Source organism: Actinomycetota bacterium (assembly GCA_030650795.1).
GTDB lineage: Bacteria > Actinomycetota > Actinomycetes > S36-B12 > S36-B12 > UBA11398.
The window spans coordinates 173,015-286,529 of record JAUSDJ010000031.1 but is presented as its reverse complement, the minus strand read 5'-3'; the positions used below and the strand labels follow the sequence as shown (position 1 = coordinate 286,529).

At 59.7% G+C, this 113,515-nt stretch carries 120 protein-coding genes and 3 pseudogenes (2 of these 123 cut by a window edge); 93 read left to right on the top strand and 30 right to left on the bottom strand.

The annotated features are described in order from the left end of the window. Together rpoB and Q7L55_10780 are read left to right on the top strand one after the other, a co-directional pair. Positions 1-2,556 carry the 3' portion of a DNA-directed RNA polymerase subunit beta gene (rpoB, locus tag Q7L55_10785; GenBank protein ID MDO8733036.1) on the top strand. Its footprint begins 912 nt before the window's first position, so 2,556 of the gene's 3,468 nt are visible here — the last part of the coding sequence; its start codon lies beyond the left edge, outside the window; its stop codon occupies positions 2,554-2,556. 53 nt (positions 2,557-2,609) lie between these two features. Continuing rightward, positions 2,610-6,482 (top strand): DNA-directed RNA polymerase subunit beta', encoded by a 3,873-nt coding sequence (locus tag Q7L55_10780; protein MDO8733035.1) that lies wholly within the window; start codon positions 2,610-2,612, stop codon positions 6,480-6,482. A gap of 115 nt (positions 6,483-6,597) precedes the next feature. Here Q7L55_10780 and Q7L55_10775 read toward each other — a convergent pair whose 3' ends face one another. Continuing rightward, positions 6,598-7,284 carry a HipA domain-containing protein gene (locus Q7L55_10775; GenBank protein MDO8733034.1) on the bottom strand — a complete coding sequence of 229 codons (687 nt, stop codon included), beginning with the start codon at positions 7,282-7,284 and terminating at the stop codon, positions 6,598-6,600. Between the two features lie 485 nt (positions 7,285-7,769). Further along, the gene (locus tag Q7L55_10770) at positions 7,770-8,072 is read right to left on the bottom strand and encodes a helix-turn-helix transcriptional regulator (GenBank protein MDO8733033.1); all 303 of its coding nucleotides are present in this window, start codon (positions 8,070-8,072) and stop codon (positions 7,770-7,772) included. 265 nt (positions 8,073-8,337) lie between these two features. Here Q7L55_10770 and Q7L55_10765 point away from each other — a divergent pair, with 265 nt between their 5' ends. The 47 genes and pseudogenes from Q7L55_10765 to glmM all read left to right on the top strand — a co-directional run bounded on the left by Q7L55_10765 (position 8,338) and on the right by glmM (position 36,759). Beyond that, complete coding sequence (locus tag Q7L55_10765) at positions 8,338-9,168, top strand: RNA methyltransferase (GenBank protein MDO8733032.1); 831 nt, start codon at positions 8,338-8,340, stop codon at positions 9,166-9,168. Positions 9,169-9,199: 31 nt separating this feature from the next. Further along, positions 9,200-9,586: a hypothetical protein gene (locus tag Q7L55_10760; protein MDO8733031.1), complete on the top strand. Its 387-nt coding sequence runs from the start codon at positions 9,200-9,202 to the stop codon at positions 9,584-9,586. 265 nt (positions 9,587-9,851) lie between these two features. Continuing rightward, positions 9,852-10,226, top strand: a complete 375-nt coding sequence (rpsL, locus tag Q7L55_10755; GenBank protein ID MDO8733030.1) for a 30S ribosomal protein S12 — start codon at positions 9,852-9,854, stop codon at positions 10,224-10,226. Then, entirely contained in the window at positions 10,226-10,696 is a 471-nt protein-coding gene (gene rpsG / locus Q7L55_10750; GenBank protein ID MDO8733029.1) for a 30S ribosomal protein S7, read from the top strand. The genes rpsL and rpsG overlap by 1 nt, the downstream gene beginning before the upstream one ends. Positions 10,697-10,794: 98 nt before the next feature. After that, positions 10,795-12,843, top strand: a complete 2,049-nt coding sequence (fusA, locus tag Q7L55_10745; GenBank protein MDO8733028.1) for an elongation factor G — start codon at positions 10,795-10,797, stop codon at positions 12,841-12,843. Between the two features lie 88 nt (positions 12,844-12,931). Further along, positions 12,932-14,128, top strand: coding sequence for an elongation factor Tu (tuf, locus tag Q7L55_10740; GenBank protein ID MDO8733027.1), 1,197 nt, complete (start codon positions 12,932-12,934; stop codon positions 14,126-14,128). A 124-nt stretch (positions 14,129-14,252) separates the two neighbouring features. After that, on the top strand, positions 14,253-14,561 hold the full coding sequence (gene rpsJ / locus Q7L55_10735) for a 30S ribosomal protein S10 (protein MDO8733026.1): 309 nt from the start codon (positions 14,253-14,255) through the stop codon (positions 14,559-14,561). A gap of 13 nt (positions 14,562-14,574) precedes the next feature. Continuing rightward, complete coding sequence (gene rplC / locus Q7L55_10730) at positions 14,575-15,219, top strand: 50S ribosomal protein L3 (GenBank protein ID MDO8733025.1); 645 nt, start codon at positions 14,575-14,577, stop codon at positions 15,217-15,219. A 2-nt stretch (positions 15,220-15,221) separates the two neighbouring features. Beyond that, complete coding sequence (rplD, locus tag Q7L55_10725; GenBank protein ID MDO8733024.1) at positions 15,222-15,896, top strand: 50S ribosomal protein L4; 675 nt, start codon at positions 15,222-15,224, stop codon at positions 15,894-15,896. Beyond that, positions 15,893-16,192 carry a 50S ribosomal protein L23 gene (gene rplW / locus Q7L55_10720; GenBank protein MDO8733023.1) on the top strand — a complete coding sequence of 100 codons (300 nt, stop codon included), beginning with the start codon at positions 15,893-15,895 and terminating at the stop codon, positions 16,190-16,192. Before rplD ends, rplW begins: the two co-directional genes overlap by 4 nt. Positions 16,193-16,220: 28 nt before the next feature. Further along, entirely contained in the window at positions 16,221-17,057 is an 837-nt protein-coding gene (gene rplB, locus Q7L55_10715; GenBank protein MDO8733022.1) for a 50S ribosomal protein L2, read from the top strand. An 8-nt stretch (positions 17,058-17,065) separates the two neighbouring features. After that, the gene (gene rpsS, locus Q7L55_10710; protein MDO8733021.1) at positions 17,066-17,347 is read left to right on the top strand and encodes a 30S ribosomal protein S19; all 282 of its coding nucleotides are present in this window, start codon (positions 17,066-17,068) and stop codon (positions 17,345-17,347) included. A gap of 56 nt (positions 17,348-17,403) precedes the next feature. Further along, positions 17,404-17,745 carry a 50S ribosomal protein L22 gene (gene rplV / locus Q7L55_10705; GenBank protein ID MDO8733020.1) on the top strand — a complete coding sequence of 114 codons (342 nt, stop codon included), beginning with the start codon at positions 17,404-17,406 and terminating at the stop codon, positions 17,743-17,745. Between the two features lie 7 nt (positions 17,746-17,752). Beyond that, on the top strand, positions 17,753-18,583 hold the full coding sequence (gene rpsC / locus Q7L55_10700; GenBank protein MDO8733019.1) for a 30S ribosomal protein S3: 831 nt from the start codon (positions 17,753-17,755) through the stop codon (positions 18,581-18,583). Between the two features lie 3 nt (positions 18,584-18,586). Continuing rightward, on the top strand, positions 18,587-19,009 hold the full coding sequence (gene rplP / locus Q7L55_10695; GenBank protein ID MDO8733018.1) for a 50S ribosomal protein L16: 423 nt from the start codon (positions 18,587-18,589) through the stop codon (positions 19,007-19,009). Then, a complete protein-coding gene (gene rpmC, locus Q7L55_10690; GenBank protein MDO8733017.1) occupies positions 19,009-19,239 on the top strand; it encodes a 50S ribosomal protein L29 in 231 nt (76 codons plus the stop codon). The genes rplP and rpmC overlap by 1 nt, the downstream gene beginning before the upstream one ends. Continuing rightward, positions 19,236-19,520 carry a 30S ribosomal protein S17 gene (rpsQ, locus tag Q7L55_10685; protein ID MDO8733016.1) on the top strand — a complete coding sequence of 95 codons (285 nt, stop codon included), beginning with the start codon at positions 19,236-19,238 and terminating at the stop codon, positions 19,518-19,520. The genes rpmC and rpsQ overlap by 4 nt, the downstream gene beginning before the upstream one ends. A gap of 50 nt (positions 19,521-19,570) precedes the next feature. Beyond that, the gene (gene rplN, locus Q7L55_10680; protein ID MDO8733015.1) at positions 19,571-19,939 is read left to right on the top strand and encodes a 50S ribosomal protein L14; all 369 of its coding nucleotides are present in this window, start codon (positions 19,571-19,573) and stop codon (positions 19,937-19,939) included. Beyond that, on the top strand, positions 19,939-20,304 hold the full coding sequence (gene rplX / locus Q7L55_10675) for a 50S ribosomal protein L24 (GenBank protein ID MDO8733014.1): 366 nt from the start codon (positions 19,939-19,941) through the stop codon (positions 20,302-20,304). Before rplN ends, rplX begins: the two co-directional genes overlap by 1 nt. Before the next feature lie 2 nt (positions 20,305-20,306). Continuing rightward, entirely contained in the window at positions 20,307-20,918 is a 612-nt protein-coding gene (gene rplE / locus Q7L55_10670) for a 50S ribosomal protein L5 (GenBank protein MDO8733013.1), read from the top strand. A 3-nt stretch (positions 20,919-20,921) separates the two neighbouring features. Then, complete coding sequence (locus tag Q7L55_10665; GenBank protein ID MDO8733012.1) at positions 20,922-21,107, top strand: type Z 30S ribosomal protein S14; 186 nt, start codon at positions 20,922-20,924, stop codon at positions 21,105-21,107. Positions 21,108-21,168: 61 nt separating this feature from the next. Then, positions 21,169-21,567 carry a 30S ribosomal protein S8 gene (rpsH, locus tag Q7L55_10660; GenBank protein ID MDO8733011.1) on the top strand — a complete coding sequence of 133 codons (399 nt, stop codon included), beginning with the start codon at positions 21,169-21,171 and terminating at the stop codon, positions 21,565-21,567. A 9-nt stretch (positions 21,568-21,576) separates the two neighbouring features. Further along, positions 21,577-22,116, top strand: coding sequence for a 50S ribosomal protein L6 (gene rplF / locus Q7L55_10655; protein ID MDO8733010.1), 540 nt, complete (start codon positions 21,577-21,579; stop codon positions 22,114-22,116). Continuing rightward, a complete protein-coding gene (gene rplR, locus Q7L55_10650) occupies positions 22,113-22,496 on the top strand; it encodes a 50S ribosomal protein L18 (protein MDO8733009.1) in 384 nt (127 codons plus the stop codon). The genes rplF and rplR overlap by 4 nt, the downstream gene beginning before the upstream one ends. A 33-nt stretch (positions 22,497-22,529) precedes the next feature. Beyond that, complete coding sequence (gene rpsE / locus Q7L55_10645) at positions 22,530-23,123, top strand: 30S ribosomal protein S5 (GenBank protein MDO8733008.1); 594 nt, start codon at positions 22,530-22,532, stop codon at positions 23,121-23,123. Next, complete coding sequence (rpmD, locus tag Q7L55_10640; GenBank protein MDO8733007.1) at positions 23,123-23,305, top strand: 50S ribosomal protein L30; 183 nt, start codon at positions 23,123-23,125, stop codon at positions 23,303-23,305. The genes rpsE and rpmD overlap by 1 nt, the downstream gene beginning before the upstream one ends. Positions 23,306-23,307: 2 nt before the next feature. After that, on the top strand, positions 23,308-23,748 hold the full coding sequence (rplO, locus tag Q7L55_10635; protein MDO8733006.1) for a 50S ribosomal protein L15: 441 nt from the start codon (positions 23,308-23,310) through the stop codon (positions 23,746-23,748). Positions 23,749-23,766: 18 nt separating this feature from the next. Continuing rightward, the gene (secY, locus tag Q7L55_10630; GenBank protein ID MDO8733005.1) at positions 23,767-25,059 is read left to right on the top strand and encodes a preprotein translocase subunit SecY; all 1,293 of its coding nucleotides are present in this window, start codon (positions 23,767-23,769) and stop codon (positions 25,057-25,059) included. Between the two features lie 8 nt (positions 25,060-25,067). After that, on the top strand, positions 25,068-25,625 hold the full coding sequence (locus tag Q7L55_10625) for an adenylate kinase (protein MDO8733004.1): 558 nt from the start codon (positions 25,068-25,070) through the stop codon (positions 25,623-25,625). 3 nt (positions 25,626-25,628) lie between these two features. After that, complete coding sequence (gene map, locus Q7L55_10620; protein ID MDO8733003.1) at positions 25,629-26,411, top strand: type I methionyl aminopeptidase; 783 nt, start codon at positions 25,629-25,631, stop codon at positions 26,409-26,411. 3 nt (positions 26,412-26,414) lie between these two features. Beyond that, positions 26,415-26,978: a dihydrofolate reductase family protein gene (locus Q7L55_10615; protein ID MDO8733002.1), complete on the top strand. Its 564-nt coding sequence runs from the start codon at positions 26,415-26,417 to the stop codon at positions 26,976-26,978. Positions 26,979-27,382: 404 nt separating this feature from the next. After that, a pseudogene (locus tag Q7L55_10610) lies at positions 27,383-27,556 on the top strand (hypothetical protein). Next, entirely contained in the window at positions 27,553-28,527 is a 975-nt protein-coding gene (locus tag Q7L55_10605; protein ID MDO8733001.1) for a carbamate kinase, read from the top strand. Before Q7L55_10610 ends, Q7L55_10605 begins: the two are co-directional and overlap by 4 nt. Before the next feature lie 152 nt (positions 28,528-28,679). After that, on the top strand, positions 28,680-28,931 hold the full coding sequence (locus Q7L55_10600; protein ID MDO8733000.1) for a hypothetical protein: 252 nt from the start codon (positions 28,680-28,682) through the stop codon (positions 28,929-28,931). 55 nt (positions 28,932-28,986) lie between these two features. Continuing rightward, positions 28,987-29,229: a hypothetical protein gene (locus Q7L55_10595; protein MDO8732999.1), complete on the top strand. Its 243-nt coding sequence runs from the start codon at positions 28,987-28,989 to the stop codon at positions 29,227-29,229. Between the two features lie 50 nt (positions 29,230-29,279). After that, positions 29,280-29,537 (top strand): hypothetical protein, encoded by a 258-nt coding sequence (locus tag Q7L55_10590; GenBank protein ID MDO8732998.1) that lies wholly within the window; start codon positions 29,280-29,282, stop codon positions 29,535-29,537. Between the two features lie 136 nt (positions 29,538-29,673). Then, entirely contained in the window at positions 29,674-29,895 is a 222-nt protein-coding gene (gene infA / locus Q7L55_10585) for a translation initiation factor IF-1 (GenBank protein MDO8732997.1), read from the top strand. 23 nt (positions 29,896-29,918) lie between these two features. Next, positions 29,919-30,032 carry a 50S ribosomal protein L36 gene (gene rpmJ / locus Q7L55_10580; GenBank protein MDO8732996.1) on the top strand — a complete coding sequence of 38 codons (114 nt, stop codon included), beginning with the start codon at positions 29,919-29,921 and terminating at the stop codon, positions 30,030-30,032. A 169-nt stretch (positions 30,033-30,201) separates the two neighbouring features. Further along, positions 30,202-30,579: a 30S ribosomal protein S13 gene (gene rpsM, locus Q7L55_10575; GenBank protein MDO8732995.1), complete on the top strand. Its 378-nt coding sequence runs from the start codon at positions 30,202-30,204 to the stop codon at positions 30,577-30,579. A 38-nt stretch (positions 30,580-30,617) separates the two neighbouring features. Next, a complete protein-coding gene (gene rpsK / locus Q7L55_10570; GenBank protein ID MDO8732994.1) occupies positions 30,618-31,025 on the top strand; it encodes a 30S ribosomal protein S11 in 408 nt (135 codons plus the stop codon). 33 nt (positions 31,026-31,058) lie between these two features. Then, on the top strand, positions 31,059-31,685 hold the full coding sequence (rpsD, locus tag Q7L55_10565) for a 30S ribosomal protein S4 (protein ID MDO8732993.1): 627 nt from the start codon (positions 31,059-31,061) through the stop codon (positions 31,683-31,685). 74 nt (positions 31,686-31,759) lie between these two features. Further along, positions 31,760-32,779: a DNA-directed RNA polymerase subunit alpha gene (locus Q7L55_10560; protein MDO8732992.1), complete on the top strand. Its 1,020-nt coding sequence runs from the start codon at positions 31,760-31,762 to the stop codon at positions 32,777-32,779. A 38-nt stretch (positions 32,780-32,817) separates the two neighbouring features. Further along, positions 32,818-33,429 carry a 50S ribosomal protein L17 gene (rplQ, locus tag Q7L55_10555; GenBank protein ID MDO8732991.1) on the top strand — a complete coding sequence of 204 codons (612 nt, stop codon included), beginning with the start codon at positions 32,818-32,820 and terminating at the stop codon, positions 33,427-33,429. A gap of 47 nt (positions 33,430-33,476) precedes the next feature. Beyond that, positions 33,477-34,286, top strand: coding sequence for a tRNA pseudouridine(38-40) synthase TruA (truA, locus tag Q7L55_10550; protein MDO8732990.1), 810 nt, complete (start codon positions 33,477-33,479; stop codon positions 34,284-34,286). Positions 34,287-34,432: 146 nt separating this feature from the next. Beyond that, entirely contained in the window at positions 34,433-34,876 is a 444-nt protein-coding gene (gene rplM / locus Q7L55_10545; GenBank protein ID MDO8732989.1) for a 50S ribosomal protein L13, read from the top strand. Positions 34,877-34,908: 32 nt separating this feature from the next. After that, positions 34,909-35,406, top strand: a complete 498-nt coding sequence (rpsI, locus tag Q7L55_10540) for a 30S ribosomal protein S9 (protein MDO8732988.1) — start codon at positions 34,909-34,911, stop codon at positions 35,404-35,406. 3 nt (positions 35,407-35,409) lie between these two features. Continuing rightward, a complete protein-coding gene (gene glmM, locus Q7L55_10535; protein MDO8732987.1) occupies positions 35,410-36,759 on the top strand; it encodes a phosphoglucosamine mutase in 1,350 nt (449 codons plus the stop codon). On the opposite strand, the gene Q7L55_10530 is transcribed toward glmM, so the two are convergent. Next, on the bottom strand, positions 36,710-37,672 hold the full coding sequence (locus Q7L55_10530) for a DUF389 domain-containing protein (protein ID MDO8732986.1): 963 nt from the start codon (positions 37,670-37,672) through the stop codon (positions 36,710-36,712). The genes glmM and Q7L55_10530 overlap by 50 nt on opposite strands. A 38-nt stretch (positions 37,673-37,710) precedes the next feature. Here Q7L55_10530 and glmS point away from each other — a divergent pair, with 38 nt between their 5' ends. From glmS to tsaD, 8 genes are read left to right on the top strand one after another with little or no spacing between them, the layout of a single operon-like run. Further along, the gene (gene glmS, locus Q7L55_10525; GenBank protein MDO8732985.1) at positions 37,711-39,552 is read left to right on the top strand and encodes a glutamine--fructose-6-phosphate transaminase (isomerizing); all 1,842 of its coding nucleotides are present in this window, start codon (positions 37,711-37,713) and stop codon (positions 39,550-39,552) included. 2 nt (positions 39,553-39,554) lie between these two features. Further along, entirely contained in the window at positions 39,555-41,072 is a 1,518-nt protein-coding gene (locus Q7L55_10520; protein MDO8732984.1) for an NAD(P)H-hydrate dehydratase, read from the top strand. Then, positions 41,069-42,196: an alanine racemase gene (alr, locus tag Q7L55_10515; GenBank protein ID MDO8732983.1), complete on the top strand. Its 1,128-nt coding sequence runs from the start codon at positions 41,069-41,071 to the stop codon at positions 42,194-42,196. Before Q7L55_10520 ends, alr begins: the two co-directional genes overlap by 4 nt. Further along, positions 42,196-43,278 carry an alpha/beta hydrolase gene (locus Q7L55_10510; GenBank protein MDO8732982.1) on the top strand — a complete coding sequence of 361 codons (1,083 nt, stop codon included), beginning with the start codon at positions 42,196-42,198 and terminating at the stop codon, positions 43,276-43,278. The genes alr and Q7L55_10510 overlap by 1 nt, the downstream gene beginning before the upstream one ends. Beyond that, positions 43,275-43,733 (top strand): tRNA (adenosine(37)-N6)-threonylcarbamoyltransferase complex ATPase subunit type 1 TsaE, encoded by a 459-nt coding sequence (gene tsaE, locus Q7L55_10505; protein ID MDO8732981.1) that lies wholly within the window; start codon positions 43,275-43,277, stop codon positions 43,731-43,733. The genes Q7L55_10510 and tsaE overlap by 4 nt, the downstream gene beginning before the upstream one ends. After that, positions 43,727-44,443, top strand: coding sequence for a tRNA (adenosine(37)-N6)-threonylcarbamoyltransferase complex dimerization subunit type 1 TsaB (gene tsaB / locus Q7L55_10500; protein ID MDO8732980.1), 717 nt, complete (start codon positions 43,727-43,729; stop codon positions 44,441-44,443). The genes tsaE and tsaB overlap by 7 nt, the downstream gene beginning before the upstream one ends. Continuing rightward, on the top strand, positions 44,440-44,913 hold the full coding sequence (gene rimI / locus Q7L55_10495; protein ID MDO8732979.1) for a ribosomal protein S18-alanine N-acetyltransferase: 474 nt from the start codon (positions 44,440-44,442) through the stop codon (positions 44,911-44,913). Before tsaB ends, rimI begins: the two co-directional genes overlap by 4 nt. Continuing rightward, positions 44,906-45,961, top strand: coding sequence for a tRNA (adenosine(37)-N6)-threonylcarbamoyltransferase complex transferase subunit TsaD (tsaD, locus tag Q7L55_10490; protein ID MDO8732978.1), 1,056 nt, complete (start codon positions 44,906-44,908; stop codon positions 45,959-45,961). Before rimI ends, tsaD begins: the two co-directional genes overlap by 8 nt. Here tsaD and Q7L55_10485 read toward each other — a convergent pair. Then, positions 45,932-47,131 carry a hypothetical protein gene (locus Q7L55_10485; GenBank protein ID MDO8732977.1) on the bottom strand — a complete coding sequence of 400 codons (1,200 nt, stop codon included), beginning with the start codon at positions 47,129-47,131 and terminating at the stop codon, positions 45,932-45,934. The genes tsaD and Q7L55_10485 overlap by 30 nt on opposite strands. 159 nt (positions 47,132-47,290) lie before the next feature. Here Q7L55_10485 and groES point away from each other — a divergent pair, with 159 nt between their 5' ends. From groES to Q7L55_10430, 11 genes are all read left to right on the top strand, one after another. Beyond that, positions 47,291-47,590: a co-chaperone GroES gene (groES, locus tag Q7L55_10480; GenBank protein MDO8732976.1), complete on the top strand. Its 300-nt coding sequence runs from the start codon at positions 47,291-47,293 to the stop codon at positions 47,588-47,590. Between the two features lie 88 nt (positions 47,591-47,678). Further along, on the top strand, positions 47,679-49,295 hold the full coding sequence (gene groL / locus Q7L55_10475) for a chaperonin GroEL (protein ID MDO8732975.1): 1,617 nt from the start codon (positions 47,679-47,681) through the stop codon (positions 49,293-49,295). A gap of 125 nt (positions 49,296-49,420) precedes the next feature. Then, entirely contained in the window at positions 49,421-50,038 is a 618-nt protein-coding gene (locus Q7L55_10470; protein MDO8732974.1) for a DUF5701 family protein, read from the top strand. Positions 50,039-50,164: 126 nt separating this feature from the next. Then, the gene (locus Q7L55_10465; GenBank protein ID MDO8732973.1) at positions 50,165-50,491 is read left to right on the top strand and encodes a type II toxin-antitoxin system prevent-host-death family antitoxin; all 327 of its coding nucleotides are present in this window, start codon (positions 50,165-50,167) and stop codon (positions 50,489-50,491) included. Next, a complete protein-coding gene (locus Q7L55_10460) occupies positions 50,488-51,108 on the top strand; it encodes a hypothetical protein (protein ID MDO8732972.1) in 621 nt (206 codons plus the stop codon). Before Q7L55_10465 ends, Q7L55_10460 begins: the two co-directional genes overlap by 4 nt. Positions 51,109-51,308: 200 nt before the next feature. Further along, positions 51,309-52,802, top strand: a complete 1,494-nt coding sequence (gene guaB / locus Q7L55_10455; protein MDO8732971.1) for an IMP dehydrogenase — start codon at positions 51,309-51,311, stop codon at positions 52,800-52,802. 6 nt (positions 52,803-52,808) lie between these two features. Next, positions 52,809-53,924: a GuaB3 family IMP dehydrogenase-related protein gene (locus Q7L55_10450; GenBank protein ID MDO8732970.1), complete on the top strand. Its 1,116-nt coding sequence runs from the start codon at positions 52,809-52,811 to the stop codon at positions 53,922-53,924. A 5-nt stretch (positions 53,925-53,929) separates the two neighbouring features. Next, positions 53,930-54,214, top strand: coding sequence for a CD225/dispanin family protein (locus tag Q7L55_10445; GenBank protein ID MDO8732969.1), 285 nt, complete (start codon positions 53,930-53,932; stop codon positions 54,212-54,214). Between the two features lie 33 nt (positions 54,215-54,247). Beyond that, positions 54,248-55,813: a glutamine-hydrolyzing GMP synthase gene (guaA, locus tag Q7L55_10440; GenBank protein ID MDO8732968.1), complete on the top strand. Its 1,566-nt coding sequence runs from the start codon at positions 54,248-54,250 to the stop codon at positions 55,811-55,813. Positions 55,814-55,821: 8 nt separating this feature from the next. Beyond that, positions 55,822-56,178 (top strand): hypothetical protein, encoded by a 357-nt coding sequence (locus tag Q7L55_10435; protein MDO8732967.1) that lies wholly within the window; start codon positions 55,822-55,824, stop codon positions 56,176-56,178. 41 nt (positions 56,179-56,219) lie between these two features. Beyond that, a complete protein-coding gene (locus tag Q7L55_10430) occupies positions 56,220-57,821 on the top strand; it encodes a hypothetical protein (GenBank protein ID MDO8732966.1) in 1,602 nt (533 codons plus the stop codon). Positions 57,822-57,834: 13 nt separating this feature from the next. On the opposite strand, the gene Q7L55_10425 is transcribed toward Q7L55_10430, so the two are convergent. From Q7L55_10425 to Q7L55_10415, 3 genes are all read right to left on the bottom strand, one after another. After that, complete coding sequence (locus Q7L55_10425; GenBank protein MDO8732965.1) at positions 57,835-58,590, bottom strand: ABC transporter permease; 756 nt, start codon at positions 58,588-58,590, stop codon at positions 57,835-57,837. Beyond that, a complete protein-coding gene (locus Q7L55_10420) occupies positions 58,587-59,390 on the bottom strand; it encodes an ATP-binding cassette domain-containing protein (GenBank protein MDO8732964.1) in 804 nt (267 codons plus the stop codon). The genes Q7L55_10425 and Q7L55_10420 overlap by 4 nt, the downstream gene beginning before the upstream one ends. Before the next feature lie 127 nt (positions 59,391-59,517). After that, on the bottom strand, positions 59,518-60,231 hold the full coding sequence (locus Q7L55_10415) for a PIG-L deacetylase family protein (GenBank protein MDO8732963.1): 714 nt from the start codon (positions 60,229-60,231) through the stop codon (positions 59,518-59,520). A gap of 102 nt (positions 60,232-60,333) precedes the next feature. Here Q7L55_10415 and Q7L55_10410 point away from each other — a divergent pair, with 102 nt between their 5' ends. The 6 genes from Q7L55_10410 to Q7L55_10385 are packed head-to-tail and all read left to right on the top strand — an operon-like array spanning position 60,334 to position 66,598. Further along, the gene (locus Q7L55_10410; protein MDO8732962.1) at positions 60,334-62,319 is read left to right on the top strand and encodes a hypothetical protein; all 1,986 of its coding nucleotides are present in this window, start codon (positions 60,334-60,336) and stop codon (positions 62,317-62,319) included. 31 nt (positions 62,320-62,350) lie between these two features. Then, complete coding sequence (gene pcrA, locus Q7L55_10405) at positions 62,351-64,564, top strand: DNA helicase PcrA (protein MDO8732961.1); 2,214 nt, start codon at positions 62,351-62,353, stop codon at positions 64,562-64,564. Between the two features lie 54 nt (positions 64,565-64,618). Continuing rightward, complete coding sequence (locus Q7L55_10400) at positions 64,619-64,942, top strand: type II toxin-antitoxin system PrlF family antitoxin (GenBank protein ID MDO8732960.1); 324 nt, start codon at positions 64,619-64,621, stop codon at positions 64,940-64,942. Continuing rightward, positions 64,939-65,457 carry a type II toxin-antitoxin system YhaV family toxin gene (locus Q7L55_10395; GenBank protein ID MDO8732959.1) on the top strand — a complete coding sequence of 173 codons (519 nt, stop codon included), beginning with the start codon at positions 64,939-64,941 and terminating at the stop codon, positions 65,455-65,457. The genes Q7L55_10400 and Q7L55_10395 overlap by 4 nt, the downstream gene beginning before the upstream one ends. 29 nt (positions 65,458-65,486) lie before the next feature. Continuing rightward, complete coding sequence (locus Q7L55_10390) at positions 65,487-65,921, top strand: DUF2384 domain-containing protein (protein ID MDO8732958.1); 435 nt, start codon at positions 65,487-65,489, stop codon at positions 65,919-65,921. After that, positions 65,918-66,598 carry an RES family NAD+ phosphorylase gene (locus Q7L55_10385; protein MDO8732957.1) on the top strand — a complete coding sequence of 227 codons (681 nt, stop codon included), beginning with the start codon at positions 65,918-65,920 and terminating at the stop codon, positions 66,596-66,598. The genes Q7L55_10390 and Q7L55_10385 overlap by 4 nt, the downstream gene beginning before the upstream one ends. A gap of 29 nt (positions 66,599-66,627) precedes the next feature. Here the strand turns inward: Q7L55_10385 and Q7L55_10380 are convergent, their stop codons facing one another. Further along, on the bottom strand, positions 66,628-67,734 hold the full coding sequence (locus tag Q7L55_10380) for a GGDEF domain-containing protein (GenBank protein MDO8732956.1): 1,107 nt from the start codon (positions 67,732-67,734) through the stop codon (positions 66,628-66,630). Between the two features lie 149 nt (positions 67,735-67,883). Between Q7L55_10380 and Q7L55_10375 the strand changes: the two are divergent. From Q7L55_10375 to sucD, 3 genes and pseudogenes are all read left to right on the top strand, one after another. Then, positions 67,884-68,719: pseudogene (locus tag Q7L55_10375) on the top strand (YHYH protein). Positions 68,720-68,843: 124 nt separating this feature from the next. Next, positions 68,844-70,031: an ADP-forming succinate--CoA ligase subunit beta gene (sucC, locus tag Q7L55_10370; GenBank protein MDO8732955.1), complete on the top strand. Its 1,188-nt coding sequence runs from the start codon at positions 68,844-68,846 to the stop codon at positions 70,029-70,031. A 12-nt stretch (positions 70,032-70,043) separates the two neighbouring features. Next, entirely contained in the window at positions 70,044-70,916 is an 873-nt protein-coding gene (gene sucD, locus Q7L55_10365; GenBank protein ID MDO8732954.1) for a succinate--CoA ligase subunit alpha, read from the top strand. A 30-nt stretch (positions 70,917-70,946) separates the two neighbouring features. Here the strand turns inward: sucD and Q7L55_10360 are convergent, their stop codons facing one another. After that, a complete protein-coding gene (locus Q7L55_10360; GenBank protein MDO8732953.1) occupies positions 70,947-71,450 on the bottom strand; it encodes a hypothetical protein in 504 nt (167 codons plus the stop codon). After that, positions 71,434-72,033, bottom strand: coding sequence for a winged helix-turn-helix domain-containing protein (locus Q7L55_10355; GenBank protein MDO8732952.1), 600 nt, complete (start codon positions 72,031-72,033; stop codon positions 71,434-71,436). The genes Q7L55_10360 and Q7L55_10355 overlap by 17 nt, the downstream gene beginning before the upstream one ends. Before the next feature lie 153 nt (positions 72,034-72,186). On the opposite strand from Q7L55_10355, the gene Q7L55_10350 reads away from it, so the two are divergent. Beyond that, complete coding sequence (locus Q7L55_10350; GenBank protein MDO8732951.1) at positions 72,187-73,476, top strand: bifunctional diguanylate cyclase/phosphodiesterase; 1,290 nt, start codon at positions 72,187-72,189, stop codon at positions 73,474-73,476. Positions 73,477-73,517: 41 nt separating this feature from the next. Here Q7L55_10350 and Q7L55_10345 read toward each other — a convergent pair whose 3' ends face one another. From Q7L55_10345 to Q7L55_10335, 3 genes are read right to left on the bottom strand one after another with little or no spacing between them, the layout of a single operon-like run. Continuing rightward, on the bottom strand, positions 73,518-73,880 hold the full coding sequence (locus Q7L55_10345) for a nucleotidyl transferase AbiEii/AbiGii toxin family protein (protein MDO8732950.1): 363 nt from the start codon (positions 73,878-73,880) through the stop codon (positions 73,518-73,520). Further along, entirely contained in the window at positions 73,858-74,133 is a 276-nt protein-coding gene (locus Q7L55_10340; protein ID MDO8732949.1) for a hypothetical protein, read from the bottom strand. Before Q7L55_10340 ends, Q7L55_10345 begins: the two co-directional genes overlap by 23 nt. Further along, entirely contained in the window at positions 74,130-74,957 is an 828-nt protein-coding gene (locus Q7L55_10335; protein MDO8732948.1) for a type IV toxin-antitoxin system AbiEi family antitoxin, read from the bottom strand. Before Q7L55_10335 ends, Q7L55_10340 begins: the two co-directional genes overlap by 4 nt. Before the next feature lie 175 nt (positions 74,958-75,132). Between Q7L55_10335 and Q7L55_10330 the strand changes: the two genes are divergently transcribed. From Q7L55_10330 to Q7L55_10320, 3 genes are read left to right on the top strand one after another with little or no spacing between them, the layout of a single operon-like run. Beyond that, positions 75,133-76,485 carry a DUF6350 family protein gene (locus Q7L55_10330; protein ID MDO8732947.1) on the top strand — a complete coding sequence of 451 codons (1,353 nt, stop codon included), beginning with the start codon at positions 75,133-75,135 and terminating at the stop codon, positions 76,483-76,485. Next, positions 76,478-77,104: a hypothetical protein gene (locus Q7L55_10325; GenBank protein MDO8732946.1), complete on the top strand. Its 627-nt coding sequence runs from the start codon at positions 76,478-76,480 to the stop codon at positions 77,102-77,104. Before Q7L55_10330 ends, Q7L55_10325 begins: the two co-directional genes overlap by 8 nt. 17 nt (positions 77,105-77,121) lie before the next feature. Next, on the top strand, positions 77,122-78,066 hold the full coding sequence (locus Q7L55_10320; protein MDO8732945.1) for a hypothetical protein: 945 nt from the start codon (positions 77,122-77,124) through the stop codon (positions 78,064-78,066). A gap of 6 nt (positions 78,067-78,072) precedes the next feature. Here the strand turns inward: Q7L55_10320 and Q7L55_10315 are convergent, their stop codons facing one another. From Q7L55_10315 to Q7L55_10290, 6 genes are read right to left on the bottom strand one after another with little or no spacing between them, the layout of a single operon-like run. Further along, a complete protein-coding gene (locus tag Q7L55_10315; protein MDO8732944.1) occupies positions 78,073-79,731 on the bottom strand; it encodes a capsule biosynthesis protein in 1,659 nt (552 codons plus the stop codon). Between the two features lie 19 nt (positions 79,732-79,750). Next, on the bottom strand, positions 79,751-81,643 hold the full coding sequence (locus Q7L55_10310) for a transketolase C-terminal domain-containing protein (protein MDO8732943.1): 1,893 nt from the start codon (positions 81,641-81,643) through the stop codon (positions 79,751-79,753). Further along, positions 81,643-82,404, bottom strand: coding sequence for an acylneuraminate cytidylyltransferase family protein (locus Q7L55_10305; protein MDO8732942.1), 762 nt, complete (start codon positions 82,402-82,404; stop codon positions 81,643-81,645). The genes Q7L55_10310 and Q7L55_10305 overlap by 1 nt, the downstream gene beginning before the upstream one ends. Beyond that, complete coding sequence (locus Q7L55_10300) at positions 82,401-83,858, bottom strand: aldehyde dehydrogenase family protein (protein MDO8732941.1); 1,458 nt, start codon at positions 83,856-83,858, stop codon at positions 82,401-82,403. Before Q7L55_10300 ends, Q7L55_10305 begins: the two co-directional genes overlap by 4 nt. Beyond that, a complete protein-coding gene (locus Q7L55_10295) occupies positions 83,852-84,643 on the bottom strand; it encodes an SDR family oxidoreductase (protein MDO8732940.1) in 792 nt (263 codons plus the stop codon). Before Q7L55_10295 ends, Q7L55_10300 begins: the two co-directional genes overlap by 7 nt. Next, positions 84,644-85,693, bottom strand: a complete 1,050-nt coding sequence (locus tag Q7L55_10290; GenBank protein ID MDO8732939.1) for an N-acetylneuraminate synthase family protein — start codon at positions 85,691-85,693, stop codon at positions 84,644-84,646. It abuts the gene before it with no gap. A 289-nt stretch (positions 85,694-85,982) separates the two neighbouring features. Here Q7L55_10290 and Q7L55_10285 point away from each other — a divergent pair, with 289 nt between their 5' ends. Together Q7L55_10285 and Q7L55_10280 are read left to right on the top strand one after the other, a co-directional pair. Next, positions 85,983-86,951: a hypothetical protein gene (locus tag Q7L55_10285; protein MDO8732938.1), complete on the top strand. Its 969-nt coding sequence runs from the start codon at positions 85,983-85,985 to the stop codon at positions 86,949-86,951. 95 nt (positions 86,952-87,046) lie between these two features. Continuing rightward, a complete protein-coding gene (locus tag Q7L55_10280; GenBank protein MDO8732937.1) occupies positions 87,047-87,763 on the top strand; it encodes an FkbM family methyltransferase in 717 nt (238 codons plus the stop codon). Here Q7L55_10280 and Q7L55_10275 read toward each other — a convergent pair. Beyond that, a complete protein-coding gene (locus Q7L55_10275) occupies positions 87,753-88,895 on the bottom strand; it encodes a hypothetical protein (GenBank protein MDO8732936.1) in 1,143 nt (380 codons plus the stop codon). The two genes, Q7L55_10280 and Q7L55_10275, sit on opposite strands and share 11 nt — an antisense overlap. Before the next feature lie 152 nt (positions 88,896-89,047). Between Q7L55_10275 and Q7L55_10270 the strand changes: the two genes are divergently transcribed. Next, the gene (locus Q7L55_10270; GenBank protein MDO8732935.1) at positions 89,048-90,625 is read left to right on the top strand and encodes a hypothetical protein; all 1,578 of its coding nucleotides are present in this window, start codon (positions 89,048-89,050) and stop codon (positions 90,623-90,625) included. A 411-nt stretch (positions 90,626-91,036) separates the two neighbouring features. On the opposite strand, the gene Q7L55_10265 is transcribed toward Q7L55_10270, so the two are convergent. The 7 genes from Q7L55_10265 to Q7L55_10235 form a co-directional block, all read right to left on the bottom strand. Continuing rightward, entirely contained in the window at positions 91,037-91,945 is a 909-nt protein-coding gene (locus Q7L55_10265) for an FkbM family methyltransferase (protein MDO8732934.1), read from the bottom strand. Then, positions 91,942-92,595, bottom strand: coding sequence for a hypothetical protein (locus tag Q7L55_10260; protein MDO8732933.1), 654 nt, complete (start codon positions 92,593-92,595; stop codon positions 91,942-91,944). Before Q7L55_10260 ends, Q7L55_10265 begins: the two co-directional genes overlap by 4 nt. After that, positions 92,592-93,515 carry a hypothetical protein gene (locus Q7L55_10255; GenBank protein MDO8732932.1) on the bottom strand — a complete coding sequence of 308 codons (924 nt, stop codon included), beginning with the start codon at positions 93,513-93,515 and terminating at the stop codon, positions 92,592-92,594. Before Q7L55_10255 ends, Q7L55_10260 begins: the two co-directional genes overlap by 4 nt. A 265-nt stretch (positions 93,516-93,780) precedes the next feature. Then, a complete protein-coding gene (locus Q7L55_10250; protein ID MDO8732931.1) occupies positions 93,781-96,438 on the bottom strand; it encodes a hypothetical protein in 2,658 nt (885 codons plus the stop codon). A gap of 5 nt (positions 96,439-96,443) precedes the next feature. Beyond that, positions 96,444-97,400, bottom strand: a complete 957-nt coding sequence (locus tag Q7L55_10245) for a glycosyltransferase (protein ID MDO8732930.1) — start codon at positions 97,398-97,400, stop codon at positions 96,444-96,446. Continuing rightward, positions 97,393-98,505: a methyltransferase domain-containing protein gene (locus Q7L55_10240; GenBank protein MDO8732929.1), complete on the bottom strand. Its 1,113-nt coding sequence runs from the start codon at positions 98,503-98,505 to the stop codon at positions 97,393-97,395. Before Q7L55_10240 ends, Q7L55_10245 begins: the two co-directional genes overlap by 8 nt. Next, positions 98,502-101,414: a hypothetical protein gene (locus tag Q7L55_10235; protein ID MDO8732928.1), complete on the bottom strand. Its 2,913-nt coding sequence runs from the start codon at positions 101,412-101,414 to the stop codon at positions 98,502-98,504. Before Q7L55_10235 ends, Q7L55_10240 begins: the two co-directional genes overlap by 4 nt. A gap of 154 nt (positions 101,415-101,568) precedes the next feature. On the opposite strand from Q7L55_10235, the gene Q7L55_10230 reads away from it, so the two are divergent. From Q7L55_10230 to Q7L55_10205, 6 genes and pseudogenes are all read left to right on the top strand, one after another. Continuing rightward, a complete protein-coding gene (locus Q7L55_10230) occupies positions 101,569-102,378 on the top strand; it encodes a glycosyltransferase (protein ID MDO8732927.1) in 810 nt (269 codons plus the stop codon). 51 nt (positions 102,379-102,429) lie between these two features. Then, entirely contained in the window at positions 102,430-104,202 is a 1,773-nt protein-coding gene (locus Q7L55_10225) for a DUF4012 domain-containing protein (protein MDO8732926.1), read from the top strand. Positions 104,203-104,325: 123 nt separating this feature from the next. Further along, the gene (locus Q7L55_10220) at positions 104,326-104,916 is read left to right on the top strand and encodes a hypothetical protein (GenBank protein MDO8732925.1); all 591 of its coding nucleotides are present in this window, start codon (positions 104,326-104,328) and stop codon (positions 104,914-104,916) included. Between the two features lie 101 nt (positions 104,917-105,017). Next, complete coding sequence (gene purN / locus Q7L55_10215) at positions 105,018-105,608, top strand: phosphoribosylglycinamide formyltransferase (GenBank protein ID MDO8732924.1); 591 nt, start codon at positions 105,018-105,020, stop codon at positions 105,606-105,608. A 2-nt stretch (positions 105,609-105,610) separates the two neighbouring features. Further along, positions 105,611-107,203, top strand: a complete 1,593-nt coding sequence (purH, locus tag Q7L55_10210) for a bifunctional phosphoribosylaminoimidazolecarboxamide formyltransferase/IMP cyclohydrolase (GenBank protein ID MDO8732923.1) — start codon at positions 105,611-105,613, stop codon at positions 107,201-107,203. Beyond that, positions 107,146-108,105 (top strand): annotated as a pseudogene (locus Q7L55_10205) (DMT family transporter). The gene purH and the pseudogene Q7L55_10205 overlap by 58 nt, the downstream one beginning before the upstream one ends. Before the next feature lie 75 nt (positions 108,106-108,180). Here Q7L55_10205 and Q7L55_10200 read toward each other — a convergent pair. Further along, complete coding sequence (locus Q7L55_10200) at positions 108,181-108,462, bottom strand: CopG family transcriptional regulator (protein ID MDO8732922.1); 282 nt, start codon at positions 108,460-108,462, stop codon at positions 108,181-108,183. Continuing rightward, positions 108,452-108,733, bottom strand: coding sequence for a BrnT family toxin (locus tag Q7L55_10195; protein MDO8732921.1), 282 nt, complete (start codon positions 108,731-108,733; stop codon positions 108,452-108,454). The genes Q7L55_10200 and Q7L55_10195 overlap by 11 nt, the downstream gene beginning before the upstream one ends. 184 nt (positions 108,734-108,917) lie before the next feature. On the opposite strand from Q7L55_10195, the gene Q7L55_10190 reads away from it, so the two are divergent. Then, positions 108,918-109,772, top strand: a complete 855-nt coding sequence (locus tag Q7L55_10190) for a bifunctional methylenetetrahydrofolate dehydrogenase/methenyltetrahydrofolate cyclohydrolase (GenBank protein MDO8732920.1) — start codon at positions 108,918-108,920, stop codon at positions 109,770-109,772. A gap of 197 nt (positions 109,773-109,969) precedes the next feature. On the opposite strand, the gene Q7L55_10185 is transcribed toward Q7L55_10190, so the two are convergent. After that, entirely contained in the window at positions 109,970-111,622 is a 1,653-nt protein-coding gene (locus Q7L55_10185; protein MDO8732919.1) for a diguanylate cyclase, read from the bottom strand. Between the two features lie 594 nt (positions 111,623-112,216). On the opposite strand from Q7L55_10185, the gene Q7L55_10180 reads away from it, so the two are divergent. Together Q7L55_10180 and Q7L55_10175 are read left to right on the top strand one after the other, a co-directional pair. After that, a complete protein-coding gene (locus tag Q7L55_10180) occupies positions 112,217-113,014 on the top strand; it encodes a matrixin family metalloprotease (GenBank protein MDO8732918.1) in 798 nt (265 codons plus the stop codon). 346 nt (positions 113,015-113,360) lie between these two features. Beyond that, on the top strand, positions 113,361-113,515 hold the start of the coding sequence (locus Q7L55_10175; GenBank protein ID MDO8732917.1) for a glycosyltransferase family 4 protein. It continues 1,099 nt past the right edge of the window; 155 of the gene's 1,254 nt are visible here — the first part of the coding sequence; its start codon is at positions 113,361-113,363; the stop codon falls past the right edge of the window.

The window sequence follows — 113,515 nt, the reverse complement described above, 5'->3', positions numbered from 1 at the left end:
TTGGGTCTTGACCAGCCGCTCACACAGAGTGTTTTGACTCTTGAAGATGTCGTGCAGACCATCGAGTACCTCGTGCGCCTGCATGCAAGTGAGACGACCATCGAAGGCCCTCGTGGCGAAGTTCGCTGTGAGACCGACGACATCGATCACTTCGGCAACCGTCGCCTGCGCACCGTTGGCGAACTGATCCAGAATCAGATTCGCACGGGTCTTTCCCGCATGGAGCGCGTGGTGCGCGAGCGCATGACGACTCAGGACGTCGAGGCCATCACGCCGCAGACCCTGATCAACATTCGCCCAGTCGTTGCCTCGATCAAGGAGTTCTTCGGAACTTCGCAGTTGTCGCAGTTCATGGATCAGACCAACCCACTTGCCGGTCTGACCCACAAGCGTCGTCTGTCAGCACTTGGCCCCGGTGGTCTTTCGCGTGAGCGCGCAGGCTTCGAGGTCCGCGACGTTCACCCCTCGCACTACGGCCGCATGTGCCCGATTGAGACACCTGAAGGCCCGAACATCGGCCTGATCGGATCTCTGTCGACCTATGGCCGTGTCAACGCCTTCGGATTCATCGAGACCCCCTACCGCAAGGTCATCAACGGTCGCGTCAGTGACGATGTCGATTACCTGACTGCAGATGAAGAAGATCTGCACGTGGTGGCCCAGGCCAACACGACGATCGATGGCAACGGCAAGATGCTTGACGATCGTGTGCTTGTGCGTCGCAAGGGCGGCGAAGTCGACTACATCCTTCCTCAGGATGTCGATTACATGGATGTCTCACCGCGCCAGCTGTGGTCAGTCGCAACGGCGATGATTCCCTTCCTTGAGCATGACGATGCAAACCGCGCCCTGATGGGTTCGAACATGCAGCGTCAGGCAGTTCCGCTCCTTCGCTCGGAGGCCCCACTCGTGGGCACCGGCATGGAGTTCCGCGCCGCGTACGACGCCGGAGACATCGTCACTGCGCAGGCTGCCGGCGTGGTCACTGAAGTGTCTGCTGATTTGGTCACCGTTATGCAGGACGACGGCGAGTACATGACCTACCGCATCGAGAAGTTCCACCGTTCCAATCAGGGCACCTGCTTCAACCAGCGCCCGATTGTCAGTGCCAACGACCGCGTCGAAGTTGGTCAGGTGCTTGCTGATGGTCCTTCAACGGATCTTGGCGAAATGGCCCTTGGCAAGAACCTGCTCGTGGCATTCATGTCATGGGAAGGCCACAACTACGAGGACGCAATCATCCTCAACCAGCGTCTTGTGCAAGACGATGTGCTCTCCTCGATTCACATCGAAGAGCACGAAGTCGATGCTCGCGACACCAAGCTGGGCCCAGAGGAGATCACTCGCGACATCCCGAACGTTGCCGAAGAAGTGCTTGCCGATCTCGATGATCGCGGCATCATTCGCATCGGTGCCGATGTCGTTCCCGGTGACATCCTCGTTGGCAAGGTCACGCCAAAGGGCGAGACCGAGCTCACCCCAGAAGAGCGCCTGCTGCGCGCAATCTTCGGTGAGAAGGCTCGCGAAGTTCGCGACACCTCACTCAAGGTTCCGCACGGCGAGTCCGGCAAGGTCATTGGCGTTCGCGTCTTCGACCGCGAAGAGGGCGACGAGCTGCCACCAGGCGTCAACCGTCTGGTTCGCGTCTACATCGCTCAGAAGCGCAAGATCACTGAGGGCGACAAGCTTGCTGGCCGGCACGGCAACAAGGGCGTTATCGCCAAGATCCTGCCTGCTGAAGACATGCCCTTCCTTGAAGATGGCACGCCTGTTGATGTCGTCCTGAACCCGCTCGGTGTTCCTGGTCGTATGAACGTCGGTCAGATTCTCGAGACTCACTTGGGTTGGGCCGCGGCAACAGGTTGGCAGGTTGATCCTTCTGACCCACGTGCGGCGAACCTTCCTGACATGGTCAAGGAGGCTCCACGCTGGACCAAGGTGGCCACGCCAGTCTTCGACGGCGCTCACGAAGATGAGCTCGCGCTCGTGCTCGAGTCCACCCTGCCAACAGACGACGGGTTCACGCTCGTTGGTCCTGATGGCAAGGCGGCCTTGTATGACGGACGCAGCGGCGAGCCGTACCCAGGCCGGGTCACGGTTGGCTACATCTACATCCTCAAGCTCCTGCACCTGGTTGACGACAAGATCCACGCTCGCTCAACTGGTCCGTACTCGATGATCACTCAGCAGCCATTGGGCGGTAAGGCTCAGTTCGGTGGCCAGCGCTTTGGTGAGATGGAAGTGTGGGCACTTGAGGCCTATGGCGCTGCTTATGCGCTGCAGGAGTTGCTCACCATCAAGTCCGATGACGTGCTTGGTCGCGTCAAGGTCTACGAGGCAATCGTCAAGGGCGAGAACGTCCCTGAGCCGGGTATCCCTGAATCCTTCAAGGTGCTCGTCAAGGAGATGCAGTCGCTGTGTCTGAATGTCGAGGTGTTGTCCAGCAACGGGCAGGCCATTGAACTTCGTGACACCGATGAGGATGTCTTCCGCACCGCCGAGGAACTCGGCATTGACCTGTCACGCCCAGAGCGCAGCAGCGTTGAAGAGCTCTAGTACCTCAGAGCGATTCCTAGCCAAACTTCCGCACACGAACGAAGGACACTTCAGTGCTAGACGTTAACTTCTTCGACGAACTCCGCATCGGCCTTGCCACTGCGGATGACATCCGCACTTGGTCATATGGCGAGGTGAAGAAGCCAGAGACCATCAACTACCGCACTCTCAAGCCTGAGAAGGACGGCCTGTTCTGCGAGAAGATCTTCGGACCCACTCGAGACTGGGAGTGCTACTGCGGCAAGTACAAGCGCGTGCGTTTCAAGGGCATCATCTGTGAGCGATGCGGCGTCGAGGTGACTCGAGCAAAGGTTCGTCGCGAGCGCATGGGCCATATTGAGCTTGCTGCGCCGGTCACGCACATCTGGTACTTCAAGGGTGTGCCGAGCCGTCTTGGCTACTTGCTTGATCTTGCTCCGAAGGATCTTGAGAAGGTCATCTACTTCGCTGCCTACATGATCACCTGGGTCGACATCGACGGACGCCACGAGGCGCTTCCGTCGCTGGAGAACCAGTTGGGCGTGGAGAAGAAGCAGATTGCCAATCGTCGCGATTCAGACATTGACACCCGCGCCAAGAAGCTTGAGTCAGATCTGGCCGAGCTTGAGGCCGAGGGTGCCAAGGCTGATGTGCGCCGCAAGGTGCGCGAATCAGGTGAGCGCGAGATGGCAGCTGTTCGCCGTCGCGCTGACACTGAGATCGAGCGACTTGATCGCATCTTTGATCGCTTCCGCACTCTGAAGGTCCAAGACCTCGAGGGTGACGAGATGCTGTTCCGCGAGATGCGTGATCGTTACGGTCGCTGGTTTGACGGAAGCATGGGCGCAGCTGCAATTCAAAAGCGCCTTGAGACCTTCGACCTCGACGCAGAGAACACGATCCTTCGCGACATCGTGGTCAACGGCAAGGGACAGAAGAAGACGCGTGCGCTCAAGCGCCTCAAGGTTGTCAATGCCTTCCTGACCACCACGAACTCGCCTACCGGCATGGTTCTTGATGCTGTTCCCGTCATCCCACCGGATCTTCGTCCGATGGTTCAGCTCGATGGTGGCCGCTTTGCAACGAGCGATCTCAACGATCTCTATCGCCGCGTGATCAACCGCAACAACCGCTTGAAGCGTCTGCTCGACCTCGGTGCACCCGAGATCATCGTCAACAACGAGAAGCGCATGCTCCAAGAGGCTGTTGATGCCCTGTTCGACAACGGCCGTCGTGGCCGTCCCGTCACTGGACCGGGCAACCGCGCACTGAAGTCGCTGTCCGACATGCTCAAGGGCAAGCAGGGCCGCTTCCGTCAGAACCTGCTCGGCAAGCGCGTTGACTACTCGGGCCGTTCGGTCATCGTGGTCGGCCCGCAGTTGAAGCTGCACCAGTGCGGTCTGCCAAAGCAGATGGCACTTGAGCTCTTCAAGCCCTTCGTGATGAAGCGTCTGGTTGATCTCAACCACGCCCAGAACATCAAGAGCGCCAAGCGCATGGTTGAGCGTTCGCGTTCAGTTGTGTGGGATGTGCTTGAAGAGGTCATCACCGAGCACCCAGTGCTGCTCAACCGTGCGCCAACCCTGCACCGCCTTGGCATTCAGGCCTTCGAACCACAACTGATCGAAGGCAAGGCCATCCAGATCCACCCACTGGTCTGCACAGCGTTCAACGCAGACTTCGATGGTGACCAGATGGCTGTCCACCTGCCCCTTTCGGCAGAGGCACAGGCCGAGGCTCGCATATTGATGCTCTCGAGCAACAACATCTTGTCGCCGGCAAACGGTCGCGCCATCACCACTCCTACCCAGGACATGGTGTTGGGCATCTACTCGCTGACGATGAACGAGCCTGGTGCTCCAGGCGAAGGCCGCGCCTTCTCCTCGATAGCAGAGGCGATGATGGCCTTTGATGCGAAGTCACTTTCGCGTCAGTCGGACATCGTCATTCGCCTGACCGACGGTCTGCCTCCAGAGGGCTTCGAAGGCACTGAAGGCTGGGAGCCAGGTCAGCCCTTCCTGCTCAAGACGACTCTTGGTCGCGCAATCTTCAACGAGGCGTTGCCCAGTGATTACCCATTCGTCAACGCGCAGGTCGACAAGCGGATGCTCGGTGCCGTGGTCAACCAACTCGCAGAGCGCTACGCCAAGGTTGATGTCGCTGCTACCCTCGACAAGCTCAAGGAGCTCGGCTTCTACTGGGCAACTCGCTCGGGCGTCACGATCTCGATCTCCGATGTCGTCACTCCTCCGCGCAAGGCTGAACTGCTCGCTGTTGCTGAAGGCTTTGCTGACAAGGTGCAGAAGCAGTACGAGCGTGGTCTGATCACCGACTCTGAGCGTCGTCAGGAGCTCATTGAGATCTGGACTCGCGCTACCGATGAGGTTGCCAAGGCCATGCAGGAGAACTTCCCGCGTACCAACCCCGTCCACATCATGGTCGACTCTGGTGCTCGAGGTAACTTCATGCAGGTCCGTCAGATCGCAGGTATGCGTGGGCTGGTGGCCAACCCCAAGGGCGAGATTATTCCGCGTCCGATCAAGTCCAACTTCCGCGAGGGCCTGTCGGTTCTGGAGTACTTCATCTCCACCCACGGTGCTCGCAAGGGTCTGGCTGATACCGCACTTCGTACTGCTGACTCCGGTTACCTGACTCGTCGCCTCGTTGACGTTTCGCAGGATGTCATCGTGCGTGAGGTTGACTGCTTCACCGATCGCAGCACTGCAATCACCATTGGTGAAGTTGTCGATGGCAAACTGCGTCCGCTGGAGAACCTCGACACTGCTGTCACCTCACGGGTGCTCGGTCGCGATGTCGAGGTCGATGGCAAGACGATCGCGCTTGCTGGCGAAGAGCTCACCACACCTCGACTCATTGAGCTCGTCGAGCTTGGTGCAGCCGAGGTTCGCGTCCGCACGGTTCTGACCTGCGAGAGCAAGGTCGGCACCTGCGCAATGTGCTACGGCAAGTCGATGGCAACCGGCAAGCTGGTTGATGTCGGCGAGGCCATTGGCATCGTGGCAGCGCAGTCCATTGGTGAGCCTGGTACTCAGCTCACCATGCGTACCTTCCACACCGGCGGCGTTGCTGGTGAGGACATCACGCATGGTCTGCCTCGCATCGTTGAGCTCTTCGAGGCTCGCACCCCCAAGGGTGTGGCCCCGATCAGCGAGGTCACCGGCCGCGTGCGCATCGATGACACTGACAAGACCCGCAAGCTCGTCGTTGTCCCAGACGATGGCAGCGAAGAAATTGCGCAGCCAGTGTCCAAGCGCACCCGCTTGCTCGTCGAAGACGGTCAGCATGTGCAGGTGGGTCATCAGCTCACCATCGGTGCGGTTGATCCCAAGCAGGTGCTGCGCATTCTTGGTCAGCGCGCAGTCCAGCTGTACCTGGTTGATCAGGTGCAAGAGGTCTATCGCTCGCAGGGTGTCTCGATCCACGACAAGCACATTGAGGTCATCGTTCGCCAGATGCTCAAGCGCGTCACGATCATTGACGATGGCGACTCAGGTTTCCTCACCGGCGATGTCATCGAGCGCACCAATTTCGAGAACGTCAACCGTCGTGTGGTCTCTGAAGGCCGGGCACCAGCTGCTGGTCGCCCAGAACTCATGGGTATCACCAAGGCATCGCTTGCAACTGAGTCCTGGTTGTCAGCAGCTTCCTTCCAGGAGACCACTCGCGTCCTCACCGACGCAGCCATTCATGCCAAGAGCGATCCGCTGTTGGGCCTGAAGGAGAACGTCATCCTGGGCAAGCTCATCCCTGCAGGTACCGGTATGCCGATCTACCGCAATGTTCGAGTTGAGCCCACCGAGGAAGCCAAGAACGCGATGTACGCAACCTTCGCGAACTACGACGAGCTCGACTACACCAGCTTCGGTGCCTCCTCAGGAGCTGCTGTGCCGCTGGAGGAGTTCGACTTCCGCGGGTACAACGCATAGGCAGTCAGCAGTACTGAAGAAGGGGAAGAGCTACGGCTCTTCCCCTTCTTCCTTGTTCCTTCTGTTCGCTTAGAGATATCTGTCGAGCACTTCCGCAAAACGTTTCTGATCAGATTCAGGAATGCCGTTCGACCGTGCGACATTCGGATAGTGCTTCTCGAATTTCCGACCAGATTGAGGCCGCATCTTCATTAGTGATGCCGAAATACTCACTGGCACTATTCAACGCGTCCTGGCATTGCGTGGGCTCGGTGATGTAGTTGATGCCCGTAACTCGCTGCTTGTTGGAATCGGGATCGGGATTGATGTCAAAGATTGGAGATAGCAGCCACCCGCTGGGTTCTCTTAAGAATCCATGGTTTCTCATATGGTCGTCTGTGTTATTGATAGCAATTGAAAATGCTATGCGTCGCCACAGTTCCTGCAAGTCGTTGTGCGCGCGACTGCTGTGCTGAGCCAGCGCCTCCGCCAACTCGACGTAGTCGCTGTGCGAACCGTCCTTGACCTGCATTAGCGACATTGCGCTGAGGTATGGAATTCGATTATCCCCGCCCCGGTCGAAGCGATCGAGAAGCAGAACATTTTGGCTACTTACCTTTACAAGTTCGCGCGTTGGACATTGGATATGAGCCCTTTCAGCTAGATCCAACGCAGTTTTCTCCCATGCCATCACGTCCCATGCGTCACTGCTGTGCGGGAATTTTGCGATCTTTAGTAGTTTGCCGTCGCGGACAGATGCTTTGGGACGAGCGCCACCCAGCGAACCTGAGCCTGCATCGAGTAGCAACTTGATTGCTGCCATGAGGTCAGTGGAAGCTTCGTCTTTTGACACAAGGTTCGCGGCGTCGAGGAGTTTTGGAAGTTCAATGAGTTTGGGAACGCTCAGTTCGGATGCCAGGAAGTTGGTTCCGTCGAGGGAATATCGGAGCGCCCCCTGCCTGGTGATGTCGCTGACACCTAGCAGGTAGTCGGACTCACTGGGAGTCCGTGTTGTTCGCGTCCCAGGGTCTGCAGTTGCGCGAAGCCGCTTGTCGATTAGGTTCCTTCCCCATCGGTCAGGGGCACTGTCTAAGAGTCCGCCCGGCAATCCGGCAGTGACGCCGCCCTGAGACTCCAGTGGCAGGTCTGGGCTAATGGCCCATGCTCCGGGTGTGCGAAGGTAGTTTCTGTCGTATTCAAAATTTGTCGAAACTGTGCCTCGACGATTCGAGATATGGGCCGTTCCAACGCGAATTGTCCGCGAATCCCAGTCAGTGTAAACACGGACTTCGACGCTGCTTGGCTGGCTCATCGACGCACTCTTTTGGGCAGGGTTTCATCCGCGCGCGCGCGTCCCAGAGCAGATTCGTATGGATCCATCGCCCTGACTAGGTTTTCAATTTGTCCCAATACCAGAGCAACACTCAGAAATATGTCCAAGCCGACTGTTGCCTCGCCCCGTTCTAGGCGGCCTATCGTTGTTCGATCCACACCAGCGCGTTGGGCTACTTGGTCTGCAGTCAGTCCTTGCAGTTTTCTCCAGGTTCTTAAGTGCTCACCGAGATCGAGTGCCGCCCTTCTGGCTCGAGCGGGCAATGGGCGACTAGTCATGGTTTCCTCCAAGGCGATAGAGCAACATTAGCATTAATGATGTAAATAACCATCATTAACCGACTTAAAGATGGCTGGGTGCAGCATTAATGATGAAAACAGATAGAGAATTAGCGCGAATCCTCACGAAGAGAGTTCCTGTGTCAGCTTGGAGAGATCTTCAAAAACGAATCCAATGAAAAGTTAGGTCAATCCCAGACCGACTAACTCAGATCGGCAAAGAGCATCAAATCCGGTGAGAAGCCTCTAGCACCACAATGCCCCTATGCCTGTAATCCAAATAAGCGATGTTGCAGAGCTGCGCCTTGCTGATTATTCATCGCTGACCGATGTGGCCTTGCGTACCAGCTTTGAATCTGAGCATGGCCTCTATATAGCTGAGAGTGTCAAGGTCATCACGCGTGCTCTGCGTGCAGGGCACACCCCCCGGTCGGTTCTGATGTCGAATCGTTGGCTGCCGCGCATGGGCGCGCTCCTGGAAGAAATCGAGTCGACTCATCCCAGCACTCCCATATTCATTGGCGATGAATCTGACCTGGAGGCAATCGCTGGCTTTCACGTGCACCGAGGTGCGCTCGCCGCGATGCATCGACCAGCCCTGCCCTTGCTCGATGAGTTGATCCACGAAGGTCGGCAACGCCTGGTGATTCTGGACGGCATCGTGGATCACACCAACATCGGCGCGATCTTCCGTTCCGTGGCCGGCATGGGTGCTGATTCTGTGCTGCTGACTCCGCAGTGCGCAGACCCGCTGTACCGGCGCAGTGTGCGGGTGTCGATGGGCTCGGTGTTCCAAGTGCCATGGACACGGATTGAGAGTTGGGCTACTGGCATTGCTCGGCTTCACGAGCTGGGCTTCACCATTGCGGCACTGGCCTTGACTGCAGACTCGCAGGACCTTGCCTCCTTCGCCGCCGATGCGCCAGATCGCTTGGCGATAGTTCTTGGCTCAGAAGGAGATGGACTCTCCTCCAGCGTGATTGCAGATGCCGATGTCGTGCTGCGCATTCCGATGTCCGGGGGAGTGGATTCCTTGAATGTTGCGGCGGCATCTGCCGTTGCGTTGTGGGCCTTGCGCCTTGCCTCCGAATCCTGATCAGGCTGGTCGCATCGAATAGAGTGCAGCCATGAGCCCCGAGGATCAGCCAGCACCTGAGCAGTCCTGGCCAAGCGAGCCGATTCCGGCTCCCGCTATTCCTCCATACGCATGGGTGGCCCCGCCGGCTCCGGCGCCGGCAACCTCGGCAGACGCGATCGTTGCCTTTATCTTGTCGCTCGTCTCGTGGGCGGTCTGCCCGATCATCTTTGCTGTGGTCGCTCTGGTCTTTGCGATGAAGGCTGATCGGGCGATTTCGGCAGCTCCGGGAACTGTGGGCGGCAGTGGGCTGAATTTGGCCGCCAAGTTGATTGCCTGGATCAATATCGGCTTCTGGGTGGCAGCGATCTTCATCGGTGGGTTCATCGCGATCGTGCTGATTCTGGCTGGCGCAGGCTCCACCCCTGCTCATCCGTGAGGCGGATCTGCTTGCGCGGTTGCAAATCAGACCCCGTTTTGACTCTGCGGACTAAAGCCGAGTAATCTTCCCCTTCGTGTCTGACCCCTCAGGCACATCCCGCCGTGCGAACTTCCCCCGAAGGCATGCACCGACGCTGATGCGTCTGGGATCCATCCACGATCTGGTGATCGTTGCTGCGAGATGCGGCGCGACACACCCGACCGCGTGGGTCGGAGACTGAGGGAACAGGAACGGCAAGGTCACCAACCGAGAAAGGCAACGCGTGCCAACGATCCAGCAGCTGGTCCGTAAGGGTCGGCAGGACAAGGTCTCCAAGACGAAGGCTCCCGCACTCAAGGGCAGCCCTCAGCGTCGCGGAGTCTGTACCCGTGTGTACACAACCACGCCCAAGAAACCGAACTCGGCTCTGCGCAAGGTGGCCCGTGTGCGATTGACCTCTGGCATCGAGATCACCGCTTACATCCCCGGTGTTGGTCACAACCTGCAGGAGCACTCGATCGTGCTGATCCGCGGTGGACGTGTCCGCGACCTTCCCGGTGTGCGCTACAAGGTCATCCGCGGCGCCCTTGACACCCAGGGCGTCAAGAACCGCAAGCAGGCTCGCAGTAAGTACGGCGCGAAGAAGGAGAAGGCCTAATGCCTCGCAAGGGCCCTGCCGCCAAGCGGCCGATCGTCATCGACCCGGTCTACCAGGCCCCGTTGGTCACCCAGCTCGTCAACAAGGTGCTCCTTGACGGCAAGCGCTCCACCGCAGAGCGCATCGTCTATGGCGCATTGGAAGGCTGCCGCGAGAAGACCGGCACCGATCCAGTGCAGACCTTGAAGCGCGCACTCGACAACATTCGTCCCACCCTTGAGGTGAAATCCCGCCGTGTCGGTGGCGCCACCTACCAGGTTCCCATTGAGGTCAAGGCAGGCCGGGCAACCACCCTGTCCCTTCGCTGGCTGATCAGCTACTCGCGTCAGCGTCGTGAGAAGACCATGACCGAGCGCCTTATGAACGAAATTCTGGATGCCTCCAACGGTCTTGGCGCAAGCGTCAAGAAGCGCGAAGACACCCACAAGATGGCCGAGTCGAACAAGGCCTTCGCGCACTATCGCTGGTAACCCCCACCGCCTGTAACCCACCCACCCATACGCAACGGAGAGCATTCGTGTCTACGCAGACCAGCCTCGACCTCGCCAAGGTCCGCAACATCGGGATCATGGCGCATATCGACGCGGGCAAAACCACCACGACCGAGCGCATCCTGTTCTACACCGGTATCAACTACAAGATCGGTGAAGTTCACGAGGGCGCAGCGACGATGGACTGGATGGAGCAGGAGCAGGAGCGCGGCATCACGATCACTTCGGCTGCCACCACCTGCATCTGGAAAGACCACACCATCAACATCATCGATACCCCCGGTCACGTGGACTTCACTGTTGAGGTTGAGCGTTCACTGCGAGTGCTCGACGGCGCCGTCACGGTGTTCGACGGCGTAGCCGGTGTCGAGCCACAGTCCGAGACCGTGTGGCGCCAAGCCGACAAGTACAGCGTTCCTCGCATCTGCTTCGTCAACAAGCTCGACCGCACCGGTGCTGATTTCTTCCGTTGCGTCGACATGATTGTTGAGCGCCTTGGCGCTACCCCGCTTGTGCTGCAGATCCCCATCGGCGCAGAGGGCGATTTCCTTGGTGTCGTTGACCTCATCACCATGAAGGCGCTGACCTGGCGCGGGGAGACCGAAAAGGGCGAAGACTACGAAATCGAAGAAATCCCTGCTGAGCTTGCTGCTCAGGCCGCGGAGTACCGCGAGAAGCTCCTTGAAGTTCTTTCCGAGGCAGATGATGAAATCCTCGTGAAGTTCCTTGACGGCGAGCAGTTCACTGTCCAAGAGATTCAGGCTGCAATTCGTCGCGCGACTCTTGCGTACAAGCTCACTCCAATCCTTACTGGCTCGGCATTCAAGAACAAGGGCGTTCAGCCCATGCTCGATGCCGTTGTCGCCTACCTTCCCTGCCCCTTGGACGTTGAAGCAGTCGAGGGTCACAAGATGGGCCATGAAGACGTCATCATCGAGCGCAAGCCAAGTGACAGCGAGCCCTTTGCCGCGCTGGCATTCAAGATCATGACCGATCCGCACCTTGGCAAGCTCACCTACATGCGGGTGTACTCGGGTCGACTGAACACCGGCACTGCAGTGCTCAACAGCGTGAAGGATCGCAAGGAGCGCATCGGAAAGATCTACCGAATGCACGCCAACAAGCGCGAAGAAATCGATTCAGTGGGCGCCGGCGACATCGTTGCCGTGATGGGTCTGAAGGACACCACCACAGGCGAGACCCTGTGCGATCCAGCCAACCCAGTTGTGCTGGAGTCGATGACCTTCCCCGCACCGGTCATTCACATTGCAATCGAGCCCAAGACCAAGAGCGACCAGGACAAGCTCGGTATCGCAATTCAGCGACTCGCTGAAGAAGATCCGACCTTCCACGTGCGCTCAGATGAAGAGACCGGCCAGACCATCATCGGTGGCATGGGCGAGCTGCACCTTGAGGTGCTCGTTGACCGCATGAAGCGTGAGTTCAATGTCGAGGCGAACGTGGGCAAGCCCCAGGTCGCCTACCGCGAGACGATCACCAAGAAGGTCGTCAAGATCGACTACACCCACAAGAAGCAGTCAGGCGGCTCGGGCCAGTTCGCGCGAGTCATCATCGACCTCGAGCCGAACACCGACGAAGGTGGCGGCTACGCATTCGAGAACAAGGTCACCGGCGGACGCATTCCTCGTGAATACATCCCATCGGTTGACGCAGGAGCTCAGGAAGCGCTGGAAAACGGTGTCCTCGCTGGCTACCCAATGGTCGACGTCAAGGTCACGCTGCAGGACGGCGCGTACCACGATGTTGACTCCTCGGAACTCGCATTCAAGATCGCCGGCTCCATGGCGTTCAAAGATGCCGCGCGCAAGGCCGGCGCGGTCATCCTCGAACCGATGATGGCCGTTGAGGTGACTACACCCGATGACTTCATGGGTGATGTCATTGGCGATCTGAACTCACGACGCGGTCAGATCCAGGCGATGGAAGAACGCATGGGCGCTCGCGTTGTGAGAGCAGTTGTACCGCTGTCTGAGATGTTCGGCTACGTGGGCGATCTACGCAGCCGCACTCAAGGACGTGCGAGCTACAGCATGCAATTTGACTCCTATGCACAGGTTCCATCCAATGTGCAGGTGGAGATCATCGCCAAGGCTCGCGGCGAATAGTCGCGGATCAAAAGAAACACACCACTAACAAAAATATCCATCCGATCCGCGATACCGCCGGACGGCTACACGACAAGGGAGAACTCAAGTGGCGAAGGCCAAGTTTGAGCGCACCAAGCCGCACGTCAACATCGGCACCATTGGTCACATTGACCATGGCAAGACGACCCTGACTGCCGCAATCACCAAGGTGCTGCACGACAAATTTCCGGATGTGAACCCCTTCACACCCTTCGACATGATCGACAAGGCGCCAGAAGAGCGTCAGCGCGGTATCACCATCTCGATCGCGCACGTCGAGTACCAGACAGAGGCGCGTCACTACGCACACGTCGACTGCCCAGGTCACGCTGACTACATCAAGAACATGATCACCGGCGCTGCCCAGATGGACGGTGCAATCCTCGTGGTTGCCGCCACTGACGGCCCGATGCCGCAGACCAAGGAGCACGTCATCCTGGCTCGCCAGGTCGGCGTTCCTGCCATCGTCGTTGCGCTCAACAAGTGCGACATGGTTGACGATGAGGATCTCCTTGAGCTCGTCGAGATGGAGGTTCGTGAACTTCTCTCGGCCTACGAGTTCCCAGGCGATGACCTTCCTGTCATCCGCGTTGCCGCCTTCCCAGCCCTTCAGGGTGACGCAAAGTGGGGCGAGACGGTCATGGAGCTCATGAACGCAGTCGACACCTACATCCCCACACCCGAGCGTGAGATTGACAAGCCTTTCCTCATGCCAGTTGAAGACGTCTTCACGATCACTGGTCGTGGCACCGTCGTCACCGGTCGCATTGAGCGCGGGGTCGTCAAGGTCAACGAAGAGATCGAGATCGTCGGCATTCGTCCAGGCATCCCGATCAAGACGATCGTCACGGGCGTCGAGATGTTCCGCAAGCTGCTTGACGAAGGTCAGGCTGGCGAGAACGTCGGACTGCTGCTTCGTGGCACCAAGCGCGAAGATGTCGAGCGTGGCCAGGTCTGCTGCAAGCCCGGCTCGATCACCCCGCACACGGGCTTCGACGCTCAGGTCTACATCCTTTCCAAGGATGAGGGCGGCCGTCATACGCCGTTCTTCAACAACTACCGTCCGCAGTTCTACTTCCGGACAACTGACGTCACCGGCGTCGTGACCCTGCCTGACGGCAAGGACATGGTCATGCCAGGCGACAACACCGACATGTCAGTGGAGCTCATTCAGTCCATCGCCATGGAGGACGGCCTGCGTTTCGCAATCCGCGAGGGTGGCCGCACGGTTGGCGCTGGTCGCGTCACCAAGATCACTAAGTAGTGAGGTTGGGAGCGACCCCAGGGCCGCTCCCAACACCACCACTGGATCTGCTTGAGAACGGTTCGACCTGCACCACCAGCACCACCCAAGCATTGGCACACGAGAAGTAAGGACACCAGCCACCATGGCGGGACAAAAGATCCGCATCCGGCTCAAGGCCTATGACCATGAGGTCATCGATTCATCGGCGCGTAAAATCGTCGAGACGGTGATCCGCACTGGTGCATCGGTTGCAGGCCCGGTGCCTTTGCCGACCGAAAAGAACATCTACTGCGTCATCCGCTCGCCCCATAAGTACAAGGACAGCCGCGAGCACTTCGAGATGCGCACACACAAGCGCCTCATTGACATTCTCGACCCCACGCCGAAGACCGTCGATTCGCTCATGCGTCTTGACCTTCCAGCTGGTGTCGACATCGAGATCAAGCTGTAGGGAAGACGAAACGATGGGCACCAACGTGAAGGGCGTACTGGGCACCAAGCTCGGCATGACTCAGGTCTGGGATGAGAACAACAAGGTTGTTCCCGTGACTGTGATTCAGGCCGGACCTTGTGTCGTCACCCAGGTTCGCACCCCAGAAAACGACGGATATTCCGCCGTCCAGATCGCTTTCGGCGCTATTGATCCTCGCAAGGTCAACAAGCCGGCCGCTGGTCACTTCGAGAAGGCCGGCGTCACCCCTCGCCGCCACCTCGTCGAGATCCGCACTGATGATGCTTCGGAGTACACCCTGGGCCAAGAGCTCGGTGCTGACACCTTCGAGACCGGTCAGCGCATTGACGCCGTAGGCACGACCAAGGGCAAGGGCTTTGCCGGCGCCATGAAGCGTCACGGCTTCCACGGTCTGCGCGCCTCGCATGGTGTCACGCGCAAGCACCGTTCACCAGGTTCCATCGGTGGATGCTCGACCCCAGGTCGCGTGTTCAAGGGCATGAAGATGGCGGGCCGCATGGGCACCGATCGTCAGACCACCTTGAACCTTCGCATTCAAAGCGTTGATGTCGAAAAGGGCCTGCTGCTCATCAAGGGTGCCGTTCCTGGCCCCAAGGGCGCGCTCATCTTCGTTCGAACCGCAGTGAAGGAGGCCTGACGATGACTGATGTCGACGTCCGCACCGCCGCAGGTGCGACCACGGGCAAGGTGGAACTGCCAGCTGAGATCTTCGACGTGCAGGTCAACGTTCCGTTGATCCACCAGGTCGTTGTTGCACAGCTCGCAGCTGCACGCCAGGGCACGCACTCGACCAAGCGTCGTGGCGAGGTTCGCGGTGGTGGGCGCAAGCCTTACAAGCAGAAGGGCACTGGTCGTGCTCGTCAAGGCTCGATCCGTGCGCCTCACTTCAAGGGCGGTGGAGTTGCTCACGGACCGCACCCTCGTGACTATGCCCAGCGCACCCCCAAGAAGATGAAGGCTGCAGCACTTCGTGGAGCCCTGTCTGATCGCGCTCGTGATGGTCGCGTGCATGTGGTTTCTCAGATCGTTGCCGGTGACACGCCTTCGACCAAGTTGGCCATTGCCGCGATGACCGCATTGGGTCTTGAGGGTCAGGTGCTTGCCGCCATCACTCGTGATGACGACATCGCAGCACTGAGCCTGCGCAATGTGCCCACGGTGCACGTGCTCTACATCGATCAGCTGAACACCTACGACGTGCTGGTCAGTGACTACGTGCTCTTCACCGAGGCATCACTTGAGATTTTCGTCGCTGGTGCTCCTGCCGGCAAGAGCGTCAAGGCTGTAGCAGCCGAGAGCGAGGTTGAAGCATGAGAATCCCAGATCCGCGCGACATTCTGATTTCACCAGTGGTGTCAGAGAAGAGCTACGCACTGCTCGACGAGAACAAGTACACGTTCATTGTCTCGCCAGATGCCAACAAGACGCAGATCAAGATCGCCGTCGAGCAGGTTTTCGGCGTCAAGGTCACGGCTGTGAACACCATGAACCGTGAAGGCAAGCGTCTTCGCACCAAGACCGGCTTCGGCAAGCGGGCTGACACCAAGCGCGCCATCGTGTCTGTTGCAGACGGCGACCGCATTGACATCTTCGGAGGCCCGGTCTCCTGACCGGCCAAAGACGACCAGAGGAACTGAAATGGGAATCCGCAAGTACAAGCCGACAACGCCGGGCCGTCGTGGCTCGAGCGTGGCCGACTTCGTCGAGATCACGCGGTCTGAGCCGGAGAAGTCGCTCGTCCGTCCACTGCCGAAGAAGGGTGGCCGCAACAACAGCGGCAAGATCACCACTCGGCACCAAGGTGGCGGTCACAAGCGTGCCTACCGTCTGATCGACTTCCGTCGCGCAGACAAGGACGGCGTGCCTGCCAAGGTCGCGCACATCGAGTACGACCCGAACCGCACTGCGCGCATCGCGCTGCTGCATTTCGCGGACGGCGAGAAGCGTTACATCCTGGCCCCGAACAAGCTCAAGCAGGGCGACCCGATTGAGACCGGCCCAAGCGCCGACATCAAGCCGGGCAACAACCTGCCGCTGCGCAACATCCCCGTCGGCACCGTGATCCACGCCGTGGAGCTCAAGCCAGGTGGCGGAGCCAAGATCGCTCGTTCGGCAGGCACCAGCATTCAGTTGGTTGCCAAGGACGGCCCCTACGCCCAGCTGCGCATGCCCTCCGGTGAAATCCGCAACGTGGATCTGCGCTGCCGCGCGACCATCGGCGAGGTGGGCAACGCCGAGCAGTCCAACATCAACTGGGGCAAGGCTGGCCGCATGCGCTGGAAGGGCAAGCGCCCGACCGTCCGTGGTGTAGCCATGAACCCAGTCGACCACCCACATGGTGGTGGTGAAGGCAAGACTTCAGGTGGACGCCACCCGGTCAACCCGAATGGCAAGCCAGAAGGCCGTACTCGCAGCCGCAATAAGGCCAGCGACCAGTTCATCGTCCGTCGCCGCAAGTCCGGCAAGAAGCGCTAAGGGAAGTCATGCCACGTAGCCTGAAGAAGGGTCCGTTCGTCGACGACCATCTGATCAAGAAGGTCGACGCACAGAACGAGGCCAACACCAAGACTGTGATCAAGACCTGGTCGCGCCGCTCAATGATCGTGCCGGCAATGCTGGGTCACACGATCGCGGTGCACGACGGCCGCAAGCACGTGCCGGTGTTCGTCTCAGAGAACATGGTCGGACACAAGCTCGGTGAGTTTGCGCCAACCCGTACTTTCAGGGGCCACGTCAAGGACGACCGCAAGGCCAAGCGCCGCTAATCGCAGCGCTACTCAATGACCACTACCGAACGACACGACGAAGCAAGGGGATAGCGATGGAAGCCAGGGCCCAGGCGCGGTACGTCCGCGTCACGCCCATGAAGGCGCGCCGCGTGATTGACCTCATTAGAGGCATGAACGCAAGCGACGCCCAGGCGGTATTGGCATTCGCACCGCAAGCAGCCAGTGAGCCAATTGGCAAGGTGCTTGACAGTGCGATTGCAAATGCTACGAACAACCATGCGATGGACGCCCGTTCGCTCGTCGTAAGCGCGGCATATGTGGACGAAGGTCCAACCATGAAGCGCATCCGTCCACGCGCACAGGGTCGGGCATACCAGATCCGCAAGCGCAGCAGCCACATCACTGTGGTTGTGTCAGACCAGAAGGAAGGGTGACCCGCTCGTGGGACAGAAAGTAAACCCGAATGGTTTCCGCCTCGGCATCACCACTGACTTCAAGTCACGTTGGTTTGCTGATTCGCAGAAGCCCGGTCAGCGTTACCGCGACTATGTCGACGAGGACGTCAAGATCCGCAAGGTGCTCTCACAGGGCATGGAGCGGGCTGGCATCTCCAAGGTCGAGATCGAGCGCACTCGTGACCGCGTTCGCGTAGACATTCACACCGCACGCCCAGGCATCGTCATTGGTCGCCGTGGAGCCGAAGCCGATCGCATTCGTGGCGATCTGGAGACTCTCACCGGCAAGCAGGTGCAGTTGAACATCCTCGAGGTCAAGAACCCTGAGATCGATGCGCAGCTCGTTGCCCAGGGCATCGCCGAGCAGCTCTCCAGCCGTGTCTCATTCCGTCGCGCCATGCGCAAGGGCATGCAGAGCACCATGAAGAGTGGCGCCAAGGGCATCCGAGTGCAGGTGTCCGGTCGTCTTGGTGGCGCAGAAATGTCGCGCACTGAGTTCTACCGCGAAGGCCGCGTTCCTTTGCACACCCTGCGCGCCGATATTGACTATGGCTTCTACGAGGCGCGTACCACCTTCGGTCGCATCGGCGTCAAGGTCTGGATCTACAAGGGCGACGCCCTGCCTACCCGCTCCGAGCGTGAAGCTGCTGCTGCAGCTGCCCGCCTTGGTCAGCGTGGTCCGGCAGTTGCTCGACCCCGTCGCGGTCAAGATGCTGCCGTCGAGGCCAATCCTGAGGCGACCCCTGCAGGGGCCGTCGTTGAAGCTCCGCTCGATGCTGTCGTTGAGACTTCAGCCGATGCCGTGACGGAGGCCTGAGCCATGTTGATTCCTCGTCGCGTCAAGCACCGCAAGCAGCACCACCCGACTCGTCGCGGTGTGGCCAAGGGCGGCACCGAGGTGACCTTCGGCGCTTACGGCCTGCAGGCACTTGAGCATGGTTACGTCACGAACCGACAGATTGAGTCGGCTCGTATCGCAATCACGCGTCACATCCGTCGTGGCGGAAAGGTCTGGATCAACATCTACCCAGACCGTCCTCTCACGAAGAAGCCCGCCGAGACCCGCATGGGTTCCGGTAAGGGCTCGCCCGAATGGTGGGTGGCCAACGTCAAGCCAGGCCGCGTCATGTTCGAACTCTCGTACCCCGATGACAAGGTTGCTGTGGAAGCGATGACTCGCGCCATGCACAAGCTGCCGATGAAGTGCCGCATTGTTCGGCGCGATGAAGTAGGTGAGAACTGATGTCCGCAGGAACCCAGGTCGGTGAGTTGCGCAATCTGGAAGACGTGGAGCTGACAGCCAAGCTTCGCGAATCCAAGGAGGAGCTCTTCAACCTCCGCTTTCAAGGCGCAACCGGACAGCTCGAGAACCATGGCCGTCTGCGCGCCGTGCGTAAGGACATCGCGCGGATCTACACGATCCTGCGCGAACGTGAACTGGGCATCACCCCAATCGAGGGTGGCGCCGCATGAGTGCGAAAGAGGCAAGTGTGAGTGACGACAAGCGCGGCTACCGCAAGACCCGCGAGGGGCTGGTCGTCAGCGACAAGATGGACAAGACAGTGGTGGTTGCGGTCGAAGACCGTTTCAAGCACCCGCTTTACGGCAAGGTCGTGCGTCGCACGAACAAGCTCAAGGCACATGACGAGGCAAACGCAGCCGGTATCGGCGACCGCGTGCTTCTGATGGAGACCCGCCCGTTGTCAGCAACCAAGCGCTGGCGCGTCGTGGAAATCCTCGAGAAGGCCAAGTAGTCAGTTCCGCCAGGCTCGATTGAGAACCGGCAGACGATCAGGAGAATGAAGTGATTCAGCAAGAGTCGCGACTACGTGTCGCTGACAACACGGGTGCCAAGGAGTTGTTGTGCATTCGTGTACTCGGCGGCTCCGGGCGCCGTTACGCCGGCATTGGTGACGTCATCGTCGCCACGGTCAAGGACGCCATCCCTGGTGGCGGAGTGAAGAAGGGTGACGTCGTCAAGGCAGTCATCGTTCGCACGAAGAAGGAGCGTCGTCGTCCGGATGGTTCATACATCCGTTTCGACGAGAACGCCGCAGTCCTCCTCAAGCCAGATGGCGAGCCACGTGGCACGCGCATCTTCGGTCCAGTTGGCCGTGAGCTTCGTGACAAGAAGTACATGAAGATCATCTCGCTTGCACCGGAGGTGCTGTAATGACCAAGCAGCTGCACGTCCGCAAGGGCGATCTCGTCCAGGTCATCTCAGGCAAGGACCGTGGGGTCAAGGGCAAGGTCATTGAGGTCCTGCCCGATGCCAACCGCGTCATTGTCGAAGGCGTGAACCGCGTCAAGAAGCACACCAAGATCGGGCAGAACGCTCGTGGTGCGCAGACCGGCGGCATTGTCACAACCGAGGCGCCGATCCATGCATCCAATGTCATGGTCATCGACCCTGAAGATGGCCGTCCGACTCGCGTGGGCTACCGCCGGGAGGATGTTGAGAAGCGTCGCCCTGACGGCTCAACCTACGAAGCACAGCGCAGCGTGCGCATCTCGCGCCGCACGGGTAAGGACATCTGAGCATGAGCACTGAGACAAGCACGAGTACTGAGACCACTAGTACTGAAACCACTAGTACTGAAACACTTGCGATCCCGCGCCTCAAGGCACGATATCGCGAAGAGATGGTGCCGGCGCTGAAGTCGGAGTTCGGCTTCACAAACATCATGCAGGTTCCCGGTCTGACCAAGATCGTGGTCAACATGGGCGTTGGCGAAGCCGCTCGCGATTCCAAGCTGATCGAAGGCGCGATCCGCGATATCACCGAGATCACGGGCCAGAAGCCGCAGACCACCAAGGCGCGCAAGTCGATCGCTCAGTTCAAGTTGCGTGAAGGCCAGCCCATCGGTGTGCATGTCACTCTTCGTGGTGACCGCATGTGGGAGTTCCTGGATCGCCTGCTGTCCGTTGCACTGCCTCGCATCCGTGACTTCCGCGGTCTTTCGCCAAAGCAGTTCGACGGCAAGGGCAATTACACCTTCGGACTCAGCGAGCAGTCAATGTTCCACGAGATCGATCAGGACAAGATCGATCGCACTCGTGGTATGGACATCACCCTCGTGACGACCGCGAACAACGATGATGAAGGCCGCGCCCTGCTTCGCCTTCTCGGATTCCCCTTCAAGGAGGCCTGAGCCATGGCGAAGAAAGCACTCATCCAAAAGCAGCAGAAGACGCCGAAGTTCAAGGTTCGCGCGTACACGCGTTGCAACAAGTGTGGACGTCCGCACTCTGTCTATCGCAAGTTCGGCCTATGCCGGATTTGTCTCCGTGAAATGGCACACGCTGGCGAACTGCCAGGCGTGACCAAGAGCAGCTGGTAAACCACGACGCTGAAGGTCCGTTCATCGGAAACCACAGCGAGGAAGGCCTCAGGCCAAACACATGACAATGACTGACCCGATTGCAGACATGCTTGCGCGACTGCGCAACGCAAACTCTGCCTATCACGACACAGTGGCGATGCCGCACAGCAAGATCAAGGTGCACATCGCCGAGATCTTGAAGCGTGAGGGATACATCGCCGGCTTCAGCGAGACCGAGGATGCTGTGGGGCGCACGTTGACCCTGCAGTTGAAGTACGGTCCCAGCCGCGAGCGTTCCATCGCTGGCCTGCGCCGGGTGTCCAAGCCCGGACTGCGCGTCTACGCGAAGAACACCGCTATCCCACGCGTGCTGGGTGGTTTGGGTATCGCGATTCTCTCCACGTCCACTGGTCTGCTCACAGACCGCCAGGCCAAGCAGAAAGGCGTAGGTGGGGAAGTCCTCGCCTACGTCTGGTAGGGGTATCTGATGTCACGTATTGGACGTCTGCCTATCACTCTCCCCGCGGGAGTCACGGCGACAATCAACGGCCAGCTCGTCAGCGTCAATGGACCCAAGGGTTCCTTGAGCTTCAACGTGGCCGAGCCCATCGAGGTGACTCAGGAAGACGGCGTGCTCGCTGTCACCCGCCCCAACGATGAGCGTCGCTCACGCGCACTGCACGGTCTGAGCCGCACGCTGATCTCCAACATGGTGATCGGTGTGACAGATGGGTACGAGAAGTCACTCGAGCTCGTCGGCACGGGTTACCGCGTTGCGGCAAAGGGCACTGACCTTGAGTTCCAACTCGGATTCAGCCACCCAGTGCTCGTACCCGCACCTTCCGGGATCTCCTTCCAGGTCGAAAGCCCTGTGAAGGTCAAGGTCCAGGGCATCGATAAGCAACAGGTCGGCGAAGTCGCCGCCAACATCCGCAAGATTCGTCCGCCGGAGCCCTATAAGGGCAAGGGCGTGCGCTACGAGGGTGAAGTCATCCGCCGCAAGGCTGGAAAGGCGGGCAAGAAGTGAGTTCCTACGGCATCAAGCTCGGCAGGGGCAACAAGAATGTTGTCGGCCGCAAGCGTCGCCATATCCGCGTGCGCAAGAAGGTTTCCGGAACGCCCGAGCGTCCCCGCCTGGTCGTCACCCGCTCTGCTCGCCACATGGTGGCGCAGATCGTCGACGACACCGCCGGTCGAACCCTGGCTTCGGCCTCCACCATGGAGACCGATCTGCGCGGGGTCACCGATGACAAGACAGCCAAGGCACGCAAGTTGGGCCAGTTGGTCGCCGATCGCGCGAAGAAGGCCGGAGTCGAAGCGGTTGTGTTTGACCGCGGCGGCAACAAGTACCACGGTCGTGTGGCCGCTCTCGCTGAGGGCGCCCGCGAGGGTGGCCTGGACTTCTAAGACGTATTCGGACATAGGGAAGAAGGAACAACCATGGCAGCAACCCAGCGCCGCGAAGGCGGCACAGGCGAGCGCAAGGATCGCAAGGAGCGTTCTCCTCGCGAAGAGAAGTCCGCATTCGTCGAGCGTGTAGTCGCAATCAACCGCGTCTCAAAGGTCGTCAAGGGTGGTCGTCGCTTCAGCTTCACCGCGCTTGTGGTCGTTGGTGACGGTGACGGCATGGTCGGTGTCGGCTACGGCAAGGCCAAGGAAGTGCCAGCTGCGATCGCCAAGGGTGTTGAAGAAGCCAAGAAGCATTTCTTCAAGGTCCCGCGCATTCAGGGCACCATTCCGCATCCGATCACAGGTGAAGCCGCTGCAGGCGTTGTCATGCTGCGCCCAGCTGCTCCCGGTACCGGTGTTATTGCCGGCGGTCCGGTGCGCGCAGTTCTGGAATGCGCGGGCATTCACGACATCCTCAGCAAGTCCATGGGTTCTGACAACGCAATCAACGTGGTCCACGCGACCATCGCGGCGTTGAAAGGCCTTGAATCACCTGAGCAGGTTGCGGCTCGCCGCGGCCTGACGGTCGAAGAAGTTGCACCGCCGCAGTTGCTGCGTGCCCGTGCTGCCGGGATCGGTGCGTGATGGCGAGCTTGAAGGTCACCCAGAAGAAGTCAGGCATCGGCGGCACTCAGGGACAGCGCAACACCTTGCGCTCACTTGGGTTGAAGCGCATCAATGACACCGTGGTCAAAGAAGACCGCCCAGAAATCCGCGGCATGGTCAACACCGTGCAGCACCTCGTAGTAGTTGAGGAGGTCGAGTAACCATGGCACTCAAGGTCCATCACCTTCGCCCGGCTCCGGGCGCCAAGACTGAGCGCACCCGCAAGGGTCGTGGGGAAGCCTCAAAGGGCAAGACCGCCGGTCGTGGCACCAAGGGCACCAAGGCTCGTTATCAGGTACCTGCCCGCTTCGAGGGTGGACAGATGCCCTTGCATATGCGCCTTCCTAAGCTCAAGGGCTTCAAGAACCCCAACCGTGTTGAGTTCCAGGTCGTCAACGTGGCAATGATCGAGAAGCTGTTCCCTGAGGGCGGCGAGGTCAGTGTCGACGAGTTGGTAGCCCGTGGAGCAGTCCGCAGGGGTCAGCCAGTCAAGGTTCTGGGCCAAGGCGATATCAGCGTCGCGATCACTGTGAGTGCGGATGCATTCTCAACGACTGCTCGTGACAAGATCATCGCTGCAGGTGGGACCGTCACCGAACGCTAGCCAGGAGGCACAGTGCACATCAGTGCGTTTGGCGCCGCCCTGCGGACACCGGACCTTCGAACGAAGATCCTGTTCAGCCTCGGCCTTATCGCTTTGTACCGTCTGGGTGCGGTCGTCCCGACCCCAGGCGTTGACTACTCGGCTGTCCAACGCTGTATCGATGTAGTCGAAGGCAACTCGGTCTACGCGATGATCAACCTGTTCAGCGGTGGCGCTTTGCTGCAGCTGTCTATTTTCGCGCTTGGCATCATGCCGTACATCACCGCAAGCATCATCTTGCAGTTGATGACTGTGGTGATTCCACGCCTTGAATCCTTGAAGAAGGAAGGCCAGGCAGGCCAGGCCAAGATCACGCAGTACACGCGCTATCTGACGATCGCGCTGGCGGTGCTCCAGTCGACTGCGATTCTTTCCCTCGCCCGCACTCAGGGTGCACTGTTCAGTGGCTGCAACGAGACCATCATCCCCAATCAGGGAGTATGGATCTTGATGGTGATGGTCCTGGCCATGACCGCAGGTACCGCGGTGATCATGTGGTTTGGTGAGTTGATCACGGAACGCGGCATCGGCAACGGCATGTCGATCCTGATCTTCGCCTCGATCATCGCAACGGTGCCCGCGCAGTTCGCCTCCATCTGGGGCAGCCACGGACCCTTCACCTTCTTCCTCACCCTGGCAGTTGGCGTGGCTGTCATGGGCTTTGTAGTCTTCGTCGAACAGGCGCAGCGTCGTATCCCTGTGCAGTACGCCAAGCGCATGGTTGGTCGAAGGATGTATGGCGGAACTTCGACCTACATTCCATTGAAGGTCAACATGGCGGGTGTTATCCCCGTCATCTTCGCCTCGTCCTTGCTATTCATTCCGACTCTGCTGGTGCAGCTCACTGGCAGCCAGTCAGATATCGCAATCTGGATCCAGCAGAACTTCGGCACCGGAACCGGCACCTATTACCTGTTGTTCTACTTCGTCCTCGTCGTCTTCTTCTGCTACTTCTACGTGTCCATCACCTTCAACCCAGTTGACGTGGCCGATGACATGAAGAAGTACGGCGGGTTCATCCCTGGTATTCGCGCGGGCAAGCCGACTGCTGATTACCTCGACTACGTTCTCACGCGGCTCACTGCTCCTGGATCCCTTTACCTTGGGCTCATCGCAGTACTGCCTGTGTTCGCCTTCGGCCTACTTGGGGTCTCCGGCCAGTTCATCTTCGGTGGTACCAGCCTGCTGATCATGGTCGGCGTTGGTCTTGACACCGTGAAGCAGATCGAATCGCAGCTGCAGCAGCGCAACTACGAGGGATTCCTCCGCTAGGAGTCGACATGCGTCTGATACTCATGGGACCGCCGGGGGCGGGCAAGGGAACTCAAGCGATCTTTGTCGCTGAGAAGCTGTGTATTCCGCACATCTCAACCGGTGACATCTTCCGCGCCAATGTCGGTGCCGGAACTCCACTGGGTGTCGAAGCCAAACGTTTCATGGATGCTGGCGAGTATGTGCCAGATGACGTCACCAATGCGATGGTGCGCGATCGGCTGTCACACCCCGACTGCGAGCCGGGCTTCCTGCTCGATGGCTATCCCCGCACCCTTGATCAGGTCGGACAGCTCGACTCCATGCTCGAAGCGACCCCAATCCAAAAAGTGGTGGAGTTGACCGTGGACGTCGACGAGGTGGTTGATCGCCTCGTGAAGCGAGCACATGATCAAGGCCGCGCAGACGACAACGAGGATGTCATTCGTCGACGCCTCGAGGTCTACGCAGAGCAAACTGCTCCGCTGACTGCGCTCTACTCCGAGCGCGGATTGCTCGTGCAGGTCGACGGCATGGGTGAGGTAGAGGATGTCACCTCTCGCCTGCTTGCTGTTCTGGGTGAGTAGCGCATGTTCCGCAAGAAAGCATCAATCCAGATCAAGTCCGCCGATCAACTTGCTGTGATGCGGCAGGCCGGTCTGGTTGTGGCCACTGCTCTGAAGGCTGTTTCCGAAGCTGTGCGTCCCGGCGTCACCACTGCCGATCTTGATGCAATCGCGCATCAAGTCATGCGCGATGCCAGTGCGACTCCGTCCTTCTTGGGCTACCACGGCTATCCCGCTGCCATCTGTGCTTCCATCAACGAGGAAGTCGTGCATGGAATCCCAAGTCCGCGCCGACTTCTCGAAGGCGATCTCATCTCCATCGACTGCGGTGCAATTGTCGATGGTTGGCATGGGGATGCCGCGGTCAGCGTATTTGTCGGCGAACCAAGCACGGAGATCGCTGAACTCTCGCGCGTGACCGAAGCTTCGATGTGGGCCGGACTTGCGCAAGCACGGGCGGGCAATCACCTCAGCGACATCGGCCATGCCATCGAGAACTGCATTCGCTCACAAAGTGATTACGGAATCGTCGAGGAATACTCAGGCCACGGCATCGGCACCTCAATGCATATGCCCCCATCGATTCCGAACTACGGCGAACCAGGTCATGGCCCCTTGCTGAAGGTGGGCATGGCTTTGGCGATTGAGCCGATGGCGACTCTGGGTTCGCCCGTTGTTGAAGTTCTCGCTGATGGCTGGACAGTCGTGACGAGCGATCGCGCGTGGGCCTCGCACTGGGAGCACACGGTCGCAATCACTGAAGACGGGCCATGGATCCTTACCTCGCTTGATGAGGTTCGGCTCTAGCTCGTGGCGAAGCTCATCTATGCAGTGATCTGCTCACTCGATGGCTTTGTGAATGATGCGCAGGGCAATTTTGATTGGGCTGCTCCTGATGAGCAGGTGCATCAGGCCGTCAACGATCTTGAAGCCCCGATAGGCACCCATCTCTACGGTCGACGCATGTATGAGGTCATGCAGGTCTGGGAGACGATGCCCGAATTTGCCGAGGAGTCTGAAGTCACGCGCGAGTACGCGAAGCTCTGGTCTAAGGCCGACAAGCACGTCTTCTCATCAACGCTCACCAGCGTTCCCACTGTTCACACGCACCTGCATCGGGAGTTCAACCCCGACGGCGTTCGCCAGTTGAAGGAGACCGTCGCCACCGATGTAAGCATCGGCGGCCCAACTATTGCTGCTTCGGCGTTGCAGGCTGGCTTGGTTGACGAGGTGCATCAGTTCCTGCACCCGATTCTCATCGGTGCTGGCACTCCTGTGTTTCCTGCAAACTTTCGGCAACACTTGGAACTGCTGGACGAGCGTCACTTCGACTCAGGAGTTGTGCACCTGCACTACCGCGTCTCAGTTCAGTGAACTGAGATACGCACGCCAGCGGCCGAAAGCACTGATGTCATTGGCTGCATCTGCTGCTCCGCCATCACAGGCGAGCCCTGAACGCAAAGCCGCTCGCCGGCGAATCTAGAGACGTGGTGTTTCGAAGTCTGACCGGATTTGTTAAGTATTGATTTCAACTAGCACTGGGAATATCGACAGTCGCGTTGATAACGGCTTGGAATTGAAATACAGCGGCAACGATGAGGCACCCTCCGGAAATATTTGCTCACTACCTTCGTGCTCGTGACCGAGACTGTATTCGCCGGAAGCCCGCTTCTCGATGTCATCGCTTGCACCAACGATTCGGCGATCCGGTGGCAAAGGACGCCATGAACTTTTGTCTGAAGACTGGAGAGCTACACGCTCTCATCGGAGAGAATGGCGACGTGCGCAAGGTCGCTGAGACCGGAGTGCTGCCAGTCATCAACACCGGAATCGCCCATCTGGAGGCCGGTGTCGGACAGATAGGAGCCGGAACAGTGACGGCGCAACCTGAAGTCTTTGTTCAAGCACTCGCAGCCTTGACGATGGCGCAGGCGGCGGCGGTGATCGTATGAGCCGGACTGTGGTGATTGCCATTGGTGGCAATGCGCTGATCCGCGAAGGCGAGGGTGGTTCGCTGGCGATTCAAGCTGAGCGCGCTCATGAGTTCGCTGAGACAATCGCAGATCTGATTGAGGACGGCTGGACGCCGATCATCACCCACGGCAATGGCCCGCAGGTTGGATTTATCCTTCGCCGAGCTGAACTCGCCGCAGCAGATGCCAAGGTCGAGAAGCTGCCCCCGCTCCCACTCTGGCTTGCGGTTGCCGACTCTCAGGGCGGCATCGGCCACATCATCGCCGCGGCACTGAATTCAGTGATGCGTCAGCATCACCTGAGCAATCCGGTAGCAGCACTGCTCACGCATACGGTGGTCGACATTGACGATCCTGCGTTCGTCACGCCGACCAAACCCATTGGTGGCTGGCTCGATACAGAGATGGCTCGGCGACACGTGGTTGAAGATGGTTGGGATGTCGAGGAAGTCGAACCCGGAAGCTTCCGGCGCGTAGTGCCCAGTCCAGAACCCCTGGAAGTTCTTGAACTTGAGGCGATCCGAACGCTCGTGAAAGCCAATGCAGTAGTCATCGCCGCAGGTGGCGGTGGAATTCCAGTGACAATCTGTGAAGACGAGTTCATCCCCGTGGATGCTGTGATCGACAAGGATCGCGTCTCTGCATTGCTGGCAGCCAAGCTTCGGGCGAACGTGCTCCTGATGGTGACTGGCGTGGATCGAGTGTTCGTGGACTTCCGCGGACCCAACGAGCGGGCCTTAGATGTCATCACTGTTGACCAGGCGTCGACCTTTGCATCGCAGGGTCACTTTCCAGCAGGTTCAATGGGCCCCAAGATGGAGTCAGCCATCAGTTTCGTCAATGGCTGCGGCTCGGACGCCGTCATCACCTCAATTGAGTTCGTCCGGGAGGCTCTTCGCGGGCTAGCTGGCACCCGGATCGTGGCGGTCTTGGAGGGGCTGGAGCCCTAGACGAAAACTGATGGCTGCCGTTGTTGCGCTTTGGGGTAACGACAGTGCCTCTATTCGCTTGCAAGGCGATGTTGGCTATAAGAACGGCAGTGGTCCATTCAATGGTTACTTCACGATTACTCGTGCCAACGGTTCCCAATTTGCCTTCCACGGTGAAGGTCAAGCACTCGCATTTCATTGTTGTTCAACACATATGGGGGGCAAACATTCGCAGGGCAATTCCGATTGGCGCCACACTTGTGGTCGGCGCTCTCGCGATAGGCATCTCAATTGCGAACGCTGATAGTGGATTCAGTCATGTGGAACCGGTCGGCGCTGGAGTCAATCTGAAGGTGCTGGCCACGGCTGGTGACCAGATCAAGGGATACACCCTCTTTGGTGTTCCCGACGGCACCGAGCCCTGATGAGCCGAAGCTAACGCGCGCTGGCGGGGCACTGTGGAGGTTGCACTTCAACGACGTGAAGGGAAACATCCACATTCAGGAGGATCCAGGTGCCAACGACCACGTATCTCGAATCGTGGCATACCGGATCTCCGATGGACGCATGGCGAACATCGCTAGGTTCAAGGACGTCTACTTCAAGCCAGATGGCGCTCAGTTCATCACCAATGATGAAGAGTCCAGTGGCGTGATCGATGCAGGCGAGGGCGGTCAGCTGTACCTGATGACGATCACCGACTGGAATCTCATCTACGGCTAGTACGTCCTTTTCGTCCCAGTCGTTGACATACCCTTGAGCCAGGAGGCCAGATGCTGAGTTGGATGCGCAAGACGGTGGGTGGCTCCCAACCAGGGGCCTCCTCCACGCTGAGCGCCCTTGAGGAGATCTTCGCTCCGGCGGCAGCCAAGGCTCGCCTGGATCTGGAATCTCGTCACGAGCGAGCCATCCCGAACCCAAGTCCAGGGGATCGCCTGTTGAGCGATAGATTGCTGGTCATCAAGGTTCCAAAGACCGCGAGCGAAATCCTGGTGGAATTACCCGAAAATCGGACAAATTCCCCCGATTAGACGATTGCGCCTCTCGGCCTCTAGACTCTGCAGGCTGACGTTGGCTTCCCCAAAGCCGCCATTACATTCATTTTGTCTTGGCATGTCCGGGAATACAGGGTCGGTACAACCACACAACGAAGGACGAAGCAGCAGTATGGGCAAAAAAGACGGAGCGATCGAGCTTGAGGGCACGATCATGGAGTCTTTGCCTAATGCAATGTTCCGCGTGGAGTTGGACAACGGGCACAAAGTCTTGGCGCACATCAGCGGCAAGATGCGGATGCACTACATCCGTATCCTCCCTGATGATCGAGTCGTCGTCGAGCTGTCTCCGTATGACCTCACCCGCGGTCGCATCGTCTATCGCTACAAGTAACGACACGAGGACGCAAACACATCATGAAGGTCAAGCCGAGCGTTAAGACGATTTGCGATAAGTGCAAGGTCATCCGTCGTCACGGAGTTGTCATGGTGATTTGCGAGAACCCTCGCCACAAGCAGCGTCAGGGCTAATCACCTGACGAGGGTCATTGGGGAGACAACCCGGTGACCTATCTGAGAAGTACCCGACCCCTGGCGTAAGCCAGGACGACACCTTCGGCCACGGGGCCGAAGACCTGCCTCGACGGGCAGGGCTGGTACTTCAATCCAAACCCCGTGCTTGAGAGAAGAGAGAACGTCAATGGCACGTCTTGTCGGTGTTGATCTGCCGCGTGATAAGCGCATGGCAATCGCACTCACCTATATCTACGGGGTCGGTCGTTCACAGGCCGCCGCTGCCCTTACTGCAACGGGCATTGATCCAGAGCTGAAGTCCAAGGACCTCACCGATGATCAAACTCTCGCCCTTCGCGATTGGATCGACACCAACCTCAAAGTTGAGGGTGATCTTCGTCGCGAGGTTGCCGCAGACATCCGCCGCAAGGTTGAGATTGGCTGCTATCAGGGACTTCGCCACCGCAAGGGCCTCCCGGTCCGCGGCCAGCGCACCCACACCAATGCACGTACTCGCAAGGGTCCGCGCAAGACCGTCGCTGGCAAGAAGAAGGCCGCGAAGTAATTCGTCGGCTTCAACCGGACTCGTAGGAGAAACAGAACATGGCACCCAAGACAGGCCAAAAAAGTGCGGCCAAGAAGGTCCGCAAGAAGGAAAAGAAGAACGTGGCCCACGGTCACGCTCACATCAAGAGCACGTTCAACAACACCATCGTTTCCATCACTGACCCCACCGGCGCGGTTATCGCGTGGTCAAGTGCCGGTCAGGTTGGATTCAAGGGCAGCCGCAAGAGCACTCCGTTCGCCGCACAGCTCGCTGCAGAATCTGCCGCGCGTCGCGCAATGGAGCACGGCATGCGCAAGGTTGACGTATTCGTCAAAGGTCCCGGCTCAGGCCGCGAGACCGCCATCCGTTCGCTGCAGGCAACTGGTCTGGAGGTCGGCTCCATCTCCGACGTCACTCCAGCGCCGCACAACGGAACCCGTCCGTCCAAGCGTCGACGCGTCTGATCGCGCGCAGGAAAAACAGGAGAGCGAAGAGATATGGCGCGTTATACAGCAGCCGATTGCAAGCGGTGCCGTCGCGAGAAAATGAAGTTGTTCCTCAAGGGATCCAAGTGCGAATCTGCCGCTTGCCCATTTGAGAAGCGTCCCTACCCTCCAGGCCAGCATGGTCGCGCGCGATCAAAGGACAGCGAGTACCTGCTCCAGCTTCGCGAGAAGCAGAAGGCCACCCGGATGTACGGCGTGCTCGAGAAGCAGTTCGCGAACTACTTTGTTGAAGCACAGCGTCAGTCGGGCAAGACAGGTGAGAACCTGTTGATCATTCTCGAGACTCGTCTTGACAACGTGGTGTTCCGCGCTGGCTTCGCCAAGTCCCGTGACATGGCTCGCCAGTTGGTCACCCACGGTCACTTCATTGTCAACGGCCACAAGGTGAACATCCCGTCCTTCCGCGTTTCGCCTAACGACATCGTTGAGGTCGCACCGGGTTCGCGTGAGATGACGCCGTTCATCATCGCCCACGCCGAAATCGGTGACCGCACCGTTCCGGCCTGGCTTGAGGTCATCCCGTCAAAGATGCGCATCTTGGTGCACGCTCTGCCAGCCCGCGCCGTCATTGACACCCCAGTCACAGAGCAACTGATCGTCGAGCTCTACTCCAAGTAAGCCCTTGTGGGGAGGAATCTCCCCACTCGATAAATCGCGACTTCAAATAGTGGTCGTCGCGGGAAGGAAGAAACGTGCTTATTAGCCAGCGCCCCGTGCTCACCGAGGAGCCGATCAGCGAGTTCCGCTCGCGCTTCGTGCTCGAGCCTCTCGAGCCAGGATTCGGCTACACCCTTGGTAACTCCCTTCGTCGCACTCTGCTCTCATCCATCCCCGGAGCTGCTGTCACAAGCATCCGCATTGATGGCGTGCTGCACGAGTTCACGACGATTCCGGGCATCAAGGAAGACGTCACCGAGCTGATCTTGAACATCAAGCAGCTGGTTGTCTCTTCAGAGCATGACGAGCCTGTTGTGATGTACCTGCGCAAGCAGGGTCCGGGCAAGGTTGTTGCAGCTGACATTCAGCCTCCGGCCGGTGTTGAGGTCCACAACCCAGAACTGCACATTGCCGAGCTCAATGACAAGGGTTCAATCGAGATCGAACTCGTAGTTGAGCGTGGCCGTGGCTATGTCTCAGCAACCCTCAACAAGCAGCCTGGTCAAGAGATCGGTCGCATCCCTGTGGATTCGATCTACTCGCCAGTGCTCAAGGTGACCTACAAGGTTGAGGCCACCCGTGTTGAGCAGCGCACTGACTTCGACAAGCTCGTCATCGATGTTGAGACCAAGCACTCGATCCGCCCGACCGATGCCGTTGCGTCAGCGGGCAAGACCCTGGTTGAGCTCTTCGGCCTGGCTCGCGAGCTCAACGTCGATGCAGAAGGCATCGACATTGGCCCATCACCGACTGACACCTTCGTGGCCGAGCAACTGTCGACCCCGATCGAGCAGCTCGACATGACGGTTCGCTCGTACAACTGCTTGAAGCGTGAAGGCATCCACACCGTTGGTGAGCTCATCACCCGCAGTGAGGCCGATCTGCTCGACATTCGCAACTTCGGTGCGAAGTCAATCGATGAGGTCAAGGTGAAGCTCGTGAGCCTCGGCTTGGCACTCAAGGACAGCCCCCCAGGCTTTGATCCTTCGGCGGTTGCCTACTACGAAGACGATGAAGATGACGACCTGGCATTTGCTGAGGACGAGCAGCTCTAGTCGCACCACCGATCTACCCACCTGACAGGAGATTTTCGATGCCTACGCCAACCAAGGGTCCCCGCCTCGGCGGTGGTCCGGCCCATCAGCGGCTGATCTTGGCCAACCTTGCAACCTCGCTCTTCGAGCACGGTCGCATCACGACCACTGAAGCCAAGGCCAAGCGCCTGCGCCCACTGGCCGAGCGGTTGATCACTTTCGCCAAGCGCGGTGATCTGCATGCCCGTCGTCGCGTGCTGACCATCGTTCACGACAAGTCAGTCGTGCACACGCTGTTCACCGAGATCGGTCCGAGCTTCGCTGGTCGCCAGGGCGGTTACACGCGCATCACAAAGATCGGCAATCGCAAGGGCGACAACGCACCTATGGCGATCATCGAACTGTGTGAGCCAATGCTCGAGCAGGTTGTCGCTGAGGCCAGCGCCGCCACCAAGCGCGCTGCCAAGGAAGCTGCAATCGCCACTGGAGCACCTGTGGTCGTTGACGTGATCGTTGATGAGATCATCACCGACGCTGAAGGCAATGTGGTGTCTGACGAGATCACGGTCAATGAGATCACCATTGATGAAACCGGCGAGATCGTCGAAGATGACATCGCAGTCATCGAGGTTGAAGCAGCAGCAGAAGTTGCCGAAGAGGACAAGTCCTGACCCAGCACGAACTTGATCAGCCCGTCCCCGGTTATCCGGGTGACGGGCTGATCCGTTTGCGGCTCGATGTTGCCTACGACGGCACCGACTTCTACGGATGGGCCGTGCAGAAGGATCTGCGCACCGTGCAGGGCGAAGTCGTCCGCGTGCTGAGCATGCTCACGCAATCGCGCGTCGAGCTGTTCTCCGCGGGTCGCACTGATGCAGGCGTGCATGCGCGCGGTCAGGTCGTGCATCTTGATCTCACGCAGGCACAGATCGACTTGCTCGAAGGCGCCGAGCGCATCAATCGCGCATTGCCAGAAGACATCCGCATTCGGCGCATGAGCAAGGCTCCGATCGGTTTCGATGCGCGCTTCTCAGCGCTATGGCGTCGGTACACCTATCGCATTTGCGATGACTCCACGCTGATGAATCCACTGATGCGACGCCAGACTCTGTGGCATCCACACGTCTTGGAATTGGCGGCGATGAATGAGGCTGCGCAAGGACTCTTGGGCCTTCATGATTTTGCGGCGTTCTGCAAGCCTCGCGATTTCTCCAGCACCGTTCGCTCTGTCGAACTGCTCACTTGGCACCGCGAGGACTCCATGTGCGTCATGACGATCCAGGGACAGGCCTTCTGCCATTCAATGGTCCGCAGCATCGTGGGCGCGATGATTCCGGTGGGCGATGGTCGCAAGTCACCGAATTGGCCAGCAGAGATTCTGGCCGGTCGTGAGCGCAATGTCGGACTCACGGTGATGCCAGCGCATCCACTGACTCTTGAGGAAGTGGGGTACCCCCTCGATTCTGAGTTGGCCGATCGTCAGAGGGTCACTCGGGCACGTCGTAGCCTTGGTGATGAGTGCGATTGATCCCTTTTTACGCGCACCTGCACCCAATTTGCTGGAAGGCCCGCCCAGTGGGTACTCTTTGGGGTCGCTTCAGTGCTCCCCAAACGTCCTGAAGATGACCAGAAGTTCGCATCAGCAGTCCGATCCAACAATGAAGGTGGCGTCCCGTGCGCACGTACAGCCCAAAGGCCGGTGAGGTTTCTCGCACCTGGCACGTAATTGATGCTTCCGATGTTGTCCTCGGACGTCTTGCCACGCACGCTGCGAACCTGCTGCGCGGCAAGCACAAGACCACCTTCGCCCCTCACATTGACACTGGTGACTTCGTCATCATCATCAACGCCGACAAGGTCGCGCTGACCGGGCAGAAGCGGGAACAGAAGAAGGCCTACCACCACTCCGGTTACCCGGGCGGCATGAAGGCCACTGGCTATGCCGATCTGCTCGACAACAACTCCCGCAAGGCAGTTGAGAAGGCAGTCAAGGGCATGCTCCCGCACAACAAGATCGGCAAGCAGCAGCTGAAGAAGCTCAAGGTCTACCCAGGCGCCGAGCATCCGCACGCCGCTCAGCTCCCGCAGCCTTTCGCGATCACTCAGATCGCCCAGTAGACATCCACCGGAATTAGATTAAGGAACATCGCGTGTCAGAGGCCACCATCGAAGACGTAGACATCGACATCGAAGAGGACGCTCCTTCGGAGTACACCTCGGAGACTCCTGCTCGCGCAGTTGTGACGCGCGACGTTGTTGTCGCCCCCGGTGCGGCAACCGGTCGCCGCAAGCAGGCGATCGCCCGCGTGCGCATCGTTCCTGGCACTGGCAACTGGACCATCAACGGCCGCACCCTTGACAACTACTTCCCTAACAAGGTGCACCAGCAAGAGGTCAATGATCCTTTCACCACCACTGGCGCTGAGGGCAAGTTCGATGTTCTGGCCCGCATCCACGGTGGCGGCGTTTCCGGTCAGGCCGGAGCACTTCGTCTCGGTATTGCGCGCGCGCTCAACGCCATTGATCACGACGGCAACCGCCCATCATTGAAGAAGGCCGGCTTCCTGACTCGTGACCCACGGGTCAAGGAGCGCAAGAAGTACGGTCTCAAGAAGGCTCGTAAGGCTTCTCAGTACAGCAAGCGCTAAGCCTTGGGTCGGCTGTTCGGCACCGACGGGGTTCGCGGACTCGCGAACCGCGATCTCACCGCTGAACTCGCTCTCGATCTTGGTGTGGCCGCAGCACACGTGCTGTGTGAATCGCGTTCAAACATTGGTCGGCGGCCGCGTGCTGTCGTCGGACGTGATTCGCGCATCAGCGGACAGTTCCTTGAATCGGCAATCGTCGCTGGTCTGGCCAGCGCAGGCGTCGACGTCACCCTGCTGGGTGTCGTGCCGACCCCTACGGTTGCCTTCCTGACCGAGCATCTGGATGCCGATCTCGGCGTGATGCTCTCGGCATCTCACAACCCGATGCCCGATAACGGCATCAAGTTCTTTGCTCGCGGTGGTCACAAGCTCGATGACGCAATCGAGGACGCAATCGAGGCGCGGATGCGCGAGCCATGGGATCGACCAATAGCTGGTGACGTCGGTCGAATCGTTGAAAACCGCGTCGCCACGGAATTGTACGAACGTCATCTGCTCGACACCCTGCCCCATCGACTCCATGGCTTGAAGATTGTTGTTGACTGCGCCAATGGCGCGGCCTCACATATTGCTCCCTCGACCTATGCAGCTGCCGGTGCTGAGGTTATTGCCATTCATCATGAGCCCGATGGCCTGAACATCAATGACAACTGCGGAAGCACGCATCTTGCTGATCTCATCGCCGCAGTGAAATCCAATGGCGCAGATGCCGGCATCGCGCACGACGGAGATGCTGATCGATGTCTTGCAGTGGACGCCGACGGCAATGTGGTCGATGGAGATCACATCCTGGCCATCATCGCCATTGGCATGAATCAGGCCGGGCTGCTGGCCAAGAGCACAGTTGTCGCAACAGTTATGGCGAACCTCGGTTTCAACATTGCCATGCGCGAGCACGGCATCAAGGTGATCGAGACCGATGTTGGTGATCGCTATGTGCTTGAAGCCATGAAGGCCGATAGCCTCAATCTCGGCGGTGAGCAGAGCGGCCATGTGGTCATGCTCGACCACTCCACCACGGGTGATGGGGTGCTTACGGCTCTGCATCTCCTGGGGCAAGTCGCATACACTGGCAGAAGTCTTGCTGAACTCGCAGCGCAGATCACCAAACTGCCGCAGGTCTTGGTCAATGTTCGCGATGTCGACAAGTCAGCGGTGAACTCGTCGGCTGAACTCGCAGCGGCAGTCACCGAGGCAGAAGCTGAACTCGGTGATCACGGACGCGTGCTTCTACGCGCTTCTGGAACAGAACCGGTCATTCGCGTGATGGTTGAAGCTCCCACGCATGAGCTGGCGCAGCGCATCAGTGATGAGTTGGCCCAGGCAGTGGCGTCGAACCTCGCTTTGAACTGATCCTGTTCCACACCTGCTGTTGCAGCGAGAGTGTGATCCAGCCGGCGATCGCCATCCCGCCGATATTGACGACCAGTTGGGTCAGCGAGCCGGCGAGTTCACTCCATCTGCCAAAGACAAGCGACAGTGCAGCGTCTCCGGAGGCAGGGATTGTCGTTACTGAGATGAAGACGCCGACGAGTCCCCCTGATTGTGTGGAGGTCAGGGCAAGCACTCCAGCGGCACCCGCGATGAGAGCAACGATGAAGGACCAGATATTCGGCGAATAGATGAAGCTGGTTCCTGGACGCAGGTGGTTGACGTCATTGAGATCGATGAGGCCGAAGAGATGTGCCAGCCCCGCGAGAGCTGCGACAACGGCAATGGAGGCAGCGAAGCCGATTGCCAGAGTGCGCACGGCCTGGCGGAAGAGATTGGGTCGCTTGCGCACCAATGCCAGTCCAAGTGAGGCTACAGCGACGAACTCCGGTCCGAGCACCATCGCAGCGATCACCAAGATAGTGGAGTCGATGATGATCGCGATGGCCGCAAGGGCCGTGGCAAAGATCATGAAACTGATGAAGGTCCAGGTCAGAGCCGACTCTGAATACGCCCGTTCGATTACTGAAGCCCACACCACGGCGTCATTACCGGAGCCGGGCGCTGCGCGCTCAGCCTCGAAAGCAGATTGTGAGATCCAGGTGGGGGCATCGTTGATGACGATGGTGCCCTCGCGATCGACTCCAATCTCACGCAGAGCCCGAATCACCTGATTGGCACTTTCCCTTGGGATATCGGCGTAGATCAGGTCGCCCATCGGCAGAACACTTGCTCCCTCGATCACGCTGAGCGCACTGACTCCGTTTTCAGAACTCAAAACCTCCTGAGCCTGAGCACTGAGATGCGCTGGGCAATTGACTCGCATGGTGAGCACGCGCCTATCTTGCTGCACACCTGCGTACGCTGGTGTGCATGTGTGGAATCGTGGGTTACGTCGGCCAAAAGCAGGCCTTGGAGATCATCGTCTCTGGATTACGTCGACTTGAATACCGCGGCTATGACTCTGCTGGCGTTGCAGTGATCGCCGATGGACTCCTCGATGTTCGCAAGAAGGCTGGCAAGCTCACCAATCTGGAGACTCTGCTCGGAGCCGATCCCTTGCCTGATTCGACAACAGGGATTGGCCACACGCGCTGGGCAACTCACGGGGGTCCAACTGATCGCAATGCCCATCCGCATGTCAGCGAAGATGGCTCCGTCGCGATCATCCACAACGGCATCATCGAGAACTTCACTGAACTGCGCGAGGAACTGACCAATGCCGGTGTGAAGCTCAGCTCGGACACCGATTCTGAGGTCGTGGCTCACCTGCTCGCTCGCATTCTGCCCAGCACGGGCGATCTGTCCGTTGCCATGCGCGAGGTGTGCAAGCAACTCGAGGGCGCCTTCACCTTGGTAGCCGTTTCTCCGCTGCAGCCCGATGTTGTCGTCGGTGCCCGTCGCAACTCGCCATTGGTGGTCGGCGTTGGTGAAGGCGAGAACTTTCTGGCGTCAGACGTAGCAGCATTCGTTGACCACACCCGCAATGCACTTGAACTTGGTCAAGATCAGGTGGTCACTTTGACCCCCGATGCGATTTCGGTGACCGATTTCCTTGGCAATGAGGTCGCAGTTCGGCCCTTCACTGTCGACTGGGACGCCTCTGCTGCAGAGAAGGGTGGCTACGACCTCTTCATGCTGAAGGAGATCGACGAGCAGCCCAAAGCAGTCGCCGATTCTCTTCGCGGGCGGCTGTCAGCCACTGGGCAGTTGCAACTCAACGAGATGCGCTTGTCCGATGACGATCTGCGCAGCATCGACAAGGTGGTCGTCATCGCTTGTGGCACGGCCTATCACGCCGGCCTGATTGCGAAGTATGCCGTTGAGCACTGGACGCGCATTCCGGTTGAAGTCGAGTTCGCGAGTGAGTTTCGCTATCGCGATCCGATTGTGGGCCGCAGCACCCTTGTCATCGCAATCTCGCAGTCCGGCGAAACCATGGACACGCTGATGGCACTGCGCCACGCAGCCAATCAGGGCGCTCGCACTCTGGCCATCTGCAACACCGTCGGTTCGACCATCCCTCGCGAGGCCGATGGGGTGCTCTACACCCACGCCGGTCCAGAGATCGCCGTTGCATCCACCAAGGCTTTCCTTACCCAGATCATTGCGGCGTATCTCATTGGGCTGTATTTGGCTCAAGTGCGCGGGGCAATGGCGCAAGACGAGATCGCGTCGATTCTGGCTGAACTCGACAACATGCCCGAGAAGGTCGATCTGGTGCTCGACACGGTTGAGCCGGTACGTGCGATCGCGCGCGAACTAGCCAATGCGCGTGCGGTGTTGTTCATCGGTCGTCACGTGGGATACCCAGTCGCGCTCGAAGGTGCACTCAAGCTCAAGGAACTCGCGTACATGCATGCAGAAGGCTTCGCTGCCGGTGAGTTGAAGCATGGTCCTATCGCCTTGATCGAAGAAGGTCTTCCCGTTGTCGTGATCGTGCCTTCGCCAAACAGCTTGATGCACGACAAGGTGATCTCAGCAATTCAAGAAGTACGGGCCCGTGGCGCGCTCATTGTTGCGATAGCTGAAGAAGGCGATCAGAAGATCGTCGACTTCAGTGATCACATCATTCGCGTTCCGGTGGTGCCGACCTTGATGCAACCCCTGGTGTCCACAGTGCCGCTTCAGGTCTTCGCTTGTGAGATGGCCACGGCCAAGGGCCACGATGTTGACCAGCCGCGCAACCTTGCCAAATCAGTCACTGTCGAATAGCGATGATCAAGCTGCACGATACGGCGGCGATACGAGCCGCAGAGCAGGCACACGCGGGCGAACTGGCCAGCGGAGTGCTGATGGACCGTGCAGCGCATGGTCTGGCGCAATCCGTCATCAATCTCTTGACCCAAGCTCGCGGCCGAGTGGTGGGCACTCGAGTGGTGTTGCTTGTCGGCCCCGGCAATAACGGCGGCGATGCGCTGTATGCAGGTGCCAAACTCGCCGCCCGTGGGCTCAAGGTTGATGCGATCAGTGCAGTTCCAACTCCGCACGTAGGCGGTGTTGCGGCATTTTCCGCTGCGGGAGGTCGACTTCTGCTCTGGCCTGCGAGTGAGTGCGATGCAGTCCTCCAATTAGCTGATGTGATCCTCGATGGGCTGCTCGGCATCGGAGTGCATGGTGAGTTGCGCGAGCCAATTGCTGGCATTGCGCGTGCTGTGCGTGGCAGTGCAGCGCTGGTCATTGCTGTCGATGTGCCAAGTGGTCTCGATGCTAACACTGGACTCTGCGCAGCCGACACGGTCATAGCCGATCAGACGATCACCTTCGGCGGAATGAAACTCGGACTGGTGGTCATGCCCGGCAAGGAATTCGCTGGTGGAGTGCGCGTCATCGATATCGGCGTCGCCGATGAACTCACGGTCATTGGCAACTCTCTGGACAGCGACAGTGTCGCGCAGTGGCTTCCTGAGCCAGCGCTTGGTGATTACAAGTACCGCCGCGGAGTTGTTGGGATCGTCGCCGGAAGTCGGCAGTATCCGGGTGCCGCATTTCTCACGACTGCTGCGGCAGCGACCGTTGACATCGGCATGGTTGAGTACCTCGACCGATCCGATGAACTGGCCCCGCAGGTGGTTGCCGCGTATCCCCCGCTGGTGATCACGGCTGCCGATCCAGTTGGCAACGCGCGAGTCAATGCCTGGGCCATTGGGCCGGGCTTCACAGGTGAGTTGGGCGATTCCGAAGCACTCGCAGCGATCCTTCGCTGTCCCACTCCTGTGGTGATCGATGGCGGTGCCTTGACAGCATTGGCGAATAGCGAAGAACTTCGCGACGTCGTTCGGACCCGGCTTCACCCAACTGTGCTGACTCCGCACGATGGTGAATTCGTCCGCCTGAGCAGTGCACGACTTGTCGAGGGACGAATCGCTGCGGCTCAAGATCTCGCGCGCGAACTTCGAGTGATCGTGGTGCTCAAGGGCTCGGGTACGGTCATTGCCGGGCCCGATGGGCAGTTGTACATCGATCAGGTCGGCACTGCTGCTCTTGGCACTGCGGGCAGCGGCGATGTGCTGGCCGGCATCATGGGTGCGCTGTTTGCGGGCGCTGCAGCACGCAGCACAGCGCGCATCGCTGATTCCACCGCCGCAGAGATTGCAGCAGCTGCCTGTTGGCTTCACGGAGCAACTGGCGTCCACGCATCACGCGGAGGACTGCCTGTGACTGCAACAGATCTCATCGCCGCGCTGCCGGCGGCCGTGGCTGCTGTGCGGCAACCCGCGAGAATGATGCAATGACCAGAGCACGTGCAGTCGTGGATCTCACGGCTCTTGAGCACAACCTTGCTGTTGTGCGCGCTGCAGTTTCCCATTCTCAGTTGCTCGCGGTGGTCAAGGCGGATGCGTACGGGCATGGATTGGTGCCGATTGCTCAAGCGGCCAGAGCAGCTGGTGCAGATTGGCTTGGGGTCGCATTGCTCGAAGAGGCCCTGGAGTTGCGTGCCAGCGGAGATGAGGAGCCGATTCTGGCTTGGCTTTGGACTCCCGGCGATCCGAGCCTTGGCCCTTGCCTTAAGGCTGGAGTGCAGCTCTCCGTCTCAGCCATGTGGTCGCTGATCGAGGTCACCGAAGCGGCCACTGAGCTCGGAGTGATGGCCCGCATTCACCTCAAACTCGATACCGGACTCTCGCGCAGCGGTGCCGACGCCAACGAATGGGAAGAACTGGTCGTTGCCGCCAAGGCTCTGCAGTCCCGAGGACGCATCGAGGTCGTAGGGATCTGGTCGCACCTGGCCAATGCGAGTCTGCCCAATGACCCCAGCATCGCCGAACAGCGCGTGCGCTTCTTGGCAGGCGTTGCGGTTGCTCGCGAGGCCGGACTGGAACCGCAGCTCTTGCATCTCGCGAACAGTGCCAGCACTTTCGAATATCCCGACACGCACTTCGATCTCGTGCGCATCGGGATTGCCATGTATGGCATCTCCCCGATGGATCCGGGTAGTGCGCCACGGCTCGGTCTTCGGGCAGTGATGTCTTTGCGCGCCGAGCTTGCGCATGTGAAGACCATCGCCGCCGGTCAGGCGGTTTCCTATGGCGGAAAGTGGACTGCTACCAAGCCAACGCGTGTTGGGCTTGTTCCAGTGGGATACGCCGATGGCATTCCGAGGGCGGCTGAAGGCGCATCTGTGCTGGTGAAGGATGTCCGCTGTGCAGTGCTCGGCCGTATCGCGATGGATCAGTTTGTGATCGAACTGCCAGCAGAACTGGGTGCAGTTGATGCGGGGGAGCCGGTGCTGATCTTCGGCGACGCCTCAACTGGTGCGGCAACCGCAGATGACTGGGGAACGCAGAGCAACTCGATCGGTTACGAGATCGTCACGCGAATCGGCGTTCGCATTCCACGCGAATATGTGAGAACTTGATGAGCCCAGCAATTCCAGGTGCCATGAAGATCGCCGGCGGTGGGCTGCTCGCAGTTGGCACCATTGCTGCAGGCACTGCAATCGGCATCGCAGTGCAACGACGCCTTGTCTCGCGATCGATGCTCTCGGACACCGAATGGCAGATACCAACTTTCACGCCTGACGTCCGGCGCCTGGTGATGTCCGATGGCACGGAACTGCATGTAGAGATCGACGAGTGCGAGGCCGAGCAACCAGTGATCAGTGTGATCCTGTGCCACGGCTATGCCTTGAGTGCCGACTCACTGATATTCCAGCGTGCTGCACTTCGAGGCAAGGCGCGGGTTATCTCCTATGACCAACGCAGTCACGGACGTTCGGGCCGGGCGCATCACACCACCCACACTGTTGAGCAACTCGGAAGAGATCTGGGAACCATCATCGACGAGGTTGCAGCGTTGGGGCCCATCGTGCTCATCGGCCATTCGATGGGCGGGATGACCGTGATGGCTCTGGCCGATCAACGACCAGAGCTCGTGGTCGATCGCGTGCGCGGCATCGTCTTCATCGCCGCCACTGCCGGAGGGCTGTCAGAAGTCACATTCGGCATGCCTCCGGTAATACGCCAGCTCGTGCATCGAGCCGCCCCTGTGGTTGCATCAGTTCTAGCTCGTGGCAAGGGGATTGTGGAAACGGGCAGACGGGCTTCCAGCGATGTCTCCGAGCTGGTCTTACGTTCCTACTCCTTCGGGTCTATTCCATCGCGCGAAGCCAGCGAGTTTGTCGCCGACATGATCGATAACACGCCCATCGATGTGCTCGCTGAATTTCTCCCGGCTCTGCAAGAGCACAACAGATTCGCTGTGCTGCCAAGTTTGAGTTCGGTGCGAACCTTGGTCATCGTTGGTCAGCAGGATCGAATGACGCCGGTGATTCACAGTGAGCGAATTGCAGCGAGCATTCACGGTTCCACTTTGGCGATCATTCCGGGCGGCGGTCACATGGTGGGCATCGAATTTCACGAGGAGGTCGATGCGTTGATCCTCGACCTGCTCGAAATGGTCAAAGCAGATCTCGCAGTAGAACAGACTCACTCCGCATGATTGAAGTTGCAACGGGTGAGCGGATGTTCGATCTCGGACGATCTGTTGCCACTCATCTGCGAGCAGGGGATCTCTTGGTATTGATCGGCGAGCTTGGAGCAGGCAAGACCACCTTCGTACAAGGCCTTGGCCGTGGGCTGGGCGTTTCTGAGCGGGTTACGAGCCCAACATTTGTCGTTGCCCGCTCGCATGAGGGCACTGTCCTGCCGTTGGTGCACGTCGATGCCTATCGGCTGGGCTCCGCCGTAGAAATCGACGAACTCGATCTTGACCTCACCGGCAGCGTGGTGGTGGTCGAGTGGGGAGAGGGCCTGACTGAGAGCCTTGGAGATAATCGGCTCCTGATTCGCATCCAACGAAGTAAGAGTGATGATGAATCTCGTCGGGTGGAATTCGTAGGGCTTGGCTCTCGCTGGTCTCTTGAAGCTGTTGAGGAACTGACCTCGCAATGGTGATGCTCGCTGTGGATACCTCTTCAGCAGCGACATCAGTCGCGCTGCTTGATGGCGATGACCTCATTGCTCATGAAGTTCATGTCGATGCTCGCAATCACGCAGAGGTGCTGGCCGTGATGGTTGAGCGCGCCTTGCTTGGTGCCGGTCGACCGCGCATCACTGCAGTTTCTTGCGGAGTGGGGCCGGGTGCGTATACCGGTCTGCGTGTCGGGGTCAGTTCGGCGCAGGCCTATGGCTTGGGCTGGGAAGTTCCGGTTTACGGAGTGTGCTCACTTGATGCCATGGCGCTCGCAGCCTCGGACGCCGTCGCCGGTCCTTTCGCGTGCGCGATTGATGCACGTCGCCGTGAGATCTACTGGGCGCAGTACGACGCAACAGGTTCGCGAATGCAGGGTCCCTTCGTTACGGCCCCAAATGACATCGATGGCGCAGTACGTGAACTGCCTTGGTTCGGGGATATTGCGATGGCCTATGCCGAGCAGTTGCACAGTGAAAGTGCCGAGACCGTGCCCTACCCCGATGCCCGCGATATTGGTCGTTTTGCCTTGCACCATCTTGGGCTGGGGCAAGCCATTGACTTGACACAGATTGAACTCTCCGTACACGGCCATGACCTCGGAGCAACAGCCGCAGCCTTGCTCGGTCATTCGCTGCTACGGCCGCTGCCACTCTATGTACGACGCCCAGATGCGGTTGAGCCCGTGAGATGAGTGCGTCAACGGTGCAACTGATCCCAATGAAGTGGTGGCATGTGGAGCAGGTGGCCGCGCTTGAGCAGCAGCTCTTTCCAGTTGATGCCTGGTCCGTTGAGCAGTTCTGGGCCGAACTCGCACAAGCCACTCGCTACTACTTTCTTGCAATGGATGAATCATCGGTGTTGGGATATGCGGGCCTATTTGCCCTCACTCCGGACGCCGATGTTCAGACGATTGCGGTGAGTCCGAAAGCGCAGGGCAAGGGGATGGGTCGCTTGCTGCTTGAGGAATTGATAAACCAAGCAATTGCACGCGATTGTGTGCAATTGGTGCTTGAGGTTCGCTCCGATAATGATGCTGCGCTGTCGATGTATACCCGCCGCGGCTTCGAGCAGCTCAACACCCGACGTGACTACTACGCCCCCGGGGTCGATGCACTGGTGATGCGGTTGCACCCACTGAAAGCAGGTCGGTCAGATGAGTGACCCGCTGATTCTTGGGATTGAATCCAGTTGCGATGAGACTGGCGTTGGCATTGTGCGAGGCACCACCTTGTTGGCTGATGCTGTTGCGTCGAGCGTGGACGAGCATGCGCGCTTTGGAGGAGTTGTACCTGAAGTTGCATCGCGCGCGCATGTTGAGGCGATGATCCCCACGATCAAACGCGCGTGTGTGCAAGCGGGTGTGGGCCTTGCGGATTTCGATGCGATTGCAGTCACAGCGGGCCCTGGCTTGTCTGGGGCGCTATTGATTGGCACAGCCACTGCGAAGGCACTCTCAACTGCGCTTGAGATTCCGGTATTCGCCGTCAATCACCTTGCTGGGCACGTTGTGGTCGACGAACTCGAGCATGGCGCACTGCCAGCTGCAGCCATTGGCTTGCTGGTGTCCGGCGGCCACTCCTCACTGTTGATGGTTCGCGACAACGCGGAGACGGTCACCTCCCTAGGAGCGACGATTGATGATGCGGCGGGTGAGGCTTTCGACAAGATTGCGCGGCTGTTGGGCCTGCCGTTTCCCGGTGGTCCCTGGATCGACAGCGAGGCACAAACAGGTGATGCCAAGGCGATCGACTTTCCACGCGGATTGACTTCTTCGCGTGATTTGCAGGAGCGTCCTTATGACTTCTCCTTCAGCGGAGTCAAGACCTCAGTGGCGCGATGGATCGCTCAACAACAAACTCTCGGCATTGCGATTTCTGTCCCAGATGTTGCGGCGTCATTTCAAGAGGCCGTGGTGGATGTGCTGACGCGCAAGGCCATCACGGCGTGCAAGGACACAGGTATTGAGCATTTGGTCATCGGCGGTGGAGTTGCGGCGAATAGCAGGCTGCGGGCTCTTGCGACCGAGCGATGCAATGGTGCCGGAATCAATCTGCGCATTCCGAGACCACAGTTGTGCACTGACAATGGAGCGATGATCGCCGCTCTCGGTTCAAAGCTCATGCGACAGGGTGCGCAGCCCTCGCCCTTGGGCTTTCCGACTTTGTCAGTGCTGCCGGTGTCAACGGTCCTCATGCACGAGCAGGGTTGATCGCGAACCCTGAACTCGGGTGATCACGATGGTGGCCGCCAGACCTCCCGAAAGCCGAAGCTCTTTGCGCAAGGCATCGGCGTCGATCTTCATCCCGCGGCATTTGATGGTCAGCGTTCCGATCGTGCGGGCGGTCAGCTCCTTGCGTAGGGCTCGTATGTCATTTGGCAAGGACTCGATCACTTGGTAGCTGCGCAGCATTGAATGGTGCACGAGTTCGGCAGACGTCAACCAGCTGCTCGTGTCGTCAATGCGTTGCAGCGCAGGGTGTGCAGCGCAGAAGTCGTCGAGCAACTGAGCCTGCACCAGGCATGAATCCGGCTCATGCAGCCAGCCCCCGATTGGCCTTGTCGTCAAGGGGGCACTGCCAACTCCAGTGAACTCTGCTGAATCAGCGCCGAGGGCCACCGCAGTACGTGGGAGATCCAGACCCCAGGAGCAGAGCATCGCCTCCACTGGCTCTCGACGCATGCTCGTCCAGACACCCGACCAACCGCTGGGCATCGAAGCGGGATCAAAGCCGGGGGCCAGCTTCACGCAGACGCGGACACCACTGTGCGCCAGCGACGTCACGAATGACCACGAGGGCGACCACCGCTCAGGATCGCGCTCGGATTGCGCCCGAGCACCATCCATCGTGCGCTGCCCACTTCGCCGGGCTGGGTCCACAAACACGATGGTCTCGGGTCCATGCTGTTCGAGCAGCGAAGCCGCGACCTCGATGGCATCGGCCTCAACAACTTCGGCATCGGGGGCGTTGATCCGCAAGTACTGGGCGGTCAGTGGATCGCGTTCAACAGCCGTGACTTTGAGACCGGCTGCCAGAAATGCCCGTACATCGAATCCGAGGCCAGCGGTGAGGTCGACAACTTCGAGTGCGCCTTGGGCCCGCAGGAACTCAGCTCGCCGCTGCGCCACCTCGGGCCGGGTGGCCTGCTCGAGCCCATCGCGGGTCAGTAGCAAGGCGTCGGCAGCAATGTCGTAGCGCTCCAAGGCGATCTGGCTCAGATGGGCTTGCACGATCGCCATGGCTGCATCTGCCGGGGCCAGACCTGGCAACTCGCGTCGCAGGGCGGTGCCGGCCAGGAGTGGATCCTTGGGAAAGGCGATCAGCAGCCGGGCGGCAAGCTCTCGGGCAGCGCGCCCCTCAGCGGAGCTGATCCATGGCATTGGCGCAATCCTCGCAGGTATCACGGTTGGCACTCGACTTGACGGAGTGCTAACTCCTTGCGTAGATTCTGCGTTGGCACTCCCCGCCGGGGACTGCTAATTGACATAACCGTTTCGCCCCCTAAAAAGGGCCCAGCCGACTTTCCGGAGGACGCAACCGTGTCGGTCAACATCAAGCCACTCGAGGACCGCATCTTGGTCCAAGCCCTCGAAGCCGAGCAGACCACTGCTTCAGGCCTCGTCATTCCCGACACTGCCAAGGAGAAGCCCCAGGAGGGCACCGTCATTGCAGTGGGTCCGGGTCGTTTCGACGACGCCGGTGCCAAGCGCATCCCATTGGATGTTGCTGTCGGCAATGTTGTCATCTACAGCAAGTACGGCGGCACTGAGGTCAAGTACAACGGCGAGGATTACCTCCTGCTGTCTGCACGCGACATTCTCGCAATCGTCGAAAAGTAAATCTCTGACGCAGCGCCCCGTTCACCGGTCCTTCCGGGGCCGGGGCGCTTCGTTCATCGCATCGCTGATCCATTTGGAGTGAACACGCATGGCAAAGATCCTGGAATTCGACGAGGACGCCCGACGCAGTCTTGAGCGCGGCGTCAATGCACTTGCTGATGCAGTGCGCGTAACCCTTGGGCCAAAGGGCCGCAACGTCGTCATCGACAAGAAGTGGGGCGCCCCCACGATCACCAACGACGGTGTCACCATCGCTCGCGAGATTGAGCTTGAGGATCCATACGAGAACCTCGGCGCACAGCTGGCCAAGGAAGTAGCAACCAAGACCAACGACGTCGCTGGCGATGGCACCACCACCGCGACCGTGCTGGCTCAGGCCATGGTGCGCGAGGGGCTGAAGCAGGTTGCCGCTGGCGCCTCGCCCATGGATCTCAAGCGCGGCATCGACAAGGCTGTCGCTGCTGTTTCCGATGCACTGCAAGCCGCTGCTCGCCCGGTCAATGGCAAGGAAGAGATCGCCGATGTGGCGACCGTCTCCAGCCAGGATCGTGAGATCGGCAACCTGATTTCTGACGCTTTCGACAAGGTCGGCAAGGACGGTGTCATCTCGGTTGAAGAGTCCAGCACCACAGTGGTTGAGCTCGAATTCACTGAGGGCATGCAGTTCGACAAGGGCTATGTCTCTCAGTACATGGTTACTGACGCTGAGCGCATGGAAGCAGTGCTTGAAGATGCCTACATCCTGATCGTTCAGGGCAAGGTCGCCAGCGTGCAAGAGCTGCTGCCAATCCTTGAGAAGGTCATGGCTGCCGGCAAGCCGCTGCTGATCATCGCTGAAGATGTCGAGGGCGAGGCTCTTTCCACATTGGTCGTCAATCGCATCCGCGGCACTTTCTCCTCTGCTGCTGTGAAGGCTCCTGCCTTCGGAGATCGCCGCAAGGCAGTCCTCGAAGACGTTGCCGTGCTCACTGGCGCACAGGTTGTTGCCCCTGAGGTCGGCCTCAAGCTCGATCAGGTTGGCCTGGAGGTGCTCGGCTCTGCTCGTCGCATCGTCATCACCAAGGACAACACCACCATCGTTGATGGCGGCGGCGCACCTGGCGTAGTCACCGATCGCGTTGCGCAGCTGCGCAAGGAGATCGAAAACTCTGATTCGGATTGGGACAAGGAGAAGCTGCAGGAGCGTCTTGCCAAGCTCAGCGGCGGAGTTGTCGTCATCAAGGTTGGCGCACACACCGAGGTTGAACTCAAGGAGAAGAAGCACCGCATCGAAGATGCTGTGTCGGCAACTCGCGCAGCCATCGATGAGGGCATCGTCTCCGGTGGTGGGGCTGCACTTGTGCAGGCCATCTCGGTTCTCAAGGACGATCTGGGTCTCACCGGGGATCAGGCCACAGGTGTTCGCATTGTTCGCTCTGCAGCCGTAGAGCCACTTCGCTGGATCGCCGAGAACGCTGGCGAGCAGGGCTATGTCGTTGTCTCCAAGGTTCAGGAACTGCCCCTTGGTCAGGGCTACAACGCAGCCACCGACACCTACGGCGATCTGATCGCTGATGGTGTCATCGACCCGGTGAAGGTCACTCGCTCCGCGCTTGTCAATGCTGCATCCATCGCAGCCTTGCTGCTCACGACCGAGGCACTGGTTGTCGAGAAGCGCGAAGACGCTGATGAACCAGCCGGCGGCGGTCACGGACACAGCCACTAACAGTAATCATTCGTTGGGCCCTCGGAGCATCATCTGCTCTGGGGGCCCTTCGCTTGGCCTGGTGACTTGACCACGCTAAGCAGAAGTCGGATGATTCCGGACCTCGCACAGCAGTTCGGAGCCGGATGAGTGTTGCCAGCCAGATTCAAGGTCTCATCACACTGGGAGTTCACGAGCTCGCGGGCAAGTCGGTGAAGGCGTTCAGCGCACTGGGCGCGCAGTTGGCAGAGTCTGAGGATTCAGTCGTCGCCGTGCACCCGGATCTGGTTTCACCGAGCGCTCTTGCCCCGCTGCTGCGCAGAGGCGACAAGCGTGGCTTTGTTGTGGTGGACATGGCCGATCTTGATGAGTTCACCACTGTCGCGGGTGTGGCAATTCCCGAACGGCCTCTGTACCTCCTGCACAAGACCAACCGCGGAGATGATCTGCGCAACTGGACTCCGGTCGAGGTGTACGCAGAGCTTGAACTGCGCGGACGCAGCGCGCTGACCATCAGCGAAGGCATCAGTTGGCTGCTTGCACAGCCAGAACAACTTGAGCCGAATCACTGCTTTATGACCATCGCCTCTCGCAAGGTGAAGGACGCCAAGGGCACTCTGGATGCTCGTACTCCCGCGATCTGGATCAGTGGTGGCACGGGCCGCGACGGTAGAGAGAACAAGTACGCTCCCAAGGTCGGCTGGTGCTGGGCGGGCAATCGTCACACCTGGCTTGGGTTCGCCTCAACAGTTGGCCGCTCCTAAAAGCCGCCGAACCCTCGGTAGCAGAGCGCAGAGTCGCGCTTGGCTCATGTGCGGGCAGGCGGAGGTTGGGCGTAGGTACGTTCCACCTTGTTTGTATTCTGGGCAGAAATCTGTACAGTTTGTCGCATGACGACGGCCATCCCTGTGCGCACCCTGTCCGTGACTGACGCTGCCAGCCGCGGCGTGTCCAGCCTCGTGGCATCTGCGGAGTCAGGCCAGGACGTCGTCGTGGAGCGTCGTGGCAAGCCCGTCGCTGTCGTGGTCGGCATGGGCAGGCTCGCCCGCCTGGACAAGTTGGAGTCGGAGTTGCGTGACATCAGCTTGCTGCTCGCACGCGCTGCCACCGATACCGGCGAGCGGGTCGACCTGGACGACGCGCTGGCTGTGCTGGGCTTCGATCGTTCTGAGCTTGAAGCCGAACTCGCCAGGGACATCGCAGCAGGACGCGAGTGAGCGCCGCCGGTGGCAGCCGGCGACAGCAGCGCACCAAGCCCGCCAGTCGCAAGGCAGGCCGGCACCCGGACGCCAACAGGACAGTCGTTCGCCTCACCGAACCGGCGTTCGCCGACCTCGTCGCATTGAACAAGACCGACACTCCAGCGCTGCGCTGGGCACTGAAGAAGCTCCTTCTGCTTGAGCGAGACCCGGAGGCCGGCGAGGGGCTTCACGGGGCGCTCATCGGCTACCGCAAGCTCACCGTCAGTGACCGGACTTGGCGAGTCGTGTGGCGAGTGACGCACGACAAGACCGGAGCGACCATCGTCGATGTCGCGGAAGTCTGGGCGGTCGGAGCGCGGAGCGACTCCGAGGTCTACGCAGAGATGACCGACCGCGTTAGTCAAATGCCGGACTCCCCGAGAACGCTGGCCCTGGCCGAAGTCGTTGAACGGCTCGGCAAAGCAGTTACGGGAATCCGAGCCGCCGCCGAGCCGGAAGTCGAGGAGTTGCCTGCTTGGCTCGTAGGCAAACTTGTAGACCAAGCCGGGATGCGCCCCGACCAGCTCGAGGACCTGACTCTTGAAGAAGCCGTTGACGTATGGACCGAGTGGACGTCGAAGCCGCGACTCTGATCCGACCGCATCGGACAGACCGAGTTACGGTCGGCACACGCACGGTTGGAATAGTCGGTGAACGACTACAGACAGCGGGATGCCCCAAACCTAGACACCCCGCCGTACTTGCATGGATAGCCCATCCCTGGAAAATGACCTCGCTGTTCGTGAGCTCCACACCACGAATGCTCTGACCCAATGACCGGTAGCCTTAGCCCATGACAGGTGAGGTCCCGGAGAAGTTCGCATACTTGGGTTTGACCTATGACGATGTGCTGCTGTTGCCCTCTGAATCGGACGTCGTTCCAAGCGCGGTCGATACTTCAGCATTCGTAACCCGAAACATCAAGGTGAAGGTCCCCTTGGTGTCCAGTGCCATGGATACCGTCACCGAGGCCCGGATGGCGATCGCCATGGCCCGCTTTGGTGGCGTTGGTGTGCTGCATCGCAATCTTTCAATTGAAGAACAGGCCATTCAGGTCGACATGGTCAAGCGTTCCGAGGCTGGCATGGTCAGCCATCCGGTCACATGTCTGCCCAGTGACACATTGATCGATGTTGACCAACTCTGCGCGCGCTACCGCATCTCAGGTGTGCCGGTCGTGGATGCCAACGGCATCCTGGTGGGCATCGTCACCAACCGCGACATGCGCTTCGAAGATGACATGACCAAGCCTGCCTCCGATGTGATGACGCGCATGCCGCTTGTCACTGCTCCCCTGGGAGTCAGTCCAGAAGATGCCCTTGCGATTCTGGCTGCGCGCAAGGTTGAGAAGCTTCCGCTCGTCGATGAAGCCGGTCGACTCCGTGGACTGTTCACCGTCAAGGATTTCACCAAGACCGACAAGTACCCCAATGCCACAAAGGATTCCGGTGGTCGTTTGGTCGTCGGCGCTGCAGTTGGCGTTGGAGAGGATTCAGAACGTCGCGCCAAGGCACTGATTGAGGCGGGTGTTGATTTCCTCGTGGTCGATACCGCGCACGGCCATTCACGCGCAGTGATCGACATGGTGCGTTTGCTCAAGAGCCAGACGCACATCGACATCATGGGCGGCAATGTGGCAACCCGCGAGGGTGCGCAGGCACTCGTTGATGCCGGTGCCGACGGCATCAAGGTCGGCGTGGGCCCCGGCTCAATCTGCACCACCCGAATCGTCGCTGGAGTTGGCGTTCCACAGATCTCAGCCATTTACGAAGCCTCGCTCGCAGCACGGCCGGCAGGTGTTCCTGTTATTGGTGACGGCGGCTTGCAGTACTCAGGTGATATCGCCAAGGCACTCGTCGCTGGAGCTGACGTCGTGATGCTCGGCTCGCTGCTTGCTGGCACCGAAGAAGCTCCTGGCGATGTCGTGTTCATCAGCGGCAAGCAGTTCAAGTCCTACCGAGGCATGGGGTCACTCGGCGCTATGCAGTCTCGCGGTGAGGCGCGTTCGTACAGCAAGGATCGCTACTTCCAGGACGACGTCCTCAGCGATGACAAGCTCGTACCGGAGGGCATTGAAGGCTTGGTGCCCTACCGCGGTCCGCTCACTGCCGTCGCACATCAACTCGTCGGTGGCCTTCGAGCAGCAATGGGGTACTCAGGTGCGTCAACCGTTCCAGATTTGCACCAGCGTGGAAAATTCGTGCGTATTACTTCCGCCGGACTGCGCGAGTCACATCCGCACGACGTGCAGATGACCATCGAAGCTCCGAACTACACCGGGCGTTAGGCGAATATGGATTCCATCGAGATCGGTGGGACGAAACGTGCCCGTCGTGGCTATACCTTTGACGAGATTGCCATCGCGCCCAGTCGGCGTACTCGCGATCCACAAGCAGTTTCCACGGCTTGGCAGATTGATGCCTACCAGTTCAAGTTGCCATTCATGGCGGCACCGATGGACTCCATCGTCAGCCCGGCCAGTGCCGAGCAACTCAGCGAGCTCGGCATGCTCGCCACCTTGAATGTTGAAGGACTTTGGGGTCGCTATGCCGATCCACTGCCATTGCTTCAGGAGATCTCCGAGCTCACCGATGCTGATGTTGTTGTCCGGCTGCAGCAGATCTATGCAGCCGCAGCAGTTGATCCGGATCTCGTTGAAACTCGGGTGAAGGAACTCAAAGCAGCAGGCATCACCGTCGCGGTTGCTCTGAGCCCGCAAGCCACTGCCGTTCTTGCGCCGCTCGTGTCGCGCGCCGGCGCTGACATTGTCGTGATCCGTGGCACCACGGTTTCGGCCGAGCACGTCACACGCGACGAAGAGCCATTGAACCTCAAGCAGTTCATCTACGAACTCGAAGCACCGGTGATTGTTGGTGGTTGCGCCACGTATCAGGCTGCCTTGCACCTCATGCGAACAGGCGCAGCTGGGGTGCTCGTTGGCTTCGGCGGCGGTTCTGAATCAACGACTGCGGATGTGCTCGGCGTGCGTGTGCCGATGGCCAGTGCCATCGCCGAGATCGCCGCGGCTCGTCGCGATTATCTCGACGAGTCCGGTGGTCGTTATGTCCATGTCATTGCCGACGGCGGCCTTGGCCGTAGCGGCGATATCGTCAAGGCCTTCGCCTGCGGAGCCGATGCAGCGATGCTGAGCTCGGTGCTTGCTCGCGCTACTGACGCCCCTGGGCAGGGTGCGCATTGGGGTGCTGAGGCCTGGCACGCGCAACTGCCACGAGGCAAGCGCAATGCGCTCGAGCAGGCTGGCACCTTCGAAGAGATCCTGCACGGACCCTCGCGTCGCGCCGATGGAACCATGAACATTGCAGGTGCATTGCGCAAGGCGATGGCGACAACGGGCTACAGCGAACTCAAGGAGTTCCAGCGCGTTGAGATGGTCATCGGCGGCTCATAGCAGCCATGTCTGAACTCGAACAGCCACTCCCGACTCAAGGCCTAGAAAGCCCGCGTATCTACCTTTGGTGGGCCATCGCGGCAACTGCCTTCTGCTTTGCGCCTTTCGGGATTGTGGCGATCTGGTTTGGCTATCGCACGCTGCGCGCAGTGGATCGCAATGATCTGGATGCCGCCCGCAAGTCAAGCACGGCAAGCCGCCGCTGGCTGATCGTCACCGTCATTGTCGGCCTCATCATCAATCTGACTCTGCTCGTGATCTTCGGTCTGATGGGCGCATTCAGCACCTGATTGACCGTGCAAGATCCTGACTAGGATTTGCCTGTGAGCAGCCAGCCGACCGTCCTCGTCGTTGATTTCGGCGCTCAATACGCCCAACTCATTGCCCGTCGCGTTCGCGAAGGGCAGGTCTATTCCGAGATCGTGCCGTTCACCATCTCGGCCGCCGAGGTCGCAGCGAAGAATCCCGCGGCTGTGGTGCTCAGCGGTGGCCCTTCCAGCGTCTATGACGATGGCGCTCCACAACTTGACCCGGGCATCTTGGAGCTGGGCATTCCTGTCTTTGGCATTTGCTACGGCTTTCAAGCGATGGCGCAAGCACTTGGTGGAACGGTCGCGAACACTGGCAGCCGCGAATACGGACGAACCCAACTCGAGGTGAGTGAACCGGGCAAGCTCTTTGCCGGTTTGCCGGCTTCGCAGCAAGTCTGGATGTCGCATGGCGATGGCGTCACGCATGCGCCCGAAGGATTCACCGTCACAGCCAGCACAGCAGGTGCACCAGTAGCTGCCTTCGAGGATGCCGAGCGCAAGCTCGCAGGAGTGCAGTTCCATCCCGAGGTGCTGCACAGTGAGCAGGGCCAGGCGATTCTGGTGAACTTCCTGCGCGAGATTGCTGAACTTGCACCAACGTGGACGATGGCCAACCTCATTGACGAACAAGTTGCGGCCATGCGCGCGAAGGTAGGCATTGGTCGAGTGATCTGCGGCCTGTCCGGCGGCGTTGATTCAGCAGTGGCCGCGGCCTTAGTGCAGAAGGCTGTAGGCGATCAGCTCACATGTGTTTTTGTCGATCACGGACTTCTGCGCAAGGGCGAAGCCGAGCAGGTCGAACGTGATTACGTTGCCGCAACTGGCGTCAAGCTCGTCGTCGTCGATGCGCAAGAGCAGTTCATGCAGCACCTCGATGGCGTCACCGACCCAGAGCAAAAGCGCAAGATCATCGGACGTGAGTTCATCCGTGTTTTCGAGGCAGCAGCTCGCGATGTCGTTGAGTCAGCGGGCGCAGCTGGCGGCAAGGTTGAGTTTCTGGTGCAGGGCACTCTCTACCCTGATGTCGTTGAGTCAGGTGGAGGCGCTGGCACCGCGAGTATCAAGAGTCATCACAATGTTGGCGGTCTGCCAGATGATCTGCAGTTCACGCTGATTGAACCGCTGCGCACTTTGTTCAAGGATGAAGTCCGACAGGTCGGACTCGATCTCGGGCTCCCACCGGAGATCGTCTGGCGGCATCCCTTCCCGGGCCCGGGCTTGGCAATCCGCATTGTTGGATCAATCAATGCCGAACGTCTGGCGATCTTGCGCGAAGCCGATGCCATCGCCCGCGAAGAACTTACAGCTGCCGGCCTTGACAGAGAGGTCTGGCAGTTCCCTGTAGTGCTGCTGGCCGATGTGCGTTCTGTCGGAGTGCAAGGTGACGGACGAACCTACGGTCACCCGATCGTCTTGCGTCCGGTTTCCAGCGAAGATGCGATGACTGCCGATTGGTCGCGGCTGCCGTATGAAGTCCTAGAAAGAATCTCCACGCGCATCACCAATGAAGTTCCACAGATCAACCGAGTGGTGCTCGATCTCACGAGCAAGCCGCCGGGCACTATCGAATGGGAGTGAACTGACTCATGCAATTTCTCTTCAACGTTCTTGTCGTCCTGCACTTCGTTGGTCTGGCCAGCCTGCTGGGTGGATTCATCGTGCAGATGTCCTCGCCGAGCAAGGGCGTCAATCCCGCGATGCTGCACGGTGCCCTCACGCAACTGGTCACCGGCGTACTGATGGTCGGGTTGGTCGAGTCTGATCAGCTGCCCGACGAGGACCCGCTGAACATGACCAAGATCTCGGTCAAGCTTGGCGTGGTGCTGGTCATCACGGTGCTGGCATTCATCGGCCGCAAGCGCCAAGCTCCGCAGGTCGCGTTGTGGGCAATCATCGGCGCGCTGACTCTGCTGAACGTCGTCGTGGCAGTCTTTTGGAACTAAGCGCTTTGATATAGGTGGGTAGTGCAGGCAAGATCTACCGCATGCGCATTTCCAAGAAGCTGGCCGTTGGTGCCGCGACCCTTGCCCTTGTCGCTGCCGCAATCGCACCAGCGGCTCACGCCACTGACGTCAGCGTTCCTGGCTCAGAGTTCTCCCTCGGCCTTGCTCCAGAGGTGACTGGTTCTCCAGGAGTTCCGGCTGCCTACATCCGCTTATGGGACATGCAGACAGCTTGGCGCGACATCAACCCGGCACCGGGAGTATTCGACTTCTCGATCATGGATCAGCGGGTGGCCCAAGCTGAGGCCGCGGGTGCGAAGCCCTTGGTCGTTCTGGGTTTGACCCCGCAGTGGGCCGCCAAGGATCCGTCGGCAGGTGATCCGCGCTGGGGCGCGGGGACTGCCTCACCACCAGCCAACGCCGACACCTATACCGCATACATCACCGCGATCATGCAGCGCTATGGCGCTCGCATCGGAGCGGTTGAAGTGTGGAACGAGGCAAACCTGCAGACTTTCTGGAGAGGCACTCCGGCTGAGATGGCTGACCTCACGGCCCGCGCATACAAGGCCATCAAGGCAATCAGCCTGAACACCCAGGTGATTGCAGCCTCCACGACTACGCGTCTGGCCAGTTCCGTTGCCGAGTTCCTCGGCCCCTACGCCACAGCGCTGCAGTCGATGGGCTACCCGATCGATGCCTGGACGATTCACAGCTACCCCGCCGGAAATCAGGGGCCGTCTGATCGGTACCAGGACGTGCTCGAGTGGCGCGGCGTGCTCATCGATGCAACGGAGAATGATGCGGCTGCTCTCAACAAGCAGGTGTGGGATACCGAGATCAACTATGGCCTTGCTGGCCCCGGTGATTCAATCCCGCACTCTGACTTCGATGCCAATACCAGTGGCCAGTTCGTCGCCCGTACGTTCGTGGACTCGGTGCGGCTCGGCGTGGATGCCACGTTCTGGTACATGTGGACGGCTTCTTCGTTCTCGCTCTTGGGTGTGCAGATGTTCAATGGCACCGATACGACGATTGGTGCGTACAACACCACTCGCGCTTGGCTGAGTGGCTCGACTCTCAAAGGCTGCGATCAACTCAATGGAGTGATCCGCTGCTACTTCACCGGTGGGGCCGGAGCCTTCTATCTGGCGATGTCAGCAAATGACTCAGGCGTTTCCTTCGCCAAGCAGCCGACTGCCACTGCCGAGAACTGGCTTGGTCAGCCGGTGAACGCCAGCGGCCCGGTCACTTTGGCCAGCGGCCCAGTGAAGTTCACGTGTCTGCCCAGCGGCACCGATCAGTGCACTCTCGGCGCAACTCCAAGCGCTGCTGTGCCGCTGCCAGGTTCGGGACCAGCCATCACCAAGACCATCTCGATAACGGTGGCCAAGGGAAGGGTGTATGGCAGGAAAGGCCTGGTCATCACAGGTACGAGCACCGGGATGACTGGTGAGATCGTCACCTCGCACTGGAAGCAGATCAAGCCCAAGGGGTCTGCCAGCAGGAAGCCCAAGTACGCGGTCGGCAACAAGGCCACTGTGCAGGCCGATGGCACGTTCACGGTCGGCAAGGTGACCAAGTTTTCGGCAAAGGCTTATGTGAAGGGCTTCGACGTGAAGTCCAACACCGCCTCTGGCTGAGGCTCGGTCGAGGTCAGTCGTACGAGCTCATGACCCTGACGTTGATACCGAGCATCACACCCACGAACACGGCGACGACGATGAAGCCGGGCGCGATAACCGGCCAGTTGAGCGGTTCCAGGATCAGCGACCGCATGGACTCCATGACGTAGGTGACGGGGTTGAACGTTGCTGCGACCTCCATCTGATCGGTGAGCAGGTTGCGAGGCACGAAGTTCGGCGTCAGGAACAGCAATGGGAAGAACACCAGCCCGGCTGAGTTCGTTGCTGCTGCGCTGCGTGTCTTGAGCGCCACGAATTGCAGGAACGCTGCATATCCGGTCGCCCAGCCGGCCGCGAGCATGACGAGCAGCAGAACGCCGACAACCCCACTGGTGACCGTGACACCGAAAGGAAACGCGACGAGCAGGATGAAGACGGTCATCACAGCGATCTTGATGGGCTCTGAGATCAGCCGCCCGAGGGCGATCGAGGTTCGTGACACCGGCGTGGCGCGAATCTTGTCGAAGTAGCCGTTCTCGATCTCTTCCACGAGGTAGAGCGCGGCTGTTCCGAATGACGCGGCGAGAAGAATCGTCGCTGGCAGTTGGAAGGCGGCGTAGCTCTGGCCCTTGAGGAAGGGCGTCGTATCGGTCGGGAAGATACGAGCTGCTTGGCCGACATTGACCACGAGGAAGAACAGCGGAATGAACAGCGTGGGCAGCAGCGCGTCGGGAGTGCGCAGGGCCTCGCGCAAGCCGCGGCCACCGAGAACCTTCAGGGCGTTCATCCCCGCACCTCCCGTACCTCGCCTGCGCCACGTTCTCGGCCACGGCCAGTCACGTCGAGAAATACATCATCGAGGGTGGGCTCAGAATCGCCACCGCGCTTGGCCTTGAGCTCGGCCTTGAGCGCCTCCGGAGTGCCTTCTCGCACGATCTTGCCGCCGTCGATGATGGCCAGGCGGGAGCAGAGTTGATCGGCCTCCTCCAAGTACTGGGTCGTGAGGAACACCGTGACGCCGAGCTCATTGATGCGGCGCACCTCCTCCCACACCACCACACGACTCACCGGATCCAGCCCCGTCGTCGGCTCATCCAGGAAGAGCACATCGGGCCGGTGAACCAGCGCGCTGGCCAGATCCAGGCGACGCTTCATGCCGCCGGAATAGGTCTTCGTTCGGCGATCAGCTGATTCGGTCAGTTCGACAAGTTCGAGAAGTTCCTCCGCGCGAGCCGAGGCCTCGGCGTGCGACAGGTCGAACAGCCTTGCCTGCAGGACGAGGATCTCGCGTCCGCTCTGACGAGGGTCCAGGCCGACCTCCTGCAGGGCTACGCCGATCTTGCGCCGCACCCCGTCGGGGTTGGACGCCACGTCAATGCCCATGACCTCTGCTGAGCCGCCGGAAATGGTGGTCAAAGTGGTGAGCATCCGAACTGTCGTGGACTTGCCGGCCCCGTTCGGGCCCAGGAAGCCGAACACCTCACCCTTGTGGACCTGCAGGTCAACGCCACGAACGGCTTCAACCGTCGAGCCCTTCTTGCCATGGAATGTCTTGAGCAATCCGACTGCTGTCACCGCATTTGTCATGCGGCAAGGCTAGGGAGCAGGCCGGTCACGCGCCAAGTCCTGGGAGACATCTTGTGACATCGCTGAGCTGAGTTAGGCCTTAACTGTCCATGGGTCTCCCGCCGAATGCAACGAGGGAAAAGATTCGCTAGGGGATCAGCACTCGCTTGAAGGCCTCAGCCAGACGACCTTCAGGGAGACCACCTGCAGCTGCTGCGCCAGTGAGCCAGGTGCGGATGAAGCCACCGAGATCTTCATGATGCGCGGTCTGACTCGCATGCGCCTTCAGTGCGCCGATCTTCTGATCAAAGAATTCGGTGACGTCGACGTAGAAGTCAGGGTCGGGCGCTGCCATCACCCAGACCTCTGGAACCGTCCAGGCCTCCAGGCCTTCGTCATTGAAGAGCGAGACATGGGTGAACTGATTGCGGGCATCGGGATAGATCGCGTACATCGAAGCCTCACCTGTTGCGAGGTGATCGGGATGCGAGGCCGGGATGCGCGCCCAGTTGCGTTCGGGGGACTGGATGATCATCAGCTGCGGACGCACCTGGCGAATGACCCGGCTCAGATCGCGGCGCAGTTCATGGGTAACGGTCAGCTCGCCATCGATGTAGCCCAGAAATCGCACGTCCGAGACGCCAAGCACAGCGCCGGCAGCCCGCTGCTCTTCTTGGCGGATCCGCGGGATCTCCGAGCGGGGCACGGCCGGGTCGAAGCCGCCCGCATCGCCCGAGGTGATGACGCAGTAGGTGACTTCGGTTCCGGCGGCAACCAGGCTGGCGACGGTGCCAGCAGCGCCAAAATCCACGTCATCAGGGTGAGCAGTGACCACCAGAGCCCGCTCGAAGGCTGCCGTCATGGATTTCTCACTCTCCGTTGTGATCCCGATTGCAGGATAATTTCACTCTGTGAGCACCTGCCACAGTCGTCACATTGGCCCCACTCGTGACAACATGAGCGCGTGCTTCCCCGCCACGGGCGATTTGCCCTGCCCAAACGACCTCGTCGGGTGGGCCGGCACGTCGCACTGACGGGGCTTGTGGCAGGCACGTTACTCGTTTCCTTCCTCCCCGCGGCACAGGCCGCGGATTCGGGTTGGACCCCCTCAAACTGGACAGGCGTCGTGGCCGGAGCTCCGGTCCCTGGCACGGGCTTGCCGCCGGCAGCAAGCCCGGCGATGCCAGTTGCAGTGCCCCCACAGGCAGACATCGCTTCCACCTACGAAGGACAGTCCGTATGTGATCCCACGCCGAAGCCCGGAGCTCAGCGGGCGGTCGACCTGATCCGCGCAACCTATGGCGCTGCGCAACAGATTTTCATCTCCCGCGGCTGTGACGTCGGCGATCAGAGCGAGCACAAAGAGGGCAGAGCTTTCGACTGGATGGTCAGCGTCCGCAATGCCCAGGATCGAGCCAACGCCGAGACTTTCTTGAACTGGCTCTTGGCCACCGATGCAAATGGCGTTCCCTATGCCAATGCCCTGCGCATGGGCGTGATGTACATCGGTTGGAACGACCGCATCTGGCGTGGCTATGACCCTGCTCGCGGATGGGCCGAGCTCAAAGGCTGCTTTGCCACCCCAGCACCGGCCTCGGACACCACCTGCCATCGCAACCACATTCACATCTCGCTGACCTGGGACGGAGCGGCGGGCATCACCTCCTTGTGGACGGGCAACCCCATCACTGCGCCGTATTGCCCGCGCGTGACTTCGGGGGCGAGCACGAAATACCCAGAAGCGCATGGCGACTTGGTCTCGGTTGGCGCGGTGCAAGTGCTGGACACCCGCGCTGGAGTCGGGGTGCCGATGCGCTGCCGACTTGAGCAGGACCGTTGGACCGGTGACTCGCATCGCATCTTCCCGAAGATCACTGGCGTAGGCGGAATTCCGACCTCCAACGTCGGCTCCGTTCGTATTCGCGTCACCGCTCTGGGCGCGAACGTGAAGTCGACTATTCGCGCATGGTCTCCGGGTCAGTCCTCGAGCCAAGCAGTGGTCGAAGTGGGCATGAATGCCGATGCCACTGGCGAGGCAACCCTGCCAGTCTCGACCGACGGCACGATCGCCCTTGCCACTTCCCAAGGCGCTACGGATCTCGTCGTTGAAGTACTGGGCTACTACAAGGCCGATGCCACCGGCGCAGCTGCTCAACTGCCCAGCGGAACTGTTTCTGGTGCACCGGCACCGGCACCGGCAGCCACGCCGGAGAAGGCCCCGGCGCAGACCGTCACACCAGCGAGCCCGCCACCGCTTGAACCTGAGCCAAGTGACTTCTTCCCCGTTGGCTCGGTGCTCGGCTACGAAACAGTGACCGATGGCCCGATTCAGGCCGGTGAGTCACGCACCGTGAACTTGGCTGGGCTTCCTGCTGAGGCACGTAGCGCAGTTGTCTTCGTGACAGCCAAAGATGCGTCCAAGCGCGGCTTTGTCCGCATCGGCCGCAGTGCCGGCGCCGATTCAGCACAGATGAAGTTCCCGAAGTCGGCGATGACGAAATCCGTCATGATCGTGCCGGTGAGTGGCAGTTCAGTAGTGATGAGCTCCTCGCCGAACTCGGTGGTGCAATTGCGCGTTGAGGTACTCGGCTACGGCACAACCGAAAGCCCGCCGACGGTGATTGCGATGACTCCCAAGGTGATCTTCTCCGGCCAGGTCGATCCAACTTCACCCTTGAGCTACAAGGTCTCCAAGCAATTCGGACTGCCTGGCATGAAGAAGCTCAAGGCAGTGCTGCTTCGCGTGCAGACCAAGAAGGCCACTCAAGACGGCACCTTGGCGGTCTATGCATCAAATGGCGCTCCGCCAGGCACCCGCTCGGCTCCTGTGATGGCCAACAAGAAATACGCCGCGCTGATTCTGGCTCCGGTAGGTCCAGATGGTCGGGTTCAGGTGGCCTCGACCGTGGCCTCGAAGTTTGCCGCGAGCTTGGTCGGCTTCGTCAAATAGTTCCGTCTGATCAGACCTCTACGATGCTTCGGTGACCCCAGCAGAACTTCTCCTGAAGGACCTCAACGAGGCCCAGCGGGCAGCTGTTGAGCATCGCGGGTCGCCCCTGCTGATCGTTGCCGGTGCTGGCTCGGGCAAGACCAGGGTGCTCACCCGTCGCATCGCGCACCTCCTGGCTACTGGCGATGCCCGTCCCGGAGAGATCCTGGCCATCACCTTCACCAACAAGGCTGCGGGCGAGATGAAGGAGCGGGTCGCCGAGCTCATTGGCTCGAGTGCTCGAGCGATGTGGGTCTCCACTTTCCACAGTGCCTGCGTGCGTATTCTGCGCAGTGAATCCAAACGCTTGGGTATCGCCAGCACCTTCACCATTTACGACCAGGCCGATTCTCTGCGCCTGATGACCATGGTGATCCGCGATCTTGATCTGGATCCAAAGCGATTCACGCCGCGCAGTTTTGTGGCGCAGGTCTCGAATCTGAAGAATGAACTGATCGACGAAGAGACCTTCGCCTCGCGGGCTTCCAATCCGACTGAAGAGTCGCTTGCAGCTGCCTATCGCGGCTATCAAGAGCGGCTGCGTCGAGCCAATGCCTTTGACTTTGACGATCTCATCGGTAGCACAGTTGCCGTGCTGCAGTTGTTCCCCGATGTTGCCGAGCACTACCGCCGTCGGTTTCGACACATCATGGTTGACGAATACCAGGACACCAACCATGCGCAATATCAACTGGTCAAAGAGCTCGTCGGGCACGACACCGATCAACTCAAGGCGGGGGAACTGTGCGTGGTCGGCGATGCCGATCAATCGATCTACGCATTCCGTGGCGCCACAATCCGCAACATTGAAGAGTTCGAACGCGATTATCCCAATGCACGCACCATCATGCTGGAGCAGAACTATCGATCAACGCAAACAATCCTGACCGCTGCAAACGCAGTGATTGCTCGCAATGAACGTCGGCGCGCAAAGAACCTCTGGACCGACTCTGGCCAGGGCGAGCAGATCGTTGCCTATGTGGCCGACGACGAGCATGACGAAGCCACCTTCATCTCGACCGAGATCGATGCGCTCACCGACAACGCGGGCATCAAGCCCAGCGATGTCGCGGTGTTCTACCGCACCAATGCGCAGTCGCGGTCTATCGAAGATGTCTTCATTCGCGTTGGCATGCCCTACAAAGTTGTTGGTGGGGTTCGCTTCTACGAGCGTCGTGAAGTGCGCGATGCCATTGCGTATTTGCGCGCCCTTGCGAATCCAGAAGACGATGTCTCACTGCGCCGAATCCTCAATGTTCCCAAGCGCGGCATCGGTGATCGAGCCGAAGCCATGATCGAGGCCTTCGCTCAACGCGAGCGCATGTCATTCTGGGCAGCGCTCGAACGAGCCGACGAGGCGCCAGGCATGGCCACTCGCTCATTGAGCAGTATCGCGCCATTTGTGTTGATGATGAACAACTTGCGCACGCTCATCGAATCCGGTGCCGACTCAGCAACGGTCTTGCAAGCAGTGCTTGAGCAGTCGGGCTATGTTGCTGAGCTCAGCGCTTCGAATGACCCGCAAGATGAAGGGCGTCTGGAAAACCTTGCCGAGTTGGAGTCGGTTGCGCAGGAGTTCAGCGACGACAATCCAGAGGGCACCTTGATCGATCTGCTCGAGCGCATCGCCTTGGTCGCTGATGCAGATCAGATACCTGACGATGACGGCGGAGTCGTCACACTGATGACTCTTCACACTGCAAAGGGCCTGGAATTTCCGGTCGTCTTTCTTACTGGCCTTGAAGATGGAGTCTTCCCGCACATGCGTTCGCTCAGCGACCCCAAGGAGCTGGAGGAAGAGCGGCGACTTGCCTATGTCGGCATCACTAGGGCCCGCGAGCGCTTGTACTTGAGTCGATCGATGATGCGTTCAGCCTGGGGTGCGCCGGCCTACAACCCGCCGTCACGGTTCTTCGATGAGATTCCAGAAAGTGCATTGAACTGGCGGCGCGAAGAACCTGTGCGCCAGGCGTTCATGCCGTCCACCCCTCGCAACAGCAGTGCCCTGCGCCTCGGCGACCGAGTGGTGAACCCAGGCCCGGTCATCAACCTGTCGGCAGGTGACCGAGTCACGCACAGCAAGTTCGGACTCGGCACAGTCGTCAGTACGGCAGGCTCCGGAGACAAGGCCGACGCCACCATCGATTTCGGCTCATCCGGGGTCAAGCGGCTGTTGTTGCGATACGCCCCAGTCGAAAAACTCTAGTTGACTAAGGTAATGCAATTGCATTACCTTAAGTGGCTCAAGGCAGGAGGGCCCATGAGCATTCTGGAGACCGAATCCGGATTGACTGACCGATATCAGACGACGGTGCCAGAGCCCGTGCGTCGGGCACTTGGTCTAGCCAAGCGCGATCGCCTTCGCTATGAAATTCAGGCTGACGGAGTTGTGATCCTGACGAAGGCCGATTCTGTCGTCGAAGACACCGTCATGAACGCCTTTCTGACCTTCCTCGCCCATGACATTGAATCCCGCCCGGACGCGGTCACGGGGCTGGATCCGCTCCTTGTTGATCGCATTGTGAGTCTTGTTGCTGGCATCGAGATTGATCTCGATGCCTCACTCTCTGACGAAGACGAATGACCGGTGATTTAGCGACGTCAGCGGTAGCGCACGGCTGGACTCTCTTTGCTCATCCGATTTTCGTCAGTCAACTCCAAGCATTGGTCGCCGAGGTTGAATCCCTACGTCTGAAGGACGCAGAGGGGTACAAGTCGAAGAATGCGACCAAGCGCCTGGCGGCAATTCGACAGCTTGCACTTGAAGTCATTCCACAGAATCCACAGAACCCAATTTTTCGTCAGGGCAAGACCCTAGGTTCCGAGCATTCGCATTGGTACCGCGCCAAGTTCTTTCAGCAGTACCGACTCTTCTTCCGATTTCACGAGCAGGCGCACATCATCGTGTACGGCTGGGTGAACGACCCTGAATCGAAACGTGCCTATGGCAGTTCAAGTGACGCCTACCGGGTCTTTCGGCGCATGCTGGAAGCTGGCGCGCCGCCATCGGATTGGGAGGCTTTGCTCAATGAATCCAGCAGAGCCGACTTAGGCAACGCAACTAGTGAATCTGATCGCGGGCCAAGTGCTACTATTTAGGTGCTTCAAAACATCCACATGGAGGCAGGATGAGCCCCACGAGCATCCGAGCTGGCAAGGCATTGTCAGCGAATCGCAACAATCTGAGTGACCTCGCCGTTCGAATCCAGTTCACACACGCCGCAGTACCTGCGCTCCTGCGCATAGCGCAGGCCTGGGGCCTGACTGATGCGCACTTGGCCGAACTTCTTGGCGGGGTCTCGATCAGCACCGTTCGACGCTGGAAGCGCACTCCACCCGAGGATCTGGGCTTCGATGGTCTGACTCGGGCCTCATATCTGCTCGGGATCTACCAGGCCCTGCATGTGATCCTGGACAAAGTCAATGCCGATGCCTGGGTGCGCAAGCCCAATGACTCTGCGCTGTTCAGCGGGCAGAGCCCCTTTGACGTGATGGCCCGGGGTGGAATCTTGGCAATGGATCGCGTGCGACTGCATCTGGATGCAGTGCGCGGCGGCAGATGAGGGTTCAGCATCTTGAGTTGCACGACACGATGCGACTGATCGACTCCCGTCACGACACCGAAGCAAGTCACGCATTGCATGCACTTACAGATGATGATGCTGAGACAACCGCGGTGCTCGTCGATCTTGTTCGAGTCACCAGTGCTCGCACTCAGGCCGAGCTCGGCCAGAACCCGGCATTCGCTCGCAACGTGCTCGTGGCCGGAGTCCCGCTGGCCGCTGTCATCAACGCGGCCTTCACCTATCCGTCGGGCACTGGCTTTGGGGGAGGTCGCTTCAATCGCGAGCAATTCGGTGCTTGGTATTGCTCCGACGGATTGGACGCCGCCAAGGCTGAGGTTGCTTTTCACCGGGCACGTTTTCTTCAACAGTCACGGATTGATCAAGCCGAGATGGCGTTCACCGTCTATCTGGCAGATGTCAATGGTGATCTGGCAGTGCTGGCGGCAAGAGCCGATGCTGAATATCTGCATCCCGATTCCTATGTCGCTTCGCAAAATTTCGCCGACGAATGCCGTGCGCGGCAACTCTCAGGAATCCGCTATCCATCTGTTCGACTGGCTGGTGCACTCAACACTGCCGTGCTGATCCCGCATCTGGTTCAGCATGTTCGGCGTTCGAATACATATGCGGCCCATTGGGACGGCTCTTCCATGCAATGGCATCAGATCAAATGATGTGCCGATGCCAAACGCTTGGTCGGCAACTAGACCTTGCGGCGAGCGCGCCGGGAGTACATATCAGCGTCTGCCTGTCGGACAAGCTCATCGAAAGTATCAACGGCGGGATCAATGGTTGCCCAGCCAAACGTGGCTGTGCCAGGCCATTGGCCAGTTGGAATCTCACTCTTGGCAAGGAACTCGCGGATGCGTTGGGTCAGCACATCTGAATTCCAGTTGCTACCGATGCCCAGGATGAGGAACTCATCGCCTCCCCAGCGGCAGGTCAAGTCGCCACCGCGTACCGAACTTTGGATTGCCTCAGCCGTGGCTTTGATGACCTGATCGCCCATGTTGTGGCCGTGCCGGTCGTTGACCTGCTTCAAGCCATCAATGTCGACGAACATCGCTGAGATCGTCACCTGACCTCGGGCCGCCAAGCTGAAGACCTGGCCAAGACGCGCATTCAAGCCGCGGCGGTTGAGCATCCCCGTCAACGGATCCTCGGTTGCCAAAGCTGCGTGCAGGGCAAGTGCCTTGGCCAGCGAATCGACTCCACGGAGGCGAACAGACAGAAGAACGCCACTGATCATCAGCGCCGCGATCGACGCCACTGTCCAATCGACATTCGCCGGGGACGCCAGACTCATGGATACCCAGATGCAGCCAATCAGCATGGGAACGGCAGCACTGATGGCCGCTCGGAAATCCATAGCAAGAGGTCCGTAGGCCGCAATCGCGAACAGGGCATAGAGCAAACCAGTGTCTGAAAAGTGCTTGTACTCCTGAAACAACAGCGCAAGCACCATCAACGTTGCCAGGCCGGCGCTGATCCATGGCACCGCGGCAGCGGGCAGCCACGGACGTCCGAGCAAGGGTGCAGCGATTGCCAGCAGCAGGGCTGACAGGAAGATCGGAATGTTCTCCTGGAAGCTCGTGCCGCCGCCTTCATCGGTGCCCAGCACGGAGTTCATGGTTGCGAGCACCAGTGCGAGGACGGCAACGGACGCCGCAATCCACGGCGCCTCATGCTTGGCGGTCTGCTGACGGAAAGCGCTGCGCTCGTGAGCTGTGAGGGCGACGTGATCGATGTCGCTCGGTGAGAACACTATGCCTGAGGCATCGCGCTCTGTTGGATTTTCGCCCGGGCCCATGGATCCAGCCTAGAGGCCGCTCTCGGAACTAGCGAGAAGTTGTTTTGAGCTCTCGCGATAGACGTGAAAGTTCGGATCAAGTCAGGACAAGGGCAGCGATCTGTACGACGACTATCGAACTATCGTTCGCGCTTCTTACAGTGCGAAGCATGCAAATGCATGATTCAGCAGACGTGCAGGTGGCCAGACGCGGCTTTCTGCTCGCTGGCTTGGCCGGCGCAGTGACCTTGACCCTTGGAGGCACCACGGGATTGCTCGTCAGTGCCAAACCTGCCCAAGGCGCGACGATGAAAGTCCTTGATGTGACAGGGGATTACGCGTTAACCGATGCGCAGACCGGCACCCAGGTTTCGGTCACAGTGCGCAACGGAGTGCGTCGCATTCGAGCGAACGGATTGCCGAACCACTCAACAGGCAGCTTCCCCAATGCGCACAATCCCAATTCGATCAGCGCGCAGTCCTATGACTTCTCGGTGCCGGCCAAGCCGACTCGCAATGCCAATTCGACGCCGTACGCCCTCCCGCAGCCCTTCGGCATCGCAATCAACGGCGTGCTCTTCGATCCCTTTGCGGCGGAATGGTGGGATCGATCTGGGGCTCGCAGCACTCCCCACTTGTCGGTTGGGCCGGTGACGGCTTCCCGATCTATCTCAACCGCGGCTATCGAAAGCCAATGGATTCCAATAGCGGACTCAGCACGCTCACCTCCTCGTATCAACTGAAGTCGGGTACCCGCCCCGACGGTCCAGGCGGCGCCTACGACGGCAACTTCGTGCTGGATTGGGAGTACCGGGTCGGCTCGGGCACTCTGGATGCAGCAAATGGCCGGTTCGCGGTGACCCCCGAATATCCGCGAGGCAGCTATGTGTACGTACTGACCCCCGGAGTCCTGGAGATCCCACGGCAGTTCGCCGGAATCCTTTCATCCTCGTTTGTTCGCAATGGCCCAAGCACTCCGGGCGGATTGACCAGACCGCCACGCTAAGTGGGTCCAAAATCACAGGCTTCTCGGCGCGAGGCCCCTCCTGACTTGAGTAGGCTCAGCCCGCTCGGCTGACATTCGCCGATTTCCGCTCTGCTATCGCGTCGTATCGCCAAAGGAGTCCTGCGTGGACCTGTACGAGTACCAAGCTAAGCAGCTGTTCGAATCCCATGATGTCCCCACGACTCAGGGTGAAGTGGCCAGCACTGCAGACGCTGCCCATGAAATCGCCCGCAAGATCGGTTCACAGGTCGTGGTCAAGGCCCAGGTGAAGACCGGTGGTCGCGGCAAGGCAGGTGGCGTCAAGCTCGCTGAGAATCCTGATGACGCTTTCGAGAAGGCCAAGGCCATTTTGGGCATGGACATCAAGGGTCACACCGTCCATCGCGTCCTTGTTGCCGAGGCCAGCGATATCGCCGAGGAGTACTACGTCTCCTTCCTTCTTGATCGCACCAACCGCACCTTCTTGGCGATGGCCAGCGTCGAGGGTGGTGTCGAGATCGAAGAGGTCGCAGTCAACAACCCCGACGCCCTCGCGATGATTCGCGTCGATGCCCTTGAAGGCTGCACCGAAGCCAAGGCCCGCGAGATCGTTGCCGCAGCGAAGTTCGACGACAAGATCGCCGATCAGGTCGTCGCGATTCTGCTCAAGCTCTGGGACGTCTTCGTCAAGGAAGACGCAACCCTGGTTGAGGTCAACCCACTCGTGCTCACCCCCGACGGCAAGGTGCTCGCACTGGACGGCAAGGTCACCCTCGACGACAACGCCAACTTCCGTCACCTCTCGCACGAAGATCTCATCGACCGCGAGGCGACCGACCCGATCGAGCTGCGCGCAGCGGAGTTCGATCTCAACTACGTGAAGCTGCAGGGCGAGGTCGGCATCATCGGCAACGGTGCCGGGCTCGTGATGAGCACCCTTGACGTCGTTGCATACGCCGGTGAGGAGTTCGGTGGCATCCTGCCCGCGAACTTCCTCGACATTGGTGGTGGCGCCAGCGCAGAGGTAATGGCCAATGGGCTGGACATCATCCTGAACGACCCTGAGGTCGAGTCGGTGTTCGTCAACGTCTTCGGCGGCATCACCTCGTGTGACGCTGTGGCCAACGGCATCCTGCAGGCACTTGAGATGCTCGAAGCCAAGGGCGCAACGCTGACCAAGCCAATCGTTGCTCGCATCGATGGCAACAACGCGATCGAAGGTCGCGCGATCCTCACCAAGGCGAATCACCCACTAATCGAAATGGTCGAGACCATGGACGATGCTGCGCGTCGCGCTGCCGAATTGGCAGCAGCACGCAAGGCCGGAAAGTAAAGGCATACGAACATGGCTATTTGGCTGAACAGCGAAAGCAAGATCCTGGTCCAGGGCATGACTGGTTCAGAGGGCAGCAAGCACACCCGTCGCATGGTTGCCTCAGGCTCCAATGTGGTGGCCGGTGTGACCCCGGGCAAGGCCGGTCAGGATCTTGACGGCATCCCGATCTACAACACCGTTGGCGATGCAATCGCCGCAACCGGTGCAAACGTCAGCGTGGCATTTGTGCCACCGAAGTTCGCCATCGGTGCGGTTGAAGAAGCCATCAACGCTGAGATCCCTTTGCTGATCCTCATCACCGAAGGCATCCCCGTTCACGACACCGCGAAGTTCTTCCAGCTCTCGCAGAACTCGGGCAAGACGCGCGTCATCGGCCCGAACTGCCCGGGCGTCATTTCACCCGGTGTGTCCAATGCCGGCATCATCCCGGCCGACATCACCAAGCCAGGCCGCGTCGGTCTCGTCTCGAAGTCGGGCACCCTGACCTACCAGATGATGTACGAGTTGCGCGACATCGGCTTCAGCACCTGCGTTGGCATCGGTGGCGACCCAATCATCGGCACCACCCACATCGATGCCCTCCAGGCATTCCAGGATGACCCCGACACTGACGCCATCGTGATGATCGGTGAGATCGGTGGCGATGCTGAAGAGCGCGCGGCTGCGTACATCGGTCTGCATATCACCAAGCCGGTTGTCGGCTACGTGGCTGGCTTCACTGCTCCTGAGGGCAAGACGATGGGTCACGCTGGCGCCATCGTCTCGGGCTCGGCCGGCACCGCGGCAGCCAAGCAGGAAGCGCTCGAGGCTGTTGGTGTGAAGGTAGGCAAGACGCCGAGTGCGACTGCCCGCCTGATGCGCGAAATCATGATCAGGGGCTAATCAACAAAAGTAGCAAACATGCCGAAGCATTCAGACACTTCGGTCGAATGGCGCAATCTTCATGGCAATGCGCTCACTTGTAGCGAGAAGTTCATGGGCCACTCGAAGGCTTTCGGTGAGGTCTGCTTTGTCGGCGGTGTCCTCACCGAGCCGGGCTGGGTACTCATCCTTGTTTCGATCGCTGCGAATCCGACGAACGCGAGCCATCTGCGGACCAATCTCAGGATGGTGCCCGTATTGAGCCTCGATCGCCTCAAGGACATTTAAGTGGTGACCCTTTGCACCGCCAGCGCGCAATCCTTGGGCTTGAAGAACGCTTGAAAGTGAAAGCCGGATGGCATCCCACAGCGGCGACGCGCATTCACCAAGGTCATCGGCATCCAGTGAGCGCACAACAGATCGCAAGCGACCATTGGCCTTGTCGATCAGCTCGGTTGCGAGCTGGATCGAGACTGGAACGCTCTCGAGCTGATTGGCTCGCAACATCGACGCAATGATTTCTGCGTTGCGCGGCAGATCATTTTCTGTTGTCATCAGGCTTCACTTCGAATAGTGGGCGTTCCTTCAATGCCGCAAAGAACGGATCAGCATCGCTGGTCCACTCTCGTTCGCTGAGAGTTCTTGTGTTCACTTCGCGCCCGAGTCGAGATTCGGCACGCGCTTCGGCCTGGAAAACCTTGTCGCGATCGGGATTGCCGATGAGCAGTACGTCGACATCGCGCGGAAGCGCGCCGCGCACTCCGGCATTGCGTGATGCCCAGGAGCCATATATGAAGCACCGCTCAACACCAGCAATTGATGCAAACTCGCCAGCTACAACTGCGGGCGGGCCATAGGAGGCGAGTGCGAGTGTGCGCAAAGCAGCAGCCACTTCGGAATGTTCAATGATCGACACCCAGCGGATGTTGCCCTCACGTTTGCTTTCAAGCAGACCCAGCTCATCAAGCCGGGCAAGCTCTCGACTGACAACAGCTCGACTCACACCCACATTCTGGACGAGTTGAGTGACATTGATCCGATCGTGCAGGAAGAGCGCAGCCAGAAGGCGTGGCAGTGTTGCGCTGGCAAAGAGTTGGGCCAATGGAGGAGTGGGACGCCGTCCGGATTTCGAGGCCATATGGCATGGTCCTATGTATCAATAAACAAGTCAATAGTGGATGGGGAAAGAATACATAGATATGACGACTTTTGAGGGGCTTCTCCACGGTAGCCTTGGGCCGAATCTGGATAGTAAGCGGAGGCTCCCGGTGGTTGAGTTGGTGAAGTAGCGATGCAAGACCAGTTGACCGGTCTCGCCAGCCGCGACGCCCTGCTGGCTGAGTTGGGCCGCGCGCTGAGTTCCAGTCGCCGTTCAGGTCGAGCAACTGCAGTCCTGATGATTGGACTGGATCGATTCACCGAAGTCAATGAAGCGCTTGGTCGCCGTGTTGGTGATGAACTTCTTCGCGCGGCCGCCGAGCGAATCAAGGCGACCGTTCGAGGCAGTGATCTCGTTGCTCGTGCAGGCAGCGATGAGTTCTTGGTTGTCATTCGCGAACTGAGCAACCCCACCGAGCCTGTTCGTGCGGCCATGCGCATCATCAATGAATTCCATGATGCGCTTGAAGTCTTTGGCAATTCACTATTCACCACTGTCAGCGTTGGCGTGGCAATTGCGAGTGATCAGAGCGAACCCGAGATTGTGATACACGAAGCCGAAACAGCGATGGCCACTGCCAAATCAGAGGGTCGCGACCAAATGGCCTTTTTCAACTCGGATATTCAAGCTGCGGTGCTTGCACGCGTCACAGCTGAAAATCAACTGAGCGCTGCACTCGAGCGAGAAGAATTACACGTTTGGTACCAACCCGAGATCGATCTCGAATCTGGAGAAATCAGGGCAGTTGAAGCACTGATTCGGTGGCTTCGTCCGGGTTGCAACATGCGACTTGCTGAAGAGTTCATTCGCACTGCTGAGGACACTGGTCTGATTCTGGAGATTGGCAGTTGGGTTATCGAGCAGTCCTTCCATCAGGCTGCCAATTGGGCGATTGAGCATCCAGAACGGGCACTGCTCGTGCGCGTCAATGTTTCGGCATTGCAACTGTCGATGCCGACATTGCTGGACACCATGGATCGAGCGCTGATTTCCAGTTCGGTTCGCCCCGAACTGTTGTGCTTTGAAATCACTGAGACTGCTCTGCTGCGTCCAACCCCCACGGTGCGAGCAAATGTCTTTGGCATTCGCGACCGTGGAATACGGATTGCCATTGATGACTTCGGTACCGGCTTTGCGTCATTGGCCTACTTACGCGAATACCCTGTAGATGTTGTGAAGATTGACAGGAGTTTTGTGGCCAACGTATTGACCAGTGATATTGACCGACGCCTGATTGCTGGGATTGTGGCCTTGGCCCGAGAATTCGGCCTTCATGTCACTGCCGAGGGAGTCGAGAACGCAGATCAGGCGGCATACCTCAGATCAGTTGGCTGCCCGAGCGCACAAGGTTTCCTCTACTCCGAAGCTGTGCCGCCAAGCCAGATCAGTGAGCTCTTCAAGAACGTCTATCTGCATTCTTGATCGAACACAGGCGGCAGGTCCACGATCAGCGCATTCGTGAGCTACAACAATCGCAACACTTCGGCGATGACGAGCTCGGCAGCATCGTCAATGTCGAACGCAGGCGGCCACACTGAGACGAGTGCATCCAGGTCTGATCGGAACTGTGCATTGTTGAGCTTCTCCCGCAGGTTTTCCTCCGCGAGGGTCGCTGTGAGGCCAGCGGGGCGGTAGGGCCCGAATGCTCCGACAATTTGTGACCCCGGCATCTGAAGTTCGGTGAGGCCGAGCCACATGTCAAAGAGGTCGCGACCCTTCCTTCGTTGATACAGAGCCCGGATCTTGGTAGCGAACAACTCGGCCACCGCGAAGGTGTGCACTTCCGCGTTCCCAGTGAACCACTCACTCTTGACGGCGAAGGGCATTCTGATGGTGGGCAATGCTGGCGATGTCTCGTGAGTGTTGATCTCGACTTTGATGCGCAGGCTCGCGGCGCGGTCGATTCAGCACGAGTTGATGAAGGCATGTGCCACCGCGAGAGACGAGTTCGTTGCTGAGCATCGGATGGGCTGCAAGCTCGACAATGAGTCTGGCCAGCACAAGATCCTGCTCCACGGCCACCAAAGTCGGCCAGGGTCGATCCACTGCCCAGGCTTGAATCACTGCTTGAGGAATCACAGGTCAGGCTCCACTTCGACATTCTCGATGATTCCCCATTTCTTGTTCGCCTTGCCGCGTCGTGGCCCGCTGGCATCGAGCATGTCAACTGACCTTTTCCCCTCGGTCGTTCGACTGTTGACGAACTCCTGGAGGGGCGCTGACAGCGTGGTCGTCTCAACGAACTCGGCGTCGCGGTCGAGCAGCCAACCGAGCCTGCGGGCCGTGGCGAGTGGGTAGGACGAAGCGAGGGCCACCAGCGTCTCAGCGTCGAGTAGTTCTTCTTGCACGAATTCACCGATGACAGTGGCAACATTGAATAGCGCACCTGAGTCGCGTGGCCGATCGACAAGGTCCAACACCGTCGTCTCAGGAGAGGAAACACGCACTTGTGAAGTGCGTGAGTTCTTGAGAACGACCGGCGTGTGACCGACATCGACGCGCTCGTAGAAGCGAAGCCGGACACGCTCGATGTCACGATTTGCGAGGGGGCGATCGACCATCACCTGGAACACCTGCGGGCGCTGGTGTGCGGCGCCATGCAGTTCTGCAGCCGACAGCAGTCCGACGCAATACGACCTTCCGAGAAAGCCCATCATCTGATCGATGAAGTCCATGGCGGGCACGACGCCCCAGCTTGAATACTCCGATGGTATGGGGATGTAGAGGCCGGGAGTGGGAGCGAAGAAGTGGCCCGCAGCGCGAGTCCGCCTCATTGCCTCACGAGCCGAACCGCGCGTGAGTCCCGTCAGTGCAACGACCTCATTGAGCGTGAGTGCGCTGATGCCACGTCCGACAATGTCATCGCGAAGGCGCGCTATCGGTACTGCGGAAAGCGTACGCATCGGGCATCTCCTGTGTAAAGAACCTGCGTGAAAGCATATCAGAAATGTTTCAGACTTTTTTTTATACACACTTCAAGGTCGGTGTTGTCCTATTCACCCCTACAGAGTGGGGTGAGCTCTCGAACACCCACGGCAGGTCCACGATCAGTGCACCAAAGTCTGAAATGGTGGACCAGTGAGCGCGCCGGTGATGAACGACCTGAAAGCGCTGACTTCCCGACTCCATCCGCGGTGGTTCATCGCTCCTATCGGAGTCCTCTTTGCCGCGGCAAGCAGCTTCGTCCTCATCGGCATTCCCATCTGGGCGGCCTGGCTCACCACAGAGCACGGTTCAAATGGACCGCGTGAGCTCTTTGATCTCATCGGCGGGGCTTGGCTCGGCATCCAGAATGTGCCGCTGAACAACGGCAGCGTGAAGTACTCGATCCTGCCATGGGGCCTGGTGATCATCGTGATCTTCGCCCTCTACCGTGCTGGCCTCATGCTCGGCCGCGCCACCAAGCGCTCTGGCAGGCTCGAACTTGGCATCCTTCTCGCCGTTGCAACGCTGACCTACGCGGTCGTGATGGCCGCGGTCGCAGCGATCACAGCCACCCCGGGGCTGCAAGCCCCCACAGGCCAAGCGGCGCTCACAGGGGCTGTGATCGCCGCTGTGACCTTCGCGGTTGCCCTCGGCAGGACAACTGATCAGGGCAGGGCCTTGCTCAAGCTGATCCCCAAGGACATCTGGACTGTCCTGCGAGCGGGAGCAGCGGGAATGCTCGGCCTGCTCGGTGCTGGCGCCGTACTGGCACTGATCTCGCTGATCTGGCACTTCTGGCAGGCCCGCGAGATTCTGGAGTTCCTCGATGCTGGAGTCTTCGGCGGCCTGCTCATCGTGATTGCCTGCATCGGCTACCTCCCAGTGCTCGTCCTCTGGTCCACCGCCTACCTGCTTGGGCCAGGCATCGCTATCGGACCGGGCATTGGCCTGTCGCCGTTCATGCCCACGCCACCACCGACCGAGCTTCCTGCCTTCCCGCTGCTGGCCGCGCTGCCAGAGCGAGTCGGGCCGCTCGCCTGGGGTCTGCCGATCATCGCTGTGATCATCGGTGTTGGCGTTGGTATCACTTGCGTGCGAGGCGGACCGCTGCCAGCACTCATGCGCCTCGCAAGTGCCACAGCTGCCTGCGTAGTGGTCGGTGTGGTGATTGGTCTACTCACTTCGCTCAGCGCCGGATCACTCGGGGACGTCCGCCTGCTCAGCATCGGACCGGACCCCGTATTCGTTGGTCTGCTTGCCTTTGGCCTCACCGCGATCGGAGCCGTGCCAACAGCCCTCGCGCTGCGCACGGTGCCACCGCCAGAGGTTGAACAGCCGCGAGACAAGTACTACAACGCCGAGCCGACTCCAACAGGCGATGACGCTATGCCCGATGCGCAGCCACAGGCCAAAAGCCCATCGGCAGAGACAGCTGGGGCGAAGAGCGTCCAAGATGTGGAAGCATCAGCCGCTCCAGACCACGAGAGCGAGCAGATCAATGGATAAGCCCGACGTTCGAAAGGCTCTGATCTGGGCCTTTGACACCTTTCGCGCGAATGCGGTGCCACTGCTGGCTCTGGCCGCCGTGGTCATGGTCACCCAGTTCATTGCGCAGGTCGCTCAGCGCCTGTTCAGCGAAGCAGGCGCGGGCGCCTTCGCCCTGCTGATCCTTACCTTCGTCTTTCTTCTGCTTTCAGCGTTCGCCGCCATCGGCGTTGATCGCGCAGCCCTGCGCACCACCCAAGGCCACGAGCCGAGTTTTGCGGACATGCTCACCATGCAGAACCTTGGCCGCTACATCCTGTTCGTGCTCGCCTACATCGCACTCACCATTGTTGGCCTGCTCTTGTGCATCCTTCCGGCCTTCTTCGTGATCTTCTTTCTCCAACTTGGCCCCTTCTTTGTGCTCGACAGGGGATCAAATGTCGGACAAGCCATCAGATCGAGTTTCGAAGCCATTCGCATGAACATCGGCCCAGCGGCGATCATGACCATCCTGAACGTCATCGTGAGCCTGTCGGGCACCTTGTTCTTCGGTGTGCTGACACTGCTGACCTTGCCGTTCACGGCCCTGTTCACTGCGCACATGTACCGACAGTTCAATCACGAACAGATCGCGCCTTGAGTTCGGATCGCTGAACTGTGCCTAAGCGACTCATCCTGCATGTGGGTCTGCCGAAGTGTGGATCGACGTCATTGCAGGACGGATTCGCACGCTCAACTGAAATCCTGGCAGCGCATGATGTGAGCTTCGTGCGACTTCGTCCCACCAAACTTGTGCAGACTCTGGCGAGTGGGCAACGCCCGCGACTCTGGCCGGACATCATCGGCGAAGATCCGGCTGAAGTTGTGATCCTCTCATCAGAGTTCCTCTGCACTTTGGATCCCGCAGGTATCGATGGACTCATGAACGGAATCGCGCATCACTTCGATTCGATCACTGTCGTATTCGTCCTGCGACTACTCGAGGATTGGACCCTCTCGCGGATGAATCAACGCGCGCAGGCTTTGCCCGCGCGGCCTTCCCAGCAGAAATCGGAGCAGCTCGATGTCCAGCTCGATGTTGGGGATCTCGATGTCTGGCTCAATGTGTGGTCCACGTGGGCCTACGAGCAAAGCGCAGAGCGTGACATTGTTCTGCTTCCGCTGGTCGGCGAGGAGCCGCTCGCTCAGCGATTCCTCGCGGCATTGGGCCTGGCGCACGTGGAGTTTGATCCGCAGGCGCTTGGGATGTGGTCAAATCGGAGCGTCTCCACTCGGGCGCTCGATCTCATCGAAATCACGAGAAAATTGGGCGACTTACTGAGTGCCAGACAAGGCCTTGATTCGATTCGGAGCGACGCCGAGTCCTACGACTACATCAAGCGGATCATCGCTCTCGCCAAACAATGGGATCGGCCAGTTGACGAGCGGCCCAGCCCCAAGGCAGTGCGCGAAGCGAACAAGGCTGCGGGCAGGCTTCGGTTGGCATTGGAAGAGACATTGGAAGAACCGCTGCGGAGTGAGGTGCTAGCACTTGTTGGCACCCGTGCCGCATCCCGAAGGGCGCGAAAAATCAAGGCCGCTGAAGTCGCAGCCACTGACTGACCAGGTTCATGCCGCTGGGGGCTGTGGAGGAGAAGCCGAGTCAAGAACGAACGAGGTACCTTCGACGATGCCTTTGCAGACGGCATCCAGACCAGTATCCTGCTCTGGAGCAAGCGATTGGCGCGCGGGCACGACCGCCCAGTACAGCGGGCGGCCTGGTCCGGGATGGGTAACCCGTTGGAGTGCGCGCACCGGAATCATGCGCCGCAGGAACAGGTGATGCGCGTATCGAAGCGCACGATCAGTGTGCTCGGGGGCAATCCCGTCAGCGAAGGGAAGTTGATCAAGGACCCTTTGGTACTCAGTTGATGTCTCCACGTCGATAGAGAGTTCCTTGCCTCGGATCCACGCTTCACCCACGGTGATCACCGGCCGACCTTGAGCCAAGGCCTCGACTCCAACTTTTGTGCCATACACAATGACGACGTTTGCCAGATCGACAAGTTCATAGGTGGATGTTGGAGAAGTGGAATCCACGAAGCTCACGTTCTCTGGGAGGTGAGCGATCGGCAGGATTTCGCGAAGTGGATCCTGCGCTGGCAGGAATCCGGTCACCTCGCCCGGATGCGCACGAATGACGATTTGGAGATCTGGCCTGGTGCGTGCCCACTCGATGGTGTGCAGAAGCCAGTCGGTCTGCGATGCGAAGGCGCGCCCCTCAAAATGGATCTGGGCATCCCACGAGACATTGGGCAGCACCAGCACCAATGGTCTTGGATCCAGCACGACTTGGGGCAATGACTCTGCCAAGGCAGAGGCTTGCGCCGAGCCGAACCGAATCCAATCGCGTGATCCTGTGCGACGTGAGTCCAGGTATTCGCGCGTTGCCTGCGCACGCTGCGGAGTCCACTCAACGTCTGCCCAGTCGGCAGGAGTCTCGGCCAGCATTGTTCGGTGGTAGGTATCACCATGGGCGAAGAGCATCGATGATTCCGGGTAGCCGGAAGTCCAGGTGACAACCCGAACTCCTTGCGTTTTGGCGGTCTCGACGACGACGCCCTGAGGCACATAGATGCCGTGCTGCAGCACGATGACATCTGGGGCGAGGTCTTCAATCATCCTTTGCGTTGCTCGACAGGTCAGCACCGCAGCGCGCAGATAGCGCAAGAGGATCCGTTGACTCTCGGGCCCATCAGCGAGCACTGCCCGCGCCTCGAACCGAAGGGCTCCCGCTCGGGCATGCTGCCCGATGGCGATGTCGTCGAGAGTCAGTGATGCCACGTCCAACGCTGACTCGCTGAGTCGCTCGGCCTCAGCGTGATCCTCGGGCAGGATCCACTTTGAGAGAGAGTGCAAGCTGGCCCCGGCGGACTCCAATGCGCGCACGCCTGTTGCCGTGCATTGCCTGCACATTGATTCTGACGGTCCGGCCGATGCCATCCTGCTCGGTGCGATCACGAGGTAGCTGCATTCGATGCAGGCCGGAAGAGCTCCGTCGCACAGCACTGCATCGACGTGATGGCCTCGCACGGTGAGTGCCGCTGCGAGCAGGCGTTCGACATTCATGGCCTGCAGATTTCCTCCTGCCATGGTCGCCAGGAGCACGCGGCTTCCGTTAGGACTTTCGTGCGCTGGCAGTCCGAGGGCTGACCAGTTCGGGAGGTAGCGGCGACTCGCGTGCCTGCGCGCAAGTGGGCGCAGGAGTGCGCGCACGCGTTCTCGCATGTGCTTGACGGTATCTGACCTACGCGTTGACGAAGGCCTGCACACGGCTGGTGATTGACGCAGCATCGAGCCGATGGAAGGCCAAGGCTTCGTCGTTAGTGCCGCAAGCCTGCTTGCCTTCGACGCACACATGAAGCCATGGCACTGCAATGCCTGCTTGCACGAGCGCGCCCGCAACAGTGGAGCCGAAGCCGCCGGAACGCACATGGTTCTCGATGACCACAAGTGGCTTGCCAGGCGACACTAGAGAGGCCATCCAGTCGGGGTCCATGCGATTCAGCCAAGGAGTTGCGGCCACCGTTGCCGAGATCCCAAGCTCCTTGAGCGCATCGCTTGCCCGAAGGGCCTGCAGCACGAGCGGCGCTGACGAAGCAAACAGGACCACATCGCTTCCTTCGCGCAGCACCTGACCCTTGCCGATGTCGAGAAGGTCTGGCTCTGGGATCTCCTCGAATGGCAGTGGCACGCTGCAGATGCGCAGGTAAGCAGGTCCGTCATGCACATCAGTCAATGTCGCGACGATCGAGGACATCTGGGAGGGATGGAATGGCTCGGCGATCAGCATGCCGTTGAGTGCATTCATCACGGCAACGTCGGTCACGGCTTGGTGGCTGTGGCCTGGTCCGGCCGGAATGATGCCGGCCAGTGCGCCGACATAGAGCAGGTGCGTGCCTTCAGAGGCGTTGTTCAGGATCTGCTCGTGCGGTCGGGTGGTGAGGAAGCAGGCAAACGAGCAGGAGATCGGAAGAAGCCCGCTCAGCGCCAGCGCGCCGGCCTGCGAGACCATGTCCTGTTCGGCGATGCCGCACTCGATGAATCGCTCCGGGTATTCGGCCGCGAATTGCACCAGCCCGAGATCCTTGCGCAGGTCGCCATCCAGCACCACGACATCAGCGCGGCGTGCGGCCATGGCACCGAGGGCGTTGGACCAGGATTCCACGAGCGTGGTCGGCTTTGGAGCGACCGGGCGATCAAGCAGAACAGTCTCGTAGGACACTTCACCCAGGCCCAGTTCGCCAACGAGGACTCCTGCGCGAGCTTGCAGTTCGGCCAATGCCTCCAGGTACACCGGAATGGCGGGTGCGCCGGAGTGGAAGGCGTAGAGATCCCCGTCCGGAGCGAAATCCTCCATGAATGAGACACCCTTGCCCTTCACTGTGTGAGCAATGAGCACGCCTGGTCCTTGTGCATCGCGCAGTTCAGCGAGGGCACTGGCGATTGCTTCGACGTCGTTGCCATCGCAGGCGCGAACGTTCCAGCCGAAGGACGCGAACTTCGCTTCGATGTCGCCAAGGTCGGAGACCTTGCTGACCCAGGTGTCCGACTGAATCCGATTCCAGTCGATGATCGCGGTGATCGATGAGTAGCCGGCATTGACTGCGCCTGCGAGGGATTCGTAGATCTGCCCTTCTTGCAGCTCACCATCGCCCAGGAGTACATATGTAGGCAGTTCTGCGCCCTTGAGGCGGTCGGCGAAGACGAAGCCCTTGGCCTTGGAGATGCCCATGCCCAGCGAGCCGGTGTTCGTGATCATGGAAGGAATGGAGGTGTCGGGGTGGCCGGGCAGACCATCGAGGCGCCGCAACTTGGTGCGGAGGCTTTCATCGATTCGACCCAGGCCGATGTTCACCGCATACATGGCTGGCGCATCGTGTCCTTTCGACGAGAAGAAGCGCCCAGGATTTGGTTGTTCAGTGTGATGCGCGAGCTCGCCAGCAAGCACCCACGACATGATGTCGACAGAGCTGAAGCTTGAGCCGATGTGCCCTGACCCGGCCATCATGATCATGCCCAGAGTGTTGATGCGCGAGAGCTCTGCGAACGCAGTGACGCGTTGTGTAAGTGGGGCAGGTGCCGCGAGGACTTGAGACAGAAAGGTCTGTGGCACAAAGCAAACATCGGCGGTCGGCACTAGTTCATCCCCTGATCTTGATACGGCGGTTGCAGGATTGTCGGCAGGACTGAAGGTTCTCGGGCAACGAGATCGGCGAGCAGAGTCCAGTCTGCCGGGAAGTTGAGATCCATGCCCTCGGGGCTTGGGGTGATCCAAGCCATGATTCGCGTACCGGCAATCGAACCGAGCTCGCGTGCGGTACGGGTCCAGAAGATCTCAAGGCTCGCATCCTGTACATAGACCTCGGGGAGGGTGTCGTATGGCCGACTGTGCGCCGGAACGGCATCCTCCAATACCGGCAGAAGTGGGCTCATGCCGAGGCGATCCTCATCGAGCACCCACATTTTCGCCGGGTGCTGCTCGCAGCGAGTGACCGCACGAATCGAGTCATAGCCATCGGACTGGGTGAATTGATCCATCGCCTGGCGAATGGACGCAGGCTGCCGAAGTGGGCTGGTTGGCCGCAAGAGCGCGCAGACATCTGGCAGTTCACCCTCGTTGTCCAGCCAGTCGAGTGCGTGGAGTACCCAGAGGATGTCTGCGGAGTCAGACTGGGACAGTTCAGCCGGGCGCAGGAAGGGCGCCTCGGCTCCGTAGTACGTCGCCACAGCGGCGGTCGGGGCATCATCGGTGCTGACAATCACGCGGTCGAACACTCCTGATGAGATCGCACTGGCAATCGTGTACGCGATAACCGGATGCCCAGCCAGCAGTCGCGTGTTCTTTCCGGGGATGCGCTTGCTGCCAGAGCGAGCGGGAATGAGGGCGACTGCCGTCATCTCGGCTCGCGAGTGAGCACTGCCACTGTGCGCAGTTCGGTATAGAAGTCGAAGACCTCTGTGCCGCATTCGCGGGTGCCATTGCCAGACGAGCCGAAGCCGCCGAAAGGCATGTGCGGCTCACTGCCGAATGTCGGCCCATTCACTACAGCCATGCCGACCCGTGCGGTTGAAGTGAAGTGAAATGCGCGATCCACAGAGTCGGTCCAGATCGCACCTGTGAGTCCGTACTCAGTTTGCGCAGCCAGGGCAATCGCCTCGGCAAAACTGCCAACTCGGTAGAGATTGGCCACCGGCCCGAACACCTCTTCGACCGAGATCGGATCGTCCGCCGGCACATCGGCCAGGATGGTGGGAGCGACAAAGCAGCCACCTGCAAGTGAGCCGGGGACTGAATCTGGTCCACCAGCGAGAAGCGTTGCGCCCCGCTCGGCCGCGCCCGAGACGGCAGCGGTGATGCGCGCGACGGCGATTTCGCCGATGACCGGACCAACCGAGTCGTCTTGTCCGTGCAAGGTCAGGGCCGAGGTTCGTTCGAGCAGCAGTCTGGTGAACTCCTCGTACACACTGCCCATAACGATGATGCGGCTGGTGGCGGCGCACCTTTGGCCAGCATTGGAGAACGCCGAGGCCACAGCAGCGTCGGCTGCAGCGGACAGGTCAGCGTCGTCGCACACGATCATCGCGTTCTTGCCGCCAAGTTCGACGGCTGCACGAATGAGGCGGCCGCCTGCGCTGGCAAGAATGCCGCGCCCAACAGCCGCACTCCCAGTGAAAGAGACCAATTCGATTTTGGACTCAACCAACGTCGAGCCGGTGCCCGGGCCGCTTCCCTGAATCAGTTGCAGGGCCGAGGCCGGGACTCCGCAGTCAAGGCAGATCCGAACGAACTCCACCGCGGAGAAGGGGGTGTGCTCGCTGGGCTTGAGGATTACTGAATTTCCAGCCAGCAGCGCTGGAAACACCTTCCAGGCGTAGTTGGGAACCGGCGTATTGCTCGCGGCGATGAGTGCTCCTACGCCGATGGGTGCTCGCCACGTTGAGACTTGTTTGCCAGGTATCGCACTGGTGGTGGTGCGGCCGTAGAAGCGCCGGCCCTCTGCTGCTGTGAAATAGGCGAGCTCAATTGCACCACGCACCTCGCCGCGCGCCATGGCCAAGCTCTTGCCAGTCTCCAGATGCACGAGGTGCGCCAGCGTCTCGATCCGAGCGTCGAGCTCGCGCGCGATAGCGCGCAGCAACTCACCACGGAATACCGGTGTGGTGGCGGCCCAAGCAGCCTGACCGGCGCGCGCGGCAGCCAGCGCCTGATCGATTTCTGCAGCACCGGATTCGACTCGCTGTCCAGCGAGAGTGCCATCTGCCGGGCCGAAGCGATCAACAAGTTGGGCGTTCGCGGCGACAGTGTCATCGCCGTCGATGATGTTGCAGCCGATCAGGGTCGTGGTCACCATGCGTGTCGACCTCCATCCACCAGGAGTTCGGAGCCCGTGATGTAGGACGAGGCATCAGACGCGAGGAAGAGCAGAGGGCCCTTCAACTCTTCGGGCTCGCACAGTCGATGCATGGGAACCGTTGCGCTAAACTTGCGGATGAACTCGGGATCCTGACCGCCGGCCACTCCGCCTGGACTGAGGGTGTTGAAGCGCAATCCGGTTGGCGCCCAATGGACCGCCAACCAGTTGACGAGATTGCTGAGCGCGGACTTGGAGGCGCCATAGGCAGGCGGCTTGAGAAAGGCAGGCTCGGTCTCGATGTGGTCATACAAAGTGGCCATAGGGGCGCTGGAGCCATACATGGAGCCAACGGCAATCACCGAGCCCCCAGGGAGCATGGAGGTGCTGAAGACCTGCATGACATTGAAGGCCCCGATGACGTTCACTTCGAGGATTCTGCGCATCAACGCGACTGGAAACTCGCCCAAGGCCCACGTGGCGGTGGCACCGGGTGGGGTGTCGATCCCGGCGTTGACGACAAGGACATCGATGGCTCCGACGTCGGCGATAACGGCGTCGCGCGCTGACTGGACTGAATCAGGGTCCGAGACGTCGCAGGAGCCAAGCCGAATCTGACCGCTAGCGGTATCGATCAGTGACTTCAGTCGATCACTCGGTGCCCGACCTGGCTCACAGAGCGCCGTTACGGTTGCGCCGGCCTCGAACAACGCCTCGATCCAGATCGGACCTAACTTTCCATCGGCTCCGATGACGACGGCCGATTTTCCATCAAGTCTGTCCATTCAGTCAGCAGAGATGAAATCGACGAAGTTGAGGTCCTCGTAGCACACGACATCGCGCGCCAAGACGCGTCCGTACATCCGGTGCGCCTCGTCCGGCGCAATGCCATTGCCAGGGGAGCGGAACTCGATGTCAGACAGATGCAGGATCTCGCCTGCCTTGAGATCGCGTGCGGCCACGGCTTTCTTCGCCATCTTGGTCACGGCCGGCAGTTCGAGGTCAAGGGGCTCCTTGACACTTGACCCCATCGCCAGGCGCGTGCGCTCAAGATCGCGAACGAGCTTGCGCATGCCCTCGGGCTCGAGGCTGAACGCGTGATCGGTGCCCTTCATTGTGCGATCGAGGGTGAAGTGCTTCTCGATGACACGCGCGCCCAAGACGTAGGCGACATTGGACATGGCGATGCCATTCTCATGCCCGGAATAGCCGATGACCGCATCGGGAAAATGCTGCATGTAGGACGGAATGACATTCAGATTCAACTGGTCAAATGGTGCCGGGTATGAAGCGATGCATTGGAGAATCGCGAACTCGCTTGTGTGGGCTGAGACCACATCGTGTGCTGCCTGTACCTGCAGCATCGTCGCTCCGCCAGTGCTGAACACGACAGGCAGCCCGGTGGATGCCGCGTACTCCTGCAGGTGGTGGCTGCGGATGTCGCCAGAAGCAATCTTGATCGCGGGGATGCCAACATCGACGAGGAAGTCCACGCTAGGGATGTCGAAGGCGGTAGACCAGAACATGATGTCGAGTGATTCGGCGTACTTCTTGAGCGCGTAATACTCGTCTTTGCCGAATTCCAGTGCCTCGCGGTGTGCTCCATAGGTATCGGCGTAGGCATTGGTGCTGTTATATGTCTCGTTGAAAACTGAAGGCGTGTAAAGGGATTTGTTGTCGCGCTTCTGCAACTTCACGGAATGCGCGCCAGCACGCTTGGCGGCATCAAAGAGCGCCATGCACTTTTCAAGACTGCCCTGATGGTTGTGTCCGATCTCAGCAATCACATGAAAGGCGCCGTCGCCCTCAGTCTTCAGGTCCTCAATGAAACCCACGATGCCTCCTTTGGGCTGTCGGCAAGTGCCGAGCAAGCTCGCTTATTGCGACAAGCACACCCTAGCCGCACAAGATTGCTTCCGGGTTTCGCGGTCAGTGGTAAGGAGTGAATTCGCGCTACGGCGGCGGGGCTGTGCCGCTGGTCCTTCGTCCCCGGTCAGGCGTCGTCGGGCCTCTCCATAGTTCGCCTTTCGCCACGCCTTGCTTGATAGAGTCCGTTGCCAAGCGACAGTGAGTCTGCAGATGGACGGGTTCCCCGAATGCTGACGCCGAGCCAGAGGGGGCATGATGAAGTACCCGTCCGTCGCCTCTCAGTTGACCGCTCTATTCGGAATTCCTCAAGCGAAGGCCGCGACTGTGGTGTTCGGCCCCTTTCTCGGCGAGGTCGGATTCGAGACCCTCTATTGGATACCTCAAATAACTACACTCGCCACGTCAGGAGCACTCGACGGCCATCGCGTTGTGGTGATGAGCCGAGGCGGGACTGCAGATCTCTACCGTGCTATCGGCATCCCGTTCGAATACGTGGACGTCCTTGATGTAGTGAGCCCGGAAGAATATGTCGCGCGAGATACCCAGCGTCTGATTGATGGCGGATTGCGGGCAAAGAACCACAAGACGGGCACAAGTGACTGGGAGTGGCAACTAATCTCATCAGCGGGTCTGGCTGGCAGTCACGTCGTAAGCGCCGATCTCATGCACGTTGCGATCCGGCGCTTTGGATCCCGGGCACTTACCTTTCCGCGAGCGGCTGTCGTCCGTGTCGAGCGGACGGATAACGTGATTCTGAAGTTCTGGTTCGGGGCGCAGATGAAAGCCACCACCGAAAACATGCGACGCGTGAGTGAGATCTGCAAACAGGCTCGCGACGCAGGACCTGTCCTGGCGATCGTCAATCGGCACACACTCGAAGACTCGCGGCCGTTCGCGAAACCGTCGAAGAACCTCGGCGTTGATGAACCATTCTCCCAGATCTGCGCGAATCTCGACCTGCCTACTGCTGACACGGCGAGCGAGCGTACGAACATCGCCGACCAGATCCAGTTGCTGGCAAGTGCCCGAGCCTTTAAGGGTACCTATGGGGGGTTCTCATACCTATGCCTATATACGCGAACACCTGTGATGACGTACTACCGCAACCCTGCCATCGTTTTCAGCCGCCACTTCTCGGTGTTGGCCGAGGCGTTGGCCTCGGCAAACACCAAGACCGTGAAGCGAGATCCGGGGCTGCCGTTCTCGATACAGTCGATTGCGTGACCGACCGTGGCGCTCCGGCCGCGTTAACCCGGGGTCGGTCGGATAGCGTTCGGTTCGTCGCGACGTCCTATGGACGTGCAGGGTGGGGTGGTTCGATGAGCAGGAAGTTCGCTGTCGTCAGCGTGGGAAATCACAAGTTCTACATGATTCGACCCACGATCCCTGACGGCGAACCGTATCTGCGATCACCCAAGGAGTCGTTCACCGTCGACTGGTTCCTGGCCTGTTCGGCGCAGGCAGGCCCGATCTGGGATATCGGGGCCAACGTAGGCGAGTTCACGCTGCTCGCGGCGAAGGCGAGCGGCGACCCATCCCGGCTTGTCGCCTTCGAGCCGAATCCATATGTGCGCAAGGCATTGGTCGCCAATATCCGCCAGAACGGTTTCGAAGATCAGGTCCTCGTCGTGCCGAAAGCGGTGGGTTCGCAACCTGGCATCGCACAGTTGTTCGTGGGCAGTCACGAGAGCTACTACGGAAAGGCCAGGGTCGCGTCTACGAAGGCGCGGACGAAGGCCAACGATCAGATCGTCGAGGTTCCTATCACGACGGTTGATGAAATGGTGGCGTCCGGGCTGCCCGCCCCCCGGTACCTCAAGATCGACGTTGAGGGTCACGAGGTCGAGGTGCTGCGCGGAGCTTCAGCCACTCTGAAGGGCGTCGAGTCCTGCCTAATCGAGGTTGCGGGCGCCAACGTGCTTGAGATCCGTGAATTGCTCGGGCGGCACGGCTTCACAGATGTGACGGTCGATGCTCAGCGGATCAGCAAGACGTCGGGCGACGTGCGGTCCGAGTACATCACAGTCAGGCGCTAGCGGAGCCAGTCTTCTGCGAGGCTGGGCGATGTCGCAAATCGGCCGCGGGTCCTTCCTTGGCTACTTGGGCCATTGGCTTTCCGCCCTTCTTCTTGACCGGTTCGGGGAGCATGAGTGCGGCTAATTCAGTCGCGTGATTCTGCACCGTCCATGTGCGGAACCTGGCCTCGGATTCCGCTATGGGTGTGGCCAGACCGGCCAGGAAACTCTTCACCCGAGCGTTGACATAGCGTTCGGACCTAGGTCCTGCGCGCAGGATAGTAAGCGCCTCCTGGGTGAGCTTGCGGACTCGCTCGGCGGCTTCGGGTTTCTGCTGTTGCAGTCGGTCCGAAAGGGTCGCTTCGAGGTCATCGAAGAAGTGCACGAGAAGGCGGCTGCGCAGGTCCTCATCGAGACCGAGCTCGCGGGGCGTGCGGTGGTGGTCCCCGGACGCCAGGATCTCCGCTATGAATTGACGAATCTCTCGGAGATGCCTTCCGTTCGATGTTCGCTCGTCCTCGGGCCACTCCTCTTGAGCCCAGCGAATCGCGTCATTGAGAACGAGGTAGATGGCAAGATCCCGCTCAACTGGTGACCGATTGACGGCAAGCGATGTGACCTGAGGCCAGCTGTCTGGCAGTGGCAGGCCAGCCGAATTCATGAATGCGGGAATCAGACCTTCTGCCGCGTGGAGGTCCACTAATCGGATGGGACTCCCGATTCGATCCTCGGCCTCTGGCGCCATCCAGGTGCTGAACCACTTCTCCACGGCAGGTCGCTTGGGAGAGGCGGTCCCCTTCAGGGACCTCAGTCGCTGTTTCTCTTTGCTCACCGCCCACTCGCCTAGCGGCCGTACGATGATGACGACCTCGATAGTCACGTCGCGGGAACGGAGTTCGTCGAGAAATGGGTAAAGCGTGTCCGAGCCGATTTCGATAAGGGATTCGTGGGAGACGACCACATGAGTGGGATTATCGACATCCAGGAGGTCGTCCAACTTTGAGATGACCTGTGCTGGGAGCCCAGAAGTGACTCCCTCTGGCTGGATGTACCCAATGCCACTGGAGCGGAGCTCGTCCTCGTGGGCTCGGAAGTAGGTTTGGATCGTCGTGCTGCCAGCTTTGGGCATGCCAGGGTGGAGCACGACTTTCATGTGCCCTCCGTTTCGCTACGACTTCGTGTCATCCGCCCGAGGAATCATATTCGGTGCGATCAGCGGGGTGGAGTTTGGACGACGTTATGCTGCCGCAGTCGAGCTCGAGTCGGACATATCAAGTCGTGTTCGTCTGCTGAAGGGGAGGGGGCGTGGGACAGCCCATGAGGATCCTTTGGGCCAACTCGGCGGGTGCGTCGAAGTCTGTGAACTACCTTCGCTGGCTCCATGGCGTCAGCAGCGTTGATGGCCGGAACGTGGAGCACATACGCATGGTCCTTCCGGAGGGGAGCCCGCTCACACTCAGCGCGGCAAGAATCGCGGCGGTTTCGGCGGGAAGGGAATTTTACTCCGGCGAACACGATGGCTCGTACGCGCTTGACGAGTCTTCTCGCGCCGATGAAGGCCTGATCAACGCCTATTCCTACCTCACCCATCTCACGGCGTCCTCCCTGTTCAAGGTCCATCCCAGCCTCGCCATGTCTCGGGCATACCGCGAGACCTTCCGGCGGCGCCTGTCGAAGGCGCTTCGGCTGAGGCTTCGCCCGACTCTGGCGTCAAGTGCCGAGATTGACCTGCAGAACTTGGACGCCTTGTTTGAGAGGCTCAATCGCTTGTTGGGGGACAAGGCATCCCGTGATCACGTAGCGGGAGTGCGGCAATTGCGGCGCTTGGCCGAATGGCACGCTCCGCAGGATCCAGGGTTGGAGCACGTTCTCGAATTCAGCGGTGCCGACTGCGTGGTGGTGTCCAAGCTGTACTTCCCGACAGAGACCCATGTTATGGATGTTCGGGTTGCACTAGCGGCCCGAAGGCGGGGCACACCCGTGGTCATGATTCCTTACAGTTGGGACAACGGCACAACCAAGGGAACGACCAGCGTCTCCCCGGACGGTGCGGTGTATTGGAATGCCACCTTGGCTGAGGAAGCGGCCAGACTGCACGGTCTAGACGTGCCATACAGAATCGGCGGCGCCTACCGGTTCAGCGAGGCACATCGTCGGTACTTGGACGCTGTCCGGGATGCGAGGCCCGCTGACCCGTACGACGCCACAGTGTTGATTCTCGGATCTTCAGGCAGCATGGGCCAAGGCGAGCCGGAGGTGCTCCTCGCGGCCTGCCAGGAGCTCATCGGTGCGGCCCAGCATGGGGGTGTGCGTCTTCGGGTAGTGATGCGTAAGCATCCGAAGCACCCCCCAATGACTCCGGAGGTGGCGAAGGGTTTCCAGGATCTCGCACCCGACGTCACGGTCGACGTCCGCGGTCAGATCGAGAACCTGGCGGACGCCATCATGGCCGCCGATGTGGTGATCGGAGTGAACTCCAGCGCCATACTTGAGGCTGCGCTCTCGGGCAAGTCGACAATAATCCTTGTGGATGGGAAGTTCGATGTCTGGCAGCGCAACGCTCCCCACTTCCAGTACCTGCTGGACTCGGGGATGGGTACGGCCTCAATTGCCGAATTGCCGCATCGAGTATCCAGCCTCATTGAAAGCCGAACAGAGGATCCTTCCTCGGCGGCATTTGTTCGGGACTTCCTGGGAAATCCGGCAGGCCCACCCGATGCCCGCGAGCGTACGGTCGCAGCCATTGCGGAACTCGCGACGGAACTTGTCGCCGGACCAGTGCGAAGGATCGGCGCCAGCCCTCAGTCGGCGAGTCCGGCGCTTGCGATCGACGCCTTTGTTCGGGACAGCAACGATCTGCTGGAAGGACAGTACGGACTTTGAGTTCGGAGACGGGGTAGCCCGAAACCGGTGTAGGACTTGACGTCTTCTGACGAGATCGTCGTCATCGTGCGCGAACTCTCCACACGACGGAGACCAGCCGCTGCCAGGAACGCGGGACTGCGAGCGCCCGATGACACGTTGGTCGTGTGATCGACGCCGACGATCGTGCGGAACTTGATCGCCTCGCTATCCAAGCCGAAGGTCTGCGCCGATCACCGGGCGCGTCGTGGTAGGCAACGTAGGTTGAGTTATCGATGGTCAGGAGCTGGTATCGGCCAACGCACCGTGCGGAGACTGACCACCGTCGAGGAGCGACGGGCGATGGTGTTTCGGAAGCTCTTCATTCACAGTGGCACGCTTGCTGCCCGAGCGCGGTCGTCTCTATTCTCCGCCGAGCTTCTGGACTGCGACTCAGGGCTTCGCCAGCAGAATGGTGCGGGTCACGCCGGTGGGGGCGACGGCGGAACTCTGATAATGGTCGCTCAGGTACGAGAGCGAATGTGGAGTGGTGTCCGCCGCGTCGACATCGAACCAGGCCCCGTAGGCGGCTACGGCGTCAGCGACAGCAGAGTAGTTGCCGTACTGGTGGATAGCCCGGGGGGTGAATTGCAGGACCACTGGCACTCCGAGCGCAATACACTTGAGTGCTCCCTGCAGTACGGCCCCTTCGGAGCCGCCCGTATCGATCCAAACGAGGTCGCGCGCGGGGTCAAGATCCGGCACCACTTCATCGAGCGAGTTCAAGGCCACCCTTACTGCTTCCGGTCGGCTGGCGTAGGTGGAGAAGGAAGGAAAGATCCGGGAGGCGGAGGAGTCCTTCCCCCTGACGAGGAATCCGAATTCATCGTTGATCCCTCCGAGGGCTTGGGGGCTGACGCGCATGCGGTCCTCGACGCCGTTGAGCGCGATGTTCGCCCGCAGGAGCCTGAGCGCGTCATCGTCGGGCTCGATCGCGAAAGCGCTCTCGGCGACGCCTTGGCGCAGCGCGTGGATGCTGACGCTGCCAATGCCGGCCCCGACATCGATGAGGGTCCGAATCGGTAGATCCAGTCCTGCGACACCTGCGGCGAATGCAAGTTTCTCGCTGCCCGCGCCGCCCTTGACGAATTCTGTTCGGCCTGTGCCGCGATCACCGATGCGAACGATGAGTGGAACATCGCTAGACGTGACGGCAAACTTCTGCCCGATGGCCACCATTGAATCCCACGTGCCCTTGCGGTTTAGAAGCTCGGCGGGCATGTCTCGCCGCCCGCAGGAGTCACATGCTGGTGTCTTCTTGAGCCGACGCTTTTCACGCTTGAGGTCGTCCAGGTCGTTCATCGGTTCCTTCCCTCCTCGGCCAATACCCGTGCCTCCCCGGAGGCTGGTTCTGGCCTGTGGCCCGGTTCGAGCAGCACTCTAACTGTTGTTGCCCAGTGGCGAGAACCAGGTTCACTTTGCATGCCGGGCGGCCGTTTGAGCAGCAGACCGACACATGTCGGAGGCAGATCCGCGAGGTGCTGCATGGTGTCGTCTACTAGCGCGGCGGCGCCGACCTCCTCGGCCAATGCCGCCTTCGTCCTTACCGGCGACGAGTGATCCTGGGAGGTGAACAGTGCTTCGTTGACCTCCGGAAAATAGCGGCGTAGCCACGCTCGCGTCGCCTCGCCTTCGAGAGCCTCCCTTCGACTCGTGCAGGCCATCAGGGTGTAGGTCTGTTCCAACACGCGCAGCGCAGAGCGTGCGTTGCTTCGAGGCGGCACCGTGGCGATCACGGCCGGGTCGTTCACAAACTGAACGGCGAGCTCGCGGTGTCCTGATCCAGCTGCCGCGCCGACGTCGTACGCGCGCTTCAGCACCGGGTCGAGGCCGTATCCCCGCCTGCATGCCAGCCATCGATCGTACGCGTCGGCGAAGGGGAACAGCACTTCGTCTAGGTCCAGAAGAAGGATCGGCCGTGTGCCCTCTGGCCGAACGTTGCCCGCTGTCATCGTCTACGTCCCCGGGATCCTTCGTCTTCGTCATCCTGCGTGTCTTCGTCGTCAGTGTCGTCTTCTTCGTCGAGCGACCCGATGGCACCGAAATGCCACAGGACCAGGCAGCTGGCGACGGTAAGGAGCGCGCTCACCCCGAGAGTCCAGACCGGCGCGGTGTGCGTCCCGACGTTTAGGGGAAGGAAGATCCACGGGAGCCAAGGCAGGCACTGGAGGGCTTCGAGGAGCGGTGCGGGCACACTCAGAACGCTGGATGGCGAGAAGACAAGCATCCCGAGGGCGAATACGAACGTCATGGACAGCATGAATACTGGTCGCACATCTGGATGATCGGCGGCCTCGATTCGTGCTAGGACAGGCAACAGGCAGATAGAAACGACGTAGGTCACCAGGACGCCCATAAGGACTGTGAACACGAACACTGGCAGCAATGCCAGTCGCGGGCTGACGATGACCCAGACGACAGCGCCCAGGATCAAGACCGGTGTGACTTCTATAACTGCGCCGTTTGCCCCGGCGAGATCTACCACCCTGAGTGTGCCGAACTGTTCAGGTGCAGGACACGCACGCCTGTGATAGCTCGCTGCCCAGTGTCGGAAACGATACGCGCGCGCCGCGATCCGGGCCAGGCTCGCAACCACAATCACCTGTGCGACCAGCACCGCGTTGCCAGATGCCCCGGCGACCGCGACGAGGGGTGCGACGATCATCAACTGGCGGACGGCCACCCAGATCCATGGATGCCGTGTGTGCCCCAACGATCGCCGTAGGACGATCAGCGCGAGCAACACCGTGGTCTCGGCGAGGCGATGCGGCGAACGCTCGAACGCATACGGCCCGGAGTGTGCCTGGATCGGGTATCCGGCCAACTCCGGGGGTATCCGCGGAGCGCGTGGACGTCCCTTGCTGGTCTGCACGGGCGCGTAGCAAAGAGGCAGTTCCTCTGGCGGCGTCGCTCCGGGAGACTCGACGCCACACTCGTGCGCATACAGGCGGGTGGCGAACCACGTGGTCGCCTTCCGCCCGACTCGAGGCCACAGAGGTGTGGCCGCACTTGATAGCGGGACCGCGCGAGATGTCTTCGCTTCCGCTAACGCGTGCAATTCGCTCATCTTGTTCGGTGTCCGAAGGGTCTGGGCAGAGGATTCTCGGTGACCTGTCGTTGGGTCGACGTCATTCGCATCACCACAACTGCGCGTCAGCCGAGAGCGTATAGCTGCGTGTTCTCAGTAGACGGCTTTGTAGGTTCGCCACCGTCTGATGGTTGTCTAGCAGATGCTCTGCTTCAGAGTGGAACGAATAGACCGGCACGCGGTAGTACGGGGGCAGGTAGGCGAGTCCACCGTAGGTGGTGAACACGCTAGAAGCGCGCGCGATGACGGCGGCTTGGACAGCCAGATTGTTCTCGGGTGTCATCGCGTCGTTAATGTGGATGACGTTCTGATCCTGGCCGAAGGTGTGCTCCTCGTGGTCATCGAACCTGATTCCGGTCGACAGCAAGACAACTGGACGCTCATTGCGTCGCCGGCTGACCAGCCGCTGGATCAACTCGCGATTGGCTGGCGTGTCGGGAAACGACGGCCGGAAATAGAAGCGGACGGCATCGAACTCTTCCGGCAGTCGAGACGCCAGTTCTTCGGGAAGCTCGGGTACTGCGAAGGGGGCGAAGACCAGTCGCTCCCGAAGCATTTGGAGCGGCATTCGATCCCGCCAGAAGTACGCGAAGAGCCTGTACATCGATGATGGATGGATGATGTCGAATGATCCGATCCCTAAATGCTGCTCGACTCGGGCGATCAGCTCTGTGTCCAGCGGGCTCCATTCGGATTGTTTCTGCCCGCCCCGGGTTGCCCAGCGCTTGGTGAGTTCGTCTCTGAATTGCTCGTGTCCCATGAGGTCGAATATCTCGACGTGTTTGGAGGCGATTCCGGCGTAGAAGACTGGGCCGGCGCCCCCCCGAGTCACTGAGACCACGCGCCCCGGATCGATTCCATAGTTGCCCAGCGCCCAGCGCAAGAACGGCACCCAGTACAGCAATTCGAAGCCGAGTTCGGATGTCCAGGGTCCGACAATGATCGGTGAGTCGCTCTTGGCGATCCGTTTCAGCTGGTTGGCAATCTCCTGATCGAGTTTCGACGGATCGATGACCATGCGGACCAAGGAGAGATCTTCTTCGCCCTCCGCGAGCCCTTCCGACTCGAACACATCGTCAGCAGTCACAGCATGAGGTGTGGTGTCGACAGCGCGTTCCTGCCACGATGGGTTCTTTTTGGACACGCGGGCCCCGCTCTCTGAAATCGATGACCGACCACTTACGTGGAGAATCGGCCGAGCCGAGGGAAGGCCGGCGAAGGGCGCTTGCTGCTGGCGCGCCTTGGCGGCGATGGCGAGGCGCACACCGTGCAGCACGACGCGGCGCATGGAGTCCCCGCGACGCCCGTAGTAGGGCGTTTTCCTTGGCCGACGCCCAAGGTCCTCAATCTCGGAGGCTAGCCGCTCTGTAGCCGATACATCCAGGCCGTGCGGGCGGATGAAGGACTCGAGGAAGAGCCGATTCTTGTCGGCCATCGCCTCGGGGTGCTCCATTGAATCGCTGAGGAGCCGGAACAGGTCATCGTCAGAGTCGGCTCGAGTAAGAAGAGCATCCTCAAGGTGGGAGAAATGGATTGTTCCGCCCTGTACTTCGGCGAATTCTGGGGCTGTGACTGTGAAGACAGCTTTGCCGACGATCGCGGACTCGATCATCGCACTCGAGTTGATCCCTACTACTCCGGCCGAGTAGTAGATCGACTCGAAGAAGTCCTGACGGCTATCGCTGTCGATCGGATTTGCTCCCAACCGCGGGAAGATGACGGTATTACCTAGCGTTGAGGGGTCCACTCCCGTCCAGGGCGCTGTCGACTGGGGATGCGGGCGGATCATCACGCCCACGTCCGCGATCGCGCCAGGCTGCGTCCGCAGGCGGCTTACCCAACGCATCACATACTCGACCTCACGGTCACCACCGATGAACGGTGACGAGGCCAACCAAAGGAAGTACGGCTTGCTCGGGTCAAGGCCCGATCCATGGACAAAGGAGTCTCTGGACCGCGTCGGCTTCCATGTGAACCAATGATCGAACAGTTGGGCACCCGTAACCCCTATCGTGTTTGGATCGATCCCGTGCATCTCCACAGCTTCTGTCCGCTGAGCCTCGTTCCATACGAACACCCGGTCAGGGTTGCACCGCAGAAGGCCTTTGTTTGAGAGGTTGTCCCAACTGGCCACTGCGACGGCTACGGGAATGCCGAGCGCTTGGGCGTGACGAACAACATCGACCTGGCGGGAGCCTGCGTTGACGATTGGGGTAACGACGATCACGTCGGGCTGCATGAGTTCAAGGGTGTCTATCAGGTGCTCCTTCAAGGGCAAGGCCATGTCCATGCGGATGGCGGCTCGCTGAAAATGAGCCCGTGCCCGATCACTTTGCATGTGAAGGATTCGTTGCGTGATTGCCTCAGATGCCGGAAGAGGGAGGCGTTGGAATTTGTCGACCATTCGATCGCGAAGCAGGACGGCCCGTGAGTATCGCGGATCTGCATACCGGTTGACGTCAACGGCCATGCGCAGCGCATCGGCGACCGGAGCCCATTGATCCTTGCCCCGCGACAGGATCCCGACATCGCGCATGTCGATGCCAGGCACCTCCTCCTTGAGACGCTGCAAGGGTGACGCGATGCGCTGCTTCTCCCGCTGGGCGAAGTCGACGGTGATGTGGTGTCCCCGTTGAGACAGTTCAATAATCGTTGACTCGTAGTTGCGTAGGTAGCCGGGATGCAGCATGGCGAAGAGAATCCGCATCGACGCTATTCCCTGAACCCGCCGGAGCTCCGCTCCGAGATGAGGTCGCCCAGTTGCTTGAAGCCGTGCTGCGCGGACGCGATCCGTGCTCGAGCCCCGATTTCGCGGAGCTCCTCCCGTGACGGGATCGCCTCAACCTGAGTGATGTCCAGGACGCTCTCGCCGTGGCGCATGAACGACGGGGAGAACTCGTCGAGGTTCGTGATGACCGGCGTGCCATGCGCCATCGCGGACAGGACGGATGTGTTGTTCTCCCGCGCGCCGCGCGGGAAGAACGCCACGAGTAGGTCGGCCCTGCGGACGTGCTCAGAGACAAGATCATCCGACAAGAATCCAAGGAAGCGAACCTGGCCCTTGAACACGTGGCGGATGCCGTCAGAGATCTCGAAGAGGGCCTCGTCGAACCGTGTTCCCTCGTGAAGTGCAGTTGAGATGTCCAGCCGGTAGCTTCGTTCGTCTCGTGCGAGGAGGTCACCAAGCCGCGCGTAGCGCTCGGCGCGGATCTTGTGCGCCATGCCGAAGGTGAGCAGTCGCAGGTCCGGCTCTGCGAACTCCTGGTGTGGTTCGGCGCCCGGGCAGAACGCATCGACGACGTCTGATCGGTGTGCCCGCATTTCTTCGCCGATGCGGTTGTGGGCGGCGAATACTCCGTGTGCTTTGGCAATGAGGTCGATCTCCGCCTCGGTACCCCAGTAGTCATGCAGGAACAGGCCGTAGCGGTCGAAGGCCCCATTGAGTTGGTCGCCGAGCCCTTCCATGTCAGTACCGACCTCTGACGCATTCACCGAAACGAGAGGTGCGTGGACTTGGCCAGCTCCGATCTCGTTGAAGTCGACGAGCGGGACGCCGAGTGTCTCGGCCAGGCGATGGTTGAAGCGGGCGATGCCGCAGGTGTAGGGGTTGCTGTGGTAGGTCATCACGCAGTCGTAGGTCGGGCCGACGACCGTGTCGAGTTCACTCATCGCGTGGCTTCTCGTAGACGAGGACTCGGCGTTTGTCCATCCAGTCCATCTGTGATTCGAGGTCTTTGCGGCGTCGCATGCCGGCGAGGACGAACAGCATCCGCAGGAACGGCTGTGCCGTCAAGGAGATGTGCGTGGGATCGGCCTCGAACTCCGTCGTCACATCAAAGAGTGATGCGGGACTCGGGTGGAATCGCGTGGTGACGTACACGTATTTCCCGGAGACACGGCACAGTTCCTGGACCACCTTGAGGTAGTCGCGCACCGGTATGTGCTCAAGCACCTCGCGGGAGACGACCAGATCAAAGGTGTTGTCCTCATAGGGCATGTCGTCGATGCTGGCGACGATGATTCTATCCTTGACAGCAGCCTCGGCGAACTCGTGGATGTTGGGGCTGACATCCACGCCATGAGCTTCGACGCCCAGTTCGTCGAGAAGCGTCATCAAAGCGCCAGGACCGCAGCCGGCGTCAAGGACGTTCTTGGGCTGGAAGGCCTCTATGAGCACCGCGGGGTGCTTGCCCTCGATCGCTCTGCGTTGTTCGAGGTTGTAGGAGTTGTCTCCCTTTCGCCATTCGGCGAGGAAGTAGTCGTTGTCGAAGTCGGAATCGGCCGGGGACTTCTGATCGCGCATGAATTCCTCGAACCTGTCGAGCTCGTCGTAGGCGAACTGCCCGAACAGGGCCGAACGCAGGAGTGCGCTGGACGAGTTGAGCGCGGTTTCGGTATAGGCAATCTCGATGCCGAGTTCCTTGCACAGCTGCTGCTCATCCTCTGGGAGGCCGCGTTCACGCCAGTCGGCACCCTTCACATAAATGGCTGGCTGAAGCTCCCTGAGGACCTCAGCCGTGGTCATCGGGGCTGAGTGGACGTAGTCGACGCCTTCAATCGCATCGATGACGCGAATGCGCCGATCGAGTGGGAGCAGCGTGAGGTGCTTACTCGATGTCCAGGCCTCGGATGCGATGTTGACGAACACTGGGAAACCCAGTTCGGCGGCTGAACGAAAGTAGGCAACATGCCCATCGTGGAAGGGATCGAAGGAGCCATCGACCATGGCGACCTTCCCTCGGAGACCTTTCAACTCCTCGGTCGTGACAATCATGCGACTTCCCCCTTGGCCGATGTCGAGTTGCTGTTTGCGGTGAACGAGTCAATGAGTAACGTCGGATTCAAGTTGGAGATGTCGGAGACTTCGTAGACGACCCCGAGCCTACTGAATCTTCGATGGGCGACCTCAAGGTGATGCCAGAGAATGCGTTGCTCATCGTCGAAGAGACTCACCGTGGGCACGCCCAGTGCTGCGCCGAGGTAACTGAGTCCTCCGTACGTGCAGACAAAACCTTGTGCACCTGCAAGCACCCGTGTCTGCATCTCAAGGTTGTTCTGGGCATCGATACCAAGTAGCGGTCGCGACATCCAGACCGTCGAAAGGTCGAGAGCGCGATGGTCGTCAAGAATCAGCCCTGTCTCCAACGACACAAGGGGCAGACCCATCCTCTTGGCTCCATCGACGATCGCCCGAATCCGGGCATCCCTGATGTCGGCGGTCAACGAAGGCCTGTGGTAGAGGCCGACAGCGATGTACTGACTTGGTAGGCGAGCCGTGACTTCGTCCTGTCGGTCATCGGAGCCAACGCTTGGATGCGTCATGGTCGCAGTCTGGGTTGAGACGAGGCGGTCCAGCCAAGCTAGGTTCGCGCGCCCTACGAAGAAGGGCATCAGGGTCTCGTACATTTCGCGCGGATGAACGATGAAGGCGTCACGTGGCGCAAGTTGGTCGACGAGTTCGTGTTCGATCGGAGACCACCGCGTCTGCTTCTTTCCAGTGTTGGTGTTGCCGATGCGATCGTGGAACTCAGAAGGCCCGAGTATCTCGAAGACATCTCGATAGTTCGCCCCGGGCAACCCGTACCATCCAGACGTGCCACCGCGAGAGATGATGGTGATCTGGCCGGGATCGATCGCAGTGCGTTCGACGAGGGTTTTCACGTACGGAATCCAATAGAGCAACTCGAATCCGACTTCAGATGTCCATGGCCCGAAGACTATTGGTTTGCCCAAGGCCGCCGCGTTGACGAGACTGGTTTCCAACTCCCGCATTCGGATGTCCGCGGCTCTCGTGTCCCGTCGTGCCAGGGCTGGCCGAGTGACGTTCTGGTAGAAGGCGCTCGCAAACGCTGACCGTTGAGCGCCAGTGCTTGCGGTGCCTGTTGGCCTTGCAACTCCCGGCACCCTCCGGATGCGTGCGCGCAGCAACTTGTTGACTCTTCTGAGCATCCGGCGGGCGGACCCGTATCGATTGGGACCCCAGATGACTCGGTAGGTGTCGATCTTGAACGCGAGCACCGTCTTGCGCCGATGATGGGTCTTCTTCGCCTTCGCCCGTTGTTTGGCAGTCAGTCTCGGGCGCTCGGCGGGTACTGAGTCCGACGATGGAGCAACCATAGGCGCGGCCTTGGGCATGCTCAGTGTCTTGACGCGGTGGACCAAGCCCCCGGCGCGGCGAGCGAGTCGGGATGCTGTCCGGTCGGCCTTACGAAGCAGCCCGAGAATGAACAGAACGATCAGCGCGAGCGAGAATGATCTCCGTGAAAGTGCAGGGGTGGAGGCGGATTTGGCTTCGGCCGCCTCGATTGCCTCTGTCAGTGCATCAGTGGCCGAAACAGACCCATCAGGTGGATCTATGAAGTTGTGGACGAAGTCATCGAGACGAGCTTGCGTGTGGGTGGCGTCAGCGAGGACATCACCAATGGCATTCAGGTTGCCGTAGATCGACCTGGGCTCATCGAAGAGACCGGCGGATTCGAGGAGGCGGAAATGCGGCGCCGACTGCTGTGAGGTTCTGAGGCGGCGAGATGCGATGGGAATCGCAGGCGTGCCGACGACTGCGGCCTCGAGAAATGCGCTGGTGTTGATGCCGACTACGACGTCGGCATGAGTAAGTAGAGCGCGGTAGTGCCTACGGGTCCGGTCGTCCACAACCGGTTGCCCAGCGAGCGGGTCGGCCTTCGCTGAGTACTGAGTGAAGACCTCGCGAATCCAGCTGCCTTTGATCGGGTTCGTGGGGTGGTATCGGACTACCAGGTTGCTCTGGGCGACTGTCTTGTCCCAGTATCCGCGAAGGTATGGGATGTATTGCTCAAGTAGGAAGCGCGATTCCCTTGCCCCGACAGCGCTGCTGCTGCCGACGTAGAGGATTGTGCGCTTGTTCGGATCGAGACCGAGTGATTGCAGGAATGCCGTTCGCTCGGGAATGGGATCTGTCGTCCTCAGCCAATCGAAGAGCTGGGCGCCTGTCGTCGTGATTCGATCGCGAGGGACCCCATGCAAGCGAAACGCTTCGTCGGCCTGCAGTTCGTTCCACACGACAACTCGGTCCGGAATCCGGTGAATAAGACCCTTGTTGGTGAGGTTGTCCCAACTCGCAACAAGGAGCGCCGACGGGATGCCGAGCCTGGCGGCAGCATCGACGTACGCCTGTTGGCCTCCATCAATGTCGACTAATGGAGTCACGGCCATGACTGTCGGCTTGAGGGCCGCGAGGGACTTGAGGGCCAAGGAACTGGGGCGCGAGGGCCCTGTCAGGCGCATGAGGCGCGTTTGCGCAGAGAGCCGCCGTCGTGTGTTCGTGCGAACTCTGTACATCTTCAGCAGGGCTTTCAACGGACGGCAGACTCGTCGCTTCGCCCGCTCTTCGAGAGCCGGAGAGCCCTCATATCGAGCATCGAAGTATCTGAGCCAGTCGAGCGTCGTATATGCAGCCTCGAGGCCATCTTGGATAACACCGCGGGCACGCGGCAACTCGGCACGCGTGATGCCCGGATATTCCGCTACGAGGGCATTGGCGAGTCCCTCGTCAACAAGTCTCGAGCCCGTGAGTGTTGCGATAGTGATGCGCCAGTCCTGCGCAGCCAACTGCCGGACCATCGACTCGTAATTCCGCAAGTAGAGCGCGTGGCGCACTAGCAGGACGAGGTGTGGCGAAGTCGCCCCACTCGTGTCGGCCCCCATGCTCGTCCCCTAAATCAACCGTGCCCGTGCTCGTGACTTTACTTCATCGAATGACTACGCCTGCCTCACTCCGCGGGAGAATGGAGTAAGGGCGCGCTGGCGATTCGTAAACTGGAATTCCTGCCCGTATGAACGTGGCGTATACGGTGACGCAATGTCCAATGGCGACGCCTCATCCTCTGGCGCATCAATTGTCATCACGGCTGTCCGGACGGACGAATGGCTACGACAGGCTGTTGCCAGCTCACTTGCACAGATTGCTGTTGCGGCGCAGGTCATTGTGGTGTTAGACGGTTGTTCAGGGATGGATGCAAGCGATTTTGACGCGCCTAGCGGGCTCACCTTTGTTCGCTTGGCGCAGCGTCACGGGCCAGCTCGGGCCCGCAACCTTGGGCTCGAGCAAGCTGATGGAGAGTACGTAGCTGCGCTCGACGGGGATGACCTCGCGGATGCTGATCGGCTAGCGCGACAGACCGACCTGATCCGAAATCTTCCAGGGGTGGCACTGGTTGGTGGGGCTGCTCGAACGATGAATGCGGATGGAAGTTCCTTAGGAATTCGACAAGTGGATCGATTGAACCCGATGCAAGCGCGCCTTCGATTGACGCAACGCAATCCATTTGTTCACAGTGCAACTCTGGCCAGGCGTTCGGCTTTGGAAGCAGTGGGCGGTTATGACGAAACCTTGACCAGGTGTATCGACTATGACCTCTATTTGCGATTGGCAATTCGCGGCTACAGCCTTGCCACAGATCCAGAGATCGTGGGAACGCATCGCGTGCATGGCGGTCAACTCAGTACCCATGCAATACCAGGCCCCGTACGTCGGCACTTGCGTTCATTGCGCTCCGAACTGGCGGCGGAGTTGGATATCTCGACGATCTCACAGCACTTGCGCAATGCCGCCTGGTCCATGGGCAACACATCGATTGGGCGCGAAGTCCGGGGATTGCGGAGACGCTGAGGGCTCGGCTTACGATGCCCGGGTGATTGCACAGACCAGGGACGAGGTCAGGTGAGGATTCGAGCCCAGCAGATTGTCGATTCGGTGATCGGCACTCCGAAACGACGTTTGGTCTCCGGTCTCGTCGTCGCTGTCGCAGCCTTGATCACAATCTGGCTCGCATTAGGATGGGTCCAGACTGGTCAACGAGCGCTCTCGTTCCAGCAGGAGGCCAACCGCTTCGAAGCCGCGCTGAAAGATCAGGACTGGAATGCGGCCACTGAGCAGTTCCCTGAACTCGCTGCTTCAGCACAAGAGCTTGGCGATTCCACGCGATCCCTGCAATGGCGACTCCTCTCCCGTGTGCCACTTATGGGCCAGTCAGCCAAAGCAGTCTCGGCACTGGGGCGCTCTGCTGACGACTTGGCGGTGGCCGGCGAGCCGCTGCTGCCGTATGCGCAGAAACTCGCGACCGAGCGAGGACGCCGGGCGGATGGATCCATCGACCTGGACTTGATCGCGGGTATGGCCCCTTTCCTCGCACGGTTTGCCGACTCCGTCGACGCTGCACAAGCGCGACTCGATGGCGTGTCCACAGCGTTCCTGGTGCCTGGGCTGAAGTCTCGATTCGAAACTGCGCGTGCGCAGGCAACGGACATCGGTCAACTCGTTGGCCATTCCGTCGCTGCGGCTGCTTGGCTGCCCTCGTTGCTGGGATCAGACAGCAGCCGAACATGGATGGTGCTGTTGCAGAATCCGGCCGAGGCACGCGGGTCAGGTGGCTTCCCCGGCGCTTACGTGAATGTCCGCTCCGACAACGGAAAAGTCCGCATTCTTGAGTCGGGGACAAGCGAGGACGTCCGCAAGAATGTCATCCCCACAACCGGCGTGCCTACTGACTCCAAGGACCTTTGGGGGCCTCAACTGGCCAAATGGAGCATGTTCAGCCGATCCGCGCATTTCCCGTTGACCGGTGCTCTTGCAGTCGCCGACATGCGGGCGCGTGGAGTACCCGTCAGCGGCGTGCTCGCCATCGACCCAGCAGTCGTTGCGGCCATGCTCAAGGCCATCGGTCCGATCTCGGCGAAGGGCGAGACGATCACCTCGGAGAATGCCGAGAAGTTCTTCACCCAAGACGTGTACCGCAAGTATCCGGATTCGCAGAAGCGCGACGATGTCTCGATGGCTCTCGTCAACGCTGTGGTCGCTGCGCTCCTGACCAAGGCCTGGAATCCCCTGGATATGGCGGAGGCGTTGAAGGCACCCCTTGAGCAGGGCCACATGAGGATCTGGAGTGAGAACCCGAAGGAACAAGCCTGGCTTTCGAGTACGAGTCTCGGCGGAGCAGTGCCCACTACTCCAGGTCCTGTCGTCGCGGTCGCGGAGAACAACTCAGCTCCAAGCAAGATGGATGCTTTCGTCAAGACGAGCATCGACTACTCAGTGGGCTCATGCCCAACAGCTCAGCAGCAGCAATCGAAACTGACTGTCAAGGTGCGCAATGACGCTCCAACTGGCCTCCCGCAAGAGGGGGGCAATTACGGCCGTACGGATGTCTTGGGGGCGCCGGAGGGGTCAACCAGCATGGTGCTCTACATCTATGCGCCAGTGGGCGCGGGTTACCTCTCGTCGACTCTAGATGGCAAGACATATGGGGTGTATCGCGGGCACGAGCGTGATCGAGAAGTCTGGTATCTGAATCTGCCGATTGATCGAGGCCAGGAACGCGCAGTGTCGGTGACGTTCAATGAGCCCACCGTCGGTGGCGTTGCGCCAAGAGTGCTGACCCAGCCGATGATCAATCAACCTGTCGTGCAAATTGCTTCCGACGCCGCCTGCAATTGAACTAGGGTGTGGTGAAAAGAAACACGACCGTAACCATTCGGGTGCTTCAATCGTGAAAAGCAGAGGTTTCTCTGCGGTACAGTACGCAAAAGTTCGTGAACCTACGTTTCTTCAGGGGGTTTGATGTCCATCTCGCGCAAGGTCTCAACAGTGGCAGCAGCAGGTGCGATCGTGCTGAGTATGGGGCTGGTGACTCCCCAGGCATGGGCCGCAGATTGTGGCGGCTACGGACAGCCGGCATGTCCCACGCCGACTGCAACGCCGACGCCCACACCGACTCCGACTCCGACTCCGACTCCTTCGGCTTCTGCAACGCCGACGCCGACGCCTTCGGCTTCTGCAACGAATCCGCCGTCAGCGGAGCCAGTCGGTGGCGCCAGGACAGGCGTTGTGCTCGTCTCGGCAGCAACTGCGCTGAGGACAAAGCCAACCTTGGTTGACGATCCCTCTGTCAACAAGATCGGCGGTGCCCCCAAGTTCAAGGTGCGTGCGGGAGCACCCGTCAAGTTGCTGATATCCGTGCCTAAGGGCGAGACCTACCAGATCAAGCTCAAGATCGACGGCAAGTACTACGACCTCGGTGTTGCCTCCTCCGGAGCTGATGGCGTTGTTCAAGTGCCGACCTTCCGTGCTGGCAAGCCTGGTATGTACATCGTGGCCTTGGTCAACCCCAAGACCGGTGACACGTTCTACGTGAAGGTTTTCGTCCGCTAAGGATTGAGCACTTCTTCGATGGGTCACATCAGTTCGCTGACGTGACCCATCGCTCGTTCCAGACGGCATTGAGCTTGGGTCTGTGCCACTAGGATTTCGTCGTGGATTCCCGGATTGTGGTGCTAGCATCCGGATCCGGAACCCTTCTGCAAGCCCTCCTTGACTCCTCCTTTGTCGGACCCAATATCGCTGGCGTTGGCTCTGATGTGCCTGACTGTGGGGCCTTGGTGCGGGCGCGTGCATCTCGGGTGCCCACCTTTTGTGTCAGTCCCGCCGACTTCACATCGCGTGATGAGTGGAATGAGGCTCTAGAAGCCGAGCTTGTCGCCCTTTCGCCTGACTTGATTGTCTCGGCCGGTTTCATGCGGCTGATTGGGCCTTCGGTTCTTTCGCGCTTTCCCCGGCAGATCATCAACACCCATCCGGCATTGCTGCCGTCCTTTCCTGGTGCGCACGGGGTGCGCGATGCGCTGGCCTATGGCGTCACGGTTACCGGTTGCACGGTGCACTTCGTTGATGCGGGGGTAGACACCGGCGAGATCATCGCTCAGCGCGCAGTTTCGATTCTTCCCACCGATGATGAGTCCTCTCTACACGAACGCATAAAGACCCAGGAGCGCTCGCTGCTGGTTGAGGTGCTTCTTCGATTCTTGGCCACTGGCAATCTGCACAACCATCCGAACGGAGCTTGATCATGAGTGCTGCTGCATCCACACCCTCGTCGCCAACGATCGTTGGGGGGATCCCTGTTCGTCGGGCATTGGTGTCGGTCTATGACAAGACAGGGCTGGAGGAACTGGCTCGCGGACTTCATGCTGCTGGGGTCGAGATTGTGTCAACGGGTTCCACTGCTGGGGTCATCGCTGCAGCGGGCGTGCCTGTGACACCGGTCGATTCGATCACTGGTTTTCCTGAGTGCCTCGATGGTCGTGTGAAGACTCTGCATCCACATGTGCACGGTGGGTTGCTGGCTGATCTGCGCAAGGAGTCGCACGTTTCGCAGTTGGCAGAGTTGGGCATCGCCCCATTCGAGCTGGTGATCGTCAATCTGTATCCGTTCACCGAGACCGTTGCCTCGGGCGCTTCGGTTGACGAGTGCGTTGAGCAGATCGACATTGGCGGACCGACGATGGTGCGTGCTTCTGCAAAGAACTACGCGAACGTTGCGATCGTGACATCGCCTTCGTTTTATTCATCTGTGCTTGCTGCGGTTGCTGATGGCGGCTTTGATCTTTCTGCACGTGCGGCCTTGGCTCGCGATGCTTTTTCGCACACCGCTTCATATGACATAGCCGTTGCCTCATGGCTCGGCTCAGTGGTTTCGCCCTCTGCTTCTGGCTTCCCGGTGTGGGCTGGTGCGTCGTGGACCTTGGGCTCAGTGCTGCGTTACGGCGAAAATCCGCACCAGTCGGCTGCTGTCTATGTGTCGTCTCTTGGTGCTCCCGGTCTTGCTTCAGGCGTGCAATACCAGGGCAAGGAGATGAGCTACAACAACTACGTCGATGCTGATGCTGCTCGACGTGCAGCATTCGACCATGCCTCGCCTTGTGTTGCGATCATCAAGCATGCCAATCCCTGCGGCATCGCAATTGGCTCGTCGATTGCGGCTGCATACAAGCGTGCCTTTGCCACGGATCCGGTTTCGGCCTACGGCGGAGTCGTTGCTGCGAACGGTGAGGTGACTCTGGAAATGGCAGAGGCAATGGGCGATGTCTTCACCGAAGTTGTCGTAGCTCCTTCGTTCACTTCTGAAGCACTTGAGTTCTTTTCCGCAAAAAAGAACCTGCGCGTGTTGTCTGTGCCAGCACCTGTTACTGGCGCTTCAACTGAGCTGCGACCGATCTCGGGGGGCGCACTTATTCAGGTAACAGATTCCATTGATGCTGATGGCGATGATCCTGCGTCCTGGACTCTGGCTGCGGGCTCGCCCGCGTCTGCTTCGACTCTTGCCGATCTCGCCTTCGCTTGGCGTTCTGTTCGTTCAGTGAAGTCCAATGCAATCCTGCTGGCATCAGATGGCGCAGCAGTCGGCGTTGGCATGGGTCAGGTCAATCGGGTGGATTCATGCGTTCTTGCAATTTCACGTGCCGGTGATCGTGCGGCTGGCTCGGTTGCCGCCTCTGACGCCTTCTTCCCCTTCGCTGATGGTCCTGAGTTGTTGATTGCGGCCGGTGTCTCGGCGATCGTTCAGCCGGGCGGTTCGATCCGCGATGAAGAGGTCATTGCGGTATGCGCCGCTGCCGGCGTGACCTTGTATCTCACGGGTACACGGCACTTCTTCCACTGACGAGGCTGATTCATCCGCGGTTTCCGATCGCAATTCCGGCGACGATCTCGGTGATTGTGGGTGCCTTGACCTCGCTGCAAGCGCGGATGAATGGCGAGCTTTCGCACGACATGGAAAATAGCCTCGGTGCTGCCTCGTGGAGTTTCACTTCGGGGCTCATTGTCATGTCCTTGGTCTTCTCAACGCGGGTTCGCTCAGGAGTTACCCGCATTCCCTCACTCATTCGCGCCGGAGCACTGCGTTGGTGGCAGATCTTGGGCGGCATCTTGGGTGGCTTCTTCGTTGCTGTGCAGGCTGGCGCTGTCCCGCTGGTCGGCGTCGCGGTATTCACCATCGCGGTTGTGGCTGGACAGAGTTCAAGCTCGCTGCTCGTTGATCGGCTGGGCCTGGGACCGGCCGGAATTCAGCCGATCACCGTGCGTCGAGTGATCTCGGCTTTCATTGCGATTGTCGCGGTCACGTTGGCAGTAGGCCAACGAATGGGGAATGGGGCGATTCCGGTCTTGCCCGTGGTGATGGCTTTCATCGGCGGCTTGATGTTCTCTGTGCAAGCGGCTTACAACGGCAGAGTGTCGACCTCCACTGGTGTGCCGCTCTCCGCGACTTTCTTGAACTTCGTCTTCGGCTGGCTGGTGTTGGGCGCTGCCTTGGGATTCGGCTGGCTGGTGTTGGGCAACGGGGTGGGCGGTTTCTTGAACGCGCCATGGTGGGCCTACCTCGGCGGGCTGATCGGTATTGCCTTCATCACCATCAGTGCCTTCACTGTTCCCTTGGTCGGCGTGCTGCTCTTTGCGCTGTTGAGCATCTCAGGCCAACTGATCGGATCAATGACCCTGGACATCTTTGCCCCTGTTGGTGGCGCTGAGGTGACAATTGGGTTGGTGCTGGGCGTGCTGCTGGCCTTTGTCTCGGTGGCCGTTGCGGCCTCGAACCGCGCTCGCCCGTGGGGGCGCAGTAGTTGGGCGCATCAGTTGGTGTTAGTCCTTGGTCCGCTTTTCTGGGCGCTCCATGGCGCTCTGATTGAGCGCTTGAATAGAAGGCAACTGGTCGACTCGCTCGGCGATCCACATTTTGATCAGGGACTGGCGGGTGATGCCCAGGCGTGCTGATTCACGATCCATGGCGAAGACCACCCATTTTGGGAAGTCGACGTTGACTCGGTGAATCTCACGCATGGGATGCGTAGCCTTTGACCAATCAACGTATTCACTGATGTCCTCACCGGCGTCAAATTTGGCATCAAATTCTTCAGCCGTGATGCGCTTGGGCTTCATATGCTTCTACCTCCTGTCTTCTTGCTCTGCGCACCGAGATGATGCGAACTGCTGCGTGGCGGTAGGTGATGACCGCCGTCCAATGGCGGCTATCCGCGACTCCGATTACGGTGAATCGGACCTCGCCTTCGAAGTCCGTCACACTCGCAATGAGATTGTCGTCCTCCCATAGCTCTTGCGCTTCGACGAAATCGATCCCGTGCTTGAATTTGTTGCGCTTGCTCTTGACCGCGTCGAACTCAAATCTCAGATTCATCCCAGAAACCCGGCTCTGGGGTATAGAAAGTATACCTTTGTTGGTGGACTTGCAATTGGGCAATCTTGGAGTTCCCGGATCATTTGTGGAGGCTAGAAAGATCGAAGTGCGGGCGACAGCACTTGTGGCTGTGCTGTGGACGTGGGCCGCGTCGTAGGGCATTGCTGAGTGAGAGGATCGCCCCGTGACCGCACAGATACTGGATGGCAAGGCAACCTCGGCACGAATCAAAGGCGAACTGAAGATACGGGTCGATGCTCTGCGCGCCCGTGGGATCACTCCTGGGTTAGGCACTGTTCTCGTGGGTGATGATCCAGGCAGTCAGACATATGTGCGCGGCAAGCACCGAGATTGCCAGGAAGTGGGCATCGCCTCGGTCCGCGTTGACCTTCCTGCCTCAACTACGCAGGCTGAGCTGGAGTCGGAAATCCTTCGGCTGAACTTGGATCCAGCTGTGACAGGCTACATCGTGCAGTTGCCGCTGCCCAAGCATCTGGACGCCAATCGCGTGCTTGAGCTGATGGATCCGCTGAAGGATGCCGATGGTTTGCACCCGATGAGCCTTGGCCGCCTCGTTCTAGGAGTTGCCGCACCGCTGCCCTGCACTCCACGCGGCATCGTTGAGTTGCTTCGCACGTATGCGGTCGAAATTGAAGGCGCGCATGTTGTTGTCGTTGGCCGTGGCATCACGGTGGGTCGTCCGCTTGGCCTGCTGCTGACTCGTCGTTCGGAGAACTCAACGGTGACCCTTTGTCATACGGGAACGCGTGAAGTTGGCGCCTTTCTTCGTCAGGCCGACATCATCGTTGCGGCAGCTGGCGTACCACACATGATCACTCCCGATCTCGTTCGCACGGGAGCTACGGTGTTAGACGTTGGCATCACCCGCACCGATGCAGGTCTTGTTGGCGACATTCATCCTGATGTCATGGAAGTCGCTGACTTCTTTGCGCCAAATCCGGGCGGCGTCGGCCCCATGACGCGAGCCATGCTGCTGGCCAATGTTGTTGACTCGGCTGAGCGTCTTACTGCTAGCTGACGCTGCTTGCATATTGAAGGCCCCAGCGCAGAAACTGAACTGAACCCACTTAGTTGGACTCGAAATTGCGATCACCAAAATTTCGCTGTGCGATCAGCCAATACCCGCTGGTAAAGCCGTGCTTTCGGCCAAGGTCCTCACGCGTGCGGCATGAGATTCGGAGCGGAAGGTTCTGCGGCGCATTGCCGTCTCAACTATCAGTTCGGCGTCGTGGTCGGGTAGACCGATATTTGGTTGCGTCCTCCACGCTTGGCTCGATAGAGCGCCTCGTCTGCATGCAACATGACGTCGTCGAGGCGACCGGCATCACTGCGCTCAAGTTCGGCGATGCCAGCGCTGAGAGTGACGTGGCCTCCAGGAGCCTCACCTGTGAGATCGAGGGATGACACAGCAGCGCGAATGCGCTCGGCCGCGCGAAAAGCCGCTTCCTTTGTCGCCCTAGGCAAATAGACAAGGAACTCCTCACCTCCAGTGCGAAATACCCCATCCCCGGATCGGGCCGTATTGCGAACAGCCGCGGAAACCCTTTGCAGCACTCGATCCCCAGTCGGATGCCCGAATTCGTCGTTGACTCGCTTGAAGTGATCCACGTCCATTGCCACGACACAGTAGCGATCCGCCGGGATGACCAGTTCCAGCGCTCGACGATTTCCCAACCCCGTCAACTGGTCGGTCTCAGCCTCTTGGTGGAGTCGCCGCTCGGCCAGATACTGCTCGACCGTTGGGCGAATGATTGCCGCCATCGCATCCAGCATCGATGTGAAGTCTTTGTCGAGCGGGTCACCGTCGCGCCCGCTTACTAGGAGATTCGCCTTAGGCATGCCGTCTAGCGGGATCGTGGTCCAACCTCGATGCGTCCCACTGTGCACTGTCTTGGCGCCCTCGACCCCCCATTCCACCCACTGGCGTTCGTCTGGCAGGAAGAGCCGAAGGACGACTTGAGCAGCAATTTGAATGTCATGAAGGATTCGGTTGATGTGTGCAACGAGATCCCTGGGGGAATGTGCTTCGAGCAGTGCTTGCAGGATGTGCGCCCTGCTTTCGCTCAGGCGCATGAGGTGTTGAAGATCAAGATCCGCGTCGGAGAGAGTAAAGATTCCGCACTCCAACTGCTTGAGCCCCTCGAAGGCCGGCTGCACGAGTTCGCCTTCGATGACGTGCCCATGCTGCGGCGCTATGCGAGCAATGTTTGGCCAGTGCTGCTGGATGCGAGTGAGCCCCAATTCAAGCAGTTGACGGCTCGGCATGTAGTGCTGATGGAATGGGCGAGCCGCCTCGAGAATGTATTCAAGATCGGTCCCGATGAGAATATTGGAATCCGGAACGAAGCCGCCGAACAGATCAGCCGAGAAGAGGGTACGGGTGTGCGTGTCGAAACTTACGAAAGCTCCGGGAAAATGTAGGTACGGGGTGAGTTGGAACTGGAGTTCGCGATCGCCTGCGAGCGGAAGGCGCCAAGCGTGGTCCTCAAGCAGGTAGTACGGAAACCGGTGACCGTAATGGTCAAGTAATTCCCGTGCTCGCCACTCAGTGATGACCTGGACGTCGTCACGCTTGAGAATGCCAGTCAGATCGTGCAGTGATGAGCACACGTCCGGGTCGGCGTGATGACACACGAGATATTTGATGTTCTCCAGTGGCATGACTTGTCGAACCTTCGCCAGGACACCATCAATCGTGACATTGGAACCCGGGTCGATCAGCACCGAATCCGTGCCGTTTTCAATGAGGTACGCATGACATTGGAAAGTGTTGTCGAAAAGCCGCACTCCGACCCACCAGACTCCATCGTCAAGTTCGACGGGCTTCTCCGACGGGTCATAGAGCCCGCCTCCGCTCCCGCGTTGCATGATCGTCAACAGCTCCGTGACGTGCGACTCATCAGAAGCGCGTGGAACATGACGCACATGGTGGCCTCCAAATTAAGCTAATCAGTAGGCCACTCATGCTAGTCAGAATGATGACTCAATGGACTGCGGCACAGAGCAATGTCCGAAATGGACCTAGGCGTCACGAGTGTCCACGCACCTGGTGGTACGCAGCATGCGGACGCAGTCTTCGGTCGCCGTATTCGCTCAACTGCCTGCCAAAATCCATGAATAGCGTCAGCTGATTCGCCGACCAATTGCCCCCGTACGACTTCGAATTTCTACAGCCATCGCCATGTGACGGCAATCTTGAGCATCGTCCACGATCTGGACAATTGACGCGGCAATTCTCCCTCGTCAAGGAAGCCCAATCTCGGTAAGGCGATACCGAAGTACTTCGTCGTGTCGATATGAGGGCTGCTTGCCACGCCCAGTTCGCGCAAGACGGAGAACTCCTCGTCCCGCTCGCATTGCTAATCTCCTAAATGCAGGTGCTCAACACCGTCCGAGCCACTTTGCGGCAAAGATCCAGATTTGAACTCATGCAGTGGCGTAGCCTGACCTTGAGGAGGCGAGATGTCTGAGTCACCGCTGGGCCACGAGCGGAGGAATCCGAGTCACCCATTGCGCCGTGCGCGTGACTATTTCGATGACGGTATTACTCGCCGGCGGACATGGTTCAAATACGAACGCCACTACCGTCTCACCTATCGGCGGCGCCCATTGATAACCGTGTTGTGCACGATTGCAGCCGTCGCAGCCACGAGCGTGCTTGCGTGGGGGACAACCCGTGTGGGCTCCATCTACACCGATGCGGCATTCGCTGGCAGTGGTTGGGCCACCTGCTCGGCTCCCATCTCGTGGACGACGGACACGTCGAACCTGACACCTAAACAGGCAGCCGTCGTGCGCCCCGACCTTGGGGCGGCCTTCGATGCTTGGGCGAAGGCATCGGGGCTGACCTTTGCCGATGGTGGAGAACTAGCGGTCTCCTACAACGATGCGACCACCACGGTCAAGCCCGTCAAGGACATTAGTCGCAATATTGCCGTGTACTTTGTTCCCGACTCGAAATCGTCGATCATCACAAAGAACGTCGTCGGGTATGGATCGCCAAGTCGAGTGTTTGCAGGCAGCAAGGAGATCGTCAATGGCTATATCGCAGTCAGCACGGACTATCTAGTCAGAACAAACAGTTTCGACCGTCGATTGCTCTTCATGCATGAACTTGGCCACGCACTGGGTCTTGCAGACAGCGACGATCCCAGCAATGTCATGTTCAGGTACCTAGATACCAATTTGCCGGTCGATCGGCAGATCGGAAGCGGCGATATTGAGGGGATAAAAGCCATCGAAAAGGTCTGCCAGAACTAGCCACTCAAATTAGGAGCCTGACTATCTCCCGGTTTCCGGACGGGTTGTCTTTGTTGATCACGCCACCGAAATTCTGGTTGACCAGATCCGCGTAGGCTTTCACGATTGCGCGAGTATGCATCAGTCGTTCCTCGCGCTTGAGACCAATGCGAGTACTTCGCCTACACCCGCGACCTACGGCGCAACTCCAACGGAGTATTCACAGGGGTACGTTCTCCTTCCGAAACCCCATCGTGTCCTGCTCATCGGTGTCCGGGAAGCCGGAGCAAAGTCAAAAACTTTGAAATGGGGGCTACGGTGCAGGTAGCCCCAACCCGCTCGGGCGTGATGTTAGGGGGCTCGTTCAGTGAGGATTTTGATCTGGCATGGCTATTTGCTGGATGGCACGGGTTCGAACATTTTCACCCAATCGATTGCCCGTGAGCTGAGCAGCCAGGGTCATGACGTGACCGTTTTGAGTCAGGACGCGGATCCGGCTCGGTTCGACCTCGGCGGAGCACG

Coding starts and splice junctions, on each gene's coding strand:
- Q7L55_10775 (MDO8733034.1), bottom strand. CDS start 7,284: ATGGCAGCAATCAAGTTGCTACTCGATGCAGGCTCAGGTTCGCTGGGT.
- Q7L55_10770 (MDO8733033.1), bottom strand. CDS start 8,072: ATGACTAGTCGCCCATTGCCCGCTCGAGCCAGAAGGGCGGCACTCGAT.
- Q7L55_10765 (MDO8733032.1), top strand. CDS start 8,338: ATGCCTGTAATCCAAATAAGCGATGTTGCAGAGCTGCGCCTTGCTGAT.
- Q7L55_10760 (MDO8733031.1), top strand. CDS start 9,200: ATGAGCCCCGAGGATCAGCCAGCACCTGAGCAGTCCTGGCCAAGCGAG.
- rpsG (MDO8733029.1), top strand. CDS start 10,226: ATGCCTCGCAAGGGCCCTGCCGCCAAGCGGCCGATCGTCATCGACCCG.
- fusA (MDO8733028.1), top strand. CDS start 10,795: ATGGCGCATATCGACGCGGGCAAAACCACCACGACCGAGCGCATCCTG.
- rpsJ (MDO8733026.1), top strand. CDS start 14,253: ATGGCGGGACAAAAGATCCGCATCCGGCTCAAGGCCTATGACCATGAG.
- rplC (MDO8733025.1), top strand. CDS start 14,575: ATGGGCACCAACGTGAAGGGCGTACTGGGCACCAAGCTCGGCATGACT.
- rplD (MDO8733024.1), top strand. CDS start 15,222: ATGACTGATGTCGACGTCCGCACCGCCGCAGGTGCGACCACGGGCAAG.
- rplW (MDO8733023.1), top strand. CDS start 15,893: ATGAGAATCCCAGATCCGCGCGACATTCTGATTTCACCAGTGGTGTCA.
- rplB (MDO8733022.1), top strand. CDS start 16,221: ATGGGAATCCGCAAGTACAAGCCGACAACGCCGGGCCGTCGTGGCTCG.
- rpsS (MDO8733021.1), top strand. CDS start 17,066: ATGCCACGTAGCCTGAAGAAGGGTCCGTTCGTCGACGACCATCTGATC.
- rplV (MDO8733020.1), top strand. CDS start 17,404: ATGGAAGCCAGGGCCCAGGCGCGGTACGTCCGCGTCACGCCCATGAAG.
- rplP (MDO8733018.1), top strand. CDS start 18,587: ATGTTGATTCCTCGTCGCGTCAAGCACCGCAAGCAGCACCACCCGACT.
- rpmC (MDO8733017.1), top strand. CDS start 19,009: ATGTCCGCAGGAACCCAGGTCGGTGAGTTGCGCAATCTGGAAGACGTG.
- rpsQ (MDO8733016.1), top strand. CDS start 19,236: ATGAGTGCGAAAGAGGCAAGTGTGAGTGACGACAAGCGCGGCTACCGC.
- rplX (MDO8733014.1), top strand. CDS start 19,939: ATGACCAAGCAGCTGCACGTCCGCAAGGGCGATCTCGTCCAGGTCATC.
- rplE (MDO8733013.1), top strand. CDS start 20,307: ATGAGCACTGAGACAAGCACGAGTACTGAGACCACTAGTACTGAAACC.
- Q7L55_10665 (MDO8733012.1), top strand. CDS start 20,922: ATGGCGAAGAAAGCACTCATCCAAAAGCAGCAGAAGACGCCGAAGTTC.
- rpsH (MDO8733011.1), top strand. CDS start 21,169: ATGACAATGACTGACCCGATTGCAGACATGCTTGCGCGACTGCGCAAC.
- rplF (MDO8733010.1), top strand. CDS start 21,577: ATGTCACGTATTGGACGTCTGCCTATCACTCTCCCCGCGGGAGTCACG.
- rpsE (MDO8733008.1), top strand. CDS start 22,530: ATGGCAGCAACCCAGCGCCGCGAAGGCGGCACAGGCGAGCGCAAGGAT.
- rpmD (MDO8733007.1), top strand. CDS start 23,123: ATGGCGAGCTTGAAGGTCACCCAGAAGAAGTCAGGCATCGGCGGCACT.
- rplO (MDO8733006.1), top strand. CDS start 23,308: ATGGCACTCAAGGTCCATCACCTTCGCCCGGCTCCGGGCGCCAAGACT.
- Q7L55_10625 (MDO8733004.1), top strand. CDS start 25,068: ATGCGTCTGATACTCATGGGACCGCCGGGGGCGGGCAAGGGAACTCAA.
- map (MDO8733003.1), top strand. CDS start 25,629: ATGTTCCGCAAGAAAGCATCAATCCAGATCAAGTCCGCCGATCAACTT.
- Q7L55_10605 (MDO8733001.1), top strand. CDS start 27,553: ATGAGCCGGACTGTGGTGATTGCCATTGGTGGCAATGCGCTGATCCGC.
- Q7L55_10590 (MDO8732998.1), top strand. CDS start 29,280: ATGCTGAGTTGGATGCGCAAGACGGTGGGTGGCTCCCAACCAGGGGCC.
- infA (MDO8732997.1), top strand. CDS start 29,674: ATGGGCAAAAAAGACGGAGCGATCGAGCTTGAGGGCACGATCATGGAG.
- rpmJ (MDO8732996.1), top strand. CDS start 29,919: ATGAAGGTCAAGCCGAGCGTTAAGACGATTTGCGATAAGTGCAAGGTC.
- rpsM (MDO8732995.1), top strand. CDS start 30,202: ATGGCACGTCTTGTCGGTGTTGATCTGCCGCGTGATAAGCGCATGGCA.
- rpsK (MDO8732994.1), top strand. CDS start 30,618: ATGGCACCCAAGACAGGCCAAAAAAGTGCGGCCAAGAAGGTCCGCAAG.
- rpsD (MDO8732993.1), top strand. CDS start 31,059: ATGGCGCGTTATACAGCAGCCGATTGCAAGCGGTGCCGTCGCGAGAAA.
- rplQ (MDO8732991.1), top strand. CDS start 32,818: ATGCCTACGCCAACCAAGGGTCCCCGCCTCGGCGGTGGTCCGGCCCAT.
- glmS (MDO8732985.1), top strand. CDS start 37,711: ATGTGTGGAATCGTGGGTTACGTCGGCCAAAAGCAGGCCTTGGAGATC.
- Q7L55_10520 (MDO8732984.1), top strand. CDS start 39,555: ATGATCAAGCTGCACGATACGGCGGCGATACGAGCCGCAGAGCAGGCA.
- alr (MDO8732983.1), top strand. CDS start 41,069: ATGACCAGAGCACGTGCAGTCGTGGATCTCACGGCTCTTGAGCACAAC.
- Q7L55_10510 (MDO8732982.1), top strand. CDS start 42,196: ATGAGCCCAGCAATTCCAGGTGCCATGAAGATCGCCGGCGGTGGGCTG.
- tsaE (MDO8732981.1), top strand. CDS start 43,275: ATGATTGAAGTTGCAACGGGTGAGCGGATGTTCGATCTCGGACGATCT.
- tsaB (MDO8732980.1), top strand. CDS start 43,727: ATGGTGATGCTCGCTGTGGATACCTCTTCAGCAGCGACATCAGTCGCG.
- rimI (MDO8732979.1), top strand. CDS start 44,440: ATGAGTGCGTCAACGGTGCAACTGATCCCAATGAAGTGGTGGCATGTG.
- tsaD (MDO8732978.1), top strand. CDS start 44,906: ATGAGTGACCCGCTGATTCTTGGGATTGAATCCAGTTGCGATGAGACT.
- Q7L55_10485 (MDO8732977.1), bottom strand. CDS start 47,131: ATGCCATGGATCAGCTCCGCTGAGGGGCGCGCTGCCCGAGAGCTTGCC.
- groL (MDO8732975.1), top strand. CDS start 47,679: ATGGCAAAGATCCTGGAATTCGACGAGGACGCCCGACGCAGTCTTGAG.
- Q7L55_10470 (MDO8732974.1), top strand. CDS start 49,421: ATGAGTGTTGCCAGCCAGATTCAAGGTCTCATCACACTGGGAGTTCAC.
- Q7L55_10465 (MDO8732973.1), top strand. CDS start 50,165: ATGACGACGGCCATCCCTGTGCGCACCCTGTCCGTGACTGACGCTGCC.
- guaB (MDO8732971.1), top strand. CDS start 51,309: ATGACAGGTGAGGTCCCGGAGAAGTTCGCATACTTGGGTTTGACCTAT.
- Q7L55_10450 (MDO8732970.1), top strand. CDS start 52,809: ATGGATTCCATCGAGATCGGTGGGACGAAACGTGCCCGTCGTGGCTAT.
- Q7L55_10445 (MDO8732969.1), top strand. CDS start 53,930: ATGTCTGAACTCGAACAGCCACTCCCGACTCAAGGCCTAGAAAGCCCG.
- Q7L55_10435 (MDO8732967.1), top strand. CDS start 55,822: ATGCAATTTCTCTTCAACGTTCTTGTCGTCCTGCACTTCGTTGGTCTG.
- Q7L55_10430 (MDO8732966.1), top strand. CDS start 56,220: ATGCGCATTTCCAAGAAGCTGGCCGTTGGTGCCGCGACCCTTGCCCTT.
- Q7L55_10425 (MDO8732965.1), bottom strand. CDS start 58,590: ATGAACGCCCTGAAGGTTCTCGGTGGCCGCGGCTTGCGCGAGGCCCTG.
- Q7L55_10420 (MDO8732964.1), bottom strand. CDS start 59,390: ATGACAAATGCGGTGACAGCAGTCGGATTGCTCAAGACATTCCATGGC.
- Q7L55_10415 (MDO8732963.1), bottom strand. CDS start 60,231: ATGACGGCAGCCTTCGAGCGGGCTCTGGTGGTCACTGCTCACCCTGAT.
- Q7L55_10400 (MDO8732960.1), top strand. CDS start 64,619: ATGAGCATTCTGGAGACCGAATCCGGATTGACTGACCGATATCAGACG.
- Q7L55_10395 (MDO8732959.1), top strand. CDS start 64,939: ATGACCGGTGATTTAGCGACGTCAGCGGTAGCGCACGGCTGGACTCTC.
- Q7L55_10390 (MDO8732958.1), top strand. CDS start 65,487: ATGAGCCCCACGAGCATCCGAGCTGGCAAGGCATTGTCAGCGAATCGC.
- Q7L55_10385 (MDO8732957.1), top strand. CDS start 65,918: ATGAGGGTTCAGCATCTTGAGTTGCACGACACGATGCGACTGATCGAC.
- Q7L55_10380 (MDO8732956.1), bottom strand. CDS start 67,734: ATGGGCCCGGGCGAAAATCCAACAGAGCGCGATGCCTCAGGCATAGTG.
- sucD (MDO8732954.1), top strand. CDS start 70,044: ATGGCTATTTGGCTGAACAGCGAAAGCAAGATCCTGGTCCAGGGCATG.
- Q7L55_10360 (MDO8732953.1), bottom strand. CDS start 71,450: ATGACAACAGAAAATGATCTGCCGCGCAACGCAGAAATCATTGCGTCG.
- Q7L55_10355 (MDO8732952.1), bottom strand. CDS start 72,033: ATGGCCTCGAAATCCGGACGGCGTCCCACTCCTCCATTGGCCCAACTC.
- Q7L55_10350 (MDO8732951.1), top strand. CDS start 72,187: ATGCAAGACCAGTTGACCGGTCTCGCCAGCCGCGACGCCCTGCTGGCT.
- Q7L55_10345 (MDO8732950.1), bottom strand. CDS start 73,880: ATGCCCTTCGCCGTCAAGAGTGAGTGGTTCACTGGGAACGCGGAAGTG.
- Q7L55_10335 (MDO8732948.1), bottom strand. CDS start 74,957: ATGCGTACGCTTTCCGCAGTACCGATAGCGCGCCTTCGCGATGACATT.
- Q7L55_10325 (MDO8732946.1), top strand. CDS start 76,478: ATGGATAAGCCCGACGTTCGAAAGGCTCTGATCTGGGCCTTTGACACC.
- Q7L55_10315 (MDO8732944.1), bottom strand. CDS start 79,731: ATGCGAGAACGCGTGCGCGCACTCCTGCGCCCACTTGCGCGCAGGCAC.
- Q7L55_10305 (MDO8732942.1), bottom strand. CDS start 82,404: ATGACGGCAGTCGCCCTCATTCCCGCTCGCTCTGGCAGCAAGCGCATC.
- Q7L55_10300 (MDO8732941.1), bottom strand. CDS start 83,858: ATGGTGACCACGACCCTGATCGGCTGCAACATCATCGACGGCGATGAC.
- Q7L55_10295 (MDO8732940.1), bottom strand. CDS start 84,643: ATGGACAGACTTGATGGAAAATCGGCCGTCGTCATCGGAGCCGATGGA.
- Q7L55_10285 (MDO8732938.1), top strand. CDS start 85,983: ATGAAGTACCCGTCCGTCGCCTCTCAGTTGACCGCTCTATTCGGAATT.
- Q7L55_10280 (MDO8732937.1), top strand. CDS start 87,047: ATGAGCAGGAAGTTCGCTGTCGTCAGCGTGGGAAATCACAAGTTCTAC.
- Q7L55_10275 (MDO8732936.1), bottom strand. CDS start 88,895: ATGAAAGTCGTGCTCCACCCTGGCATGCCCAAAGCTGGCAGCACGACG.
- Q7L55_10265 (MDO8732934.1), bottom strand. CDS start 91,945: ATGAACGACCTGGACGACCTCAAGCGTGAAAAGCGTCGGCTCAAGAAG.
- Q7L55_10260 (MDO8732933.1), bottom strand. CDS start 92,595: ATGACAGCGGGCAACGTTCGGCCAGAGGGCACACGGCCGATCCTTCTT.
- Q7L55_10250 (MDO8732931.1), bottom strand. CDS start 96,438: ATGCGGATTCTCTTCGCCATGCTGCATCCCGGCTACCTACGCAACTAC.
- Q7L55_10245 (MDO8732930.1), bottom strand. CDS start 97,400: ATGAGTGAACTCGACACGGTCGTCGGCCCGACCTACGACTGCGTGATG.
- Q7L55_10240 (MDO8732929.1), bottom strand. CDS start 98,505: ATGATTGTCACGACCGAGGAGTTGAAAGGTCTCCGAGGGAAGGTCGCC.
- Q7L55_10235 (MDO8732928.1), bottom strand. CDS start 101,414: ATGGGGGCCGACACGAGTGGGGCGACTTCGCCACACCTCGTCCTGCTA.
- Q7L55_10230 (MDO8732927.1), top strand. CDS start 101,569: ATGTCCAATGGCGACGCCTCATCCTCTGGCGCATCAATTGTCATCACG.
- Q7L55_10220 (MDO8732925.1), top strand. CDS start 104,326: ATGTCCATCTCGCGCAAGGTCTCAACAGTGGCAGCAGCAGGTGCGATC.
- purH (MDO8732923.1), top strand. CDS start 105,611: ATGAGTGCTGCTGCATCCACACCCTCGTCGCCAACGATCGTTGGGGGG.
- Q7L55_10195 (MDO8732921.1), bottom strand. CDS start 108,733: ATGAATCTGAGATTTGAGTTCGACGCGGTCAAGAGCAAGCGCAACAAA.
- Q7L55_10185 (MDO8732919.1), bottom strand. CDS start 111,622: ATGCAACGCGGGAGCGGAGGCGGGCTCTATGACCCGTCGGAGAAGCCC.
- Q7L55_10180 (MDO8732918.1), top strand. CDS start 112,217: ATGTCTGAGTCACCGCTGGGCCACGAGCGGAGGAATCCGAGTCACCCA.